This is a genomic window from Synechococcus sp. O70.1 (assembly GCF_047462215.1).
Lineage (GTDB): Bacteria > Cyanobacteriota > Cyanobacteriia > Thermostichales > Thermostichaceae > Thermostichus.
Window position 1 is genome coordinate 54,327 of the sequence record NZ_JANSIT010000006.1, and the last position, 101,855, is coordinate 156,181.

100 protein-coding genes, 1 tRNA gene and 1 other annotated feature (1 of these 102 only partly in view) are annotated in these 101,855 nt (G+C 59.7%); of the genes, 60 read left to right on the top strand and 41 right to left on the bottom strand.

Annotated elements, in window-relative coordinates:
- The 3 genes from NW833_RS05210 to NW833_RS05220 all read left to right on the top strand — a co-directional run.
- On the top strand, positions 1-1,357 hold the 3' portion of the coding sequence (locus NW833_RS05210; protein WP_414411775.1) for a malic enzyme-like NAD(P)-binding protein. 38 nt of this gene lie to the left of the window's left edge; the window shows 1,357 of its 1,395 coding nt (coding positions 39-1,395); the start codon falls outside the window, past its left edge; it ends in the stop codon at positions 1,355-1,357.
- Between the two features lie 182 nt (positions 1,358-1,539).
- Entirely contained in the window at positions 1,540-2,481 is a 942-nt protein-coding gene (locus NW833_RS05215; RefSeq protein WP_414411776.1) for a hypothetical protein, read from the top strand.
- A 94-nt stretch (positions 2,482-2,575) separates the two neighbouring features.
- Positions 2,576-3,247: a DUF1614 domain-containing protein gene (locus NW833_RS05220; RefSeq protein ID WP_414394855.1), complete on the top strand. Its 672-nt coding sequence runs from the start codon at positions 2,576-2,578 to the stop codon at positions 3,245-3,247.
- Here NW833_RS05220 and NW833_RS05225 read toward each other — a convergent pair.
- Complete coding sequence (locus NW833_RS05225) at positions 3,244-5,367, bottom strand: caspase family protein (RefSeq protein ID WP_414411777.1); 2,124 nt, start codon at positions 5,365-5,367, stop codon at positions 3,244-3,246. The genes NW833_RS05220 and NW833_RS05225 overlap by 4 nt on opposite strands.
- Positions 5,368-5,541: 174 nt before the next feature.
- Here NW833_RS05225 and NW833_RS05230 point away from each other — a divergent pair, with 174 nt between their 5' ends.
- Positions 5,542-7,464: an ABC1 kinase family protein gene (locus NW833_RS05230; protein WP_414411778.1), complete on the top strand. Its 1,923-nt coding sequence runs from the start codon at positions 5,542-5,544 to the stop codon at positions 7,462-7,464.
- A gap of 23 nt (positions 7,465-7,487) precedes the next feature.
- Here the strand turns inward: NW833_RS05230 and NW833_RS05235 are convergent, their stop codons facing one another.
- Both NW833_RS05235 and NW833_RS05240 read right to left on the bottom strand, forming a co-directional pair.
- On the bottom strand, positions 7,488-7,859 hold the full coding sequence (locus NW833_RS05235) for a hypothetical protein (RefSeq protein ID WP_414394851.1): 372 nt from the start codon (positions 7,857-7,859) through the stop codon (positions 7,488-7,490).
- A 476-nt stretch (positions 7,860-8,335) separates the two neighbouring features.
- Complete coding sequence (locus NW833_RS05240; protein WP_414411779.1) at positions 8,336-8,875, bottom strand: hypothetical protein; 540 nt, start codon at positions 8,873-8,875, stop codon at positions 8,336-8,338.
- Between the two features lie 73 nt (positions 8,876-8,948).
- On the opposite strand from NW833_RS05240, the gene NW833_RS05245 reads away from it, so the two are divergent.
- The 3 genes from NW833_RS05245 to NW833_RS05255 all read left to right on the top strand — a co-directional run bounded on the left by NW833_RS05245 (position 8,949) and on the right by NW833_RS05255 (position 12,788).
- Positions 8,949-9,296, top strand: coding sequence for a DUF751 family protein (locus NW833_RS05245; protein ID WP_414411780.1), 348 nt, complete (start codon positions 8,949-8,951; stop codon positions 9,294-9,296).
- Between the two features lie 124 nt (positions 9,297-9,420).
- Positions 9,421-10,920 carry a site-2 protease family protein gene (locus NW833_RS05250; protein ID WP_414411781.1) on the top strand — a complete coding sequence of 500 codons (1,500 nt, stop codon included), beginning with the start codon at positions 9,421-9,423 and terminating at the stop codon, positions 10,918-10,920.
- 44 nt (positions 10,921-10,964) lie between these two features.
- Entirely contained in the window at positions 10,965-12,788 is a 1,824-nt protein-coding gene (locus NW833_RS05255; RefSeq protein WP_414411782.1) for an aspartate kinase, read from the top strand.
- Here the strand turns inward: NW833_RS05255 and psbA are convergent.
- Together psbA and carB are read right to left on the bottom strand one after the other, a co-directional pair.
- Complete coding sequence (gene psbA, locus NW833_RS05260) at positions 12,785-13,843, bottom strand: photosystem II q(b) protein (RefSeq protein WP_414411783.1); 1,059 nt, start codon at positions 13,841-13,843, stop codon at positions 12,785-12,787. The two genes, NW833_RS05255 and psbA, sit on opposite strands and share 4 nt — an antisense overlap.
- A 323-nt stretch (positions 13,844-14,166) precedes the next feature.
- On the bottom strand, positions 14,167-17,391 hold the full coding sequence (gene carB, locus NW833_RS05265) for a carbamoyl-phosphate synthase large subunit (RefSeq protein ID WP_414411784.1): 3,225 nt from the start codon (positions 17,389-17,391) through the stop codon (positions 14,167-14,169).
- 119 nt (positions 17,392-17,510) lie between these two features.
- Here carB and purN point away from each other — a divergent pair, with 119 nt between their 5' ends.
- The 3 genes from purN to trpD are packed head-to-tail and all read left to right on the top strand — an operon-like array spanning position 17,511 to position 19,999.
- A complete protein-coding gene (gene purN / locus NW833_RS05270; protein WP_414394840.1) occupies positions 17,511-18,161 on the top strand; it encodes a phosphoribosylglycinamide formyltransferase in 651 nt (216 codons plus the stop codon).
- Positions 18,162-18,173: 12 nt separating this feature from the next.
- Entirely contained in the window at positions 18,174-18,935 is a 762-nt protein-coding gene (locus NW833_RS05275) for a PIN domain-containing protein (RefSeq protein WP_414411785.1), read from the top strand.
- Positions 18,936-18,967: 32 nt separating this feature from the next.
- The gene (trpD, locus tag NW833_RS05280; RefSeq protein WP_414394836.1) at positions 18,968-19,999 is read left to right on the top strand and encodes an anthranilate phosphoribosyltransferase; all 1,032 of its coding nucleotides are present in this window, start codon (positions 18,968-18,970) and stop codon (positions 19,997-19,999) included.
- On the opposite strand, the gene NW833_RS05285 is transcribed toward trpD, so the two are convergent.
- On the bottom strand, positions 19,996-20,622 hold the full coding sequence (locus NW833_RS05285) for a nitroreductase family protein (protein WP_414394834.1): 627 nt from the start codon (positions 20,620-20,622) through the stop codon (positions 19,996-19,998). The genes trpD and NW833_RS05285 overlap by 4 nt on opposite strands.
- A gap of 207 nt (positions 20,623-20,829) precedes the next feature.
- Here NW833_RS05285 and dapA point away from each other — a divergent pair, with 207 nt between their 5' ends.
- Both dapA and NW833_RS05295 read left to right on the top strand, forming a co-directional pair.
- Positions 20,830-21,750, top strand: a complete 921-nt coding sequence (gene dapA / locus NW833_RS05290) for a 4-hydroxy-tetrahydrodipicolinate synthase (RefSeq protein ID WP_414395145.1) — start codon at positions 20,830-20,832, stop codon at positions 21,748-21,750.
- 182 nt (positions 21,751-21,932) lie between these two features.
- Positions 21,933-23,804 (top strand): ribonuclease J, encoded by a 1,872-nt coding sequence (locus tag NW833_RS05295; protein WP_414411786.1) that lies wholly within the window; start codon positions 21,933-21,935, stop codon positions 23,802-23,804.
- A gap of 18 nt (positions 23,805-23,822) precedes the next feature.
- Here the strand turns inward: NW833_RS05295 and NW833_RS05300 are convergent, their stop codons facing one another.
- Positions 23,823-24,836, bottom strand: a complete 1,014-nt coding sequence (locus tag NW833_RS05300; protein WP_414411787.1) for an SGNH/GDSL hydrolase family protein — start codon at positions 24,834-24,836, stop codon at positions 23,823-23,825.
- A gap of 81 nt (positions 24,837-24,917) precedes the next feature.
- Here NW833_RS05300 and NW833_RS05305 point away from each other — a divergent pair, with 81 nt between their 5' ends.
- Both NW833_RS05305 and purD read left to right on the top strand, forming a co-directional pair.
- On the top strand, positions 24,918-26,207 hold the full coding sequence (locus NW833_RS05305; protein ID WP_414411788.1) for an HD domain-containing protein: 1,290 nt from the start codon (positions 24,918-24,920) through the stop codon (positions 26,205-26,207).
- A 160-nt stretch (positions 26,208-26,367) separates the two neighbouring features.
- Positions 26,368-27,681 carry a phosphoribosylamine--glycine ligase gene (gene purD / locus NW833_RS05310; protein ID WP_414411789.1) on the top strand — a complete coding sequence of 438 codons (1,314 nt, stop codon included), beginning with the start codon at positions 26,368-26,370 and terminating at the stop codon, positions 27,679-27,681.
- Positions 27,682-27,913: 232 nt separating this feature from the next.
- On the opposite strand, the gene NW833_RS05315 is transcribed toward purD, so the two are convergent.
- The 3 genes from NW833_RS05315 to NW833_RS05325 all read right to left on the bottom strand — a co-directional run bounded on the left by NW833_RS05315 (position 27,914) and on the right by NW833_RS05325 (position 29,710).
- The gene (locus NW833_RS05315) at positions 27,914-29,059 is read right to left on the bottom strand and encodes a CAP domain-containing protein (RefSeq protein WP_414411790.1); all 1,146 of its coding nucleotides are present in this window, start codon (positions 29,057-29,059) and stop codon (positions 27,914-27,916) included.
- A gap of 6 nt (positions 29,060-29,065) precedes the next feature.
- Entirely contained in the window at positions 29,066-29,221 is a 156-nt protein-coding gene (locus NW833_RS05320) for a hypothetical protein (RefSeq protein ID WP_414394824.1), read from the bottom strand.
- 129 nt (positions 29,222-29,350) lie between these two features.
- The gene (locus NW833_RS05325; protein ID WP_414411791.1) at positions 29,351-29,710 is read right to left on the bottom strand and encodes an ureidoglycolate lyase; all 360 of its coding nucleotides are present in this window, start codon (positions 29,708-29,710) and stop codon (positions 29,351-29,353) included.
- Between the two features lie 220 nt (positions 29,711-29,930).
- Between NW833_RS05325 and NW833_RS05330 the strand changes: the two genes are divergently transcribed.
- Positions 29,931-30,713, top strand: a complete 783-nt coding sequence (locus tag NW833_RS05330; RefSeq protein WP_414411792.1) for a hypothetical protein — start codon at positions 29,931-29,933, stop codon at positions 30,711-30,713.
- 195 nt (positions 30,714-30,908) lie between these two features.
- Here the strand turns inward: NW833_RS05330 and NW833_RS05335 are convergent, their stop codons facing one another.
- The 5 genes from NW833_RS05335 to hisD form a co-directional block, all read right to left on the bottom strand.
- The gene (locus tag NW833_RS05335) at positions 30,909-31,715 is read right to left on the bottom strand and encodes an RNA polymerase sigma factor SigF (protein WP_414411793.1); all 807 of its coding nucleotides are present in this window, start codon (positions 31,713-31,715) and stop codon (positions 30,909-30,911) included.
- 478 nt (positions 31,716-32,193) lie between these two features.
- Positions 32,194-33,327: a tetratricopeptide repeat protein gene (locus NW833_RS05340; RefSeq protein WP_414411794.1), complete on the bottom strand. Its 1,134-nt coding sequence runs from the start codon at positions 33,325-33,327 to the stop codon at positions 32,194-32,196.
- 4 nt (positions 33,328-33,331) lie between these two features.
- Complete coding sequence (locus NW833_RS05345) at positions 33,332-33,637, bottom strand: hypothetical protein (protein WP_414396446.1); 306 nt, start codon at positions 33,635-33,637, stop codon at positions 33,332-33,334.
- A 17-nt stretch (positions 33,638-33,654) separates the two neighbouring features.
- Entirely contained in the window at positions 33,655-34,440 is a 786-nt protein-coding gene (locus tag NW833_RS05350) for a hypothetical protein (RefSeq protein ID WP_414411795.1), read from the bottom strand.
- 28 nt (positions 34,441-34,468) lie between these two features.
- Positions 34,469-35,782, bottom strand: coding sequence for a histidinol dehydrogenase (gene hisD, locus NW833_RS05355; protein WP_414411834.1), 1,314 nt, complete (start codon positions 35,780-35,782; stop codon positions 34,469-34,471).
- Between the two features lie 346 nt (positions 35,783-36,128).
- Here hisD and NW833_RS05360 point away from each other — a divergent pair, with 346 nt between their 5' ends.
- A complete protein-coding gene (locus tag NW833_RS05360; RefSeq protein WP_414396453.1) occupies positions 36,129-36,629 on the top strand; it encodes a MarR family winged helix-turn-helix transcriptional regulator in 501 nt (166 codons plus the stop codon).
- 13 nt (positions 36,630-36,642) lie between these two features.
- Here the strand turns inward: NW833_RS05360 and NW833_RS05365 are convergent, their stop codons facing one another.
- On the bottom strand, positions 36,643-36,927 hold the full coding sequence (locus NW833_RS05365; protein ID WP_414396454.1) for a hypothetical protein: 285 nt from the start codon (positions 36,925-36,927) through the stop codon (positions 36,643-36,645).
- A 213-nt stretch (positions 36,928-37,140) separates the two neighbouring features.
- Here NW833_RS05365 and NW833_RS05370 point away from each other — a divergent pair, with 213 nt between their 5' ends.
- The gene (locus NW833_RS05370; protein WP_414405880.1) at positions 37,141-37,668 is read left to right on the top strand and encodes a TM2 domain-containing protein; all 528 of its coding nucleotides are present in this window, start codon (positions 37,141-37,143) and stop codon (positions 37,666-37,668) included.
- A gap of 7 nt (positions 37,669-37,675) precedes the next feature.
- Here NW833_RS05370 and NW833_RS05375 read toward each other — a convergent pair whose 3' ends face one another.
- The 3 genes from NW833_RS05375 to mfd are packed head-to-tail and all read right to left on the bottom strand — an operon-like array spanning position 37,676 to position 42,877.
- The gene (locus NW833_RS05375; RefSeq protein WP_414411796.1) at positions 37,676-38,458 is read right to left on the bottom strand and encodes an ABC transporter permease; all 783 of its coding nucleotides are present in this window, start codon (positions 38,456-38,458) and stop codon (positions 37,676-37,678) included.
- Positions 38,455-39,390: an ABC transporter ATP-binding protein gene (locus NW833_RS05380; protein WP_414411797.1), complete on the bottom strand. Its 936-nt coding sequence runs from the start codon at positions 39,388-39,390 to the stop codon at positions 38,455-38,457. Before NW833_RS05380 ends, NW833_RS05375 begins: the two co-directional genes overlap by 4 nt.
- A gap of 10 nt (positions 39,391-39,400) precedes the next feature.
- Positions 39,401-42,877 (bottom strand): transcription-repair coupling factor, encoded by a 3,477-nt coding sequence (mfd, locus tag NW833_RS05385; protein ID WP_414411798.1) that lies wholly within the window; start codon positions 42,875-42,877, stop codon positions 39,401-39,403.
- A 324-nt stretch (positions 42,878-43,201) separates the two neighbouring features.
- On the opposite strand from mfd, the gene NW833_RS05390 reads away from it, so the two are divergent.
- The gene (locus NW833_RS05390; RefSeq protein ID WP_414411799.1) at positions 43,202-44,635 is read left to right on the top strand and encodes a cytochrome ubiquinol oxidase subunit I; all 1,434 of its coding nucleotides are present in this window, start codon (positions 43,202-43,204) and stop codon (positions 44,633-44,635) included.
- Between the two features lie 80 nt (positions 44,636-44,715).
- Positions 44,716-45,765, top strand: a complete 1,050-nt coding sequence (gene cydB / locus NW833_RS05395; protein ID WP_414396468.1) for a cytochrome d ubiquinol oxidase subunit II — start codon at positions 44,716-44,718, stop codon at positions 45,763-45,765.
- Between the two features lie 79 nt (positions 45,766-45,844).
- Here the strand turns inward: cydB and NW833_RS05400 are convergent, their stop codons facing one another.
- From NW833_RS05400 to NW833_RS05410, 3 genes are all read right to left on the bottom strand, one after another.
- Positions 45,845-47,431: a mechanosensitive ion channel gene (locus NW833_RS05400; RefSeq protein WP_414396471.1), complete on the bottom strand. Its 1,587-nt coding sequence runs from the start codon at positions 47,429-47,431 to the stop codon at positions 45,845-45,847.
- A gap of 232 nt (positions 47,432-47,663) precedes the next feature.
- A complete protein-coding gene (gene rimI, locus NW833_RS05405) occupies positions 47,664-48,161 on the bottom strand; it encodes a ribosomal protein S18-alanine N-acetyltransferase (protein WP_414411835.1) in 498 nt (165 codons plus the stop codon).
- 149 nt (positions 48,162-48,310) lie between these two features.
- Complete coding sequence (locus NW833_RS05410) at positions 48,311-49,450, bottom strand: 5-(carboxyamino)imidazole ribonucleotide synthase (RefSeq protein WP_414411800.1); 1,140 nt, start codon at positions 49,448-49,450, stop codon at positions 48,311-48,313.
- Positions 49,451-49,541: 91 nt separating this feature from the next.
- On the opposite strand from NW833_RS05410, the gene NW833_RS05415 reads away from it, so the two are divergent.
- The 13 genes from NW833_RS05415 to NW833_RS05475 all read left to right on the top strand — a co-directional run bounded on the left by NW833_RS05415 (position 49,542) and on the right by NW833_RS05475 (position 57,597).
- Complete coding sequence (locus NW833_RS05415) at positions 49,542-49,727, top strand: hypothetical protein (RefSeq protein WP_414411801.1); 186 nt, start codon at positions 49,542-49,544, stop codon at positions 49,725-49,727.
- A gap of 119 nt (positions 49,728-49,846) precedes the next feature.
- The gene (locus NW833_RS05420) at positions 49,847-50,251 is read left to right on the top strand and encodes a hypothetical protein (protein WP_414405873.1); all 405 of its coding nucleotides are present in this window, start codon (positions 49,847-49,849) and stop codon (positions 50,249-50,251) included.
- Positions 50,252-50,262: 11 nt separating this feature from the next.
- Entirely contained in the window at positions 50,263-51,051 is a 789-nt protein-coding gene (gene trmD / locus NW833_RS05425) for a tRNA (guanosine(37)-N1)-methyltransferase TrmD (protein WP_414396481.1), read from the top strand.
- Complete coding sequence (locus NW833_RS05430) at positions 51,011-51,361, top strand: hypothetical protein (RefSeq protein ID WP_414411802.1); 351 nt, start codon at positions 51,011-51,013, stop codon at positions 51,359-51,361. Before trmD ends, NW833_RS05430 begins: the two co-directional genes overlap by 41 nt.
- 104 nt (positions 51,362-51,465) lie before the next feature.
- On the top strand, positions 51,466-51,738 hold the full coding sequence (gene secE / locus NW833_RS05435; protein ID WP_414396486.1) for a preprotein translocase subunit SecE: 273 nt from the start codon (positions 51,466-51,468) through the stop codon (positions 51,736-51,738).
- A 32-nt stretch (positions 51,739-51,770) separates the two neighbouring features.
- On the top strand, positions 51,771-52,442 hold the full coding sequence (gene nusG, locus NW833_RS05440; RefSeq protein WP_414405870.1) for a transcription termination/antitermination protein NusG: 672 nt from the start codon (positions 51,771-51,773) through the stop codon (positions 52,440-52,442).
- A gap of 9 nt (positions 52,443-52,451) precedes the next feature.
- Positions 52,452-52,877: a 50S ribosomal protein L11 gene (rplK, locus tag NW833_RS05445; RefSeq protein WP_414396490.1), complete on the top strand. Its 426-nt coding sequence runs from the start codon at positions 52,452-52,454 to the stop codon at positions 52,875-52,877.
- A gap of 70 nt (positions 52,878-52,947) precedes the next feature.
- Positions 52,948-53,658 carry a 50S ribosomal protein L1 gene (gene rplA / locus NW833_RS05450; RefSeq protein WP_414396491.1) on the top strand — a complete coding sequence of 237 codons (711 nt, stop codon included), beginning with the start codon at positions 52,948-52,950 and terminating at the stop codon, positions 53,656-53,658.
- A 70-nt stretch (positions 53,659-53,728) separates the two neighbouring features.
- Positions 53,729-53,873, top strand: a sequence feature (ribosomal protein L10 leader region).
- Positions 53,874-53,908: 35 nt separating this feature from the next.
- A complete protein-coding gene (rplJ, locus tag NW833_RS05455) occupies positions 53,909-54,472 on the top strand; it encodes a 50S ribosomal protein L10 (RefSeq protein WP_414396493.1) in 564 nt (187 codons plus the stop codon).
- Positions 54,473-54,543: 71 nt separating this feature from the next.
- Positions 54,544-54,957, top strand: a complete 414-nt coding sequence (gene rplL, locus NW833_RS05460) for a 50S ribosomal protein L7/L12 (protein WP_414409825.1) — start codon at positions 54,544-54,546, stop codon at positions 54,955-54,957.
- Positions 54,958-55,186: 229 nt separating this feature from the next.
- Positions 55,187-56,353 (top strand): membrane protein insertase YidC, encoded by a 1,167-nt coding sequence (gene yidC, locus NW833_RS05465; RefSeq protein ID WP_414411803.1) that lies wholly within the window; start codon positions 55,187-55,189, stop codon positions 56,351-56,353.
- Positions 56,354-56,429: 76 nt separating this feature from the next.
- On the top strand, positions 56,430-57,065 hold the full coding sequence (locus tag NW833_RS05470) for a protein jag (protein ID WP_414411804.1): 636 nt from the start codon (positions 56,430-56,432) through the stop codon (positions 57,063-57,065).
- A gap of 37 nt (positions 57,066-57,102) precedes the next feature.
- Positions 57,103-57,597 (top strand): YceD family protein, encoded by a 495-nt coding sequence (locus tag NW833_RS05475; protein WP_414411805.1) that lies wholly within the window; start codon positions 57,103-57,105, stop codon positions 57,595-57,597.
- Here NW833_RS05475 and NW833_RS05480 read toward each other — a convergent pair.
- The gene (locus tag NW833_RS05480) at positions 57,594-58,373 is read right to left on the bottom strand and encodes a photosystem II S4 domain protein (protein ID WP_414411806.1); all 780 of its coding nucleotides are present in this window, start codon (positions 58,371-58,373) and stop codon (positions 57,594-57,596) included. The two genes, NW833_RS05475 and NW833_RS05480, sit on opposite strands and share 4 nt — an antisense overlap.
- 66 nt (positions 58,374-58,439) lie before the next feature.
- Between NW833_RS05480 and NW833_RS05485 the strand changes: the two genes are divergently transcribed.
- Positions 58,440-58,512: transfer RNA gene (locus NW833_RS05485), tRNA-His, on the top strand.
- Between the two features lie 4 nt (positions 58,513-58,516).
- On the opposite strand, the gene NW833_RS05490 is transcribed toward NW833_RS05485, so the two are convergent.
- From NW833_RS05490 to NW833_RS05510, 5 genes are all read right to left on the bottom strand, one after another.
- A complete protein-coding gene (locus NW833_RS05490) occupies positions 58,517-60,538 on the bottom strand; it encodes a hydantoinase/oxoprolinase family protein (protein ID WP_414411807.1) in 2,022 nt (673 codons plus the stop codon).
- A gap of 27 nt (positions 60,539-60,565) precedes the next feature.
- The gene (locus NW833_RS05495) at positions 60,566-61,876 is read right to left on the bottom strand and encodes a hypothetical protein (RefSeq protein WP_414411808.1); all 1,311 of its coding nucleotides are present in this window, start codon (positions 61,874-61,876) and stop codon (positions 60,566-60,568) included.
- A gap of 105 nt (positions 61,877-61,981) precedes the next feature.
- Positions 61,982-62,503, bottom strand: coding sequence for a hypothetical protein (locus tag NW833_RS05500; protein WP_414411809.1), 522 nt, complete (start codon positions 62,501-62,503; stop codon positions 61,982-61,984).
- Positions 62,504-62,512: 9 nt separating this feature from the next.
- Positions 62,513-63,067: a phycobiliprotein lyase gene (locus NW833_RS05505; RefSeq protein WP_414409833.1), complete on the bottom strand. Its 555-nt coding sequence runs from the start codon at positions 63,065-63,067 to the stop codon at positions 62,513-62,515.
- A 95-nt stretch (positions 63,068-63,162) separates the two neighbouring features.
- Positions 63,163-64,437, bottom strand: a complete 1,275-nt coding sequence (locus NW833_RS05510) for a S41 family peptidase (protein ID WP_414411810.1) — start codon at positions 64,435-64,437, stop codon at positions 63,163-63,165.
- Between the two features lie 220 nt (positions 64,438-64,657).
- Between NW833_RS05510 and petB the strand changes: the two genes are divergently transcribed.
- From petB to leuB, 3 genes are all read left to right on the top strand, one after another.
- Positions 64,658-65,305 carry a cytochrome b6 gene (gene petB, locus NW833_RS05515; RefSeq protein WP_414396519.1) on the top strand — a complete coding sequence of 216 codons (648 nt, stop codon included), beginning with the start codon at positions 64,658-64,660 and terminating at the stop codon, positions 65,303-65,305.
- Positions 65,306-65,372: 67 nt separating this feature from the next.
- Complete coding sequence (gene petD, locus NW833_RS05520; RefSeq protein WP_414396521.1) at positions 65,373-65,885, top strand: cytochrome b6-f complex subunit IV; 513 nt, start codon at positions 65,373-65,375, stop codon at positions 65,883-65,885.
- 145 nt (positions 65,886-66,030) lie between these two features.
- Complete coding sequence (gene leuB, locus NW833_RS05525) at positions 66,031-67,146, top strand: 3-isopropylmalate dehydrogenase (RefSeq protein ID WP_414405859.1); 1,116 nt, start codon at positions 66,031-66,033, stop codon at positions 67,144-67,146.
- A 32-nt stretch (positions 67,147-67,178) separates the two neighbouring features.
- Here leuB and ntcA read toward each other — a convergent pair whose 3' ends face one another.
- The gene (ntcA, locus tag NW833_RS05530; RefSeq protein WP_414396526.1) at positions 67,179-67,850 is read right to left on the bottom strand and encodes a global nitrogen regulator NtcA; all 672 of its coding nucleotides are present in this window, start codon (positions 67,848-67,850) and stop codon (positions 67,179-67,181) included.
- A gap of 174 nt (positions 67,851-68,024) precedes the next feature.
- On the opposite strand from ntcA, the gene NW833_RS05535 reads away from it, so the two are divergent.
- The 3 genes from NW833_RS05535 to NW833_RS05545 all read left to right on the top strand — a co-directional run bounded on the left by NW833_RS05535 (position 68,025) and on the right by NW833_RS05545 (position 71,058).
- Positions 68,025-69,827 (top strand): M61 family metallopeptidase, encoded by a 1,803-nt coding sequence (locus NW833_RS05535; RefSeq protein WP_414411811.1) that lies wholly within the window; start codon positions 68,025-68,027, stop codon positions 69,825-69,827.
- An 81-nt stretch (positions 69,828-69,908) separates the two neighbouring features.
- Positions 69,909-70,316: a hypothetical protein gene (locus NW833_RS05540; RefSeq protein WP_414411812.1), complete on the top strand. Its 408-nt coding sequence runs from the start codon at positions 69,909-69,911 to the stop codon at positions 70,314-70,316.
- A 49-nt stretch (positions 70,317-70,365) separates the two neighbouring features.
- On the top strand, positions 70,366-71,058 hold the full coding sequence (locus NW833_RS05545) for a hypothetical protein (protein WP_414411813.1): 693 nt from the start codon (positions 70,366-70,368) through the stop codon (positions 71,056-71,058).
- A 7-nt stretch (positions 71,059-71,065) separates the two neighbouring features.
- On the opposite strand, the gene NW833_RS05550 is transcribed toward NW833_RS05545, so the two are convergent.
- The gene (locus NW833_RS05550; RefSeq protein WP_414411814.1) at positions 71,066-71,953 is read right to left on the bottom strand and encodes a hypothetical protein; all 888 of its coding nucleotides are present in this window, start codon (positions 71,951-71,953) and stop codon (positions 71,066-71,068) included.
- A gap of 252 nt (positions 71,954-72,205) precedes the next feature.
- On the opposite strand from NW833_RS05550, the gene psbV reads away from it, so the two are divergent.
- The 4 genes from psbV (at position 72,206) to NW833_RS05570 (ending at position 74,681) form a co-directional block, all read left to right on the top strand.
- Positions 72,206-72,742 carry a photosystem II cytochrome c-550 gene (psbV, locus tag NW833_RS05555; protein WP_414411815.1) on the top strand — a complete coding sequence of 179 codons (537 nt, stop codon included), beginning with the start codon at positions 72,206-72,208 and terminating at the stop codon, positions 72,740-72,742.
- Positions 72,743-72,810: 68 nt separating this feature from the next.
- Positions 72,811-73,260 carry a photosystem II cytochrome PsbV2 gene (psbV2, locus tag NW833_RS05560; RefSeq protein ID WP_414411836.1) on the top strand — a complete coding sequence of 150 codons (450 nt, stop codon included), beginning with the start codon at positions 72,811-72,813 and terminating at the stop codon, positions 73,258-73,260.
- Positions 73,261-73,320: 60 nt separating this feature from the next.
- Complete coding sequence (locus NW833_RS05565; protein ID WP_414396544.1) at positions 73,321-73,803, top strand: LapA family protein; 483 nt, start codon at positions 73,321-73,323, stop codon at positions 73,801-73,803.
- Positions 73,791-74,681 carry a sulfatase-like hydrolase/transferase gene (locus NW833_RS05570; protein WP_414411816.1) on the top strand — a complete coding sequence of 297 codons (891 nt, stop codon included), beginning with the start codon at positions 73,791-73,793 and terminating at the stop codon, positions 74,679-74,681. The genes NW833_RS05565 and NW833_RS05570 overlap by 13 nt, the downstream gene beginning before the upstream one ends.
- An 18-nt stretch (positions 74,682-74,699) precedes the next feature.
- Here the strand turns inward: NW833_RS05570 and NW833_RS05575 are convergent, their stop codons facing one another.
- Genes NW833_RS05575 through aspS form a run of 3 tightly spaced genes read right to left on the bottom strand, consistent with a single transcriptional unit; the run spans position 74,700 to position 78,468 of the window.
- The gene (locus tag NW833_RS05575) at positions 74,700-75,824 is read right to left on the bottom strand and encodes an AI-2E family transporter (RefSeq protein ID WP_414411817.1); all 1,125 of its coding nucleotides are present in this window, start codon (positions 75,822-75,824) and stop codon (positions 74,700-74,702) included.
- A gap of 21 nt (positions 75,825-75,845) precedes the next feature.
- Positions 75,846-76,622, bottom strand: a complete 777-nt coding sequence (gene fabI / locus NW833_RS05580) for an enoyl-ACP reductase FabI (protein ID WP_414411818.1) — start codon at positions 76,620-76,622, stop codon at positions 75,846-75,848.
- A gap of 40 nt (positions 76,623-76,662) precedes the next feature.
- Positions 76,663-78,468, bottom strand: a complete 1,806-nt coding sequence (gene aspS / locus NW833_RS05585; protein WP_414411819.1) for an aspartate--tRNA ligase — start codon at positions 78,466-78,468, stop codon at positions 76,663-76,665.
- Between the two features lie 122 nt (positions 78,469-78,590).
- Here aspS and NW833_RS05590 point away from each other — a divergent pair, with 122 nt between their 5' ends.
- A complete protein-coding gene (locus NW833_RS05590; protein WP_414411820.1) occupies positions 78,591-78,851 on the top strand; it encodes a hypothetical protein in 261 nt (86 codons plus the stop codon).
- Positions 78,852-78,855: 4 nt separating this feature from the next.
- On the opposite strand, the gene NW833_RS05595 is transcribed toward NW833_RS05590, so the two are convergent.
- From NW833_RS05595 to NW833_RS05605, 3 genes are all read right to left on the bottom strand, one after another.
- The gene (locus NW833_RS05595) at positions 78,856-79,137 is read right to left on the bottom strand and encodes an RNA recognition motif domain-containing protein (RefSeq protein WP_414396558.1); all 282 of its coding nucleotides are present in this window, start codon (positions 79,135-79,137) and stop codon (positions 78,856-78,858) included.
- 166 nt (positions 79,138-79,303) lie between these two features.
- Positions 79,304-80,092, bottom strand: coding sequence for a 16S rRNA (guanine(527)-N(7))-methyltransferase RsmG (gene rsmG / locus NW833_RS05600; protein ID WP_414411821.1), 789 nt, complete (start codon positions 80,090-80,092; stop codon positions 79,304-79,306).
- The gene (locus tag NW833_RS05605) at positions 80,089-81,063 is read right to left on the bottom strand and encodes a hypothetical protein (protein WP_414411822.1); all 975 of its coding nucleotides are present in this window, start codon (positions 81,061-81,063) and stop codon (positions 80,089-80,091) included. Before NW833_RS05605 ends, rsmG begins: the two co-directional genes overlap by 4 nt.
- Positions 81,064-81,328: 265 nt before the next feature.
- On the opposite strand from NW833_RS05605, the gene guaA reads away from it, so the two are divergent.
- Positions 81,329-82,879: a glutamine-hydrolyzing GMP synthase gene (gene guaA / locus NW833_RS05610; protein WP_414396565.1), complete on the top strand. Its 1,551-nt coding sequence runs from the start codon at positions 81,329-81,331 to the stop codon at positions 82,877-82,879.
- A gap of 9 nt (positions 82,880-82,888) precedes the next feature.
- On the opposite strand, the gene NW833_RS05615 is transcribed toward guaA, so the two are convergent.
- The 3 genes from NW833_RS05615 to NW833_RS05625 form a co-directional block, all read right to left on the bottom strand.
- Positions 82,889-83,101 (bottom strand): hypothetical protein, encoded by a 213-nt coding sequence (locus NW833_RS05615; RefSeq protein ID WP_414396568.1) that lies wholly within the window; start codon positions 83,099-83,101, stop codon positions 82,889-82,891.
- Between the two features lie 2 nt (positions 83,102-83,103).
- Complete coding sequence (locus NW833_RS05620) at positions 83,104-83,430, bottom strand: hypothetical protein (RefSeq protein ID WP_414396571.1); 327 nt, start codon at positions 83,428-83,430, stop codon at positions 83,104-83,106.
- 69 nt (positions 83,431-83,499) lie between these two features.
- Positions 83,500-84,504: a CobW family GTP-binding protein gene (locus tag NW833_RS05625; RefSeq protein ID WP_414411823.1), complete on the bottom strand. Its 1,005-nt coding sequence runs from the start codon at positions 84,502-84,504 to the stop codon at positions 83,500-83,502.
- A gap of 118 nt (positions 84,505-84,622) precedes the next feature.
- Between NW833_RS05625 and NW833_RS05630 the strand changes: the two genes are divergently transcribed.
- The 8 genes from NW833_RS05630 to NW833_RS05665 all read left to right on the top strand — a co-directional run bounded on the left by NW833_RS05630 (position 84,623) and on the right by NW833_RS05665 (position 90,923).
- Positions 84,623-85,012, top strand: a complete 390-nt coding sequence (locus NW833_RS05630) for a TMEM165/GDT1 family protein (protein ID WP_414411824.1) — start codon at positions 84,623-84,625, stop codon at positions 85,010-85,012.
- 116 nt (positions 85,013-85,128) lie between these two features.
- Positions 85,129-85,395 carry a TMEM165/GDT1 family protein gene (locus tag NW833_RS05635; RefSeq protein WP_414411825.1) on the top strand — a complete coding sequence of 89 codons (267 nt, stop codon included), beginning with the start codon at positions 85,129-85,131 and terminating at the stop codon, positions 85,393-85,395.
- 101 nt (positions 85,396-85,496) lie between these two features.
- Positions 85,497-86,246 carry a UMP kinase gene (pyrH, locus tag NW833_RS05640; RefSeq protein ID WP_414396578.1) on the top strand — a complete coding sequence of 250 codons (750 nt, stop codon included), beginning with the start codon at positions 85,497-85,499 and terminating at the stop codon, positions 86,244-86,246.
- Positions 86,247-86,345: 99 nt separating this feature from the next.
- Complete coding sequence (mltG, locus tag NW833_RS05645) at positions 86,346-87,494, top strand: endolytic transglycosylase MltG (protein ID WP_414411826.1); 1,149 nt, start codon at positions 86,346-86,348, stop codon at positions 87,492-87,494.
- 2 nt (positions 87,495-87,496) lie between these two features.
- Positions 87,497-87,961, top strand: a complete 465-nt coding sequence (locus NW833_RS05650; protein ID WP_414411827.1) for a YqeG family HAD IIIA-type phosphatase — start codon at positions 87,497-87,499, stop codon at positions 87,959-87,961.
- Between the two features lie 186 nt (positions 87,962-88,147).
- Positions 88,148-88,645, top strand: coding sequence for a thermonuclease family protein (locus tag NW833_RS05655; RefSeq protein ID WP_414411828.1), 498 nt, complete (start codon positions 88,148-88,150; stop codon positions 88,643-88,645).
- Between the two features lie 109 nt (positions 88,646-88,754).
- A complete protein-coding gene (locus tag NW833_RS05660) occupies positions 88,755-89,705 on the top strand; it encodes a LysR substrate-binding domain-containing protein (protein ID WP_414396588.1) in 951 nt (316 codons plus the stop codon).
- Between the two features lie 420 nt (positions 89,706-90,125).
- Positions 90,126-90,923, top strand: a complete 798-nt coding sequence (locus tag NW833_RS05665) for an ABC transporter permease (RefSeq protein ID WP_414406150.1) — start codon at positions 90,126-90,128, stop codon at positions 90,921-90,923.
- A 7-nt stretch (positions 90,924-90,930) separates the two neighbouring features.
- Here NW833_RS05665 and NW833_RS05670 read toward each other — a convergent pair whose 3' ends face one another.
- On the bottom strand, positions 90,931-91,698 hold the full coding sequence (locus NW833_RS05670) for an MlaE family lipid ABC transporter permease subunit (RefSeq protein WP_414396594.1): 768 nt from the start codon (positions 91,696-91,698) through the stop codon (positions 90,931-90,933).
- A gap of 17 nt (positions 91,699-91,715) precedes the next feature.
- The gene (locus NW833_RS05675) at positions 91,716-92,219 is read right to left on the bottom strand and encodes a TIGR02652 family protein (protein WP_414406149.1); all 504 of its coding nucleotides are present in this window, start codon (positions 92,217-92,219) and stop codon (positions 91,716-91,718) included.
- 301 nt (positions 92,220-92,520) lie between these two features.
- Here NW833_RS05675 and rimP point away from each other — a divergent pair, with 301 nt between their 5' ends.
- From rimP to NW833_RS05710, 7 genes are all read left to right on the top strand, one after another.
- Positions 92,521-92,994: a ribosome maturation factor RimP gene (gene rimP / locus NW833_RS05680; RefSeq protein WP_414411829.1), complete on the top strand. Its 474-nt coding sequence runs from the start codon at positions 92,521-92,523 to the stop codon at positions 92,992-92,994.
- A 61-nt stretch (positions 92,995-93,055) separates the two neighbouring features.
- Positions 93,056-94,423 (top strand): transcription termination factor NusA, encoded by a 1,368-nt coding sequence (gene nusA / locus NW833_RS05685; protein WP_414411830.1) that lies wholly within the window; start codon positions 93,056-93,058, stop codon positions 94,421-94,423.
- A gap of 63 nt (positions 94,424-94,486) precedes the next feature.
- Positions 94,487-95,134 carry a flavin prenyltransferase UbiX gene (locus NW833_RS05690; RefSeq protein WP_414396604.1) on the top strand — a complete coding sequence of 216 codons (648 nt, stop codon included), beginning with the start codon at positions 94,487-94,489 and terminating at the stop codon, positions 95,132-95,134.
- 131 nt (positions 95,135-95,265) lie between these two features.
- On the top strand, positions 95,266-96,294 hold the full coding sequence (locus NW833_RS05695; RefSeq protein ID WP_414409856.1) for a LysR substrate-binding domain-containing protein: 1,029 nt from the start codon (positions 95,266-95,268) through the stop codon (positions 96,292-96,294).
- 2,335 nt (positions 96,295-98,629) lie between these two features.
- Complete coding sequence (locus NW833_RS05700; RefSeq protein WP_414411831.1) at positions 98,630-100,171, top strand: cryptochrome/photolyase family protein; 1,542 nt, start codon at positions 98,630-98,632, stop codon at positions 100,169-100,171.
- 86 nt (positions 100,172-100,257) lie between these two features.
- The gene (gene nrdR / locus NW833_RS05705; RefSeq protein ID WP_414396609.1) at positions 100,258-100,779 is read left to right on the top strand and encodes a transcriptional regulator NrdR; all 522 of its coding nucleotides are present in this window, start codon (positions 100,258-100,260) and stop codon (positions 100,777-100,779) included.
- Between the two features lie 278 nt (positions 100,780-101,057).
- A complete protein-coding gene (locus NW833_RS05710; RefSeq protein ID WP_414411832.1) occupies positions 101,058-101,744 on the top strand; it encodes a hypothetical protein in 687 nt (228 codons plus the stop codon).
- Positions 101,745-101,855 lie beyond the last annotated feature (111 nt).

The following is a 101,855-nucleotide window of genomic DNA, read 5'->3' on the forward strand; positions in this document are numbered from 1 at the left end:
CCTACGCCTACGTCTGCCCAACCGGCCCGGAGCCCTGGCCCGCGTCACTCAAGCCATTGCCGAGGTGGGCGGCAGCCTCAGCCGGATCGACCTCATCCACCAATCGGCTGCTGAAACCGTGCGGGAGATCTGTGTCGATGCCGTTAGCAGCGAGCACGCCCAGCAAATTCAGGCCGCCGTTGCCTCTTTGCCGAATGTGAAGGTGGAACGGGTGGTGGATCGCACCTTTGAGCTGCATCGAGGGGGAAAGTTGCAGGTGGTGGCCAAAAGCCCCCTGGAGAGCACCGCTGACCTGGCCATGGCCTATACCCCGGGCGTGGGCCGGGTGGCGCTGGAGATTGCCGCCGATCCCAGCGCTGTCTACGAGTACACCATCAAGGGGAACTGTGTGGGCATCGTTACTGACGGCAGTGCCGTGCTGGGCCTGGGAAACATCGGCCCGGAGGCCGCCTTGCCCGTGATGGAGGGGAAAGCAGCCCTGTTTAAGCGCTTTGCCGATATCGATGCTTTCCCGCTCTGCCTGGCCACGCAGGAGGTGGCAGAAATCGTGGAGACAGTGGTGCGCCTGGCGCCGGGGTTTGGCGGCTTCAACCTGGAAGACATCAGCGCCCCCCGCTGCTTTGCTATTGAATCCCAGCTCAAAGCCCGCCTCAACCTGCCCGTGTTTCACGACGATCAGCACGGCACGGCAATTGTGGTGCTAGCAGCTCTGCTGAATGCCTTGAAGGTGGTCAAAAAAAACCTGGGCCAGGTGCGTATTGTCATCAACGGTGCAGGGGCAGCTGGAATTGCCGTGACGCACCTGCTGCAGCAGGCGGGAGCTACCCATGTTGTTGTCTGCGACCGCCAAGGGATCCTCAGCCGCTCCCGCTCTGACCTCACCCCGGAAAAGGCAGCTATCGCCGTTGAGGAGAGCGGATCCCTGGCAGAGGCTTTGGTGGGAGCGGATGTGTTCATTGGGGTAAGCGTGGCCAATGCCCTGACGCCGGAGATGGTGGAGACAATGGCGCCAGATCCCATTGTCTTTGCCCTGGCCAACCCAGTGCCCGAGATCCAGCCCGAGCTAGTGGCGGATCGAGTCGCCGTGATGGCTACGGGTCGGAGCGACTACCCCAACCAGATCAACAACGTGCTGGCCTTTCCGGGGGTATTTCGCGGCGCTCTTGACTGCCGCGCCCAGCAGATCAACACCGAGATGTGCCTGGCTGCCGCCCACGCCATCGCCAATTTGATTTCACCTGAAGACTTGGATCCCCAGTGGATCATCCCCTCAGTCTTCGATGGGCGGGTGGTTCCTCAGGTAGCTGCCGCCGTGATCCAAGCGGCCCGCCAAACGGGAGTGGCCGGGATCCCATAACTTGTTCAATAAACAGGCTAATTCAGCACACGAGCATCACGGCTTGCAAGTCCTCGGGGAGAGGCAGCAGCGGGCCTCTTTTTCGTAATTTTTCGTAATTTAACAATTCTTCGGGGCGCCTCTTCTGGAAGTGGAGTTCTTTATATCTTGAGCTCTAGCTTCCTACCTAGCTGGGGTTCTCAATGGACTTACGCAAGCCCTTCTATGTTCACCTCGTTACTGCCCTCGCCGCTGCTGGTATAGCTGCCGCGCCCCTGGATCGACTCAGTAAGGCCGGGGGAGTGGGTCTAGTCGCTGGAATTGGGAGTGCGGTAGCCGCGGAAGTTGCCCAACGTCACGGCAGTCGGGCTCGAGCTTTGAGAAGCCAGATTGAGGGGCTCTCTCGGCAGATTGAGGAGCTCTCCCGGCAAATAGAAGAAAAGGAACAGCAGCTACGTAGCTATGAAAATCAACTGAATGAGCTTCGAGCCCAGCTCCAACAGCGGGAAGAGAAGCTCCAGAGACTTGAGGCTGATCTAGCAGAGTATCAGAAGCTCCTAGAACAGCTCGAAACTGAGCGGCAAGAATGGCGGCAGAATGCCATGAACTTGTCTGAGAAAGTTCAGAAACAAGAGCAGCAGCTACAAGGTCAGCAAGCGGAACTGGATCATCTGCGGGCACAGCTTCGGCGGAGAATTGAGGATCTCGCGCAAGCCGACACTAATACTATAGTCTTAGCAAGAAGCGAAAGAGATTTTTATCGAGAAGAAGCCAAGAGTTTTATCTTAGAGATCTTGAGTAGAGCAGCCGATCAGGTGCATAAGGGAAGTAGAGTCCAGCATATACTCCAAGACCTAATTCAGAATAACCATGCAAACGAAGGTAAGAGTTATCGTCAAAGGCTTAGGGAAGATATAAATCATTTGTTCAGAGACTACCGCAAATGGTGCGATAATAGTTATGAAGCAGATTTGCATAAGCTTGGTTTTGAGGTTGTTTCAGAGAAAAATTATGTTGTGATTAGATTTCACGGGGATAACCGCTATCAAATTTCCCTAGCTAAGACTCCCAGCGATCAGCGTGCTGGTTACGAGATTGCTCAAAATATTCGCAATAAAATCTTCGGTCTAACAGAGCCTACTTGAGGCTTACTTGTGAAAGGTGGGGATCTTTTTTTCTGGCCAAGGTTGGGGAAGTCAGCTTGGGCCCTGATAGGATAGGGGGAAGGGAATCTCCGCCATGTTCTACCTGCCAGTCTCACTGTTGTTGTTTTTAATGCTTCTACTGCTATTGCCCTTCCTCTGGCTGGGGCTAGCAGTGGATGTGGTAGCGCTGGCGGCAGGGAAGTTGGGCTTTTCCCGAGATGGGGCACTGTTGCTGCTGCTGGCTATCCTGGTGGGCAGCTCGGTCAATATTCCCCTCTACCGCGTCAGGTGCGAGGTAACTCTGGTGGAAGACCTGGCCAGCCTGTGGATGCGGCAATTTTGGGGGATCCCGTTGGCCAAGATCTCTCAGGAGACGGTGGTTGCCCTAAACGTGGGCGGGGGCCTGATCCCGCTGCTCTTAGCCCTGTATCAATTTGGCCGGGCCAGTGGGCTGTTGATCCTAGCCGTAACGGCGCTGGTAACTTTGGTCAGCTACTACGCTTCCCACGTAGTGCCCGGGATCGGCATTCAGATGAATCCCCTGGTGGCTCCGGCTACAGCGGCTTTGGCCGCTCTGTTCTGGGCTGGAGATCAGGCGCCGGCGGTGGCTTTTGCCGGAGGGGTTTTGGGCACGGTGATTGGAGCGGATCTGCTGCACCTACCAGAGGTGTTGCGGCGCAGTTGCTCAGGCATCCTCAGCATTGGCGGGGCTGGGGTTTTCGATGGTATTGCTCTCTGTGGCCTATTTGCTCTACTGCTGAGCTAAACCAAGAGATAAGTAAGGGAAAGCGTGACCGATTGAGCCGGATCCAGCCAACGCAAGTCAGGGGCCCCCTCCTCAGCGCGGTAAGTCAACTCCTCGAAAAGGATTTGCGTCCACTCCAGCGGCTTGCTCAGCAACATCGGCGAACGGGTTACCCCCTGCTGGCGGGCCATGGCCTTGAGGGCCTCCAGGCTAGCAGAGAGGGGACGGGTGCTGGCCACAAACAGTAACTCGGTCAGTCCCTGGGCGTGGCAGGTAAGCAAATCGGGGTTGAGGACGGAGCGCGGCTCACGGACGGCCATCTCAGGCGGGGGTGGTATGGTCAGGCTGCCCTTAGCCTCTAGGCGCAGCGGCAGGGCAAGGTTGTCCTGGGGCACCGGAGCCAGCAGGTGCAGTTGCCCGCTGGAATCGACCATCAACAGATAGCCGAACAGATCCTGCTCGCCCTCGTTGCGCAGCGTGAGATAGAGGGGATCCCCGCGCAGGAAGCGAGGCATGCCCAGCTCAGCAGGAGCAGAGGCCCCTTGAGGAGGCCGCACTGCCCACGAGGGGGTTTTACCTCGGGTGGACAGTTCCCCCACCACCCCCAGCGACGAGATGGCAGCGTTGAGGGTGGTCCGCAGGCGCTTGGCCGCCAGCAGATGGGCCAGACGGGAGGCCAGCCGCTGCACTGCCGTAGTTGCCGCTTCGCCCGCTGGGCCACAGGAATTGAGAAGCAGCTCTCGCCCCGGCCAAAAGAGGCTGTAGCTGCCGACCTCCAAGGGCTTGGGCAGAGCGTCCCCTTGAAAGGCAGCAGCCATCTCTGGGGTGATGCGGCCCAGCAGGCAATCCACCTGGCGCTCGCGTGGGTTGGCCGTCTCCATCCAGCTATAGCCGGCGATGGCGTTGGTTAGATCCACTCTTTCAACACGGCCCAGGCTGTCTTCTAACCCCACCAAGAGCTTGAGGCTGCTCGAGAGAGCGCGCAACTGCTCTCGCACCAGCGTGCCTACGGGGGGAAACTGATCTTCCCCGCCGACCGCTTGGACCTGCGCCAACAGCCCACTGCGGGAACGAATCAGGAGTGGCGTTGCTGGAGCAGCAGGATCAGCAACAAAGGGAGCCAGAAGGGTGCCCGGCTGGAGACCACACAGGGCTGCCGCTGGGATCCCCCCTAGCCACACCTGAGCACGGCTCCCCCTCACCTCTTGGATGACCCCGCTAGCCGCTGTCTGGGAGGGAGTGAGGAAGTAGGGGGGGACTCGTCGAGCTATTTCTTTGCCCTCCAGGGTAGGGTGCTGACAAGAAAAGAGGCCCAGCTCCCGCCGACTGACCACCTGGTTGAAAGCAACTAGCAGGCGGGCAGCGGGCATGGTCTCCCACAGGTACTGGGTCAGCAGGTAGGTGAGCACTCCTGCATGAAATCCCGGCCAAGCAGCTTCCGCTGCCAAGTCTTGGGGAGTGGTGGCAGCAATCAACAAGCCTTTGGGCCGAGGGTGCCAAACTTGCTGCCCTTCTGCAGAGGATGGCTGACCGGGATCCAGCACCTTGGAGGCTGCTGGCGGGACAGGTGGGCGGGAGCGCAGTTGGAGGTTGCCCCGTAGAGCAGGTGGGATGTGGGTAAAGCCGCAATCGAGTATGGTTGTGACCTGGGCTGTGCCCAAGTTTTGCACAAGCTGGAAAAAGCGCTCCAGCTCCATGGCCGCCGAGCTTTCGGAGCCCGACAACAGCAAAGCCGGCTGCCACTGATCCGGGGCCGATCCCGCCCGCCACTGGCCGTAGCCACTAAACTGCACGACCACTATTTTTTCCGCCGCCTGAGTTGGGCCCCCCAAGTGCTCGGCAAAGGCCGCTTGGACTGCGCTTGGCGTAGCCGCTCCATCCGTGAGGGCGAGAATGCCTGCCGGTTCAAAGCCAAAGCGGTACAGCAGCAGCTCCCGTTGCAGCTCTACGTCGGTTACACAGCCCTGCAGCGGGGATCCCTCGCCAGGGTAGCGGTTAATGCCAATGAGAAGAGCCAACTTGCGGGAGGTGGCTGCTAGAGCTTGTCCATAGCGCCTAGCCTGCCTGGTTAGCCAGCCGGGAGACAAACCAAGGCCAGCAGCAGCTAGGAGTAGTTTTTGGAGAAAAGACCGCCTTTCCATGCTGACCTGCTGGGCTGCCCCGCGGGCTTAGCGGCTAACCCATCGGCTTAAACTTTGTGCCCAGTCTATGCCTATTTCAGGATATCTTTGTCCGCCCCAGATCAACCCCCCAGCCCACAAGCCGCTTGCCAACCCAGCAAGTTAAGATGTGTTACGAGATCCGTCGGGACTTCTATGGGCGCAACACTGTCGACAGCGGCTGCAGCCCAGCCAGCGGTGGCAGAGCAGCCTTTGCCTGGATCGGGGCAGCAGCCCTTGCAGCCGGCTCTGCGTTATGACCCAGAGGAGTTGGCTAGGCAATATCGGGGGCGCTGGGGTCTGGTGCTGGGGCGTCTTTTTCAGTTGATTGCCCCCTTTTTGGGGCTGTTGATCTGGGTCTTGTGGGATCGCTGGCGGGGGGTAGAGCTGAAGAACCGACGCAAGCATGCGGCGCGGCTGCGGGAGATCCTCACGGAATTGGGGCCGACAGCTATCAAAATTGGCCAAGCTCTCTCCACCCGTCCCGACCTGGTCTCGCCCCTTTTTCTGGAAGAGCTGGCCAAGCTGCAGGATGAGCTGCCCCCCTTCGACAATGCCACTGCCTTTGCTCTCATCGAGGCGCAAATCGGCCAGCCAATAGAGCAGATCTTTCGCGAGATCGGCCCGGAACCGGTTGCCGCGGCCAGCCTGGGGCAGGTTTACCAGGCGTATCTGCACACGGGAGAGAAAGTTGCCGTCAAGGTGCAGCGGCCCGATTTGATCGGGCGCATTTCCCTGGACATGTACATCATCCGCAGCCTAGCCGCCTGGGCCAAGCGCACCTTCCGCCGCATCCGCAGCGACTTGGTGGGCATTGTCGATGAATTTGCGGGGCGGCTGTACGAAGAGATGGACTACACCCAGGAAGGCCGCAACGCCGAGCGCTTTCTAGAGCTGTACCGCCACCCCTCCATCTACGCTCCCAAAATCTATTGGGAGTACACCCGCACCAAGGTGCTGACAATGGAGTGGATTGACGGCATCAAGCTGACCCAGCTTGACAAAATCGCCGCCGCCGGGCTAAACGGGCAGCACCTCATCGAGATCGGGGTCAACTGCTCTCTGAAGCAGCTCTTGGAGCACGGCTTTTTCCATGCCGATCCCCATCCGGGCAACCTCTTGGCTATGTACGACGGGCGGCTGGCCTACATCGACTTTGGGATGATGAGCACCATCCAGCCGCACCAGCGCTACGGCCTCATCAAGGCAATCGTCCACTTGGTCAACCGGGATTTTGCCGCCTTGGCCCAGGACTACGTGGATCTGGAGTTCCTAGATCCCGACACCGATCTCACCCCCATCATCCCCGCCTTGGAGGATGTCTTCGCCGAGGCCCTAGGCAAGCCCGTGGCCGAGCTGAATTTCAAAAGCATTACCGATCGCCTCTCGGGGGTGATGTACAACTTTCCCTTTCGCGTACCTGCCTACTACGCCCTGATCATCCGCTCGCTGCTCACCCTAGAGGGGATCGCCATCGGTCTAGATCCCAACTTCAAGGTCTTGAGCGTAGCCTATCCCTATGTGGCCCAGCGGCTCCTGACTGATCCCGCTCCAGAGCTGCGCGAAGCTCTGCGAGAGCTGCTGTTTAACCAGGGGCAATTTCGCTGGAACCGCTTGGAAAATCTGCTGCGCAATGCCGTCAACAGCGAAGACTTTGACTTGCAGGGATCCCTAGAAAAAGCCGTTGATTTCCTCTTTTCGGAGCGGGGATCCTTCCTGCGAGAGCAGCTGGTGGATATCCTCTTTTCCAGCTCAGGCAACGGCTCTACAGATGGTCTAACCCATCTGCAACGTCTGTGGTCAATTCTCAGCAGCAACCCCGCCTTTCAGCCGCTGCAGCTTTTGCCTCTAGTAGCCAAGGTAGCCACCAAGCCAGAAGCCCAACAGCTAGGGCGGCAGTTGGCCTCGCGCTGGCTGCAACGCCTGGCAGCCCGTCTGATCCGGGAGCTGCTGCTTGCAGAGGAGGAGAAGGAGCCTAGGTCACCCGCTTCCCTCAATGGGCGCAACAGGAATAGCGGGCAAGCTGGAGAAATTCAAACCGCCCAGGCTTCCCCAGCCCAACCCGCTAGTGCAGTCTAGGTTTGCTGCCTTGGCTTCTTCTACTAGCCGTTCTCGTTTTTGGAACTGGGACTGTTGAGAGCCAGCATCATCCACTCGGAGAATTCATCGCGGCGGAAGACCTGGGGGCAGGAACGCGGGCCAAAACGCAGTAAGCTAGGCATGCCGTGCTCTTTGAGGCGGGCTCGCAGCCAGGTGCCAACGCCTGTCTTGCCATCGTTGGGCATTTCGGTTTGAAAGTCACTGTACATCAGCAACAATTGACTGCGCGACTGGAGCACCGCATTCTCTTGGATCAACTTGGGCAGGGAGAGGTTAGCGTCCAAATTGCTTGCTTTGGTTGACTCTCGACGACGGCTGCGGGAACGGGATTTAGCGCTTTCGCGGTTCTTACGAGCTTTCGGTTCAATGGCCATAGAATCTCCTAGACGACAAAGGAACTCCCAAAAGGGACAAAAACCAGAACTCGCAGGCTGAGGAGAGAGCCCGCTGAGGAAGGTGGCTCGAGGGGTACAGTTCTGGAGCACTCACTGAGAAGGAGGGAAACACGCTCTCAGTCGGCCAAAGAAAAGCTGCGCCAGCCTGCCGCCAAAGCTCAAGATCCCTTGCCTGCCACGGCAATCTCCAGCGCCTTGAGTTCCGGGCCACCCATCCAAGACTTGTCTTCGTTTTGCCGGAGGAAGCTTGGCTTGGCTACCCCGGTTTGTAGGGTAGGGAAGTCCGGATGCTACTCTTAATATGACTTAAAACCCGGGCAGGTGAACACTCCCCATTGACCCAGAGGCTGCATAGCGCCTGCGGCTTATAACTTCCCAGGAAGCTGAGCCCTCACGGCAGCGCCGCCTGGCCTAAAGCTGGGGCTTGCGCCGCCTTTTGCTAGTCAGGAGCGGGCTCAGGTTTGCAGGCTTTGTCGGCCGTTGCGGATCACCCGCAGCGACTCCAGTAGCCGCATCTCCAGATCCTGCAAAACCTGATCCACGTAGCGGTGGGCCTCCCGCTGGAGACGCTCTGACTCCTGGAGGGTCTGTCGCCACACCTCCTCGCTCTGTTGGTAGGTTTGCCGCAACAACTGTTCCGCCTGAGCTTGGGCCTGGCGGAGGATGGTGGATTCGCTCACAAGCTGCTCGGCCCGGCGCTGGGCCATGGCCACGATCTCTTGGGCGTAGCGGTGGGCCTCAGCCAAGATTTGATCCCGCTGGCGCAGCACTTCCTCAGCTTCCTCTAGAGCAGTGGGCAGGTTAAGGCGGATGAAGTCCAACTGCTCTAGGATCTTCTCTTCGTCGATGAGAGTGCGCGACCAGAACAAACGAGGACTGCTGAGAATCGCTGCCTCCAGTTGATCCAGGGCCTCCTGAACGCGCATCAACGCCAGGGTCTGATCTCTGGGCAAATCACTGGAGCGATTGAGAGCATCAGAGGGCAATTCTTGCATCAGTCTGGAAAGGGGGTGGCTGTGCTGGGCAAAGCAGGCAGGATAACGCCTACCATATTAGGTTCTCGCAGTCTTGAACCTGGGTGTTCCCACCCTTCCAGAGGCGGGGGACAGAGACCGCTATCTGTGGCAGACTGAGGGAAAGTTGTTGGGTTGCCCTCTGCTTATGCCCCAGCCGCAGCCTCCTCGCCGACTGGAAGATCAATTTGTGGAGAACGTCTCCCGCTACCCCACCTACTTCGTTACCGTCTTGCTGGGGGGAATTTGGGCTGGCCTACAGCCGTTTGTAAACCTGTACCGCAAAAGCGCAACGGCAGCAGCTCTAGTAACTGTGGGATCCCTAGCTCTGCTGTTGTTTATCTATTTCACCCTGCGGGCGATGACAGGGCACACGCTTCTGCCAGCGTGGATGTGGCGTTGAGAGTAAGAGAGCAGCTTACGAGCAAGCCAAGAGAAGTTTAGCTCCTGAGGGATCGCTGCTGCCGGCTCTAGCAAGCCGATCGGGTTTGCCGCTAGCTTGGTAAAGGTGTTTTCCTGTTGAGCTCATGGCAGATTGGATCCTGTTGGCACTGGTGGGCTCGACAACCTACCTGCTGCTCCAAAAAAGCGTGGCCCGCCTCTCAAAGGTGCCCTGGCGGATCCTGTGGCTAGTGATGATGATCCCCCCCCTGCTTTGGGTGCTGGGGCGGCAGGTGTTCCAGTATGAAATGCCCCCTTTGCTGATGTTGGGGCTATTTTTGGCCTCCTATTTTACCAGCATGACTTTGGCGCGTCGGGGGCGCCTCCAACCTCCACCAGCAGGCTCTCAGGCTGGAGTGGAAAACACCCCGGCAGAGCGAGATCCGGAGACAGAGGAAGGCGAGGAGGAAGGTGCTGCAGCTGCTCCCATCTCCATCTCGGAGGTATCGCGGGAAAAGCTCAACCGCTGCTTTCCTTGGAACGTTTTCTATCTGCAAAGCGTGGAGTACCGTCCTCAGGCCATCATCTGCCGTGGCAATTTGCGGGCGGATCCCACGGAAGCCTACGAGCAGGTACAGCGGAATGTGGAAACCACCTTTGGCAAACGCTTTCTGGTGGTGCTGCAGGAGGGGTTTGCCGGCAAGCCTTTTTTTGCCCTGGTGCCCAACCCGGCGGCGCGGCGCTCCCTAACCCGTCAGAAGGAGTGGCCTCTGCTGGCGTTGGGGCTGCTGCTGTTTACCTTTTGGACGACCCTAACTGCCGGCGCCCAAGCTTCTGGAGTCAGCCCTGACCGGTTGCTGCATCTACCCTCTCTGCTCAAAGGGTTACCTTATGCAGTGGGGATCTTGGCCATTCTGGGATCCCATGAAGGGATCCGCTACTGGGTGGCCCGCCGCCACGGCATCAAAACCTCGCTCCCCTATTTCATCCCGGTGCCTTTTGTGTTGGGAACCTTCGGGGCTTTCATCGAGCTGAAAGAGCCGGTGCCCAACCGCAAGGTACTGTTTGACATCGCCGTTGCCGGGCCGCTGGCGGGCAGCCTGGTGGCGTTGACAATGTTGCTGGTGGGGCTGGTCTTTTCGACGCCCGGGGATCCTCCGGCAGGGCCAGAGGGGCAGCCGACCCCGATTAGCTTCCATCGCATTGACCCGCGCCTCTCGGTGCTGCTGGCCATTCTGGCGCGCCTGGTGCTGGGGGATCAGTTGCAGCCGGGGCAGGTGATCGATCTGCACCCCCTGGCCTTTGCCGGCTGGCTGGGTCTAGTGGTGGTTGCCTTTAACCTGGTGCCGGTGGGCCAACTGGATGGGGGCCACATTGTCCACGCCATCTATGGCCAGCAGATGGGGGCCAATGTGGGGCGAGTGACTCGCTGGCTGGTGCTGCTGCTGGCTTTGACGGTGCAGCCCTGGCTGTTATTGTGGGCGCTGCTTTTGTTGGTGATCACCAGTGCCGACGAGCCAGCCCTCAACGATGTCGCCGAGCTGGATGAGGGGCGGGAGCTGCTGGGGCTGGCAATGTTGAGCTGGCTTGTGCTGATCCTGCTGCCGGTGCCACCCTTTTTGCAAAGCTGGCTTGGCCTGGCCTAGTTCGGGATAGGATCCAAACCACGTCAACCAGCTCAGCCCTGGCTATGCAAGCGGGTTTAATTGTCCAAAAGTACGGCGGCACCTCCGTCGGCTCCATCGAGCGCATCCAGGCCGTAGCCCAGCGGGTAGCCCACACGGTGGAGCAGGGGAAGCGGGTGGTGGTGGTGGTCTCGGCAATGGGAGAAGAAACGGATCGCCTGGTGGAACTGGGGGAACAGATCCTCCAGGGATCCCCGACCACGCCGGCCCAGTGGCGGGAGTGGGACATGCTCCTGTCTACGGGTGAGCAGGTCAGCATTGCCCTGCTGGCGTTGGCGCTGCAGCGCTTGGGCTACCCTGCCCTCTCCCTGACGGCGGCCCAGGTGGGCATCGTCACCACCCGGGATCACGGGCGGGCCCGCATTCTGCACATCCACACCGACCGCCTTTGGCAACACCTAGAGCGGGGAGAGGTGGTGGTGGTGGCCGGCTTTCAGGGCATCACCAGCCTAACTGAGCTGGAGATCACCACCCTGGGGCGGGGGGGATCGGACACCACGGCGGTGGCCTTGGCAGTGGCCCTGGGAGCCGAGCTGTGTGAGATCTACACCGATGTGCCCGGGATCTTTACTGCCGATCCGCGCAAGGTGCCCGAGGCCAGGTTGTTGCCAGAGATTACCGCCGACGAGATGCTGGAGCTAGCCAGCCTAGGAGCGCAGGTACTGCACCCCCGCTCGGTAGAAATTGCTCGCAACTACGGCGTCAAGCTGCGGGTGCGCTCTAGCCTGGAGCCGCTGCAAGCCGGATCAGAAGGCACCCTCATTGTCTCTCCCCCTGCTCGCGTCCGCTCCCCTGATAGCAGCATTGAGCTAGGGCGGGCAGTGGATACCGTGGAGCTGGATGGAGAGCAGGCCAAGTTGGTGTTGGTGGGAGTGCCGGATCGCCCGGGCATTGCTGCTCAACTGTTCCAGGAGATTGCTGCAGCGGGGATCAATGTCGACTTAATTCTGCAGTCGCTCCACCTCAGTGCGGCGGAGGGATCCCCTACCAACGACATTGCCTTCACCGTCAGCCGTGCCCAGGCGGCTCAGGCAGCAGCCGTGGCCCGCAAGGTTGGCCAGGAGCTGGGGTGTAGGGAGGTCCTCGTCGATGAGGCGGTAGCCAAGGTCAGCATTGCCGGGGTGGGGATGATGGGTCGCCCGGGCATTGCCGCCGAGATGTTTCGCGTGCTGGCGGAAGCGGGGATCAACTTGCAGATGATCTCCATGTCGGAGATCAAGGTCAGCTGCGTGGTGGCAGCCGAGCGGGCTGGGGAGGCCGCCCTGGCGCTGGGGGAAGCGTTTCAGGTGATTCCCCAGTTGCATCGAGTCAAGGCAGCGCCTTGCGGGGATCCCCTTCTGCGCAACCACCCGGTGCGGGGCGTTGCCCTGGATCTGAAGCAATCGCGGCTAGGCCTGCGCAAGGTGCCGGATCGGCCGGGGACGGCTGCCCATCTGTTTGGGCGCTTGGCGGATGCTGGCGTTATCGTCGACACCATCATCCAGAGCCAGCGGAGCTACCACAACGGCCTTCCCAGTAACGACATTGCCTTTACCGTGCCTCAGGATCAGGCCAGGGCGGCTGAGGCCGTGTGCTGTCAGGTGGCCGAGGAGCTGCAGGCAGCTGGGGTTGAAACCGACCACGACATTGCCAAAGTCAGCATCGTCGGCGCCGGCATGGAAACGTATCCCGGCGTGGCGGCGCGCTTTTTTGCTGCCTTGGCCGACGCCGGGATCAACATTGAGATGATCGGCACCTCAGAGATTAAGGTAAGCTGCGTGGTGCGACGGGAGCAGGGGATCCGGGCTCTCCAAGCTGTCCACCGTGCCTTTGAACTCGACCGGCCCTAGTCTGTTTTGGCCGCCAGCAACAGGGGGAAGTGGTGGGCATTGGGGGCGTGCATGGCCTGGATCCCCAAGTTGGCGCGGTTGAGGAGATCGGCGTAGGTAGGGATGAACCGGCCTTGGCTGTCCAGGATGGACTGGTTGAAGTTAAAGCCATTGAGGTTAAAGGCCATGAGGCCGATGCCGATTGCCGCCGCCCAGATCCCTAAGGTAGGCAGGGCCGCCATCCAGAAGTGGACAGAGCGGCTGTTGCGCCAGCCAAGGCTGGGGATCCCCAACCGCCCCAAGAAGGCATAGTGGCCGGCCAGGAAGTTGTAGGTGACCTCCTGCTGGCCAAAGCGGTAGCCGGCATTGACTGACTCCTCTTCTGAAGTCTCCCGGATCAGGCTAGAGGTTACCAGGGAGCCGTGGAGAGAAGCCAGCAGGGCGCCGCCAAACACCCCCGCCACTGCCAGTTGGTGCAGCGGGTGCATGAGGATGTTGTGTTCCGCCTGGAAGGCGAGCATGAAGTGGAAGGTGCCGGCAATCCCTAGCGGCAGCCCCTCTGAGAAGCTGCCCTGGCCGATGGGATAGACCAGGAGCACCGCTGTAGCGGCAGCCGCCGGCGCAGAAAAAGCCACTGCAATCCAGGGGCGCATGCCCAGCCGGTAGCTCAGCTCCCACTGCCGGCCCAGGTAGCACCACACCCCGATGAGGAAGTGAAACACGATGAGCTGGTAGGGGCCGCCGTTGTAGAGCCACTCCTCCAAAGAGGCAGCTTCCCAGATGGGATAGAAGTGCAAGGCAATGGCGGCTGAGGTGGGCACCACCGCCGCAGAAATGAGGTTGTTGCCCCCCAGTAGGGAGCCAATCACCGGCTCGCGGATCCCGTCCACATCCACCGGTGGCGCAGCAATGAAGGCAATCACAAAACAAAAGGTTGCCGCCAACAAGGTCGGGATCATCAATACGCCAAACCAGCCGATGTAAAGCCGATTTTCGGTGCTAGTGATCCATTGACAAAAACTTTCCCAGCTCCATAGCCGCCGTGCGGCAGCGGAGCGCCGAACAACCACACTCATAGGCCAACTCCTAGAAAATTTGAAGAGAGCTTTTTTCCACTTGCGCTTGGCAGAGTGACCTCAGGAAATGACTCAGCCTTGCCCTGAGGATTCTTCTCCTTCCACGCTAGACAGTCTCAAGAAAACTGCCAAGGATACCTAACGTCTGCAGCCAAAATGTGAAATAAATTGATTTATCGATACAAACATGCAGATTAGTATTGCAGTTTATGTTCCACCTCTTTTCCCAGGCCTCAAGAGCCAGTTTTTGCAGTCGAGAACTTCAGGATTTCTTAAGGTGGAGGTCTTAAGGATTTCTTCAGAAAAGCAACCCCGGCAGGCTCCTATCGCCCAATTTCGGCGTGAAACTCCTGCAGGGACTTCACCCCCAGGGATCCTGACTGCAGAGCGCGGATGGCAGCAGCAGTAGCCTTGGCTCCAGCCAGAGTAGTGACCAAAGGAATCTTGTAGGCCAGGGCGGTGCGGCGGATCTTCCGTGCATCCTGTTGGGCTTCACCGCCAGAAGGGGTGTTGACGATAAGCTGAATCTGGCCGTTCTTGATGGCGTCGATGACGTGGGGCCGGCCCTCGTGCAGCTTGAGCACCTTCTCGACGGGGATCCCGTGCTCGGCCAAAGCTTTTTGGGTTCCGGCAGTGGCCAGCAGGCGAAAGCCTAGCTTGACCAACTCCTGGGCCACTGGGATCACCGCCTGCTTGTCGCGGTCGCTAACGCTGATGAACACGGTGCCCCCTAGGGGCAGGTTTTGGCCGGCAGCCAGTTGCGCTTTGGCAAAGGCGCGGCCAAAGTCGGTGTCAATGCCCATCACCTCCCCGGTAGAGCGCATCTCCGGCCCCAGCAGCGTGTCGGTGCCGGGGAACTTGTGAAACGGCAGCACCACTTCCTTAACAGCCACGTAGGGCGGGATCACCTCCTGGGTAAAGCCCAGCTCTGCCAGGGTTTTGCCGCTCATCACCTGGGCAGCGTAGGCGGCCAGGGGGTGGCCAATGGCTTTGCTGACAAACGGCACGGTGCGGGAAGCGCGCGGGTTGGCTTCCAGAACGTAAACCTGCTCCTTCTGGACGGCGTATTGGACGTTAATGAGCCCCACCACCTTGAGAGCTTGGGCCAACTTCACCGTCCAGTCGCGGATCACCTGCAGCACAGCAGGGCTGAGAGTGCGGCTGGGCAAGACACAGGCGGAGTCGCCCGAGTGGATCCCGGCTTGCTCAATGTGCTCCAGGATGCCGCCGATGGTTACAGCCCCGGTGTGGTCGGCGATGGCGTCCACATCTACCTCCACGGCATCCTCCAAGAACTGATCCACCAGCACGGGACGGTTGGGATCCACCGCCACCGCTAGCTGCATGTAGCGCCGCAGATCTTGATCCGAATAGACAATCTCCATGGCCCGCCCCCCCAGCACATAGCTGGGCCGCACCACCACGGGGTAGCCAATGCGCCGGGCAATCTCCAGGCTCTCCTCCACGCTGCGGGCAAGGCCGTGGGCTGGCTGGCGGATCCCCAATTCCTCGAGCAGGCGCCCAAACCGGCCGCGATCTTCGGCTATGTCGATGGAGTCAGGAGAAGTACCCCAGATAGGCGCTTGGGCTGCGGCTAGCCCCTGGGCCAGCTTCAGGGGGGTCTGGCCGCCAAACTGCGGGATTAGACCTAGCGGCTGCTCGGCCTCGACGAGGTTCATCACCTCTTCGTAGGTCAGGGGCTCAAAGTAGAGGCGATCAGCGGTGTCGTAGTCGGTGGAAACGGTCTCGGGGTTGGAGTTGACCATGATGGTCTCATAGCCAAGGCGTCTGAGGGCAAAGACGGCATGACAGCAGCAGTAGTCGAACTCAATCCCCTGGCCGATGCGGTTGGGACCGCCCCCCAGGATCATCACCTTTGGCTTGGCGGTGGGGAAGGTCTCGGATTCGCTCTCGTAGGTGGAGTACTGGTAAGGGGTGGCCGCCTCGAACTCGGCAGCGCAGGTGTCCACCGTCTTGTAGGTGGGGATCACCCCCAGGGCCTTGCGGCGATCCCGCACCTGGGCTTCCGCGGAGCCGGTCAGGTGGGCAATTTGTCGGTCGCTAAAGCCCATCTGCTTGAGATGGCGCAGGTCTTCGGCCGTTAGGGATCCCAACTCCCGCCCTTTAAGGGCTTGCTCCACCTCCACCAACTCCTGCAGCTTGTCGATAAACCAGGGATCGATGTGGGTAAGCTGGGCAATTTCCTGGACCGAGAAACCCATGAGCAGGGCCGTGCGAATGGTCAACAGGCGGAAGGGGTTGGGGGTGCGCAGGTTGGCCCGCACTTCCTCTGGGGTTGGGAGGACTTCCGGCCTGTCGCTGCCAAAGCCAGGGCGGTCGATCTCCAAAGACCGCAATGCCTTCTGGATGGACTCCTGGAAGGTGCGGCCAATGGCCATCACCTCCCCCACCGACTTCATCTGGGTTGTCAAAACGGGCTCCGCCCCAGGAAACTTTTCAAAGGCAAAGCGGGGGATTTTGGTGACGACATAGTCGATGGTGGGCTCAAAGCTGGCAGGGGTTTTGCGGGTAATGTCATTGGGAAGCTCCGGCAGCGTGTAGCCCACAGCCAGCTTGGCGGCAATCTTGGCAATGGGGAAGCCAGTGGCCTTGCTGGCCAAAGCAGAAGAGCGGGAGACCCGCGGGTTCATCTCGATGACCCGCACTTCGCCATTGGCGGGGTTGACGGCAAACTGCACGTTGGATCCCCCCGTTTCCACCCCAATCTCGCGCATGATGGCGATGGCGTAGTCGCGCAGCCGCTGGTACTCCTTGTCGGTGAGGGTCTGCGCCGGGGCCACGGTGATGGAGTCGCCGGTGTGGACCCCCATGGGGTCGATGTTTTCAATCGAGCAGATGATGACCACGTTGTCCGCCAGATCCCGCATCACCTCCAGCTCGAACTCCTTCCAGCCGATGATCGACTCCTCCACCAGGATCTGGGAGATTGGGCTGGCCTCTAGGCCGGCGGTGCAGATTTCCTCCAACTCCTCTTGGTTGTAGGCCACGCCGCCACCTGTACCTCCCAAGGTGTAGGCGGGGCGGATGATGAGGGGGTAGCCAATTTCTTGAGCAATCTGTTTGGCTTCCTCTAGGCTGCGGGCCAACCCTGAGCGGGGGACGGCCAGGCCAATTCGCTGCATCGCCTGCTTGAACAGCTCCCGGTCTTCAGCTTTTTCAATGGCCTCACGCTTGGCCCCAATTAGCTCCACCCCGTACTGGTCCAGGATCCCGCGCCGGGCTAGCTCCATCGCTACATTGAGAGCTGTCTGTCCCCCCATGGTGGGAAGGAGGGCATCAGGGCGCTCCCGCTCGATGATCTGGGCCACAAAGTCTGCCGTCACCGGCTCGATGTAGACGCGATCTGCCATACTGGGATCCGTCATGATGGTGGCCGGGTTGGAGTTGACCAGGATGACCTCGTAGCCCTCCTCTCGCAGGGCTTTGCAGGCTTGGGTGCCCGAGTAGTCGAACTCGCAGGCTTGGCCAATAACAATAGGCCCCGCTCCAATGAGCAAGATCTTGTGAATGTCGGTACGACGCGGCATGGGATCCCTAGGGTGGCAAGGTCAGCCTTCTATTTTAAGAGGCGGGCCCAGCTTGGGCGGTAAGATGGTGTACCTTGGGCAAGGGGCCTCGGAAAGGGTTGCTGTTGGAAAGCCTTGAGATGAACTTGCCCAGCCTCCTCTGGCCCGATCCTGGCGAGATCCCAGCTCCTCCTCGGCCCGGGATCCTGGGTGTTTTGGCTTCCGGCAACGGCAGCAATTTTGAGGCCATTGCCCAGGCCATCGAGGCCGGCGAGCTGCCAGCCCACATCGCTGTTGTGATCACCAACAATCCTGAGGCCTATGTGCGGCAGCGGGCGGAGCGCCGAGGGATCCCCTGTGTCCTCCTTAACCACCGCGACTATCCCAGCCGGGAGGCGCTAGATGCCGCCATTGTGGAGGTGCTGCAGCAGTATCAGGTGGAGTGGGTGATCATGGCCGGCTGGATGCGCTTGGTGACTCAGGTGTTGCTGTCTGCCTATCCGGAGCGGGTTTTAAACCTTCACCCCAGTCTCTTGCCCAGCTTCAAGGGCCTACGGGCTGTGGAGCAGGCGCTGGCGTGCGGCGTAAAAATCGCCGGCTGCACCGTCCACCGGGTTACGTTGGAAATGGACAGCGGCCCCATCGTGGCCCAGGCGGCGGTGCCGGTCCTGCCGGAAGATACCGTGGAGTCGCTCTACCGGCGCATCCAGGCCCAGGAACATCGCCTCTATCCTCTGGCTATCCGCCTCTGCTTGGCCGAGGGATCCCTCTCCCCGAAGCCTCCCTCCTAGAAGGCGCACCCCATGGCCGAGATCTCACCCCTTCTTGTTTTCGATAGCTCCGCAATTCTGGCTGGGCGACTGGCTCGGTGGCAGGAATGGGCCCGCTTCGGGGTGTGTGTGCTGCCTCAGGCGGTGCTGGCTGAGCTGGAGCGCCTGGCTCGAGAAGCCATTGAGCCTCAGGAAGAGTCGACAGCGCGCGCCTTTTTGCGCCACCAGCCCAGCTTGGGGTTTGCCGTCTCAGCAGCCCGCGCCTGGGTCGAGGAGGTCAACGCCAGCGGCCACTCCCTAAAAGCTCGCCTGGAGCAGGCCATTGCCGAGTGCGCCTACGCCCTGGCCCAGCAGCAGCCAGGATTCCTAGTGGTGGTGAGCAACGATCGGCCCTTGGTAGGGCGGATCCAGGAACTGGGGGTCTCCAACCTCTGCGCCATCTCTCTAGCCGAGCTCAACCGCTGGGTACGCCAGCAGCAGCGACCCCAGGCGGTGGCCAGGGCTTTGGGACGGCTGCCGCGGCCTCCCCTTCCCGCCACGCCGCTCTCTTCTCGTCCTTCGGCCCGACCGCCTTCTCCAGTCAGCCAGGGATCCCGGGGATCTCCGCTTGGCTTGACCCCAGCAGGGGTACAAAAGGCCCTGGCGCTGGTGTGGGCCTTGGCCTTTTTCTCGGCGGCGGGCTTGTTGGCCTGGCGCTGGTTAGATCCCAAGGGGAGCGAAGGGATCTGGCGGCAGTTGCCCCTGTCCCGGATCCCTTGGCTGCGGGATCGCAGCAGCCCAAACAGGGGATACTAGGGTGAAGGCTTTCTCAAGACTTGTCCCTAGCCATGACGGCAACGGCTGACCTTTGGCCCCAGCTTTTAGGCCAACTGCTGGAGCGGCAATCCCTTAGCGAGGCCCAGGCGGAAGAGTTAATGAACGGCTGGCTCACCAACCAAGTGCCGGAGGTGGTGTCGGGGGCAATCCTAGCAGCTCTCCAAGCCAAGGGGGTGAGCGCCAGCGAGCTGGCCGGCATGGCGCGGGTGCTGCAACGGGCTTCTCTGGGATCGCCGCTGGACCTGCCCCTCTTGGTGGATACCTGCGGCACCGGCGGGGACGGGGCTGGCACTTTCAACATTTCCACCGCCGTGGCCTTTGTGGTCAGCGCTGCCGGGATCCCGGTGGCAAAACACGGCAACCGTTCGGCCTCTGGCAAGGTGGGCTCGGCAGACGTGCTGGAGGCCCTGGGGGTGAACCTCAACGCCAAGCCAGAGCAGGTACGAGCCGCGGTTACCGAAGTGGGCATTACCTTTCTCTTTGCCCCCCACTGGCATCCAGCTATGCGGGCGGTAGCTCCCTACCGACGGGCTCTCAAGGTGCGCACCGTTTTCAACCTGCTGGGGCCCCTGGTCAATCCTTTCTACCCCAACCGGCAGGTTATCGGGGTTTACGCGCCGGAGCTGGTGCCGGTGGTGGCCGAGGCCCTGCGCCTGCTGGGGCGGGAAGAAGCCATCGTACTCCACAGCCGGGAAGGCCTTGACGAAGCTGGCCTCGCTCAGCCCACGGACCTGGGCGTTCTCTCCCAGGGATCCCTACACCTAGAGGTCTTGAACCCGCGGGATTACGATCTCACGGCCGCACCCGTCCAGGCTCTCCAGGGAGGGGACTTGACAGAAAATGCTGCCATCCTCACCCGCGTCCTCCAGGGAGGCGGCGATCTTGCCCAGCGGGATGTGGTGGCCCTCAATGCAGCGCTGGCGCTTCAGGTGGCGGGAGCTGTGGCTGACTTGAGAGCTGGAATTGACCGAGCGCGGGAGATCCTTGCCAGCGGCGCCGCCTGGGATCGCCTGCAAAAGTTGGTCAACTTTCTGGCTTCCTAAAACTCCCGCCCTCGCCCAAAAGCCAGCACCTCGTCTACCCCTAGGCGGGGCTTGCGCGGCAGGTTGCCCGGTGCAGGGTAGCCCACCGCCAGCAGCATCACCGGCACGTAGCGGTCGGCAATGCCGAACTCCCGCTTTACCCCTTCTGGGTCAAAGCCAATCATCGGCCCGCTTGCCAAGCCCTTTGCCTGCGCCGCCAGCATCAAAGCCATGGCTGCCAGGGCCCCGGAGCGAATCGCCTCATCCCGCGCCAAAGTGGGGTTGTTGGCGTAGGTGGCTTGGGCCATGTTCACCCAGCTTTCCGCCCCTTCCGGGGAGAGGAGGCCCGCAGCGACCGCTCTTTGGACAATTTCAGGCAGCTTCTCATACCCCCGCAGATCCCCCAGGACGATGAACACCACTGCCGCGTCCGCCACCTTCTGTTGGTTGTAGGCCAGGGCTTTGAGGCGCTCTTTGTCTGCAGGATCGGTGACGGCTACGAACCGCCAGTGCTGGATGTTAAAGGAGGATGGAGCTTCCGTAGCATAGGCAACCAGCTCCTGGATCTCCGCCTCCGACAGGCGGCGGCTGGGATCAAACTTGTCGGCGGAGATCCGCTCTTTGAGGGCAGCTAGGACGTCCATGGGGATCCTCGAGAAGAGCTGCTACCAGAAAACCGAGGACAAAATTGCCTTCTCTCATCCAGCTTATCCAGCCTAGGGCCCCAGCAAGATCCCTCTCCCGAAGGCAGGTATGATAAAGGGATGATTGGAGCTGGATGCCCCCAGCCCCTTTGGGGAACCTCGAAGTAGCCAATAGCAAGCGGTGTGGTTGAGGGGGAGAGGCAAGCGGTGGACTTCGGGCGCGTGCTGACGGCAATGGTGACTCCCTTTACGCCTGAGGGGGAGATCAACTACGAAGAAGCCGCTCGCTTGGCCGATTACTTGGTAACCCACGGCAGCGATGGCTTGGTGGTCTGTGGCACCACTGGCGAGTCTCCCACCCTGAGCTGGCAAGAAGAGTACGAGCTGTTTCGGGTGGTGCGAGATGCCGTGGCTGGCCGAGCCAAGGTTATCGCCGGCACGGGCTCCAACTCCACCCGGGAGGCCATCGAAGCCACCAAAAAAGCGGCTCAGTTGGGCCTGGATGGCTCTCTCCAAGTGGTGCCCTACTACAACAAGCCCACCCAGGCGGGGCTCTACGAGCACTTCAAGGCCATTGCCCAAGCCAGCGACTTGCCCATCATGCTCTACAACATCCCCAGCCGCACGGGGGTAAGCCTACAGCCGGAAACGGTGGCGCAATTGGCGGAGATGGAGACGATTGTCGCCATCAAGGAAGCTAGTGGTATCATGGACGTAGTTTCTGAAATTCGGCGGCTTACCCCCTCCCGCTTTAGCATCTACTCAGGAGATGACTCGCTGACCTTGCCGATTTTGTCTTTGGGGGGGAGAGGAGTAGTCAGCGTAGCTAGCCATTTGGTTGGGCTACAGCTTCAGGAGTTGATCCAGAGCTACCACAGAGGACAGCCCGAACAAGCCCTGGCTCACCATCTCCGCCTGCTTCCGCTGTTTAAGGTTTTGTTCATCGAGACCAACCCTGTTCCCATCAAGGCGGCGCTAGAGATGCAGGGTTGGCAAGTAGGTCGGGTGCGCCCTCCGCTAGCGCCTCTGCAGGCCAGCTCTCTACAGGTTTTGCGACAAGTGCTGCAAGGGATGGGACTACTGGATGGGGCCCAGGGATCTGAACAAAAAGCAGCAAAAGCTTCATGACTCTGTCTAACTAGGGGGCTTTCGGAGGGGTCTTTCGTGGCATTTTCCCGACTGGAAAATGGACAGGTCCTAGTAGCCAAATTCAGCTAGCACCGCTGACTTGGCTGGCGGGGTTTGTCTGGAGGGGTTTTTGGTTGGCTTGATTGTTACAAATCGTTACATCTGGAGGATCCACAGCGTCTATGCGAACACCACGGACTTCAGTTGCCTCTCGGTCAGCAGCTGCTCCAGCCCGGCCCACTTCCTCTTTGCAGATGATCCCGCTAGGCGGGGAGCGGGAGATCGGCAAAAACACCTGGGTCTTCCGCTACGAAGACGACATCATCCTGGTGGATGCTGGCCTGGCTTTCCCCGATGAGACGATGCACGGGGTCAACATCGTGCTGCCAGACATGACCTATATCAAGCAAAACCGGGACAAGCTGCGGGCATTGGTGGTTACCCATGGCCACGAAGATCACATCGGCGGGATCCCTTACCACCTACGGGAATTTGACATCCCGGTCATCTATGGCCCGCGCTTAGCACTGGCCCTGCTAGAGGAAAAACTGCGCGATGTGGGCCTTTTGAATCGGACGGAATTGCGCCCAGTTGGGCCGCGGGATATTGTGCCCCTGTGCAAGAACTTCTTTGCCGAATTCATTCGCAATACCCACTCTTCCGCCGACAGCTTTACGATAGCCTTGCACACGCCGGTGGGCGTTGTCATCCAGACGGGCGACTTCAAGATCGACCACACGCCGGTGGATGGCGAACGCTTTGACCTCCATCGGCTGGCCGAGCATGGGGAAAAGGGCGTACTTTGTCTAATTAGCGACTCCACCAACGCTGAGGTACCCGGCTTTACTCCCTCTGAAGCCGCAGTAGTGCCGGGCCTTACCAAAGCCATTGCGGAAGCCAAAGGACGGGTGATTATCACCACCTTTGCTTCTTCGGTGCATCGCCTCAATTTGGTGTTGCAGATTGCCGAGCAGCAAGGCCGGGTGGTGTCTCTGCTGGGTCGCTCGATGTTAAACGTAGTGGCCCATGCGCGGCGTCTAGGTTACATCCGCTGCAAAGACGAGACGCTGCAGCCCATGCATGTCATCAACAGCCTGCCGGACGACAAGGTCATCATCCTCACCACTGGCTCCCAAGGCGAGCCTCTAGCCGCTCTGACCCGCATTGCCAATGGCGAGCACCCGCAGTTGCAGATCAAGCCAGGAGATACCGTGATTTGGTCGGCCAACCCCATTCCCGGCAACACGCTGGCGGTAACGCGAGTCATCGACAAGCTGATGGAGCTGGGGGCCAATGTTATCTACGGCAAAGACAAGGGGCTGCATGTCTCCGGCCACGGCTGCCAGGAAGACCAGAAACTGATGATTGCCCTCACACGCCCCAAGTTCTTCGTCCCTACCCACGGGGAATACCGCATGCTGGTCAAGCACGCCGAAACAGCAATGAGCATGGGGATCCCGCGGGAAAACATCGTGATCATCAACAACGGCGATGTGGTGGAGGTGAACCAGGAGCGCATCGCTGTTGTCGGCAGGGTGCCGGCGGGGGTGCAGATGATCACCGCTTCCCACGATGGGGTGCTGATGGACGAGATCCTGGAAGAACGGCAGCAAATGGCCAGAGAGGGGGTAGTGACGGTGGTCATCAGCCTAGATGGCAGGGGCAGGCTGCTCTGTACGCCTCAGGTGCAGCACTTGGGCTTGGCGGGAGAGGGCAACTTTAAGGGATCCGACCTAAAACCCCTGGTAGAGGACACCCTCCAGCAAGCTCGGCCGCGCTTTGCCCGATCGCTGGAGCGGGGGAGCCTTGAGGTTGACTGGGCCGGCCTTAAGGCGGAGGTGGAGCAAGTGGTGCGCCGCTTTGTGCGGGAACAACTGCCCGGCAAGCCGACAGTGTTGGTCTTTGTGCAGTCGCCCGAAGAGGAGTCTGTGCCAGTAGCTTCCCTGCCGGTTGGGGAAGCCCAGCTCGACCAGGAACGGCTGGCCCTAGGACGGCGGCGGCGCTCCTCAGCGGCGGTGGCGGCTATGGACTCCGTCCCGCTTACGCGATCGTAAGACTGGGTGGCTGGCTCTTCAGGGCTTCTTCCCTAGGCCGGGCCCCAGCAAGCCTCTAGGGGAGAGCTCTGCCTTTGCCTCTGGAGAAAGGGATCCCACCTCGCTAAAGGGCGGGCAGCGGTTTTGGGGCGGGACGGGCTGCTTTAGGATCCTCAAGAAGGCCTCCGCCAGATCGGCATATCCCCGGTCGTTGGGGTGAAAGCCGTCGGCCAGCGGGCCAGGGAAGAAAGACTCGCGGCGGTAGGAGCGGGGATCGCAGAGCAAGTCCACTACGGGGATCCCCTGTTGGCTCAGGGGGTTGATGGCCCGTTGGCTAAGGCTGACGGAGACTAGAGCCAAAAGTTGCCGCAGGCCGCTGGGCTGCTGCTGGCCTAGGGGAATCAGGGCAAAGTTGGGCAGGTTGGCCACTGCCAGGCGAGCTTGGGGGGCGCGAGCCCGCACCGCCTGGAGCAGAGTTTGGTAGTCGGCGGCAAACTGTTGGATCTGGCGTTCAATAAAGACTAAGGGATCCTCGCCCTGCAGGGCGCGTTGGGCTGCTGCCAAGACAATAGCGTTGGTGTCGTTGCCGCCTACCCAGATAGTAATCAAAGTGGCGTCGGGGGGGATGCGCGGCACTTGATCCTGGAGCACGTTGGCGGGGATCCCCGCCCTTAGAGCTTGCATGGCCGGGCTGAGCACCGCTCCCGAGCGGCCCAAGTTGATGAGCTCCACCTGCCCCGGCAGGAGGCGGGCTAGGCGCGGGACATACCCCGTCCCGTTGGGACAATCCAGGGGCTCCGAGCGCTGCGGGCGGGTGCCGGCGGCGTTGGCCGGGCCATCGCAGGAGATGGAGGCGTTAAAGCCAACGGCATCGCTGGCTCCCAAAGCCACATAGCGGTTGAGGGGGGTCGAGCTGGGCACGACAACAGCAGGGGGAGAACAAGCGGTCAGCCCCCAACCCAGCGTCCAGATGGCCATAGAAAGCAGCAACCCACCGGTTCTGGGGTCTTGGGGCGAGGGTGCTTGCGTAGCCAGTTGCAAAGAGGAGCCCATAGGGTAGCTTTGCTGCAGAGGTGGGGAAGCCCCCCAGCCAAGCTAACCAAAGATCCGCCAGCCAGCGAGTATGGTGGGAGTATGGCGCTGCGTTTTTGCAAGTCCCGCACCTACCACGATCCCCTACACGGCGCCATTAGCCTGGATGGCGGGGATCCGGTCGAGGCCCTGCTGATTCGTCTTATCGACACGCCGGCCTTCCAGCGCCTACGTCGCATCCGCCAGTTGGACACGGCTTTTTTTACCTTTCACGGCGCCGAGGGATCTCGCTTTACCCACTCGGTGGGAGTGCTGCAAGTTACGCGGCGGCTGTTTGACAAGTTGGCCCGCCGCTACCCAGAGCTGCGCCCCTACCGCGCCGTCACCCTGGTTGCCGCTCTGCTGCACGACATTGGCCATGCCCCCTTTAGCCATGCGGGCGAGGAGATCTTCGGCTGCCGCCACGAGATCTGGACGACGCGCATCGTGCGGGAGGATCCCCAGATAGCCACCCTGGTGGCGGAGTTTGACCCGCAGCTGCCGGCCCAACTGGAGCAGGTGTGGCAGAAACGATTCCCCCTGCCGCTGGTGGGGCAGCTTATTGCCAGCCAACTGGACTGTGACCGCTTCGACTACTTGATGCGGGACAGCCTGCTTACGGGTGCCCAATACGGCCACCTGGATCTGGATCGCATCCTCACGGTGTTGGACTACGACCCGGAGACGGGCTCCCTTTGCATCCCTGCTCGCAAAGGCCTAGGAGCCATCGAGCACTATCTGGTGGTGCGCTATTTCATGTACACCCAAGTGTACCAGCACCCCAAGAGCCTGTGTGCCCGCTTTATTTTGGATCGCCTCTTCAAGCGGGCGCAGGTGCTCTTGCAAAAGGGGGAGATCGAGTTGGATCCCATCTTGAGCGCCTGGTGCTGGGCCGCGCTGGCGGCGCAAAAGGGAGATCCCTTCGAGTTGCCTCTGCCCCTCTATTTGGCCGCTGACGATGTGATGTTCAGCTACCCTTTTCGCTTTTGGGCCATGTCGGGGAGGGATCCCATCTTGGCCGATTTGGCGCGGCGCTACCTGGAGCGGGATCTGTTCAAAGCCCGCAACATCACCCGCCTGCCAGAAGAGCGACGCCAAGAGCTGGTGGCAACTCTGAGCCAGAAGATGCAGCGAGATGGCTTGGATCCAGAAAGCTACTTGGGAATTCGCTCCGCCCACGTCCAGGGCTACAGCTTCTACGACCAAGGGATCCAACTCAAAACCGAGGACGGCTACGTAGAAATTGCCCAGCTCTCGCCGCTGGTGCGTGCCCTAGTGGAAACCCAAGGCCAGGTTTGGCTCATCTTCCCTCGCCCCTACAGCGATCTTGTAGAAGGGGCGCTGTCTGCTTAAAGGGTTATGTTAGCCCTGAGGGCCCTGGCCATTGCCCTGGTGGCACTGCGGCTGTAAGGACTACGTCCCGCTGACGCGAACGGAAGAGCTACGGGAACATGGTCTAATGGAGAATGTAAGGACTACGTCCCGCTGACGCGATCGGGGAAACCCTAGCGCCATGCAAGCCTTGGTCATTGGCTCCGGGGGACGGGAGCACGCTTTGGTCTGGAAGCTATTGCAGTCCCCTCAGGTGACTCGAGTCTACTGGGCTCCTGGCAACGGCGGCGCCCAGCAGATGGCCCGCTGTCAACCGGTGGCTTTGGCCGCCACAGACATCGATGGACTGGTGCGGTTTGCTACCGTGCAAGGGATCCGCCTGACGGTGGTGGGGCCGGAGCTGCCCTTGGTGGAGGGAATTGTGGACGCCTTTCAGGCAGCAGGGCTCCCCATTTTTGGCCCCAGTCGCGCCGCCGCCCAACTGGAGGGAAGCAAGCTCTGGGCTAAGCAACTGATGCAGGAAGCAGGGATCCCTACGGCTCCGGCTGTGGGCTTTGCCGACTTGTCTGAGGCGCTGGCCTACCTGGATTCAAGGACTCCGTCAGGCGAACGCAGCTATCCTGTCGTGATCAAAAAAGATGGGCTGGCCGCCGGCAAGGGGGTGACCGTTGCCCACAGCCGAGAAGAAGCCGTGCAGGCCCTAAAGGCGGCTCTGGCCAAGCCCGGCGAGCGGGTGCTCATCGAGGAGTTCCTCGCCGGCCAGGAGGTGTCGGTGCTGGCCCTGACGGATGGCCGGATCTGCCTGCCGCTGCTGCCTGCACAAGACTACAAGCGCCTTGGCGATGGCGATACTGGACCCAACACCGGCGGCATGGGGGCCCACGCCCCGGCAGATCACCTGGTCACCCCCAAGCTGCTGGCCCGCATCCAGGCGCAAGTGCTGGATCCTACCCTGCAGGCGCTGCAACAGCGGGGCATTCGCTACCAAGGGGTGATCTACGCTGGCCTGATGATTACGCCCAATGGGGATCCCTACGTCTTGGAGTACAACTGCCGCTTTGGGGATCCCGAAGCCCAGGTTATCCTGCCCCTCTTGGAAAACCCTCTGGACGAGGTGCTGCTGGCCTGCATCGAGGGGCGACTGGCCAATCTTCAGCTGCGGTGGAAGCCCGGCTATGCCGCCTGTGTGGTCATGGCCGCCCCCGGTTACCCCGACAGCTACGAGCGAGGGATCCCCCTTGCCGGCCTAGAGGCTGCCGCCGCCACCGGAGCCCTGGTGTTCCATGCCGGCACTCGCCAGGTGGGCAAGCAGCTTCTCAGCGAGGGTGGGCGTGTCCTCTGTCTTACCGGCCAAGGGGCAACGCTGGCAGAAGCGCTGCGCCAAGCCTATGCCGCTGTGGAGCAGGTGCAGTTCCCCAAAGCCCACTACCGCTCCGACATTGGCAGCCGCGCCCTCGGGCCGAAGGTCCGCCTAGGTGTGGTGCCCGATCCGTAGGCAGATCATGGCCCCAGAGAGGTCGCTTCTCCAGGGCCCCTAAAGCAGTTTTTAAAAAAGCTTTGATACCTAAACCTTAGCTTCTCTGATGACGAGGCAGCAACGATAGTATCGAAATCTCAACTTTCCGTTGATTTTCTCAACAGTAGACAAGAAAGGGGCTTGCCGGAGTTTCTCCCAGCGAAGGCGCGATCCCTGAGCCTACAACCCAGATCCACAAGTTAAGGCTCAGCTACGGAGAGAACCAGCGGAAGTTCAAGGGATCCTCCCGCCAAAGCCAGCGAGGTGGGATCCCTAGCCCTTCCGTCAAGGCAGCGGGCCTTGGCCCGGCTCGAGGGTCGCAGTCGTAGAGGGTGGTGGTGTAGCGATAGGTGCGCGGCGGCCCACCCTTGAGCCGGATGCCGCTGATCTCAAAGAAGTAGGGTCGATTGGGCTGAATGGATCCCACCGAGTAGGTGAGGGTTTCTAGGCCAAAGGCGGGATCCCCAACCCGGATATCCCAAACCGGCACTGCCTCGCCGGTAAGGGTATCGGTGATGCGGATCTGGGCCTGGCTGAGGTCAGACAAGCCGCCGCGGCTAGGCACCGAGAAAGACCAGCGGTAGGCGGACAAAGGCTGGCCGGAAAACCCCTCGAGGCGGTACAGGTAGCCGTCTCTTTCTGGGAAAGCAATAAACTCAGGATCCGGTACCGACTCGTCAAAGCCGAAGATCCAATTGGCATTGGCCTGAGTTACCCGTCCGGCCCGCGGGTCGAAGACAATGCCGTAGGCTCCTTGGGCATACTGGGGATAGAGGTTCCAGCGGCGGTGACCCACATCTACAAAGTTCTCTCGGCCCGGCTCGGCAAAGTAGATATCTACCTGGCGGGCCAGCACCCGCCCTGGGTCAGAGCCGTTCAGCTCCAGAATTGGGCCAATGGCCAGGTTGCTGAAGCGGGCTCCTGCCTCTCCGGCGGGAGTCAAGCAGCGCCAAGAGGGAGGGGGCTGGTGGCTGAGGGCGCCATTGGCCACCTGCAGCAGGGCCGCCTGCTGAGCGGCCTCCAAGAATTCGGGATTGAGCTTCACCGGCGGCAACTTGTGCAACAGCCGCAGAAAGTTCAACCGATCCATCATCTTCTGGGCTGCTGCGGGGGTGAGGCGACCGGGATTGCAGATGGCAGCCTGAGGCTGCTCGGCGTAGATGGGACCAGCAAAGGTGCGGGTTTGGCGATCCAACTGGCAAAGAAAGCTAGCAATTGGCAGCTCCCCTGCCCGGGGAGGCTCTGGAGCCGTGGGGGATCCCTCCCCGTTGCAGGCCGTCAAGAGACCAAGGCAGAGCAGAACGACCAGCCCTACTCCCCACCGCTGCTTTAAGCCAAGCAGCCGCTGCCAGCGCATGCAAAACTATCGGCCAGCGGGAGTGGGGGTGGGAGTGAGGCTAGGGGGGCTAACCGTGCTGCCGCTGCCCCCGTCGCAGGCAGACAACAGCCCTAGGCACAGGAACAGAGCCAGGGTGCTCAAGAGCTTGCCGGTTCCTGGGGTAGGTTGGAGTGTAGCCATAGTAACAAATCTCCAAGACGCCGCTGGGTTTGACTCCGTTTTATCCCATAGGGGGGAGTGCCAAGGCTCCTGTCGTAGTGCTGCCACGGATCCCCGCACCTATTTGTCTTGGCTGCCGAATCTGGCTGCTCAAGGGATGATCTGAAACTCCAGGTTGTGGGTCTGGAGCAGGTCGATTGTCTCGTGGTTGGTGATGTTGGTGTCAGCCAGCTCCAGGTTGTAGAAGTCGATAAACTCCTCGCCGTCGAAGTAGGGGCCAGCGTGCCAGGTGCCCAGCTCCAGTTTGATGAAGCAGTCGCCAGCCACTCGAAAAGCTTGAATCCCGTCCACCTGTAGCTCGTCGGCAGGCGGCGCGACGGCGATGAACCACTCCTTGCCGTGCAGGGATCCCAGGCACGGGGTGCAACGGGTGTGGCGGGTTATTTGGCTGAACTTGAGGCCAGGACGGAGCAAGCGCATGAGGTAAAAGCGGGGCTGGCCCTGATTCAAAACCAACTGGGCATCTTAGCTGTCGAAAGGCTTGTCGTCGGGAGCAGGGTAGATCGCCTGCCCGTAAGGGGCAAAGTTTTCCGCTTCAACCAGAGGTGCCTTCAGTTGGCGTAGTTGGCTACTCACCCTGCTTGTCTCCTCTTTGGCCAGCTTTTACCCCTGAGAAGGGATCTCAGCAGGTTAAGATGCCGGCAGTAGAATTGGGTGGAAAACTTAGCCCTTGGCAGAGTCCATGGCCATGCGGCGGGATTTACAAGAGCTGGTCATTTCCCCTTTTCTGGTGGAAAACCTTTCTGGGGTACCCATAGCCTGGCTGTACCGACCTCGGCCTATCCGTCGCTGGAAAGACTGGCTGCGCCAGTTCTCCGCCTTTTGGAATCTGCTGGGCCTGCTGTTGGTGCTGGATTTGTTCTGCCGTTTCTTGACCTTTTGGTCAGGGGGATCCCTGCTGACCTTGGTGGGGCGAATTTTGATCCCTGGCCTGCGCAGCAGTTGGGAAAGTTGGCTGGTGGAATGGGGAATCCTGGCAGCCATTGCCGCTTTGGGCCAAGCCTATTGGATTTTCCGCAGCCGCCGCATGCCGCTCTTGCTGAACTTGCTAGAAGAAGTAGATCGCTACAATCGGCTCATTCAAGCCATTCACATCAACGATGAATTGGTAGAGGCGGGCAATCCTGAGGCCAAGCTGCCCCAGCGGGATCAGATCATCGAGGCTCTGAAGCTGACTCGCAGCGACCTAATCCGCGCCTTGAAAACTGAACGGATCTTGCGGCAGAACAAAGACTTTATTGAGCAGCAAAGGGAGTTCTTCGGCGACGAGCTGGCAGCTCTGACTGCGCTCCAGCTAAGAGAACAGGCCAGCGAACAGTCGCAGCTTTTGGATGCTGCTTTGCAAATTGCCTTGCAGGTGCGCTCCCAACTAAGCCAACTGCAGAACCGGGGAGCAAATCGTTCCCAAGACAAAGATCAAGCTTTAGACAAAGCTCAAGACAAAAAAGATTAAAGCGAAGACACAAGTTACAGCTATTTCGACCAGGATACTGCACTGATATTGAAGTAACCAAAGCCTTGGACTACGGGAAAGTTGTTGTGAGGCTCTTTGTCGCCTTGATCTCCACTTTGGGAGAGGGTTCAGATCTGCCTGGAAAAGCGCTGGAGACTGTCGCGAAGCCCAGGGATCTTCCTTCTCGGCAACGCCCTAAAAAATGCCCTGACTCAGCAGCTTAGCCAAGCGCTCCAGGCCCTTTTTGACCTGTCGGGAAACGGTAACGGCACTGATCCCCAGCCGCTCTGCTGTTTCTTTTTGGGTGAGGTCGTAGAAGAAAACAAATTCCAAAATCTGTCGGGTGCGCTCCTCCAGCTTGGCCAAGGCATTTTGCAGACGGATGCGATCTTCTTCGGCCAGTTGAAAACTGCGGTAGCGCTGATCGGGAATGGTATCCCCTAGAGCAACGCTGTCTTCTTCAACCTGTACGGGAGCATCTAGGCTGAGCAAAAGGCTGTTTTGTTGGGCCAGCTGCAGCTCTCGCCATTCCTGCTCTGTTAGGTTGAGGGCTTCCCTCACCTCCGCCTCAGAGGGAGGACGGCCCAACTCTTGTCTCAGGCGCGCAATTACCTTCTTGGCCTGTCGCTGCAGGGTGGTCCAGCGGCGAGGGAGCCGCACTGCCGGGCTTTTGTCTCGCAGGTAGTGCTGAATTTCTCCGCGAATGTAGGGCATGGCAAAGGAGCTGAAGGCCAGGCCGCGGCTGACGTCGAAGCGCTCGATGGCCTGAATTAGGCCTAGGCAGCCGACTTGTACTAGGTCGTCGTATCCCTCCTTGCATTGGTTCCGCCAGTAGTGGGCCTCTTTGCGCACCAATCCTAGGTTTAGCTCCACCAGTCGATTGCGCAGGGCCGGATCCCGAGTTTGCTGGTACAGCCGCAACAGCTCGAAGGTTTGGGTTTTAACATCTCCAGGTCTAGATGCCCTAGGCGCGCGCCCAGTCGGGGATCCAGAACTGCCCATGCTGGATTTGGCCGAAGAGGGAGAGGCTGGGCTCGTCGGTGGTCTTGGGAAGTCAGGATCCTCGAGAGGAGTCTGCTGCGGAGCCATTACTATAGAAACTGCTTTTCTTTGACCAATTGAGCTAGAGCCCCTCAAGGCTGGATCGGCGGCCAAGCAGCTCAAAAGCAGGGGGTGCAAAGCGATACCGATTTTCTGCCGTTGGGCTCAACTGCGATCTACAAGCAGGTCGAGTTAAGTTGTAGCCATAAGAATGCTACCAGGTGTTAGCAGGAACACAATTTTGAGATTTGCTAGGATACTGAAGTGCCCTCAGTTTGACCAGCTTTTCCGCGGCAGTCAACACCCTTCTCCCGGAAACCCTCCGTCTTCGGTGGAAGGTCGGATTGCTATTGCCGGTGTGTCCTCTGGGGTACTCTGGAACTCAGGAAGCAGACGGTGGAGCTGTTCGCGTCAGGGGCGTTGGGCTTTCCTCTAGTCCTCATTCGCGACAGGGGTGCGCTCTCAGGAAGGCTGCAAAACTCGGTTCACCGCGAATGGGATCGAAATAGGGTTCAGAGACAAGCAGCGGGTGGTAGCGTTCCGGCTGCAGCCGCAGAGCTTGCTCTAGGGCTTGGAGGGCCTGGGGCACTTGGCCTTCCCAGGCGCAGCAGCAGGCTTTAGCATAGTGGGCCTCTGCATTGTCAGGATCCAGCTCCACGGCCCGGTCAAAGCTCTGGAGGGCGAGCCTGTAGAGGTTCAAGTCCATCAGCACCAAGCCGCGCTGCAGCCAGAGCTGGGAGCGCTGGGGATCCTGGGCTAGAGCGCGGTCGTAGCTGTTGAGAGCTTCCATGCAGTTGCCCAGGCGGTGATGGGCAAAGGCGTGGCCGGCCCAGAGAGAGGCCGACTCCAATCCCAGTTGCAGGGCTTGCTCGTAGCTGGCCAGAGCCTCGGCGTAGCGCTCCAGGTGCACCAGAGCCAGCCCGCGACTTTGCCAAACCCGGGGATCGCTGGGGTTGAGGGCCAGGGCCTTGTCGTAGCTGTTCACGGCTTCCTGCCATCGCTCTAGAGAGGCCAAGGTCAGCCCGCGCAGATGCCACGCTTCCGCGCTGTCGGGGCGGAGGGTGAGAGCCTGCTCGTAGGCGCGCAGCGCCTCTTGGTAACGGCCCAGTTGCCGCAGCGTGTTGGCCTGGTTAAAGCGGGCCTCAAAAAAATCCGGCTTTAGGTGCAAAGCCCGCTCGTAGCTGGCCAGCGCTTCCTGATGACGGCCAAGATCGTCCAGAAGAGAACCTCGGTTGTTCCAAGCTTCGGGAAAGTCCGGCTTCAGCTCTAGGGCGCGGTCGTAGCTGGCCAGGGCGGCTTGCGCCTGCCCCAGTTGGTCGAGGGCGGTGGCGCGGTTGTACCAGGCAATGGGATCCCGTGGCCGGTCTGCCACTGCCTGCTCGAAGGGCTGCAGTTGGGCTGCCTGTTCCGCCGTAAGGGCAGAGAGGTCAACCGCCGTTGCCGGCAAAACAGCTTCTGGAGGAGCAGCCCGCCGCTGCCGCCGCAGCCCCCAGGCCCAGCCTCCCACTAGGAGCAACAGACCCACCCCTAGTACCAGCGCGCCCAGGTCAGTTGAGGCGGTTGCAAGCGGCATGACCCTACATCATCACCAGAAAGGGCAGGGGATCGCTAGGTCCTGCTGGCGAGATCAGCTCAATGCGCTTTTCGCCGGGGTAGGTGCTGGGATCGATCTCAAAGGTAACCGTCAGCGCCTCGGCACTAGCTTGCACCGGCTCTTGGGAGCGCCCCAAGGGATCCCCAAAGCTAACCCGGATCCCCTTGCCCGCCGGGCTGACCCGGATCTCGGTTACCTGATCCAGATGAGATCCCTCCAGGGTACAGACGATGATATCTCCCACAAAGGCCTCCCGCGGCCAACCACGCCGCACGATGGGTCTAGGCATAGTGTTGCTCCCACGGTCTACTTCACCCCAAAACGGCTTTGATGACACAGGGGTTCCGCCATCACCGGCTGCCACCCCTCCAGAGAAGAGGCGGTTTGGGGAAGAGGAACAGCAGGTGCTCGCAGCAACACCTGGCTGTCTGAACCTACACTAACCAAGCGGGGCATTTCTCCAAGGCTGTCAGCGACGGCAAACAGCACCCGTCCTCTTGCCTTGGGATCCCAGCCTAGCAGCTCCGCATAGGCCAAGGCCGGTGGCGGATCCCAGATTTGCACTGGCGGGATCTCGGTTGAGTCTGCCGGCAAAGGCCAGATCACCGCCCGATCCCAGCTTAAGTCTGTCTGGAGCCAGCCCGAGGACTCCTTCACTAGCAAAGTCTTCTCCTGCCAAGCCATGGGCAGGAGCACAGCAAAATCCAGCGGATCCTCAGGAGTACCCCCAGCTACCGAGGTTTGGTAGAGAACCTGCAGAGAGCGGCTACGGGTGTTTTCGGCAAACAACAGGCTGGTCAGCTGGCCTCCGGAGGGGGTGACAACCCAATTTAGCCGCGTGTACACCTGCCAGTGGGAATCCGGAGCCACGAGGGGCTGGCTGCGCAGCAGGCCCACCAGCGTACACTGCCGCTCCTGTGCCTTTTCCTGCAAGTCGTACACCCACTCCCACGGGATGGGTAAAGGCGAAGGGGAGGAGCTCTCTGGGGCAGCCGTCGCTATGACAGGGCTCCCCCCTGCCCAGCCGATCCAAACCGCCGCCAGGGCCCTCCCCAGTTGCCCCAGCCAGTTTCCCCTGAGCCGGCCCCCCATTTGCCCAACCCTCCGCCTTAGCTGCTGGCTAGGACTTCGCTGACAGCCGCACCTGGATCGACCGGCTGTGGGCGGGTAACCCCTCAGCTTGCGCCAGGGCTTGAATGGCGCCGGCCACCTCTTGCAGGGCTGCTGAGCCGTACTGGATTAGGCTGGAGTGTTTCAGGAAGGTTTCTACCCCCAGCGCCGAGGCGTAGCGGGCTGCCCCTGCCGTGGGCAAGGTGTGGCTGGGCCCAGCTAGGTAATCCCCCACCGCCTCTGGGGTGAAGTGTCCCAAGAAGATGGCCCCCGCATGGCGAATTGCGTCCAACAGGGCCCAGGGATCCGCCACCTGAAGCTCCAGGTGCTCCGGCGCAAACTGGTTGGACAAGTTGACCGCCGTGGCCAGATCGGGCACCACCCCAATCAGCCCGTAGTTGGCCACTGCCTTTTCCACCAGGAGGCGATGGGGATGCTCCTCGAGCTGCCTGACCACCGCCTGCTGCACCTGTTGGGCCAGCCGGAGGTCGGGAGTGAGCAGGATAGCCGCCGCTAGGGGATCATGCTCGGCTTGGGCCAGGAGATCGGCGGCAACGTAGAGGGGGTTGGCGCTCTCATCGGCAATGATCAACACCTCCGAGGGCCCGGCCAGGGAGTCGATGCCTACCGTGCCATACACCAGCTTTTTGGCCAGGGTTACGTAGATGTTGCCGGGGCCGGCGATCACGTCCACCTTGGGGATGGTCTCGGTTCCGTAGGCCAGCGCTGCAATGGCCTGGGCCCCGCCGACGCGATAGATGGTGTGGATGCCCACTTCTTGGGCAGCGACCAGAATGGCTGGGTTAATTCCCTTGCCCCCTAGGCCGTCCGATCCCGGCGGGGTCACCATGACAATTTCCGGCACCCCTGCCACCTTGGCAGGAATGGCGTTCATCAACACCGTACTGGGATAGGCGGCGCGACCCCCCGGAATGTAGAGGCCAGCGCGATCCACCGGGCGGTACTGCTTGCCCAAAACAATCTCGGGGCCAGGAAAGCTTACCCAACTGCTGGGCACCCGCTGCCGGTGGAAGGCTTCGATGCGCTGTTTGGCTAGGCGCAGGGCCGAGAGCAGTTGCGGCGATACCGCCTGGTAGGCCGCCTCCAGCTCCGCCCCCGAGACCCTTAGGTCGGCAACGCTCAGCTCCACCTGGTCAAACTCTGCCGTGTAGGCCAGCAGGGCCCGATCCCCTTGGCGGCGTACTGTCTGCAGGATCTCCCGCACAGTTGCCTCGCGATGCAGGTTTTGGTCTGCCTGGGTGCGCTCCGAGATCCGTCTGAGCTCGGCTTCGGCCTCGGTTAGCTGGGTAACAATTCTCAGCATGGCAACTCCTTTGCCTGGCGTACCGTAGGCAGAGAGCGAGAGAGCCGGCGGCAGAGGGGCTTTTCCTGCCCTGGCCTCCCGGGCTCCCAGAGAGGGATCCCGTCTGCGCCTAGGGCGCTCCACAGGGGCTATGGTCATAGCTTAGCCTGGATCTTCCGCTCCAAAGAACCCCGCTCCTGCTCCAGCCCTATTCAGAGAAATGAGGCATCTCCCATTAGCAGCCAGAACCTCCAAAGCTGGGAACTGTCCCAGGAAGTATTAATTTGTGTTAGGACTATATCACAGTGAGCTATGGCAAAGCTAAAACAGTTGTGGACAAGTCAGTCGCCTGCAGCGATTGCTAACCATGCCCACATCTACTCAGCTTCCCGAAGAGCAAGCCCTCCAGCCTTCGGTGGCCCAGGAGCCCTTCTTGGGGCTGCTGTGGGATCTGGCGCGGGCCTACCAAGCTTTTGAGAACTACGCCGCCGCTCACATCCGCCAGACGGGGCTAACTCCTCCCCAATTTGAGGTCTTGGTAACCCTCGGCAACACCCCTGGCCTGACGATGAACGTCCTGGCTGAGAAAACGCTAGTTACCAAAGGGACGCTGACCGGGATCGTGGATCGCCTGGAACAAAAGGGGCTGGTGCGCCGCGAGGTGCCGCCGGAAAACCGCCGCTGCTTCAGGATTGTGCTCACCGAAGCGGGGGAAAAACTGTTTGCGCAAGTCTTCCCAGCCCACGTGGCTTACCTAAGGGAGCGCTTTCAGAAGTTGGATCCGGAAGAGATAGCCCAGATCCAGGCCTGCCTAAAAAAGCTGCAGTCTATTTTCAATCTCCCTCAGGGGCAGACCGAGAGTTGTTGAGAAGGCCTTCTGCCTACCCTAAAACCCAGAGCACAAAGACGACACCTAGAGTAACGGCGGCAAAGAGGGTGTAGCTAATCCGGCGCAGCGGCTGCAGTTGCATAGCATGCAGCTCCTTGAGCCAACTCAACCCCAGGGACTCCACGAAGCGATCCAGCACCGCCTGCATGGGGTAGGCGTAAACGGATCCCTGCTCTTTGAAGTTCACCAGCACAACTAGCAGCGTGGCGTAGCCCCAGAGGAGACCCCAGAGCGCAGCACTCAACCCAATCAAGATGGGCTCAAGCATTGCAAGCATTACACTTCTTTATCTTTGTGGGGGTGTACCTGCTGCTTGTGTTAAGGGGACGGAGTTTTTTGGAGTGAGGGAATTGATCCCCCTTGAGGCTACCTTCCTCAGGCAGCAGCCTAGAGAGGAGCTCCCGACGGCTCCTAAGGGTCGGCTTTGCTAGCTCTCTTCTGCCCCTTTAAACTGGGAGTACCTGCTCAAAGCTACCCTGTGTCAATCCTCATGAGTTCTCGCTACCTGCTGCCCCCCGCTGAGTCCAAATCTGTCGGCACCGCCTATCTTCTCTGGGCATTGGGCATCTTCGGCATCTGTGGTGTCCATCGCCTTTACCTGGGCAAGATGGGCACAGGCATTCTCTGGCTTTTCACCTTTGGCCTGTTGGGAATTGGCCAGTTGATTGACCTGTTTTTGATCCCGGGCATGGTGGACAACTACAACCTTAAGCTAGCCGTCCTGCAGGGATCCCGGCCTTCCTCGCCTCCGGCAAAAACTGTCTCAGCACCCCCGCAGCCCCTCAAAGGTCAGGCTTTGATGCGGGAAATCCTACGGCTAGCCCAGCGTCGCCAGGGGATCCTCACCCTCTCGGAGATTGCCATCGAACTGCCTGCCGACTTTGACGAGATTGAAAAGGCGCTGCGAGAGCTGAGCCGACGGGGCATCGCCTCCCCCGAGAACAACCTAGCCACCGGCGCAGTGGAATATCACTTCCCTCACCTGTTGCGCTCCCCTGGCGAACCCCGCTCCCTTTGACCACGCCCTACTGGGATCCCAGGATGCCGCGCTGTTTGGCCAGCCGCATCGCCCGGCGAAAGGCTAGCAACCCCAGGCTAAAGTAGAAAATGCCGCTGGCCAGAGCTACAAGCAGCCGCAGGGGATCCAGACCTGCATCCCGTACCATTACGTCTCGCAGCAGGCCGGCCCCTGCCGTCATGGGCAGCATCTGCCCTAACCACTTCCGAGCTCCCGACCACTCCTCCGTGGGGGTAGCCAGGAGAAAGAGGAGGCCAAACTGGCTCAGGATCAGCAGTTGTTGAATGCGCTTCCAGATTAAGGCAGCGGATCCCAGTAAAAACGAGAAGCCATAGGCCCCCAGCACCACGCTCAAAAGCGGCAGCACCAAGCTGGGGGGAAAGCGCAGCCGGCTGCCCGTGAGCAACAAAATGATCCCCAAAATGACGACGACGATGGCAAGGCGCAACACCAAGCTGGCACAAGCCCGGGCTAAAAAAAGCGTGGCTGCGGAAAACGGCGAGAGCAACACCTGCTCTAGCGTCCCTGTTTGGGCTTCCACCTGCAGGTTGAGAGCAATGTCGTTCACCACAAAAATGACCAGCGTCCAGAGCACATAGCCAATCACCACCGCATCCAGCCGTTCGCCAAACTGGGAGGCTGGCCCTGCCACATACTGAGCGCCGGCAAAAAGGGCATAGAAGAAAAAGGTGGTGATGAGGATCCCGCCCAGGGCTTCTGCCGGATAGCGGATGTACTGGGTCCAGGTGCGCTTTAGCTCCGCCCAAAACAGGTACAGCAGTGGCCTCATCCCTGCTTCTTTTCCCTTTTCAGCAGCTTGAGAAAAATGTGGGTGAGATCGGCTTCCTCTCGCTTGACGCTGAGCAGGGGCAAGGGCTTGAGGATCTCTAGCACTTGATACAAAGCCTCCGAGAAGCCCCTAAACCGCAACTGATGAGAGCTGAGAATCTCCACCCCTTGCTGGGCTAGGCGTTCCGCCCGGCTGGGATCCAGCTCCTGTTCCAACTCAATCCGATAAGTACCGGCTGCGCTGGCAAACTGCCGGATCAACTCCTGCGTGGGGGCCTGGACGAGAATCGTTCCTCGCTCGATTACAGCCACTTGGTTCGAGAGCGCCTCAGCTACGTCCAGTTGGTGTGTGGTGAGGAGAATGGCCCGACCCGAAGCAGCAATTTGGCGGATGAGGGATTTCACCGCTTGCGCTGCCTCCACGTCCAACCCCAAGGTGGGCTCATCCAACAACAGCAGAGCTGGCTGGTGCAGGAGGGCAACGGCAATGGCCACCTTCTGCTGCATGCCGCGGGAAAGGGTTTGCACAGCAACCTCCCCTTTCTCCCCCAGGCCCAAGGTCTCCAACAGCTCTAGCCCCCGTTGCCGAGCAGTTTTAGGGGACAGCCCCCGCAGCACGCCAAAGTACTCCAAGTTTTGCAAGGGGGTCAGCCGCCAGTAGAGGTTGCGGTTGCCTTCCAGCACCGCCCCCACCTGGACCAGCGCTCCAGGCTCAGTGTGGGGATCCCGCCCTAGGATGCGCACGCTGCCGGCATCAGGCCGGATCAGACCAGCGATGATCTTGATGGTGGTGGTCTTGCCTGCCCCGTTGGGCCCCAGAAAAGCCAGGATCTCCCCTGCTGCTAGCGTTAGGGAGACATCCACCACCGCCTGCACTTGCTTGCCTCCCTGCCGGTAGGTCTTCTGGAGGTGATACACTTCGAGAACCTTCATGAGACAGGGTCTAGGGAGGCGTTGGGAGCCCGGCTTCCGTCTGGGTCAAGGCCAGGCTCATCTTGTCTAGCCACTGCAAAAGGTTTTCCAGTTGCTGCGCTGGCGCCAGCATTCCCAGCCCCCGCACCGTAACCTTGCCCGGCTGGTAAACCAAGCGAGACTGCACATGAGCTGGCAGGGCTTCCTTAAGACGGTTCCAGGCCGGCTCCTCCATGGAGGTTTCCAAAATAACATGCTCTTTGGCGGGCCTGATGCGGGAAAAGCCCAGGGTGCGGGCCAAAATCTTCAGCTCCATCACCCGCAGCAGTTCCTGGGCAGGCTTGGGCAGGGGGCCAAAGCGGTCTTGCCATTCCTGCGCTATTTGGGAAAGCTCCAGGCGCGATCCGGCAGCCGCCACTTGGCGATAAGCCTGCATTTTTTGCTCTTCGTTAGGGATATAGCTCTGGGGAATCATAGCCGTAACGTTGAGGTCGATCTGGGTGTCCTCCACCTGCGGGATCTTCTGGCCGCGAATTTCTTGGATGACCTCCTGCAGCATTTCTAGATAGAGATCAAGGCCCACCGCATTGACTTGTCCCGATTGCTCCGTTCCCAGCAAATTGCCAATGCCGCGAATTTCCATATCCCGCAGGGCCAACTGGTAGCCAGAGCCCAGTTGGGTAAATTCTTGAATGGCCTGTAGGCGTTTGCGGGCCTCCTCGGTGAGGATCCCATCCTCTCGGTAGAACAGCCAAGCATGGGCTTGGATCCCAGCCCGGCCCACCCGCCCTCGCAATTGGTAGAGCTGGGCCAACCCAAACTCCTGGGCATTTTCGATCAAAATGGTGTTGACACGAGGAATGTCCAAGCCGGATTCAATAATGGTGGTGCAGACCAGGATATCGATTTCGCCATTGTTAAAAGCCAGCATGGTCGCTTCCAGCTCCCCTTCCGGCATCTGCCCATGAGCAATGGCAATGCGAGCGCCGGGCACCCATTCCCGCAATTTGGCAGTGGTTTCTTCGATCCTTTCAATGCGGTTGACGACGTAAAAGACTTGCCCGCCGCGATCTAACTCCTGGCGGATGGCTGTGCGAATGACCTCAGGGTTGTAGGGAGAAAGGTGAGTTTTAATCGGGCGCCGCGACGGAGGCGGAGTTTGGATCAAGCTCATTTCCCTCAACCCTGACAGGGCCATATACAGCGTGCGGGGAATAGGGGTAGCCGTAAGGGTGAGCACATCCACCTGGGTTTTGAGGAGCTTAATCTTCTCTTTTTGGTTGACGCCAAAGCGATGCTCCTCGTCAATCACCAAGAGGCCCAAATCGCGAAATTGCACGTCTTTGCCCAAAAGTTGGTGGGTGCCTACAATTACGTCCAGCTCGCCGCTTTTAAGCCGGGCCAGGATCTCTTTTTTCTCCTCGGGAGTGCGGAAGCGGTTGAGCAACCCCACTTGAATGGGGTAGGGGGCAAAGCGCTCTTTGAGAGTGTGGTAGTGCTGCTGGGTGAGAATAGTGGTTGGCGCTAGAAGAGCTACCTGCTTGCCGGCGGTTACGGCCTTAAAGATGGCGCGGATGGCCACCTCCGTTTTGCCAAAGCCCACATCGCCACACAGCAGTCTATCCATGGGGCGAGGGGACTCCATATCCCGCTTGATCTCCTGGACAGCGCGAATTTGGTCCGGCGTCAGGGGGTAGGGAAAAGACTCCTCAAACTCCTGCTGCCAAGGGGAATCTGGGGGGAAGGCGTAGCCCTCCTGTTCAGCCCGTTTGGCGTAGAGCTGCAGGAGATCAAAGGCCACTTTTTTCAGACTCTTTTTGACTTTTTGTTTGGTCTTTTCCCAGGTGCTGCCGGACATTTTGTGCAGGGCAGGTGGCCCATCGCTGCTAGCCCGGTAGCGCGAGAGGGAGTTGACTTGGTCGGCAGCCACCCGCAGCAGGCCGTCGCTGTATTGAATAACGAGGTACTCCCGGGTTTCGCCGCCGATGGTGAGGCTTTCCAAGCGCAGGAACTGGCCAATGCCATGGGCCCTGTGAACGACAAAATCCCCCGGCTTGAGCAGGTTGGGATCCACCTGGCGAGAGCTGGCCTGGCGGCGCTTGCGCACATAGGTGGGAGTGGCGAGGCTGTGCTGGCCGAAAAACTCCCGGTCGGTGAGCACTACCCACCCCAGCGTGGGCAGCAGGAACCCCTCCAGCTCAGCCAAGCCGGAGTACTTCAGGGCCACTGGCGTGTAGGACTGAAGCTGGCGTTCAATGGCTGGAAAATCTTTGGGGTTGGGCACGTACTGGGCCGGGCAGTCGTGTTCTTGCAGCAAGGCCACCGTGCGGGAGGGCTGGGCGGAGAGGATCCACACCCGCAACTGCTGCTTGCGGTACTCGCGCAGGGTTTTGGCCAGGGATCCAAACTGGTGGGGAGCGGCAGGGACAGGCCGGCTTTTGAGGTCAAGGGCCGCTTCAACCTCGCCGGCAGGGGCAAAAGCCCGGGCCAACAGGCGGGGGAAGGGATCCCAGTCGGGAGCCGCAAGATCAAAGGGACGGTGGAAGGGCACTAGAGCCGGCTCAGCAGCTTGGGCCAACTGCCACTGCTCCTGGGCGTGGTCTAGCCACTGCCGGCTGTGGGCCTGGCACTGCTCTGGCTCGTCGATCAGGATCAAGGTATTGGGATCCAAATAGCTCAGCAGGCTGGCCGGCGGATCGTAAAGTAGGCCCAGAAAGCGGCGCAAGCCCTCTGGGGGAGGGGACGACTGCTCCAACTGCTGCCGCAGACCCTGGGAAAGCTGATCGGCTTTTTCCTGTAGAGCCGGCCAGAGGATAGGCCCGTAGCCAGTGGGAGTTAGCCAGACATAGGGGATCCCGTCTTGAGAGCGCTGGCTGACCGGGTCAAACTCCCGCAGCCGCTCCAGTTCATTGCCAAACCACTCCAGGCGCACCGGCCATTCGCAGGCCACCGGGAAAATATCGAGAATATCGCCCCTCTGGCTCCACTGCCCCTCGCTTTCCACCAGGCTTACCCGCTGATAACCTAGACGACTCAACTGCTGCCCCAACTGCTGCGGCGACAGCTCCGCGCCGGGCTCCAGCTTGAGGCAGAAAGACTGGAACACCTCTGGTGGGGGAAGGTGGGGTTGTATGGCCCGCTCCGTGGCCACAATGGCCATGCCCTTTCTGCCCTGGAGACAGTCGGCCAGCACCTGGAATTGTCCCCACACCAACTCTGGCTCCAGGTCAAACGGCTCATAGGGGGAAGCCTCGGAGGTGGGATAAAGCTGCACGCTCTCCCAGCCCATGCCCTCCAGTTGGGCTGTCCAGCGGCCCGCCTCTTCCAGCGTGGCGGTAACCACCAATAGGGATCTTCCTTCCTGCTGGGCCAAAGCCGAGGCGATCAACCCCTTGGCAATCCGCCCCCCTCCCTGCAAAGCAGCCCGTCGCTGGGATCTCAGCCGGGCGGCCAACTCTTGCACCAAGCCCGATTGGGCAAGAAAGTGCACCAGTGGGATAAACGACATCTTTCCACCGCAAACTGCAAACTCAAGCCGGGATCCCAATTCTGGCATTTGTAGCCGCTGGAAACCTCAACAAGCCCTTTCCGGAGTGGGAAAGTTAGTTGGCTACCAGCCTTGAGGCTGCCAGGCCGATGCTCCAGGGCTGAGATTTTTTGTATCCCATGTTACAGGAAAAAGCTGGCACTCCCAGGATTCTAAAGTTAACCTTTAGACTTGAACAGCCTGCGCGTTGTCTTGCCCAAGATGTAACCCTAGGAGCAGCAGAAAACAGCTCTCCTAAAGTTGTAAAGCTGTACTCATTACAACCCTCCAAGCTTAGGGACAATTATGTTTCTAGACACCGTCACCCTTTCTCGACTACAGTTTGCCCTCACGGCCATGTTTCATATGCTATGGCCGGTTTTAACAACAGGAATGTCCATCTATCTTGTTGTAATTGAGGGACTTTGGCTGAAAACTCGCAATCTAGATTACTATCGCCACGCTCGCTTCTGGTCAAAGATCTATGTGTTAAACTTTGGCCTTGGCGTGGCCTCAGGCTTGCCGATGGCCTTTCAGTTTGGCATGAACTGGGCCCCTTTTTCTGAGGCGGTGGGCGACTTCTTTGGAACCATCCTAGGATTTGAGGGCACGATGGCCTTTATGCTGGAGGCCAGCTTCCTGGGGATCATGCTGTTTGGCTGGGAGCGGGTGCCGCCAGTAATTCACTGGATCTCGACAATCTTAGTGGCCTTCGGTGCCAACCTCTCCACCTTTTGGATCCTGACGGCCAACTCCTGGCTGCAGACGCCGGCAGGGGGGGTATTTGTCGATGGGAAGTTCGTGGTACGTGACTACCTGCAGGCCATTTTCAATCCCTTCATGGTCAATAGCTTTCTGCACATGTTTTTTGCCACTTTGGAAACCTCTTTGTTTGTCATCGGTGGCATCAGCGCCTGGTACATTCTCAAGCGGCGGCACAGCGAGTTTTTTTCCCGCTCCTTCAAAGTGGCCCTAGTGATGGCGCTGGTGGTGGCCCCTCTGCAGGTGTTTATTGGCCACTTGAGCGCGGAGCAAGTGTATCGCTATCAACCGGCCAAGCTGGCGGCTATGGAGGCCCAGTGGGAGACGCTCCCCGCCGGCGAGAGGGCGGACTGGAGCCTGTTTGCCTTGCCCAATGAGCGTGAGGAGCGCAACGACTGGGAGGTGAAGATCCCCGGCGCGCTGGGCTACCTGCTCGAGTTCAAGCCCAGGCTGGATCGACCGGTGCAGGGCCTGAAAGCTTGGGATCCCCAAAATCGCCCTCACATGATTGGCCTCATCTACTACTCCTTTAGGACGATGGTGGCCATTGGCTTCTTTATGGCCGGGCTCGTGGGGGCTACCTTGATCCAGTGGTTGAGGGGCAAACTGTCGGCGGAGGCCCTTCCTCAGCAAAAGTGGCTGATGTGGGCTTGGGTCTTTGCCGGCCCCTTGGGCTACATTGCCGTCGAGGCTGGCTGGATTGTCCGCTGTGTTGGCCGGCAGCCCTGGATTGTGTACGGGCAACTGCGCACCGCAGAAGCGGCTTCCCCGCTGCCCCCCGGAGAGGTGCTGTTTTCCTTGGTCGGCCTAACTGCTTTGTACACCGTGTTTTTCGTGGCCGCTCTTTACTTCGGCAGCCGCATCATCCGCAAAGGGCCTAACCTGGAGCTGGCTGCCCCCGTTCCAGCAACCCAGCCGGTGATCGTGATCGAGCCTGCTCGCCACGAGCCGGATCGCCGTCCGGCGGAAGCTCGGTAGCGCCGCTGCCCAGGCGACATCGCAGTTGGAACTGTCTCGAACTGGCCTGGCTAGGAATACCTAAAGCGGAGGGAAGGACCATGGAATCTTTCGAGCCTTTGCAGCAGTTTCTGCCTCAAGTCTGGTTTTTTATCCTCGGTCTATTCCTCTTTCTCTATGTTCTGCTCGATGGATTTGACTTGGGGGTTGGCATCCTTTCCCTGACGGCTTCCAGCGAGACGCGCCGCAGCATTCTCATGACCAGCTTGGGCAATGTTTGGGATGCCAACGAGACGTGGCTGGTACTCATGGGGGGATCCCTATTTGGAGCCTTTCCCCTCGCCTACGCCACCATCCTCAATGCCCTCTACATTCCGCTGGTGATCATGGTGGTGGGCCTGATCTTGCGGGCTGTCTCTTTCGAGTTTCGGGAGAACGCCAACAACAAGCTGGTCTGGAACCTCGCCTTCGGGGTGGGCAGCTTTTTGGCAGCCTTGGGCCAGGGGTTTGCCTTGGGCAGCGTCTTCGAAGGGATCCGGGTGGACGAAGCCGGCCACTTTGCCGGCAGCCCCTGGGACTGGCTGACCTGGCGCACGGTGCTGGTGGCTCTTACCCTGATCCAGGGGTATGTTTTGATCGGCTCTGCTTACTTGATTGTGAAAACCACGGGGGAAATCCAGAAAACCTATTACAGGACAGCCACCATCGCCACGTGGACAACTTTGCTGGGGGCAGTGTTTATTACCATCAGCACCCCCATTATGTCGGAGCAGGCGCGCTCCCAGCTTTTCTCGCCGCCTCTTTTCTATATCTTTGCTGCAATCCCCCTTTTGGGGCTTTTGTTGGTGGCTCTGTTGCTGCGCAGCTTGCGCCGCCGAGAAGAAAATAGCCCTTTGGTTTACACCTTCCTCATTTTTGCCCTTTCTTTTATCGGCTTGGGGTTCATGATTTTCCCCAACATCATTCCTCCCAGCGTCACCATCTACGAGGCGGCAGCCTCTCCCAGTTCGCTGGTGTTTATGCTCACCTTTATTGGCTTTTTGATCCCGGTGATCTTGTCCTACAACATCTACAACTACGTGGTGTTCCGGGGCAAGATTGTAGTGCAAGAAACAGCGGCAGAAGAGGCCAAAGTTCCAGAGCCAGTTTAGGTTGGCCCAGAGTCGAAGGAATAACCCCGCCCATATGCCAGGCGGGGCAATTTTATTAGAGGCTCACCCAGCGAGGCTCTCACTCCCGCTTGAGCCACTGCCGGATCTGCTCGGCAGCCACGTCGCGACTTCCCAAGCCAAAAGCCAAAGCCACAGCCACGGCAATGGCGCCCAGCACCAGGCCAAAGGCCAGCACCACAATATCGGTGGCTACGCCCATCTGCTGCAAGGCCATGGCGCCAACCAGAACCAAAATGGCCACCCGCGCCGCCTGCGCCAGCACTCCTGAGGAGGGGTTGCCGAGACTCTTAACCATGGAATGGGCCCAATTCGCCAGGTAAAGACCGATCCCAAACACCAAAGCGCCGATGAGCACCCGCCCGGAAATGACCAACAGCCCCTCCACGATGTCGGTCAAAGCAGCAAACTGCAGCAGCTCCACGGCTGGCACTGCCCCGAGCAAGACCACGCCCACCCAGACCACCAAGCCAGCAATCTCAGAGGGAGTGCGCCGCTTCACCAAGGTTGAGGGATCCCCTTCGGCGGCGGGAGCTTCAGGAGCAGGGGCCGAGGGCAAACCAAGGCCGGCAGCCAAGCGGTCGAAACCGATTGCCTGCAGCAACTGGGTCACCAAGCCAGCCAAAAACTGCCCCAGCCAGTAGAACACGGCCAGGATGAGAGCAGATCCTGCAATCCGGGGGATGGCCCGCAACACCTGCTCCAGCATCGCCACCGCTGGATCGGAGATGGCCCGGATTTCCAGGGCCTTGAGGGCGGCAATCACTGCCGGGATCAACACCAAGACGTAGGCCACTGTGCCCACCGTTTGGGCCAGCTGGGGAATGCCAAAGCGTGCCCCCAAGCGGTTAGCTCCCGCTGCCACCAACAAATTGGAAACGATCCCACGCACGATGCGAGCTAGAAACCAGCCCACCACACCGATGATGAGCGCTCCCAAAATGCGGGGTACCATCGACAGGATTTGATCCAGCAGGTTTTGCACTGGCTGCAGCGGCCCCCGCAGGTTCAGCGTGTCCAGGATAAGCGGTAGAAAGAACAAGAAGATCAACCAGTAGAGGGCGTCGCCCAGAGCTTCATTCAAGAGAAAGGGGGCGACCTCAGCGCCTCCCTCCGGCTTGGCAGCAGTTCCTTCCGCAGCCGCCTCCGGTTGGAGGGGTTGAGCCAGCCGCTCATCCAAGTTAAAGCGCCGCAGCCCTTGGATAACTGCCAGCCGGGCAACGGTGGCCACCGCCCAGCCCACCCCTAGCAGCACCAGCGCCCCGCCCAGCCGCGGCAGATAGGCGAAAATCTCTCCCAAAAACTTGTTGAGCGGATCGGAGACAGCCTGAAGCTGGAGAGCATTCAGCACCGCTACCACCACAAAAGCCAGGATAATCCAGTAAACAGCAGCAGCCACCCAGCGCTCAGTTTGCGGCGGCCTCTCGCCGGGCCTTTGGCCCATAATCCAGGTGGCCAAGCGGTTACCAAGCTGCGTCCGTTTGAGCAGCCCCCGAACGCCGAAAGCCACCGCCGTGGCCACGATCCAACCCAGAACTAGAATGACAAGCGCCGCCAGTAGATTGGGCACGAAATCAATGACTCTAGCCCGAAGGTTGACAACAAAAGAGACGGCTTCATTGCGAAGGTCGTTTGCAGGGGTTTCCATGATTACCCTCACAGCATGAGATGTTCAAAAGAGTAGGTTAGCCTGAAGCCCTTCTTTGGGCAAGCTGGCTTGGGAGAAAGCCTCAAGCGTCAAGCAGAAACGCTGAGTCTTGCAACAAAGCTTTACATCCATTCCCAGGATGCCGATGGTTAACCAAAGCTCCAGGGCAAAAGTTCAAGGTTCAGGTGTATAGAGGAAAACTTTTGCTTTAGAACCCTTTGCTTCTCCTCACTTAAATTGGTTTTTTCCAATACACCAGCCCATCCTCTCCGTTGTAATAGCCCTTGCGGCGTCCCAGCAATTGAAACCCTGCCGATTCATAGAGGCGGATGGCGGCCTGGTTAGAAGCCCTCACCTCCAACGTGGCCCAGCGACAGCCTGCTGCCCTGGCTTGGCTCAACAGCTCCTCCAGGATCCTTCGACCCAAACCACGCCGCCGATGGGTAGGATCCACCGCCAACGAGATGATGTGGGCTTCTTCTTCGATGCGCCAGAGGATGCCAAAGCCCACCAGCGTCCCTGGCGAGGAAAGCAGGGATCCGCAAGCGCCTGCAGGTTCTGCCACAGCCCCAATCACCAGGCTGGTGGGTCGTTCCAGCTCGGCCCGGTAGCCCTGTTCTCCCCAGTGCCCGCCATAACAGCGGCGATCCAGCTCTAGCAACTGGGGCAGGGCGGCAATGTCAAGCACCTGCAGCCGGTAGCCCATGGAGCTTAGTCTCGCCCTTTGCAGAACTCAGCCAGCCACAACTGCCCAAAGAGCTGGAGCTTGCAGCCGATCCCTCTCAACACCGCGGAGCGCTCCTGGGGGTCAAGATACTGGGCTACCGCTGCATGGCCGCCTCAGGGCTTGGAGGGCTGGAGAAAAGGTGGGCGCTTGGCTCATGACTGCGGATACCAGAGGGATTCGAGGGTGTGGACAAGGGCCGCTGCCTGCTGCGGCGAAGGGGCAGTGGGCAGACAGACGGTAACATGGCCCAGCTTGCGCCCGGGGCGGGCGGGGGTCTTGTGGTACCAATGCACGGTGGCATTGGGGATCTCCGCCAGGCGCTGCCGCTTCTCGGCATAGTCGCTGGTGGAGTGCTCGTAGCCCAAGAGGTTGACCATCACCGCCCCCCCACACTTGAGGGAGGGATCCCCCAAGGGAAGGCCAAGGATGGCCCGCAGATGTTGCTCAAACTGCGAGGTGTAGCAGGCTTCCAGGGTGTAGTGGCCGGAGTTGTGAACCCGCGGCGAGATCTCGTTGATCCAGATCCCAGCCTTGGGATGAGGCGGCGGCACCCAGAACAACTCGATGCCGAACACCCCTACCGCTTCTAGCTTTTCCATCACCTTAACTGCCAAGTCCCGGATCTCGGCCTCGACCGTTGGGGGGATGCGGGCAGGCACGAGGACGTGGCGACAGATTTGGTTAACCTGAACAGTCTCCACTACGGGGTAGACCCGGATCTCCCCCGTCAGCCCCCGCGCCACCATCACCGCCAGCTCCCGCTCAAAGGGGATCCACTCTTCCACAAGCAGCGGGATCCCCCTGTACTCGGCAAGGGTCTGTTGCAAAGCCGCGCGGTCGGGCAAGATGCGGGTGCCCTTTCCGTCGTAGCCCTGCCGCCGCCGCTTGAGCACCAAGGGAAAGCTCAGGCTAGATAGATCTGCCGTCTCTGCCGGCCAAAAAGACGGCACCGGCAACCCCAGCTCTGCCAGAAACTGCCGCTGGCGCAACTTGTCTAGCAATGGCTCCAGGGTGCTAAGGCGAGGGCAAAAGCGGGATTCTTCCGGATCCAGCCTTTTTAGCTCCGGCAGCAGGATGAACTCGTTTTCAAAAGTTACCACCGGGCAGCGCTGCAATAGCTGGGCTGTAGCCTGGGTGTCGGTTACAGCGCCCCAAACTACCCCATCGGCCACCGCCACTGCCGGATCGGTGGGGGCAGCCGCCTGCACCATCAGCGGAATCCCCAGGGAGCGGGCCGCCAAAGCCAACATCTGCGCCAACTGCCCCCCGCCGATTACCCCTACGGGCTGCATCTGGGTTTGGGACTTCACTTCTATACTGAGAGGAGAAGCACCGTCTAGTCTACCGCCCTTGGCCCCTACCTCTAGGGCAAGGAAAAGCACTGTGGAGTCATCCAAGCTAAAAGAACTCATCGACCGGGCTTTGCAGGACAAGATCCTCACCCGCGCCGAGCAACAAGAAATCCTCCAGGCAGTTACCGCCGATTCCCAGGTCTCACCGGAAGAACACGAACTGCTGGACATGATTGTGGAGAGCCTCAACAGCGGCGAGATTCGCGCCGTGGATTGATTCCTTTTCTAGTCTTGCCCAAAAGTAAGTGGCAGCTTGGAAGCAAGCAGTTGTCAGCGCAGCTCCAAAGGGCTGGGATAGACTGGAGATCCCCTGGCTCTATCTAGCATGCTGCCGCCATGAGTTCTCGCTCCTCAGACTGGTTTACGCGGGCACGTCACTTCTTTTACGGCACAGCCACTGCCCTGGTGGAGCTCCTGGAGGATCCCCAGAAGCGCGCCGAAAGTTTCGGCCGTCTTTCTGGCGACTGGGCGGCGCTGGCTGCAGAGCTGGAGCAAAAAGGAGAGCAGATTGAGCAAGAGGCTGTTCGCTACCTTAAAAGCCTCCGCCATGAAGCCACCAAGGCTCCTGGCCCAGCCGTAGAGAGCCAAACACCGGCCCCCCAGAGCGGCTCCCCAACCGCCACCATCTCCAAAGAAGAAATGGGCGAACTGATGGAGCTGATCCACCAGATTGAGTCCTTGCGCCTGGAGCTAGAGCGGTTGCGCACGGAACCCTGCTCGGATGCTGGCCTTTCTGCTTGATCCCAACGCCCGTGCGGTTTGACGTTGTTACCCTTTTCCCAGAGTTTTTTGAATCGCCCTTGCGCATTGGCTTGGTGGGCAAAGCCCTACGGCAAGGGATTGCTGAGGTTCATCTCACCAACCCGCGCGACTTTGCCGCCGATAAGCACCGCCGGGTCGACGATGAGCCCTATGGGGGCGGGGTAGGCATGGTGCTCAAGCCAGAGCCCTTTTTTGCTGCTGTCGCCTCCCTGCCTTGCCTGGATCCCCGCGAGATCATCTTGCTCACGCCCCAGGGACAACCCCTAAACCAAGCCCTGCTGCGGGAGCTGGCCCAAAAGGCCCAGCTCATCCTGCTCTGCGGCCAGTACGAAGGTTTTGACGAGCGGATCTGCCAGTATCTAGCCACTCGCGAGGTGTCGCTGGGGGATTTTGTGTTAACAGGGGGGGAGATCCCGGCACTGGCCTTGATCTACGGCGTGATCCGTCTCTTGCCTGGCACGGTTGGTAAGGTAGACTCTCTGAAGAAGGAGAGCTTTGAGGAGGGTCTGCTCGACTATCCTCAGTACACCCGCCCAGCCGAGTTTCTGGGGTACAAGGTGCCGCAGGTGCTCCTTTCAGGTAACCACGAGGCCATTGCCCGATGGCGTCTGCAGCAGCAGTTGGTGCGCACCTGGCAACGACGGCCGGATCTGCTGGCCAAACGTCCCCTCACCCCCGAAGAACAACAGTTGTTGGCCGAAGGCCTGGCCGAGCAGCGCACTGAGGTGGAGAAACAAGATGCGCGTGAACTGTCTCAACTCCCTTCTCAACCTTGCTGACCATGGGGCTAGGATTCTGGGGCTGCTGCTGGTGGGGATCCTGACCAGTTCTGGGCTTGCTCTAGCCCAAACTGGAAGTGGCAACGAGGCCATTTATCGCGACGGCAGAACCCCGCTGTTCAACGGCTCCAGCCTTGATATGAGTGATCTCTTCCGGGCTGCTGAACTCCTCTCCCGGCAGAGAGCTATCTCCCGCTGGGACAGCCGGGCGGCCATCGATGCCGCAGTGGAGCAGTTTAACCAATCCCGCCGTCGCCCCTTGCTGTTTTCGCCGGGAGCAGGGAGATCCAAAACCCCTCTTACTCGCTAACTTAGCTCCCCTCCTCAACCTAACCTGTGTTAGGATCGCAAGGCTATTCTTGTGGGCGCTAAGCAATAGCGCCAGGTTTTCGGGATCCCCTAGGAGATACTGCCGTGGTTAAGAGTACCCCCTCCAGCAAAACCGATAGGGAGCAGCACCTGGATCCCGCTAGGCGGGGTCACTCCAAGGACAGTTCCACCGAGTCCAAGGGGATCTCGGGCTTCCTCCAAGAGACGCGGGCCGAACTGGCCAAAATTGCCTGGCCAAGCCGTCGACAATTGGTTAGCGAATCCATTGGCGTTTTGCTAATAGTGCTGGCCTTCGCCTCATTTATTTACCTGGTTGACCAGCTATTTGGCTGGGTAGCCACTCAACTGTTCTCGTAGCTTTAGGCAGGGGAGGGGAGAGGAGGTGAAGTATGAGCCCAGGGTTAGAGCAGCGGCGGAGACGCCGCAGAGACTACGTTGAGCCCCTAGAAGCTGCGGAAACAGAAACGACTGCGGAAGAAGGGGAAGGTCAAAGCCAGCGCAACTTGCGCTGGTACGCTGTCCAGGTGGCTGCTGGCTGCGAAAACAAAGTTAAAAGCACTCTCCTGCAGCGGGCAGCAGCCCTGGATGTGGCCGATCAAATCGTCGAAGTGGTGATCCCAAAGCGGGTGGGCTTCAAGCTGGATCGATCCGGCAAGCGCCAGGAGCAAGAGGAAAAGATTTTCCCCGGCTATGTGCTGGTGCGCATGGATCTCAACGACGACACGTGGCGGGTGGTGAAAACCACTCCCAATGTCATCAACTTCGTTGGCACGGAACAGAGACGGCCCTATGGTCGCGGTCGGGGGCATGTGACACCGCGGCCCCTCAGTCCCAGCGAAGTTCAGCGCATCTTCAGCACCGCTGAGGTGGAGGCGGTGCCCCTCAAGATTAACCTGGCCCCTGGGGATCGCATTGAGGTGCTGTCTGGCCCCTTCCAGGGGTTCTACGGCGAGGTGGTGGATGTCAGCCCAGAACGGGGCAAGCTCAAGGCTTTGATCTCAATTTTTGGGCGGGATACTCCAGTAGAATTAGAGCTTGGTCAAGTGCGAAAAGAGGTGTAACTGCGTCGCATGGCTAAGAAACTGGTGGCAGTAGTCAAGCTGGCCATCCAGGCGGGCAAAGCCACCCCCGCCCCCCCCATTGGCCCCGCCTTGGGTCAGCATGGGGTCAACATCATGGCCTTTTGCAAGGAGTACAATGCCAGAACGGCGGATCAGGCGGGCATGGTGGTGCCGGTCGAGATCTCCATCTACGACGATCGCAGCTTCACCTTTGTCCTTAAGACGCCGCCAGCCTCGGTGCTGATCAAGAAAGCCCTTGGCATTGAGTCAGGCTCCAGCGAGCCCCACAAAGTCAAGGTGGGATCCCTGACCCGCGCACAACTGCGCCAGATTGCCGAGCAGAAGCTGCCAGATTTGAATACCAACGATGTGGAGGCGGCGATGAGAATCATTGCCGGCACTGCCCGGAGCATGGGAGTAACGATAGTTGACTAGGGCTCCGCTAGCCCAGCTTGTTTGTCGTTTTGGGGGAGAGAAGTTCTCGCCAGAACCCCGAGGAGAAGTTATGGCTCGAAAACTGTCCAAACGCATGCAGGCTTTGCGGGAGAAGATCAAGCCCATCCCCTATCCCCCCGCTGAAGCCATTGCCCTCATGAAGGAGACAGCCACTGCTAAATTTGACGAGGCGGCTGAGGTTCACATTCGCCTCGGGATCGATCCCAAATATGCTGACCAGCAGCTGCGCTCTACGGTGGTTTTGCCACGCGGCACCGGGCAAGAAATTCGAGTAGCGGTAATTGCCCGCGGCGAAAAGGTGGTGGAAGCCCAGAATGCTGGGGCTGACCGAGTGGGGTTTGAGGATCTCATCGAGGAAATCAGCAAGGGCGTGATCGATTTCGACCTGCTGATTGCCACTCCCGATGTGATGCCCCAGGTGGCCAAGCTGGGGCGCCTGTTGGGGCCGCGCGGCCTGATGCCTTCTCCTAAGGGGGGAACGGTTACCATGGATCTGGCCCAGGCCATTAAGGAGTTCAAGGCTGGCAAGCTGGAGTACCGGGCGGACAAAACTGGCATTGTCCATTTAATCTTCGGCAAGTGTCAGTTTCCGGTTGAGGCGCTGCTGGAAAACCTAAAGGCGGTGCAGGAGTCGATTGACCGCAACCGTCCCCCTGGGGCAAAGGGCAAGTACTGGCGAACTATGCATATTTGTGCTACGATGGGTCCTTCTATTGAAGTTGACGTTAATGCCCTGCGGGAGTTAAAGTTGGTTGCCTAGGTCTGGCGTAATAAGGTAAGTTGACTAGGGCAAATTTTGGCCAGGGAGGGAGCCAAACGGGAAACCTTTCCACAGTTGAAATAGAGAGCCGAAGACAGCAGGCGCCAAGTGGCTTAATCTCCTGCCGAGGCTTGGGTAGAGTGGGAAAAATTCCCGAAGCTTATGCTTGCCCAAATGCGTCTCGGCGGAGGCTGGGGCGCATTCCTTTTGCAGTGGCAACCAAGTTACGGACAATCGAGGAGGTGAGCGCGTGGGCAAGCAATCCTTAGCAAAGAAAGCAGAGGTGGTCGATGAGGTTCGATCCCTGTTGCAAGCTAGCCAAATGGTGCTGGTCATCGACTACAAAGGTCTAACCGTTGCTGAGATGAACCAGCTGCGGGCGGAGCTGCGCAAAGCAGACGCCGTCTGTATGGTGGTTAAAAATACCCTGATGCGGCGGGCCGTTGCTGACCTTAAGGCTTGGGCAGGGATCCTGCCTTTCTTGTCCGGGCCAACGGCTTTTATCCTGATCCGGGGCAATATCGCGGCGGCCCTGAAGGCGTATCAAGACTTTGCCCGGCAAACCAAGAAGACTGAGTTTCGCGGTGCTGCCGCTGAGGGGCTGTCTCTGACCTTGGATCAGGCCAAGGCCATTGCTGACCTGCCGCCTAAGGAGGTGCTCCTGGCCCAAGTGGCAGGCAGCCTTAAGCTAGTAGCCACCCGACTGGCGGTTGGGCTCAATGCTGTGCCTAGCCAGGTGGCCCGCGGCATCCACGAGATCCCGGCCTCGCTGGCGCGGGCTGTGCGAGCCATTGCCGACAAGGAGGCGGCCTGAAGGCAGCCGCTTCGATGGGCCAACGGCTCAATTGCACCCTGCTACTTCTTGTTACCTAAGGAGACACAACCATGGCTTCAGAGCGTGTTCAAAGCATCCTGGAAGAGCTGAAGACCTTGACTTTGTTGGAAGCTGCCGAGCTGGTGAAAGCCATTGAAGAGACCTTTGGCGTCAGCGCAGCTGCACCGGTAGGCGGCATGGTCATGGCTGCTCCCGTGGCGGCAGCAGCGGCACCGGCACCAGCAGCGCCAGCTGAGCCGGTAGAGGAGCAAACGGCTTTTGATGTCATTCTCGAGGCTGTTCCTGCCGACAAGAAGATTGCCGTTCTTAAGGTGGTGCGCGAGCTAACCGGCTTAGGCCTAAAGGATGCCAAGGATCTCGTGGAAGCTGCCCCCAAAGCAGTTAAGGAAGGGGTCTCCAAGGAGGAGGCCAACGAGATCAAGAAAAAGCTGGAAGAGGCCGGCGCCACGGTTAAGATCAAGTAGTCGGAGGTGGGGAAGAGGCGTTTTTTTCCCTGCTCTCTGCCGAAGCTGCAAAAGAGGGGAGGGGCGGTTTGCCCCTCTTTTTTGCTGGTTTCTACCCCTCAAAACGGGTTGCCGGGGGGCTCGCGGGGGCTGCAACTTCGACCAGCGCTCATCGCCGGATGGGGAAAGAGCCCTCGTCAGGAGGTCGGAAACCATTACAATGGGTTACGGACGTTTGCCACCACCCCCCATGGACTTCGGAGTCGGATTTCTCTCCAACAATGTCATGCTGCCGATCCTGGATTTTTTCTACGGGATCGTGCACAGCTATGGTCTGGCCATCATCTTTCTGACATTGGTGATCCGCTTTGCCCTCTACCCCCTCAATGCCGGGTCTATCCGCAACATGCGGCGCATGAAAGTCATTAGCCCGGTGATGCAGCGGCGGATGCGAGAGATCCAGGAGAGGTACCGCGACGACCCGCAAAAGCTGCGCGAGGCCCAGGCCAAACTCTACAGCGAACTAGGGGTTAACCCGCTTGGGGGGTGCCTGCCGCTGCTTATTCAAATGCCAGTGCTGTTTGCGCTCTTTGCCACGCTGCGGGGATCCCCTTTTGCGGCGGTAACCTACGACGTCAACCTGCAGATCTTGCCAGCAGAGGTGGCGGCTGAGGTGGTACCCACTCCCTACGTCAGCTCCAGCAAGAACATCTTCGTCGCCGACTCAGTCCACAAGTCGGTGGTGCTGGTGGTGCCTAAGGGTACCAAGGTTGCCGTAGGGGAGCAGGTGCAGTGGATGCTGCAAGGGCCAGGGGGCAAACCCTTCGAGCAACTGGTAACAGAAGCGGGGGGAGACCCCAAGCTGTTGCAGCCAACTTTGAAGATCGTCAAGGGAGAGGAGCGGGTCCAGCTCCAGCCCGATGGCACCTTGCTGGCCCTGCAGCCGGGGGAGGTAGCGCTGCAGGTCTCGATTCCAGGCTTGGCCTCAGATACTGGCTTTCTGTTTATTGATAAGCTGGGCCGCGTTGGCGCTTTTGACCCCGATGGAACCGTCCACTGGGATATCATCGCCATGGTCGCCCTCTTTGGCCTTTCCATCTACCTCAACCAGGCCCTGACCAATACCGGCCAGGAGGATCCCAGCCAGAGCTCGATGGCCCGCATTACCCCGGTGCTGTTTTCGGCGATGTTTCTATTTTTCCCCTTGCCGGCTGGGGTTTTGCTCTATATCCTCGTCTCCAGCATTTTCCAGACGCTGCAGACCTTCTTGCTCTCGCGAGAGCCTTTGCCAGAGAGCCTGCAGCAGTTGGTGGAAGAGGAACGTCGCCGTGCTGCCCAGGTCAGTAAGGAGGTAGACCGAGCAGTAAAACCCAAAGCCGCTGGGGGAGCTCGGGAATCTTTGCCCTTTGAGCCCTAAGCAGTCCTCTGGCCGCTGGGTGGGTGGGCTTGCAGTTAACTGGTTGATAGTCTTTCAGCAGTTGGAAGCTGTTGGGATGAGCCACCCTGAGTCTTCTACAGGTTCCCCAAGGGGAGCCGCCGCTAAGAAATCCCACCCGCAGTTTGAAGAGACCGCTGCTCCTTTCCAAGCTAAGCTTTCTCCCGCCGAGCAGCGAGAACGGGCTAGAGAGTGGTTGCAGCAGGTGCTATCGGCCATGGGGATACCGGCAGCAGTGCGGGTAGTGGGCGAGGTGATTGAAATTGAGGCCAGTTCTCTCACGCCTGCGCAAAAGCAAGTCCTGCTTTCCAAAGTGCCCCCAGGGCCCGTCCCCAAGGAGACTAAAGTTGACGAAGAGCGTACCCCAGTAGTGCTGGATGCTTTGCAATATCTGGCCAACACCCTTCTCAACCTCAACCAGCCAGAAGACCAGCAACAACCCTATATCTTGGACCTAGACGGCTATCGGGAGCGCCGCTTGCAGGAGTTGAAGGCTTTGGTGGCTACGGCGGTGGAGAAAGTAAGAGCAAGTGGTCGGGAGTACGAGTTTCCCGAGCACCTTTCGGCTGCCGACCGGCGGCAAATCCACACGCTCCTCAAAGACCCTGCCTATGCTGACCTAGAAACCTTTAGCCGAGGTAAAGAGCCGGATCGCCGCTTGGTCATCCGCCGGGCCCCACGCCGGGGTAAGTGAGGGCGCAGCTAAGGGATCTCTCGAGGAAAATAGGGCTATGCTGAAGCCAATTCGTCTATCCGAGCTGCGGCAGCTGCCTGGCCCAACCCAGGAGGTACGGTTTCGGCAGTTTTTCGCTGGCTTTGAGAGCCTGACACCGGTGGAGGGATTCCTGCGGGTCAGCCACCGAGGACACTTTGTTGAGGTAAGGGCCCAGGCCCGCACCATCGTGACTCTCACTTGTCACCGCTGCTTGCAGCAGTTTAACCACCGGCTGGAGCTAGATGTTGAGGAGATCATTCTCATTCGCGAGCCCAACTCTGGCCCTCCACCCCTGGAGCTGGAACTGAAGGAGGAAGAGGATCTGCTGGAAAGCTTGCCCCCCAACGGTGAGCTGGATGTGGAGGACTTGATGCGCCAGTACCTGCATTTGGAGATGCCCACCCAGTTGCCCTGTCGCCCCGATTGCCTAGGTATTGTGGTGGAATCGGCTGCGCCGGCAGGGGATCCCCGCTGGGCGCCCCTGGCAGCTCTTCTCAAAGAGATCTCCTAGAAATACCGCTTCATTTGGATCCGGAAGCGGCCTTTTTTCGTCTCAACCACCTCTTCAATTTGCAGCCGACCCCGGCCGCGGATAGCAATCCAATCCTGAGGGCTAAGGAGGTAGCTGGCTTGGGTAACTGGCTTCCAGTTGACTCGTACTTCTCCCCGCTGGATCTCTTCCACCATTTTGCTGCGGGAGATGCCGAATCCGGCTGAAGCCACTGCGTCCAAGCGCAAAGAGGCTTCCACACTGGTAATGGACTTTACCCGCGGCGGCTGCACCTTTAATTGGTTGAGAGGGATGGAGCTAACCTTGACTGGCACACTGCGCACTTGCTTCAGGTTGAGGCTGAGATAGTCCACCAGTTCAGGTACCACGATAGCCTGCGCACCTGCTTCTCCAACTGCGAGAATGTCTCCTACCTTTTCGCCGGCAATTCCTGTTGCCAAAAGGGCTTCTAAAAAGTCGCCGTGAGTAGCTGGGTCGAAGAGAAAGTTCCCCTGAATTTCAATAGCCGCTAGCGGGATCCCTGCTGCCTCCACACCAAGCTCGGGGCGAGCCAGGGCCAAGCGCTGGCGCTCTGCCTGGGCATAGCCTCCCCAGGCCACCACCTGCAGTTCGGCTAGCTTGTTCAATCGGCTTTGGACGGCGGCAATCTCCGGCGGCGAGAGAAAATCGCTGTAGACCACCTGCCAAGTTTTCAGGGCCTGCTCTCCTAGGTCTAGGATGCGCGCCAAGGTTTCTCGATACTCCGCTCCTTTCAGTAGTTCGGCTCTGGGCAACATGGTGGGGCGCTTCAACCCTTGCGGTTCTGTTCCGCTTGCTACATGCTAAGCTGGATTAGGGTCCTGGCGGGCGTAGCCAAGTGGTTAAGGCAGAGGATTGTGGTTCCTCCACTCGTGGGTTCGAATCCCATCGTCCGCCCTCTCTACTCGCAGCTTAAGACCAGCGTGCCTACGGCGTCGATGCTGCCGGTCCAACCGGCTTCAATCACCACGGTAGCCTCCGGCATCTCCACAATCGCCGGCCCGCACAGTTGAAACCCCACCCCCATGTGCCGCCGATTGTAGACGGGCACCGGGCGCATCCGGCCCCCAAACCAGGCCTCTCGTTTCCCCTGGAGGGGATCCCCCGGCAAGGGTGGGGGGGCCTGCAGAGGGACACGAGGCAAGGCCTGCACCGCCCGTAGGCGCAACTGGATCACCTCCACCTCTTGGTCAGGATCCTGCCAGCCGTAGCGCTGGCGGTGGGCTTGGTGAAACCGCTGCTCGAGGAGGGAAACCGGATCCGATAACTGGGCTGGGATCTCCAGCTCGAAGGACTGGCCGCGGTAGCGCAGATCCAGACTCAAGGAGAGCTCCGGCTCTTGCAGGTCGGCTTGTGCCTGGCGGATGAGGGGCTCAGCCCACTGAGCCAGAAGGGATCCTCCCCCCTCCCCCTCTAGCTGCCGCAGCGGCTGCAGGACGGCCCGCCGGTAGTCCCGCCGCAGATCGGCCAAAGCCATGCCCAGCGCCGAGAGGACACCGGCAAAGGCCGGGATCAAGATGCGGCGGATCCCCAGCTCTTCTGCTAGAGCACAGGCATGCATGGGCCCAGCTCCGCCAAAGGCCAGCAGGGCAAAATGGGCGGGATCCAAGCCTCGCTCCACGCTGATGACCCGCAAAGCCCGTGCCATGGCCACATTGGCTAGGGTGCGAATGCCAACGGCCGTCTCCTCCAAACTCAAGCCCAAGGGCTCCGCGAGCGTTCTGAGGGCCTGGCCAGCCAAGTCTCGCCGTAGGCAAACGGCATCCCCCAGCCAGCCCCCATCCGGCAGGTAGCCCAGCCAGAGGTTGGCATCGGTTACCGTGGGAGCCGTTCCCCCCCGACCGTAGCAGGCCGGCCCAGGGTTGGAGCCGGCACTTTCCGGCCCCACCTGCAGCCCGCCCCCGGGTAGCAGGGAGGCCAGGGATCCGCCCCCAGCACTGACCGTGTGGATGTCGATCTGGGGCTGCTGCACCGGCAGGCCGCACACTACCGCTGACGGGGTAACCTGGGGGATGCCGTCTTGAATGAGGGCCACATCGGTGCTGGTCCCTCCCATGTCCAGGCTAAGCAAATGGGAGTAGCCACTCAGCTGGCCCAGGTAGGCCGCTCCGTAAACGCCGCCCGCCGGCCCCGAAAGCAGCGCCACCGAGGCGTGGGCTGCTGCCTGGGCAAGGGAAGTGACGCCGCCGGAGGATTGCATGATCAGGGGTTCGGGGATCCCTCGCTGCCGGCACCCCTGGGCCAAGCGGTGGAGGTAGCCCGCCAGCGCTGGGCTGAGGTAGGCATCAATGGCTGTGGTGCTGAAGCGCTCGTATTCCCGAAACTCTGGCGCCACCTCGCAGGAGAGGGAAACATGCAAGCTGGGAAAGGCCTGTCGCAAAGCCGCCCCCAAGCGCTGCTCATGCTCTGGGTAGAGGAAAGAAAACAAAAACCCCACTCCCACGGCGCGGATCCCATCCCGCTGTACCCGCTCCCCCACTTCCCGGACTACGCGCTGGATCTCCTCCTCAGTTAGCGGCTCGACCACGCCACTGGCGCTGCAGCGCTCCTTCACCTCCAGGCAGTGGTGGCGGGGCACCACCGGCTCCGGCTTGGGCTGAGTGAGGTCGTAAAGGGAAGGACGGTTTTGGCGGCCAATGGCCAGCACATCCCGAAAGCCCGCCGTGGTCAAAAAGAGAGTGGGGGATCCCTTGCGCTCCAGGAGAGCGTTGGTGGCCACGGTCATGCCGTGGCAGAACACGTCCACCTCAACTGGGCCCAGCTTGTCCAAGGCAGCGAAGACCCCCTCTTCCGGGCTAGGGGTGGAGAGGACCTTGGCCGTCCGGATCTGACCCTCCTGCAGCAGCACTAGATCAGTAAAAGTGCCTCCCACATCGATCCCCAGGCGGGTCGGGATCCCTCGTTGGCTGCCGACAGTGGACATGACTCGTGGGCGCAGGCTAACCCCTCCCTAGCTCTTTGACTCGGCTTCCAGGGGCTGTTCCTCCTTCTGCACAAGCTGACGGAAAGCCGGCTCGTCCAAGCGGTAGTCCCGCTGCTCGATGAGATCCCGGTCAGTAGAGTAGATGGTGTCCGCTTCCTGCACCACCTCCTGGCGGCGGAAGCGGCGGGCAAAGTCAAGCTTGCGCCGCAGCACCTCCGAGGGACGCTGCAGTTGCTCTTGCCAAAACCGCCGAATGCGATTGCGGCGCTCCACTCCCTGGTTGCGGAATTGCAAGGTCAACCAACGCACCGTGGGCACGGCCAAAAACAGCGTGCCGTAGAGGAAGAGGAATCCAATCAGCGGGTAGATAAACGCCAAAAAGGCATTGCTCCTAGCGGCAGCGGCCACCTCCTCCCGCGCCCCATAGAGAATGGCCGCCAAGAAGAAATTGAGCACACCCAAGCCGGCGGCTAGGGCCAGCTGCCCAGGGGTGGCGCGGCTAAACACCCAAGGTTTTTCTTGCAACACCTCGGGAAACCGCTGCCGTGGGCCTTCGGCGGCCGTTACCTGCAGCTCTGGAAAGCGATAGACGATATCTCCCTCCTCGCTTACCTCCGGCTGGCCGTCAAACTTGAGCAAAATGGGCAGCATGTAGTCTTCGTACTCCAGGGCGGGGGATCCCGGCTCCACATCCAGGTAGGGCAACACCTGCTCGGCGGCAATGACTCCCCCATTGGCACGGATGAGCTGGCCGATGAGGGCATAGCGTTCTTCTTCCAGGTTGGCATTGGGATCCCCGTCGCCAAACAGGAAGCTGTAGACCGCCTCGAGAAAGTTCATCTCCGCCTTTTCCTGTCGGGGTTGCGCCTGACCGGAATAGCTCTCGTAGGGACCCCAGAAGGGGTTGCCTACCCACAGGTCGGGAACGTAGAAGAGCCCCACCCCTCCCGAGCGGCTGCGGCTATCCTCCTCACGGCTGCTCCTACTGCTCTGCAGAGCCATCAGGGCCAGAGTAATGAGGACAATTGACACTACCAGCAGGATGCCAAAGGAAATGCGCAGGCCGTAGAGAAACCCTCCCCAAAGCCGGCGCCGCAGGGCTGCCAGCCGGTCCTGTTGCTCCTTGCGCTGGAGAATGCTGCGAAAGTCGGGCGGGAAAACGTAGGCGATCTCTCCCTGCCGCGAAACCTGAAGATGCCCCCCTGCCTTTTGGGCCAACTGCAGCAACTCTTGCTTGGCCTCCTCTAAGGCCAGGCCTGTGGCGGAGGCGATGTCTCCCAGCGTAACCCGCAGGCCTAACCGCTCTACTGCCTCCATAACCAAAGTCTGTGCTGCCACCGTCAACCCCCGCTTCTGCCTGCTGTTAACCCGCCAGCTCCCTGTTTCCAGTATCTCTCCTGTGCTGGGCATCGGCGAGAGGATTCCCTCTTGGCAGCCGCTGAGCTAGGGCAGCCAGGCCAGGGTTGCCAGCAAGGCCGAGAGGATTCCAATCAACACCCAATTCAGCCGTTGGGTATTCACCAAGGGAGCGGCCTGGGAAGGGAGGGGAGCGGGGGACGTGGGCCGAGATCCCCGCGGGCGAGGGCGTTCATCGACTAGAAGTCGGCTTTTGGGCTTGGCCTCTTCCAGGTGGCTGAGATCGGGGATTTGGATCGACCACTCCGCTGGGCGGCGTAGACGGGGAGCCTGCCAGATGCTCAACACATAGCGCGCCTGTTGGGCAAGCTCGGGATCTGGACTATATAGCAAGCTCTGCACTAGGCGGACGGCCTCCTCGGTTTCTCCAAGCGCCTCCTGGGCTAGGGCTTGCCAGAGCCGCAGCTGGCCTGCCTGGGGATAGCGACCTTGGGCCTGTTTGGCCTCCTCCAAAGCTTGCCGGTATTGTCCCCGCTCAAAGCTGGCTTGAATTCGGGCCAGGTATTGGGGCAAGGGCAAGTCTGGGGCCGGGATCGACTCGGAGTCCACGCAGCCTCCCTAGGTCAGCTTTTGTTCCACCCCAAACCCCACCAGGAGTACCTCCTGCAGCGGCTGGCCTTGAGGTGGGCGCCGGTAGTTGAGGATCTGCCGCAGGCGCAGGCGGGGGTTGAGCAGGGTGATGGTATCTACGGAAACAACGTGGGTGTAGGTGGTGGTCATCACCAGTTGCAGGGATCCCGGATCAAAGCGGAAGTCGGCCACCATGGGCCGCTCTTCCTCATAGGCGCGATCGCGCAGGTAGTCGCCTTCCAGCCCGCGGGGGCCCTCTCGCCGGGGCACAAACAACATGTTTAGCTCTTGCCCGACCTCCTCCCCCTTTTCGGAGACAGTCTCAAAGGCAAGGTGAAAGCCCAGGAAGCCGTCGACGCCGTGGTTGGGGTAGTTGTTGTCGGCCAGGACCTTCTCCTTGAGCTCAGGGGTGAGGGTGCGAATGGTGAACTCGGTGCGCGAGCGCTCCACCTCCCCTCGATCCAGGTAGTGATAGGTGCGCTCGGTGTGCCAGGCGCCAATACAGCAGTTAAAGAAGTGGTGAAACTGTTGGAGGGCGTTCATGCCAAAGGGCTCGAGAGCAGGGCTGAGTTGACACCAAGCCCGATCCTAAACCGAATCGAAGACAAACAGGCACCCCAATCCCTGCAGCAGATGCCTCAGGTGGGGATCCCCTGGGCCACGGACAAAGTCGCCCCCAGCAGTTCCAAAGCCCGCTGCAACTGGCGATCCTCAGGGCCGCCCAGGGTTTCTGCCGTTAGGGGAACGGGGCCCTCGCCCACCACCACATCGGGCTGGATCCCTTGGCGGTGAATGTCGCGGCCGTTGGGGGTGAGGTATTTGGCAGTCGTCACGGCCAGCCCTGAGCCATCTGCCAGCTCCATCAGGGATTGGATCAGCCCCTTGCCGAAGGTGCGCGTTCCCACCAGTTGCGCCCGCCCGCTGTCCTGCAATGCCCCCGCCAAGACTTCGCTAGCGCTGGCACTGCCTTGATTGACCAAAACCACTAGCGGCGCCTGGGTGAGAATTTCGCCAGTGGCAGGAATGCCTTCTAGAATGCCGTGGCGATCCTTCACCAGCACGATGTTGCCTTTGGGGATCCAAAAGCGGGCAATCTCAATGGCCGCCTGCAGCAGTCCTCCGGGGTTGTTGCGCAGATCCAGGAGGTAGCCCCGCACCCCTCGGGCTTCTGCCGCCTGGATAGCCTGGCGCACTTGAGTGGCTGCATTGCCGTTGAACTGGCTGAGGCGGATGTAGGCCACCAATCCCTGGGGCAGCTCAAAGAAAGCCGTGCGCACCGGGTTAATGAGGATTGACTGCCGCACCAGCTCCACCTCCCAGATGCGCCCCTGCCGCCTTAGCCGCAGGCTAACGGTTGTACCGCTAGGGCCGCGCATGCGCTCTGCCACCTCGTCCAAGCTCAGCCCCGCCACTGGCACCTGATCCACTGCCAAGATCTCGTCCTGGGGCTGGATCCCGGCCCGCTCGGCAGGGGTGCCCTCCATGGGAGCAATAACCCGCACTGCCCCCTGCTCGTCGATGGCAATCTGCAGGCCAACACCGCTCAGCTCGCCGGCAGTAGAGGTCTGCAGACTGAGGTAGTGCTCCCGATCCAAAAAGCGGGTGTAGGGATCCCCCAGGGTGGCCAACATCTCTTCAATGGCCCGATAGGTTTCCTGACGATTCTTCAAGGGCCGCGCCAGAAAACGCTGCCGCACCTGCCACCAGTTTTGTCCGTTAAACCCCGGATCCACGTAGGCCCGATCCACATAGGCCCAAGCCTGGGCCAGCAGTTGCTGCTCTTCTCCCCAGCGGCTGGCCTGAGCTTGGTAGGCATCAGTGCCTAAACTTGCCCAGAGCAGGCACCCCAGCAGCAGAATGCGGAGAACCCAGCGGATCCCCCACTCTTTCTTCTTTGGCTTTGGCGCAACCATAGACGGCAAGACGCTAAGAAAAGTTAAGGAATATGAACAAGACGCAATATCGAAACCTGTTTTGCCAGCGAGAATGCGGATTCCTGCCCCCGAGCTGAGCCTAACTTAAGGAAGTCGTTAACAAATTGTGTTACAGTGCTGGTTGAGGTGGGGCTGTCCTCCACCGTGGAGTGACTTTCTCCCGCCGGGGAGATACCGAGAAATTGGAAAGAAAGGTACCATGGGCAAAGTTTACGATTGGCTAGACGAGCGGCTAGAGATTACGCCCTTCGTCGACGACGCAACCGGAAAATTCATCCCGCCGCACGTTAACATCTTCTATTGCCTTGGCGGCATCACGCTGGTGTGCTTTCTCATTCAGTTTGCCACCGGCTTTGCCATGACGTTCTACTACCGTCCGACGGTGGCCGAGGCCTTTGAGTCGGTCAACTACATCATGACCCAGGTCAACTTCGGCTGGCTGCTGCGCTCCATCCACCGCTGGAGCGCCTCCATGATGGTGTTGATGATGATTCTGCACACCTTCCGGGTTTACCTGACCGGTGGGTTCAAAAAGCCCCGCGAGCTGACCTGGGTAACTGGCGTGATCTTGGCGGTGCTGACGGTTTCTTTCGGGGTTACGGGCTACTCTCTGCCCTGGGATCAGGTGGGCTACTGGGCAGTCAAGATCGTCTCGGGAGTGCCCAGCGCTATCCCAGTGGTGGGTGATGCCCTGGTTCAGCTTATCCGCGGTGGCGAGGCTGTTGGCCAAGCTACCCTCACTCGTTTCTACAGCTTGCACACCTTTGTCCTGCCTTGGCTGACGGCGGTCTTCATGACCATGCACTTTTTGATGATCCGCCGCCAGGGCATTTCTGGACCCTTGTGAGCCAGGGCTGGTTGGATCCCCTACTTTCCCTTGCTCAACCCTTTTGCCCCAGATAAGGAGAACTGCTATGCCTCTCTCGAAGCAAGCGCTGGCAACTGAGGTTATTACACGCAAAGTTGACCTGGACAACCCCAAAGTTTTGGCCAAGCTGAAGAAGAACATGGGCCACATGACCTACGGGGAGCCCGCTTGGCCCAACGACTTGCTCTTTATGTTCCCGGTGGTCATCCTGGGCACCATTGGGGTGATTGTCGGCCTGGCGGTTATGGATCCCGCGGGTGTAGGCGAGCCGGCAGATCCCTTTGCCACGCCCCTGGAAATTCTTCCCGAGTGGTACCTCTACCCTGTGTTCCACATTTTGCGCGTTGTTCCCAGTAAGCTGCTGGGCATTGCCCTGATGTTGGCTATTCCCGTGGGCCTCTTGTTTGTGCCTTTCATTGAAAACGTCAACAAGTTCCAGAACCCGCTGCGCCGTCCAGTGGCAACGACGGTGTTTTTGATTGGCACTTTGGTAACCCTGTATCTAGGCATTGGCGCCACTCTGCCGCTGGACAAGTGGGTTACCCTGGGCCTGTTCTAGAGAGCCGAATATTGATAACTCTAGGTGCAGCAGGCTGATGGCCAAGCTGCACTTTTTTTAGGGGAACTTTCCCGGGGGACTTTTCGGCAGACCTTGGGCAAGGGGATGGTAATATCGCTACGCACTCCTCTTGCGGGGATCGCCCATGAGCGTTTCTTCTTCTGCTGCTCAAACCTATCGGATTACTGCCCTAGCCGGCGACGGAATCGGCCCTGAGATTATGCAGGTGGGTCGGGCAGTTTTGGACGCCGTTGCCGCTCAGATGGGGTTTTCCCTCCAGTGGCAGGAGGGCCTAATTGGCGGAGCAGCCTACGAGGCCACGGGGGATCCCTTGCCCCCGGAGACCTTGAAAATGGCCCAAGAAAGCGATGCCGTTTACTTGGCAGCAGTTGGCGACTTTAAGTACGACACCCTGCCGCGCCAGAAGCGACCGGAGCAGGCTTTGCTGGGCTTGCGGGCCGGCTTGGGGCTATTTGCCAACTTGCGCCCCGTGAAGATCTTCCCCCAACTGGTGCAGGCCTCTTCCCTAAAGCCGGAGGTAGTTGCTGGGATCGACCTGGTGGTGGTACGCGAGCTCACCGGCGGCATCTACTTTGGTCAGCCCCGCGGGATCTTTGTCGATGCCCAGGGATCCCGCCGCGGCGTCAACACCATGGCCTACAGCGAGGCCGAGGTGGATCGTATTGCCCGCGTAGCTTTTGAACTGGCCCGCAAGCGACGGCGCAAGCTTTGCTCGGTGGATAAGGCCAATGTGCTGGAGGTGTCGCAACTGTGGCGGGAGCGGGTTACCGCCATTGCCGCCGAATACCCTGACGTAGAGCTTTCCCACCTCTATGTCGACAACGCGGCCATGCAGTTGGTGCGCTGGCCAAAGCAGTTTGACGTCATCCTAACAGAAAACCTCTTTGGGGATATCCTCTCCGACGAGGCGGCCATGCTAACTGGCTCCATTGGCATGTTGCCTTCTGCCTCTCTGGGAGCTACCGGCCCAGGCCTCTATGAGCCAGTCCATGGCTCAGCTCCGGATATTGCCGGCCAAGACAAGGCCAACCCCATTGCCCAGGTGCTTTCTGGGGCAATGCTACTGCGCTACTCCTTGGATCAGCCCCAAGCTGCTGACCGCATCGAACAGGCCGTCGAGGCGGTTTTGGCTCAGGGCTACCGCACCGCCGACATCTACTCGGAGGGGATGACCCTGGTCGGCTGCCGGGAAATGGGGGAAAAGATCCTGGCTGCCCTGGCTCAGCTGCCCGCCTCCTAGCAGGTGTCTCTCAGCCGTTGAGAGCTGGCCCCCTAGGTAAAGCGATGGCTAAGCTGGATGGGGTCGTGGACAGTGATCTTCTTCTTGTGGATAGAAATGTAGTTTTTCTTGCGCAACTCTCCCAAGAGACGGGTAATGGTGACGCGGGTTGATCCGATGGCTTCGGCAATAGCCTGGTGAGACAGCTTGAGGTCGATGGTTACGCCATTGGGGCCAGGCACCCCGAAGTCGCGGCAGAGGATCAACAAAAAGCTAACTAGGCGGGAGGCCATGTCGCGGTGGGCCAGGGTTTCAATCATCATCTCTGTCTGCAGGATACGGGAAGCCAAGCTCTTAAGCAGCAACATGGCCAGCTCAGCGTTCTCCCGTACAGACTTTTCCACCTGTTCGATGGGCAGAGAAAGCAGCTCGACGCGAGTAAAAGCTACGGCGTGATAGAAGCGGTCGGAGCGCTGCCCGGTAATGAAGGAGAGCACACCAAAAATACTGTTCTCCCGCAGGAGGGCAACGGTAATTTCTTCCCCCCTTTCGTACACCCGCGAGAGCTTAACCGCCCCTTTGACCAAAAAGTAAACCCGCTCCGCCGGATCGCCGGGGAGAAAAATGGTCTTGCCGCGTTCATAAGTCTCGATAACCGGAGGATGGCGAGATCCTCCTAACTGCTTAAAAGCTGCAATGAGAGATTTTTCTGCGACGGCCACCACGAGATTCGTCAACCTTTCAAGGTCAGTTTATCTCTAGGATCAACCCCAGAGGTTAGCTTGGGGCACCTGGATCGAGCTGCCCACGACTCGAAGACTACCCTAAACTTAAGAGACTCTGCCTGGATATCTTTGTAGCCAGAGCTACGTTCCTTTGTTGCGACAAGGGAAGGTTGTATGGGGATCCCGCCGGCTGAGGTTGCTACTCCTTCTCGCCCTGGCCGTCAGCACTTTACGGTGCGGATGCCAGAGCCAGCCAGTCACCTCTTGGAGGTGGAGCTGCAGATTCGCGAAGTGGAACCAGAGGTGCCCCTGCGGCTGCGGCTGCCAGTGTGGACGCCGGGATCCTACCTAGTGCGGGAGCATGCCCGCCATGTACAGGAGTTTCAGGCCCTGAGCGAGCAAGGGAGCCCTTTGGCCTGGCGAAAGGTTGATAAAAACACCTGGGAGGTAGACCCACCTGGGTGTTCGGCGGTTACAGTCCGCTATCGGGTCTATGCCTATGAGCTGACGGTGCGCACCAACCATCTGGATCTCACCCACGCCTATTTCAATGGGGCGGCGCTCTTTCTCTACGTGCCTGGCCGCGAGCGGGAGCCCTATACGCTGACCGTGATCCCTCCCCACCCCGACTGGCGCATTGCCACCAGCCTGCGGCCCCTGGCCTCTCCTTCCCCAGGGGATCCTAGCGCTGGCCAGTCTTTCTTTGCTGAAGACTACGACGAGCTGGCAGACAGCCCAGTGGAAGTGGGCTTGCACCAGTTGCGCTCGTTTGCAGTGGAAGGGATCCCGCACTACTTCGTAGTCTGGGGAGCGGGCACCCTGAATTTGGATCAAGCAGTGGCCGATGCCGAGAAAATTGTCCGAACCACGGCAGCGTTTTTTGGCGGGCTGCCCTACGACCGCTACTGGTTTATTGTGCATTTGTCGGCCGGGGGATTTGGTGGCCTAGAACACAAGTACAGTGCCACCCTCAACTATTCTGGACTAGAGCTGCATCAGCCTCAGTCCTACCGCCGCTTTTTGGCGCTGCTGGCCCATGAGCTTTTCCATGCTTGGAACGTCAAGCGGCTGCGCCCTCTAGCTTTGGAGAAAATTGACTACAACCAAGAAAACTATGTGGACTGCCTCTGGTTCTGCGAAGGGGCAACCAGCTACTACGAAAATGTTATCTTGCTACGAGCAGGGATCCTCAGTGCCAAAGAGTTTCTGCAGATCCTATCTGAGCAAATCAGCCGGCTACAGCGCACGCCAGGTCGAGTCGTACAATCGCTGCAGGAGGCCAGTTTCGATGCTTGGATCAAGCTCTACCGCCCCCACGAAAATAGCCTCAACAGCCAGGTTTCCTATTACCTCAAGGGCGCTTTAGTCTGCTGGCTGCTAGATCTGCACATTCGCCACCTTTCAGGGGGGCGGGGATCCCTGGACACGGCCATGCAGGATTTGTGGCAGCGCTTTGGCCGGTTTGAGAAAGGCTATACTTACCAGGACTTGCGGGAGGCCTTTGAGCGAGCAGCCGGTGTTGACCTTGGGCGCTTTTTTGCCGCCTACGTGGAAGGCACGGAAGAACTGGACTACAACGCCTACCTCCATCCGTTTGGCCTCACCCTCAAGGCCCACTTTAGCCGCCCCAACCCTCCTCCCTACCTGGGCTTGAACTTCAACGGCGAGGGCAACCGCATCAGCGCCGTCGAGATGGGCTCCCCGGCTCAAAAAGCAGGCATCTGGGCTGGCGACGAGCTGGTGGCTTTGGATGGCTTTCGGGTAAGCGCCGCCACCTTGCCAGAGCGCCTGGCAGCCTATCAGCCCCACCAAACCATCTGTCTTAGCATCTTCCAAGGCAATCAGTTAAAGCACTTTTGGATCCCCTTGGATCCACCCCGCCCGGATGTGTACACCCTCGAGGCCTTGCCTGAGCTCACTCCCGCCCAGAAAGCGCTCCAACAAAGCTGGTTGGGATCCCTTCTGGCTCAAGAGTAAGCAGGAGGTAGCAATGCTTTAAAACCTTCCTAGCTGTTCACAACTCCTGAGTTAGGTTAAAGAAAATAGGATCAAGGGAAGATGACTCTGCTTTTAGGTCTTCTAATTGGATTGGCTATTGGTTTCTGCCTGGGCGTTTATACCTGTAGGCTCACTCAAAGAGCTAATAGTCAGTTACTGGATGAGATTCTAAGAAAGTTACAAGCTGATCTTGAGGGCTTCAAACTTCATATCTCAGAAAGTCTGTCCGAAAGTTACCAAAACTTCCTTCAGCATTTAGCTGGGTACAGAAGTCAGCTAGTTAAGAACATAAGTAACCAGCAGAATATCCTGAGCAGGCTATTAGAAAGTACAGAAAAAATTTCCCAGAATCTAAGCTCAAGTTCTAGCCTTCAAAAGACGAAGGAAACTAACGAGGGAACTGCTGGCGCGCGACTCAAGAGTTTGCCGCCAGGGACGATTAGCCAGTTTGCCGCCAGGGACGATTAGCCTTGAACAGGTGAAAATAGGGGTATTTCTGTGGTCTAGGAACATAAGGATGAAGAACCTGATCCCATCTAGTAAAAAAGCCGATGCAGAAGGAGAACTCGATAACAAGCTGAACTGGATATCAAACCTTATGGGTCAGAGGTACTCGCTGATCGAGAAGCTTTACAAAGAAATTAAATCTGGCATTGGAGAAGAAAAGGCCTTAACTCTTTGCTTAAAAGGCAAATCCCCGGAAGTGATAAGTTATAGCTGCCAACTTGCTTCCACTCTACATAAGGTTAATTTCTTAGAGGAATATAACTACTCAAAATCCTCCAAAAACCTGAGGGTAAAGCTAAGCAAGTCTCCAGAGGCAATCAAGTTCCTATCTGGAGATTGGCTGGAGAGATATGTCAAACAGCAACTGATCAAGTTTGCTAGAGAGCAGGGACAGAAGATCGATTTTTCCTACATCGCAAATGCGGAAGTTACTTTGCCCGACGGTAGCGACTTTGAGATCGATCTCTTCTTTCACATTAACGACCGATTCTACTGGATAGAGTCGAAGACCGGCAGCTATAGAGACTGTATAGAGAAGTACTCTTGGCTCGCCTCCGAAATGGGTCTCGGCCCAGATCAAGTCTTTCTGGTCTTGGCAGATGTTGATCAAGAGACGAGAAGTAGGATCTACTCCTCCTATAACCTTTCAGCTATTAGTGTCGAGGAGGTTGAGTCTCTGCTGTACAGAATTGTGAGGAGGTAGGCCCAGTCTAAGCTACCACCTTGACAGCCTGCTCCATACACCACCAGGGATCCTCCGCAAAAGCCGGCATGGGCGTGCTGCCCGCCTTGCCCAAGATGGCCAGCCGAACTTCCCGATCCAGCCGAGATCCCGATCCGTAGGGATCCTCAGAGGGGGGCTCCAGTCTTTGCCCCAGAGGGGGCATTGCCATGATGCCCGGCTGCATGCCAGTAGCGCTGACCCAGATTTTGAAGCGATCCACCGCTGTCTCTGCCCCTTCGGGCAGTTGCATCTGCAGCAGATAGCGAGGGCCAGAGCCGACCAACACGCTTTCGCTGGGGCGCAGGCGAGTAGGAAAGTCCGGCTGGTAGGGATAGACCAAACCGACGCTGCACTGCCGTTCGTCAAAGACTATTACATAGACATGCACTGGGGTGAGAGCCTTATTGTGCAAGGCGATGGCGAGGTTGCGGCCTGCCTGGATTTGCAGCTGGCCTTGGGGATCCCGCGGCAGGGGTCTGACCTCGGCGGGCCTGGAGCCGCTGGCTGGCGTTTCCAGTTGCAGAAACTCCACTTCCAGGACATTGCTTAAGGCGTCGCTAGCCGGTTGCAGGTTGAGGAGGTTGTCGAAGGCGGCCACGTGCTCCAACAGCCGCACAAGCTTGCGGGGCAGAGCCTGCAGCTTTTTCACCGGGATGCGGACAGCCGCCAGGGCCACGTCTTCTCCGCGGCGGTAGAAGTAATAGGTTGCATCCGGCAGCATCTCTACCCGCAGAGCCGCCGTTTCCGGTTCAGTGTGGGCCAGAAGCGGCGAGGCCGGCAGAGCCGCTACCAACTCGTCAACAGAGATCGGCACTTGGCTGGGATCTGCACAGGTGAAGGCCACCCGCAACGGCTGGAACCGGAAAGATGACATGGGCAATCCTAGAACTCGGCTCCAGAACCTCCAGATCGGCAGGCTAAGCTTTATGCTAGCTGTTGTCGCAAAGGCCAATCCTAGCTGCTGGAGATCCTGAATTTGCAATTAAACTTAACACTCCAATGAAGGGAAAGGGAAGCCAAAATCCTGTCTGCAAGTGATCCCGCAATGGTCTATCCTTAGATCCGGGTGTCGGGTTTGTCGCTGGAGCAAAGCTGACGCCCTTTTTGAAGTCATTGATGGAGACCCATGTTTAGCAAATCCTTTTCTTTGCAGAAAGCGCTGGCAGCGGCGCGTCGGCGGCTGTTGATTTGCATTCTGGCGCTGGGGCTGGCTGGGTTTGCTGGGTGGCCGGCCCTGGCAGCTAGGCAGATCCCTCCGGTACCCCTGTCGCCAACTGAAACCATTACTTTTACCGAGGCGCAACTGGCCCGCGGCAAGCAACTTTTTAACAAAACCTGTGCCCAGTGCCATGTGGGGGGTCAAACCCTTCCCAACCCAGATGTGACCTTGAAGCTTGAGGATCTGGCGGGGGCAACACCTCCTCGCGATAACGTGCTGGCAATCGTGGACTACATCAAAAACCCAGTCACCTACGACGGGGTAGAGTCCCTGGTGGAATACCATCCCAACACGCAGCTCTTGAGCGAGTATCCCCGCCTGCGCAACCTTACCGAGGAGGATCTGAAGTTAATTGCTGGCTATATCTTGGTTCAGGCCAAGACGGTGCCCGGCTGGGGCGGCACCAAGAGCGAATCCCACAGTGACCTCTCGGCCTATCTCTGATGCCTGGGCAAACTCAAGGGGCAAAGCGGTGGCGGATCCCTCAGCCGGCCTAGAGGTGGGCGGGGATCCTGCTCCTAGTTTGGCTGGGGTTGGCTAGCCCAGCGCTGGCCCGCGTGGATCCCTACGTGAGCCAATATCTGCGGGCAACTGGGCCGGTAGAGCTGCCCTGGGATGCGGAGGGACACACCCTTACCTTTACTCCGGAGCAGCTGAGCGACGGGAAAAGCCGCTTCCAATCTGCTTGCTTGAACTGCCATGTGGGCGGCTCTACCCTGCCCGCTCCCAACATTTCTCTCTCGCTGAAAGACTTGCGCGGTGCCACTCCGCCCCGCGACACCATCCAAGCTCTTGTCGAGTACCAGCGGGATCCCCGCAGCTACGACGGCAGCAAGCCTAGCTACGGCTGCCGCCCTGTGCCCCCCTCTTGGATGGATGATGAGGCGCTGCGCAACCTAGCTGCCTTTATCCTGAGAGCCGCTCAAGTGGCCCCCGGCTGGGGATCCAACACCTTCAACTAACCCCGTCCTGCCCCCCGGCAGGGATTGGTGGTAGCCTAGGGGAGAGGGAAGGTTGAGGTCATGCTCCAAAACATCCGCTCCCTGCTCCTAGGGCTGTGGATCCTGGCCTTGGGGATTTTCCTGGTCCAAAACTGGGGATCGGCAGCGGTGGTTGTTGTAGCTGGACAGGCTGGCCCTGCTGTACCTCTGTCGCTGGTGCTCTTGATGGCTTATGGAGTAGGAGTGGGCTTGGGATTTTTGTACGTGGGATCCTGGCAGCTCCACGAGCGGGCGTTGCAGCGCCAGGCCATTCGCAAGCTCAATCAGCTCCTCGACCGGGTGCGCTTTTTGGAAGCGCAGCTACTTCCCCCCGACCACTATTTGCCACCAGATTTGCCGGATCCTGAGACAGGCCGCTATTCCTATTCCAATATCCCGCCGGAACGCATTCGCGAGCCTGCCCCCGAACCCAGCGAACCTGAGGACGATGCAGCAACAACCCCCAGCTGGCGGATTGTCCGGCGGCCTTACTCTGCTGAAGAGGAGGAAGAATGGGATTCCTAAACTGGTGGAGATCGTCTCCAGCCCCCGCCCCTGAGCCCGCCCCCGAACCCCAGGGGCAGAATAACTACCTGCTCATCGTGCTAGACAGTTGCCGCTTCGACAGCCTGCTGGCGGCTAAGCCCAAGCACTTGCTGAAGCTAGGTCCTCTGGAAAAGCGCTGGAGCTACGCTTCCTGGACAGCTCCTGCTCACTACAACCTGCTCATGGGCCTGCTGCCCCATACCAGCCCCACCCACGTTTTTGCCTCCGAACACTACAAGCAGGAGTATTTGCGCTACAACGAGCGCCTCGGCACCCGGCAGCCGATTGAGTTCAAGCATCTGCTGCCTCACCTCTACCTGCCAACGCTCCTGAAGCACCAACTGGGCTACACCACCCACGCCCTGGTCTCCATGCCGGTGCTCAATCCCAGCACTCTGCTCAATCGCGACTTCGATTCCTACCGTCTCATGCCCCGGCACAACGACATGGCGGCTATGGTGGAGCAGTTGCGCTTTGATCCGGATCGCCCTAGCTTTTACCTGCTCAATGTAGGCGAAACTCACTATCCCTACGCCCTGCCCGATGAGGATCCCAGCGCGTGGCCCCACATTTCGGGGGTCAACGGGGTGCTCAAGCGGCTGGATGAAGGGAAAGAGGAGGGGATCCCTTTTTTCAGCGCCGCCCAGTTGGAGGAGCTGCGGCAGCGGCAGATTGAGTCGGTGCGCTACTTAGACGGGGTCTTTGAGCAGCTGTTCGATCTAGTTCCCAAAAACACCTACATCACGGTTACAGCCGACCACGGCGAACTGTTTGGAGAGGGGGGCTACTTCGGCCACGGCCCCATCCACCACGAAAAGGTGTTGGAGGTGCCCTTTATCGAGGGCAAAATTCGCTAGGACAATGCCTATTGGAAGCTAGACCTCCTGGATCTCCTCCCGGCGAGTTTCGAGGGGGCTTTTGCCGAGGGAGGTCACCTTTGCCGTCAAGTCCAACCCCTCTTCGGCGGCCAACTTGGCGGAACGGGCCACCTCGTAGAGACTCTTCACCACGCTGCTGAGGGGGATGGCAACGATCACGCCCAGGATGCCCCCCAGCTGTGCCCCCGTCAACAGGGCAATCAAGATCCACACCGGGTTGAGGCCAATCAGCTCTCCCATCAGCCGGGGAGCGATGACCCGATCCTTGATCTGCTGCACGATCAGGGAGACCAGCACCACCTTGAGGCTGAGCCAAATGTCCTGGAAGGCCAGCAGCACTGCTGCCGCGCCAATACCAATGAAGCCCCCTACCAGCGGGATCACCTCCAGCAGGCCAATCAAGAGGCCAAACAAAAGCCCAAAGGGTACTCGCAGCAGCCCAAACGCTGGCACCAGCATCAGGGCCATCATGAACCCCAACACCAACTGGCTGATGAGAAAGTTCTGAAAGCTGAGCACCAGGGCTTCGCCGATGCGCGGCCCCCAGGGCTTGGGAAAGAGGCTGAGCAACCCCTGCCAAAACTGGCCCCCATAGAGCAGCATGTAGAAGGCCAACACCAAGACCAACACCAAGTCGACCACCTGGTTAAAGGTGCCTAGGAGGATGTCGAGGGATTGGCTGGCAATTTTTTCGGCACCGGCCTGCAGGCGGCTGAGGAGAGTGTTCACCAGCTCCGGCTGGCCAAGGTTGATGTTGCGCTCGGCAGCCCAGAGGCTAATCTGGCCAAGCCAATGTTGTAAAGTATCCACCCACTCAGGGATCCGTGCCCCCAACTGCACCACCTGCTTAGCCAGGAGGGGCACAACGGCAATCCCCACCAAAACCAGCAGCACCACCGAGAGGGCAAAGACCAAAGCCACCGCTACAACACGGTTGACCCGGTAGCGCTGCAGCGCCTGGACTGGGTAGTTGAGCAAAAAAGCCAGTACCGCCGCTGTCAGGATGGTGGCGAGCAGATGGCCAAACAGACGGCCCACTTGCAGGGCCAGCCAGCCGCTAATGACCATCAAAATCCAGGTCACTAGCAGCCGCTGCAAGGGGGAAAAGGAAAAGCGGTTCATGCCAGGGAGATCCCACCAAGCCTAAAAACCCAGGATGCTATATCCACTGTCTACGTAGATCACCTGGCCAGTAATGCCGCTAGCTAGGTCGCTGGCCAGAAAAGCTGCCACATTGCCCACCTCGAGCTGGGTGATATTGCGCCGCAGCGGCGCTTTCTCCTCGACCGCGTGCAGCATGGCATGAAAATCAGCAATGGCCGAGGAAGCCAAGGTGCGAATGGGTCCAGCAGAAATGGCGTTCACCCGGATCCCGGCGGGGCCCAGCTCGGCTGCCAGGTAGCGAACGCAGGTTTCTAGGCCCGCTTTGGTGACAGCAGCCATGTTGTAGTTAGGCACCACTCGCACTCCCCCTAAGTAGGTGAGGGTGAGGACGCTGCTGCCGGATCTCAAGAGGGGCTTAGCGGCCCGGCAGAGGGCAATCAGGGAGTAGGTGCTCACATCCATGGCCAGGGCAAACCCCTGCCGCGAGATGTCGCTAAAGTTGCCGCTCAGCTCCTCTTTTTTGACGTAGGCCAGGCAGTGAACCAGGATGTCGAGCTGGCCCCACTTTTGGGCCACTTCCTGAAATAGGTCGTTGATTTGCTGATCGCTTTGGACGTCGCAGGGAAGGAGAAAATCCGGCTTCAGGGGCTCAGTGAGTTGTTGGACTTTCGTCTTGAAACGATCCCGCTCGTCCGGCAAGTAGGTAACCCCCAACGTAGCTCCTGCTTTGTGCAGCTGCTGGGCAATGCCCCAGGCAATGGAGCGCTCGTTGGCAATGCCGGTTACCAAGGCTTTCTTTCCGGTCAGATCTAGCATAGGGAGACCAACGCAGTAGGGGTGGATGCTTATCCGTCCTTTAGCCGGGCTGGTAGGTGGAGGCTACGTGCAGTTCTTTAAGCTGCCTGGGCTCAACACCGGAGGGGGCGCCGGTGAGCAAGCACCTGGCCTGCTGGGTCTTGGGAAAGGCGATGACATCGCGGATGGAATCTTCCCCTGCCAGCAGCATCACCAGCCGGTCCAGTCCGTAGGCAATGCCCCCGTGGGGTGGGGTGCCGTACTCAAAGGCTTCTAGCAAAAAGCCAAACTTCTCCCGCGCCTCCTCAGGACTAAGGCCAATGATTTGGAAAACCTGCTCCTGGATCTCCCGCTGGTAGATGCGCAGGGATCCCCCCCCCACTTCCACGCCGTTCCAGACCAAGTCGTAAGCCTGGGCCCGCGCCGTCTTCAAGTCGGCCAAGTCGTCAGGATGGGGAGCAGTAAAGGGGTGGTGCAGGGCTTCCAGGCGGTTTTCTTCGGCGTTGAATTCAAACATCGGGAAATCCGTAATCCAGAGGAGATTCAAGGCATTCTCCGGGATCAAACCCAGTTCATGGCCTAGGTGCAGCCGCAGCCGGCCCAGCGACTCGTTGACCACGGCAGCCGGCCCTGCCCCAAACAGCAGCAGATCCCCTGGCTTGGCGTTGGTCAGCTGCCGCAACTGCTGTTCCTGCTCAGGGCTGAGGCTCTCCTTGAGGGCACCAATGGTGTCGAGGCTATCGGGACGCACCCGAATGAAGGCCAAACCGCCTGCCCCGTACTGAGTGACGAGCTTAAACAGATCTCCGCCCGGTTTGATGCGGGTGTTGGAGATCTGTTCATCGCCGCCGGGCACTGGCAGAACTTTGACGACTCCTCCCTGCTGCAGGGCTTTGGCAAAGACTTGAAAGCGGGATCCCTGAAACACCGCCGAAACATCCACCAACTCCAGCCCAAAGCGGGTGTCGGGCTTGTCGGAACCGTAGCGGGCCATGGCCTCGGCGTAGGTTAGCCGTGGGAAGGGCCGGGGCAGGTCGATCCCTTTAACGGTTTTGAAGATATGGCAGATGAGCCGCTCGTTGAGCTCCAGGATTGCCTCCTGATCCATGAAGCTCATCTCCATGTCCAACTGAGTAAACTCCGGCTGGCGATCCGCCCGCAGATCCTCATCCCGAAAGCAGCGGGCAATTTGGTAGTAGCGATCCACACCAGCCACCATCAGCAACTGCTTAAAAAGCTGAGGCGACTGCGGCAGAGCAAACCACTCCCCAGGGTTGAGGCGGCTGGGCACCAGGTAGTCTCTGGCGCCTTCGGGGGTAGAGCGGGTGAGGATGGGGGTCTCTACCTCGATGAAGCCTTCCTCGTCTTCCAGAAAGCGGCGGATGGCCTTGATGACCTGGTGACGCAGTTGCAGGTTGCGCGACAGCCGCTCCCGGCGCAAGTCCAGGTAGCGATAGCGCAGGCGAATCTCCTCCCGCACCTCTTCCCCTTCTTCCCCGGAGACGCTGAAGGGAAGCTGCTTGGCCACCCGGCTAAGAATCTCCAGCTGCTCCGCATAAACCTCCACTTCGCCCGTGGCCAGGCGGGGGTTGAAGGAGTCGGCAGGCCGGGGCTGAACTGTTCCTGTTACCCGCACCACGTACTCATTGCGCACCTCCTTGGCTAGCTCGTAGGAAAGAGGAGTCTTCTGGGGATCGGCCACCAGTTGCACAATGCCGGAGCGATCCCGCAAATCGAGGAAGATCACGCCCCCGTGGTCGCGGCGGCGGTCAATCCAGCCGTAGAGGGTAACCGTCTGGCCGATATGGGCTGGGCGCACTTGGCCACAGTAGAGAGAGCGAGGCGGGCGACGGATGGCAGCAGGCATGGACAAGGTAAGAGAACGAGGGTCTGAGCCCCTATCATACAAAACTCAGCCCCCCCTGTCTGGGAGCCCCTTCAGCTACCTGAACCCCCGCTTCGGCGGCAACCGTTTGGACGAGAGCGGGATTGGACACCCCCAGGGCACACTGTCTCGGCACCGAGCTGTTCCTCGGTACTGATTCCCATCCGCCAGCGGGCCTGCATCGCTACTTCCTCTTCGGCAACACCCCGAGGGCGAGCAACGCCAACGTGCTGACAGGGGTGGGCCTCACTCTCCTATTGCTAGTGCCTCGACTACACCCAGTGAGGTTGCTGGGATCCCTGTTGGGCGTCAGCGGTAGCCTGCTGGGGATGTACGCCAGCTACTCCCTCAACACGGCAACCTGACGACCTAGAAGCGGGAGGGACGAGCACCTCGGCTACTGCTGGCCTGACGCGGCAGTGCCTTGTTAACTCTTAAGTCTCGGCCCATCCAAGTAGCTCCATCCAGTTCTTCGATAGCTTTTTGCTCGTCGGCTTCGTTTTCCAGCTCCACAAAGGCAAAGCCTCGCTTGCGGCCTGTCTCGCGATCTACTGGAATCTTGATTTGCTTGACAGTGCCGTATTCAGAAAAAACCAGACGCAGGTCTTCTTCACTGGCCTTGAAGGACAAGTTGCCGACAAAAATGGTCATAACCCTGCGAACTCCGAACTTTACCCTCTAGCGCTCAGTTCGGAAGCTCGCCTGGTTAGACCCTTGGCTTGATCCGAAACTGATGCCAACCCCATCTTAGTCCTAGCAGCAGCATTTGCAAACTCCCCCCTCCAAAATTTTCTGCAGACATCCCCGAGCCAGGAAATTAAGGCTTGCCCCGCCCCAAGGGTTGACGTTGGGGAACACCAGGAGGGCGGGGATAGAGAGCTGGTGTGGGAGCCACTTTCTCCAGCAGCAGACAGTGGCGCACGCTGTGGCTGTGGGGAGTGGTGAAGGCTTCGATGTGAACCAGTTTCCCTCCCAAAAGGGAGAGGGCCCGCTCTAGAACTTCGGCTTCGGCCTCGGTCCAATGGCCACGATAGAGGATGGCGCGTCCTCCCACCCTGAGTAGGGGCAGACAATACTCGGCACAGATCTCCGCTGCGGCCAGAGCCCTGGCCAGGGCCAGATCGTAGCTGCCACGTTCCTGCGGGTCTTGCCCCCAAACTTCCGCCCGCCGGGCCACTGCCCGCGCCTGGGCCAGGGAGAGCTGCTGCAAAACGCCTTGCACAAAGGCAATCTTGCGCTGGGTGCTATCTAGCAGGGTAAAGCTGGCCTGGGGTAGGGCAATTTGGGCCGGGATCCCTGGAAAGCCTGCTCCAGTGCCAACGTCGATGCCCCGCCAGGGCTGGGTTTGAATGACCTCCCACGGACCCAGCAAGCACAGGCCCCGCAGCGAGTCCCACAGGTGTTTTTCCCAGAAGTCGATGGGGTCAGTGATGCGGGTGAGGTTTTGGGTGCGGTTGCCGGCCATCACCAGGGGGTAGAGCTGCTGCAGTTGCCGTTGCTGGCGCTCCGTGGGTTGCCAACCCAGCTCTGCTAGCCACCTTGCCCACAGCGCCTTGAGCTCGGGGGGCTCCAGTGGAACCAGCGGGGTCTTTTCGGCTTTGGTCATCCTGGGAGGCTCAGCTTCAAGGCGGCAGGGATGGCTTTTTCGGCCCAACCCTTAAGCTCCTGGGTCAAGCCCTGCAAAGAGCGATCCGCCCCCAGCAGTTCCTGGTTTAGGCAAACCAACTCCTGCAAATCCAGCTCCTGGTAGGGGATCCCCTCCTCCAGCAAGAGGTTAATCGGCTGGGCCTGAGCCTGGAAAGGCTGACGGGAAGCCAACTCCAGCTCTACCTCCAAAAGCACCTGCTCCAGCCGCTCCACCCGCTCTTGCATCTGCGCCAGCAGGGCTGCTAGCTGCTGACAGCAGTGGTGAACCTGGCGGGCGTAGACTTTGAGGGGCAAGGCCAGCGGCAGCAAGGATTCGGACAGGAGCTGGACGAGGTGCTGGGCCTCCAGCTCTTCCAGTTGGAGGTCTTGCCAAATAGCCTGATAGGAGCGCAGCGCCTGGCGACAGGCCTCCAGGCGGCAGTAGCAGGGCTGTAGCACCGAAGCCCGTAGCTCCTGCAGGTAATCGGCCCACAGTTGTCCCACCTCTACCATCGAGCTGGGACGCAGAAAACTCCACCCCTGGGCCACCAGCCAACTGAGTACCAGGCCGGCCAACAGTTGGTTTTTTCGGCGTAGCAGGAAAGGGGAAAGCTGATCTCCCCAAGTGGCCAGACCCAGCCAGATCAAGGCAGCTAAAGCCAAATGGGGCAAGCTGATCATTTCGGCCAAAAGCTGGGCGGAGCAGCGCTGGCGCAGCCTCCAGATCATCGCGGCGCCTAGGCTGTAGAGCCCTCCCCCCAGCAGCGGGATCACCGCTAGCCACGGGAGCGGTAACAGCTTACTCTCGCCCAGGGCCTCCCAACTGAGCAAGTACAAGGCCAAGAGAGCCAAAACCGCAACCCACCCCTGCTGGTGCTTGAAACGGCGGGCCAGCAGACGTCGGCGGCGACGTAGATAGGTTTGAAAGGATTCGGCAACGAGGGTGGACATAGGGATCCCTGGCGCTATGCCCACTGGCCTAGAGCGCTATCCTCATTCTGCCCGCTTTCAGGCCTGGCCGATGGCAAACTCTATCAGGGATCCAGGGGGCGGTTTTGCCCCAAAAGCTCCTCTGCGAGAAGTTTTCCAGGGCAGATGCCTGCAGGAAAGCTCTCTGTCCTTGCTACGATGTTATCCCCAGCTAATCTCTTGGCCCTGCTTTTCATCCGGCCCTGGGTAAGTTTTTTCCGGCTCCCCCCTCAAGGTGCAGCGCCAGATGATCGTCATTCTCGACTTTGGCTCCCAGTACTCGGAGCTGATTGCCCGTCGCGTCCGTGAAGCCCGGGTCTATTCGGAAATTCTCTCCTACCGCACCACCGCCGAACAACTGCGGCAACTGCGGCCCCAAGGCATTATCCTCTCCGGCGGCCCCAGCTCCGTCTACGAGCCGGGTGCTCCCGCCTGCGACCCGGAGATCTGGAAGTTGGGGATCCCCATCTTGGGCGTGTGCTACGGCATGCAGCTCATGGTGCAACAGTTGGGGGGCCGGGTAGAGCCTGCCCGCAAAGGCGAATATGGCCGCGCCGCCCTCCATGTTTTGGATCCCACTGACCTGCTCACCAACCTGCCAGAAAACAGCACTGTGTGGATGAGCCATGGGGATGTGGTCACTGAATTGCCGCCAGGCTTTCACGCCCTGGCCGCCACGGACAACACTCCCTTTGCTGCCATTGCCGATCCCGTCCGTCGTCTGTACGGAGTGCAATTTCACCCAGAGGTGGCCCACTCCGAGGGCGGCGCTTTCCTGATGCGCAATTTTGTCTATCACATCTGCCGCTGCGAGCCCACCTGGACCACGGAGGCTTTTCTGGAGGAGGCCATCCGAGAGGTTCGCGCCCAGGTGGGCAACAAGAAGGTGTTGCTGGCTCTCTCCGGCGGGGTGGATAGTTCCACCCTGGCTTTCTTGCTGCACAAGGCCATTGGCGACCAGCTCACCTGCGTGTTCATCGACCAAGGGTTTATGCGCAAGGGCGAGCCGCAGCGGCTGCTGCGCCTTTTCCAGGAGCAATTCCACATCCCCGTCCACTATGTAGATGCTCAAGAGCGCTTTCTCCAGCAGTTGAAGGGGGTTACCGACCCAGAAGAAAAACGCAAGCGCATTGGGGCAGAGTTCATTCGCGTGTTCGAGGAGGAGTCGCAGCGGCTGGGTCCTTTCGAGTACCTGGCCCAGGGCACTCTCTACCCGGATGTGATCGAGTCGGCCAACACCAACGTGGATCCGGTAACTGGGGAGCGGATTGCCGTCAAGATCAAAAGCCACCACAATGTCGGCGGCTTGCCGAAAAATCTGCGCTTTAAGCTGGTAGAACCCTTGCGCAAGCTCTTCAAGGATGAGGTGCGGCAGCTGGCTCGCTCCTTGGGCCTGCCGGAAGAAATCGTTAATCGTCACCCCTTTCCAGGGCCGGGGCTGGCCATCCGCATTGTAGGAGAGGTTACCCAAGAGCGGCTGGAGATCCTGCGCGAGGCCGACATGATTGTTCGCCAAGAGATTAACCGCTCTGGCTACTACTCCAAGCTCTGGCAAGCCTTTGCCGTGTTGCTGCCAGAAGTGCGCTCGGTGGGGGTAATGGGAGACAAGCGCACCTATGCTTGCCCGGTAGTGGTGCGGTTGGTTACCAGCGAGGACGGCATGACGGCAGACTGGGCCAGGGTGCCCTACGACCTCTTGGCCACCATCTCTAACCGCATCGTCAACGAGGTTCCGGGTGTCAACCGGGTGGTCTACGACATCACCTCTAAGCCTCCGGGCACCATCGAATGGGAGTAGACGGGATCCCTAGCGAGGGCCTGCTTTCGGGAGAGAGTGGGAAAGCTGAGCCTGGGCGGCTTGGACTTCCAGGCGGGCCAAGGTTGTAGCGGCATCGGCCAGTTGCAGGGCCAAATTGGCACGGCTAATGGGATCCTGGGCTTTCCAGAGATCCTGTCCCAAACAGAACACTCGATAGCGGAAAGCTTTGATGGAGTGGGATGGAATTGCTTTAACGGTCATGGTTACAGCCTTTTTTCCACAGCAATGCGAGTGTTCAGCAGTACCCGCTCGGGCTCAAGGTAAGTAAATGTTACCAAAACAACTTCATCGACAGCCCTGATGACTACTGGGCAGGTGGCTTTTGGCGGTTCCACCCGCCCGTGCCGTACTCCCACAATGTATTCCCCAACGGGTAGGTCATCAAAGCCGGCGTCGGCGTAGATTAACTCGATGGTTTCTTCCCCAATCCGTTTCCCCTCCTGCTCCAAGAAGGCGACAAAAGGGATCCCCTCGATGGAAGTGAGGGCATTGTTGGCTTGGTTGCGAATCATCACAAAAATGTCGGCCATGGGCGGGATGCCCTCTCTCAAGGCTCCCCTCGCAAGGCTGCTGGAACAGGGCCCGACTAACTCCTAACTCTAGACCGGCGCAGGGACAAGACAGGCTTCCAACTTTTGCCGCAGCTTGGCCGTATCGAGGTGCTGGCCAATGAGCACCAACTGGTTTTTGGGCTGGCGAGGCCACTCATCGCTGCTGAGGGTGTAGCGTCGGCCGCTGAGGTGGAAGATATACCGCTCTGGGCTTTCTTCAAACCATAGGATCCCTTTGGCCCGAAAGACCGCCTCAGGCAACTCGTTGAGAAAGTTCTGGAAGGCGTCCAGAGAGAAGGGCCGATCGCTTTCAAAGGAGAGGGAGTTAAAACCCTCGACCTCGATGTGGCTGTGGTGCGAGTGGCCATGCTCATGGTCGTGTTCGTGGTCGTGCTCAGCGTCGTGGGCTTCCTCCTGGGGCAGGGAGCTGGGCTGAAATAGATCGATATCTAGGATGAGCTCTAGGGGAACAACGCTGTTGACCGTGCGCAAGATGCGGGCATCTTCCTTGATCTCGCGGATGCGTTTTTCCAAGCGCTCAATTTCTGCCGCTTCGACGAGGTCAGTTTTGTTGAGGAGGATGATGTCCCCATAGGCAATTTGGCTGTAGGCTACGTCGCTGTGGAACAGATCGGGGGCAAAGTTGCTAGCATCCACCAGAGTGATAATCGAATCCAGCCGCGTCAGATCCCGCAATTCTGGTCCCAAGAAGGTGAGGGCAACCGGCAAGGGATCCGCCAGCCCAGTGGTTTCCACCACCAGATAGTCGATTTTGTCCGAGCGCTCCATCAGGCGCAGCACGCTGTCGACAATGTCATCGCGAATGGTGCAGCAGATGCAGCCGTTGTTCAGCTCCACCAGGTCTTCTTCACTGGAGATAATCAGCTCGCCGTCGATGCCGATTTCCCCAAACTCGTTGACCAGCACCGCCGTGCGCATTCCCTTTTGATTCCTGAGGATGTGGTTTACGAGAGTGGTTTTCCCACTCCCCAGAAAGCCGGTGATGATGGTAACGGGTAAGCCCTGCTTAGGCACTTCAAGGGTTGTGGTCATAGCGCGCTGCCAATGTGGATGTCCTTACTTCCTTCTACCTTACCTGCGTCTGCAGGGGACTAGCTCCAGCGGCTAGGCCATGCAGTAAGCTAATGAAGGCGGTTAGGAAGCGGGCGCTATGGCTTTGCTGCCCTTTTGGCCGGAGCAGCTGGGGTTAGCCCTGCCGCTACCTCTTGTAACCTCTGCTTCTGAGAACAACCTGGGAGAGGGATCGCCACTGCACCTTTGGCTGGTTACCTTTTTAACGGTTTTTGTGGCGGAAATGGGTGACAAGACCCAGCTGGCAACCTTGCTTCTAAGCGCCCAGTCCCAGTCTCCCTGGGCCATCTTTTTTGGCTCGGCCAGTGCCTTGGTCACCGCTAGCTTGCTCAGTGTCCTGTTGGGCGGGTGGCTAGGTCAGGTGATCCCGGCAGCCTGGGTAGAGTGGGCGGCGGGAGTGGGCTTTTTAATGATCGGAGTCTATGTGCTGTGGCGGGAGTGGCAGAGTGCTCGCCGAGAGCAGGGCTAGCTTTCCAAGACAACTGCTCCCAAACGAGTAGGGTAAATATAAGGAACGTGGTGAACCGAGAAAACGGTAGTCCAGCCTCCTCTTTTTCTCTCCGGCAAATAGCCAATCGGTCTGCTTTGGTCAGCTTTGCCTCAATTCTGCTGGCCGAAATGGGCGACAAAACCCAATTGGCTACGCTGCTCCTCAGTGCCCGCTCGCAAGACCTGACAGTAATCTTCTGCGGGGCTGCTGCGGCCCTCATCAGCACTAGCTTTCTCGGGGTGTGGGCCGGAGCCTGGGTGGCGCAGCTTATCCCCCCACGTTGGATGAGAACCCTGGCGGGCGTGGGATTTGTTCTCATTGGCCTAGGCTTGCTGGGAGAGTCCCTGGCTGCCGGCGGCTAGGAGGTTTGGAACGGCCCTGTCCTCTAGGGCTGGATCCCTGGCGGGGAGCTCGCCCCTAAACCTGCTATTGTATTGCAGGGGTGGGCTGGAGCGGAGGAGTTATGAAATACCGACGGATTCTCCTGAAGCTAAGTGGCGAAGCCCTGATGGGGGATCGTTCCTACGGGATCGACCCCAAGGTTTTGAGTTTCATTGCCAACGAGGTAGCCACGGTGGTGCAAGCCGGGGTACAGGTGGCCATTGTGGTGGGAGGGGGCAACATCTGGCGTGGGCGCCAAGAGGCGGCTGCGCAGGGAATGGATCAGGCCTCTGCTGATTACGTGGGCATGTTGGCCACCGTCATCAACGCCTTGGCCTTGCAGGATGCTATTGAGCGGGCCGGGATCCCGACGCGCGTGCAGACGGCCATTGCCATGCAGGAGGTGGCAGAGCCTTACATTCGTCGCCGCGCCATTCGTCACCTGGAAAAAGGGCGGGTGGTGATCTTCGGGGCGGGTTCCGGCAACCCCTTCTTCACCACTGACACCACGGCAGCCCTGCGAGCAGCGGAGATCGACGCCGAAGTCATTTTCAAGGCCACCAAGGTGGACGGGGTTTACGATGCCGATCCCAAAACTCACCCCCAGGCCCGCCGCTACGATGTCCTCAGCTACCAGGATGTGCTGACCCGCGATCTGCGGGTGATGGATAGTACGGCCATTGCCCTCTGCAAGGAAAACCAACTCCCCATCGTCGTCTTTGACTTGACTACCCCTGGCAACATTTATCGAGCTGTGCAGGGAGAGCCCATCGGTACTTGGATTGGCCAAAGGAGTTCGGGGAGCAACGGGATCGACAAGCCTTCTCCCTAGGGCTCCGACTGGCTGGAGGTCAGGGGAGGATATGATGATTTTGCTGCCGACAACCAAGGCAGGCTGGGGCAGGGTTTCCGCCATGGAAAGAGGAAGGCGATGACGGCTCAGGGGCCCAGGGATCCCCTCTCGTCCAAGCGCTCTGCAAAGCAAAGCGTTGAGGCACCCCTGGCTGCTGCGCAGCGCCTCCGCAAGCGTGGGAGCCAGCGTTTTTGGCAGAGCTTGATTTTTCTGCTGGTTCTATCAGGAGGATTGGGCTACTGGCGATGGCAGACCTGGCTTCAGCCAGTGGGGGGTTCAGAGCCAATCCAAGTAACGATTCAGCCGGGCAGCAGCAGCCGCCAGATTAGTAGACAACTCCAGCAAGCAGGGGTGATCCGCTCGGCGCTGGCCTGGGAGCTGTGGAGCCGCACCTTGGGGCGCAACTGGCTGTTTCAGGCGGGCACCTACGCTCTGGATCCCAACCAAGACATGCTGGCAGTGGCCCAGCAACTGCGACAGGGCCGCATTCTGCAGCGGCGGCTCACCATCCCGGAGGGCTGGCGGATTCAACAGATCGCGGAGGCTTTGGCCGAGCGCAATTGGATCCCAGCCGAGGTCTTCATCGCCACGGCTCGTGTGATCCCTCCTCTCGATTGGCTGCCTCCCAACCTCAGCTCCCTAGAAGGCTACCTCTTCCCCGACACCTATTTCTTCCCTGCCGAGCAGCTGGAGGGATCCCTGCCGGATCGCCAGAAGGCTGAGCTAGTCATCAACGCTATGCTGCAGCGCTTTGCCGAGGTGGCCCTGCCCCTGTTTCGGCAGCATGCCACCCCTCTCTCGCTGCACGAGTGGGTCACCCTGGCCAGCATCGTGGAGCGGGAGGCTGCAGTGCCAGAAGAGCGGGCCCTGATTGCAGGCGTCTTTTTGAACCGCCTCAAAGCAGGAATGCCGCTGGCTGCCGACCCAACCGTAGAATACGCCCTCAACATCCAGCAAACCCCAGCCCGCCGTCTCACCCTTGCCGAGGTGCACACCCCCTCCCCCTACAACACCTACCTCAACCCCGGCCTGCCTCCTGGCCCCATTGCCAACCCTGGCCTGGCCAGCCTGAGAGCTGTTTTGGAGCCTGAGGAGACCGACTACCTCTACTTTGTGGCCCGCTACGATGGCACCCACGTTTTCAGCAGAACCCTAGCAGAGCACGAGGCGGCCCAACGGCAAATTCTTAGCCAACTCCAGCAACCTCCTTCGCCAACAAGTCCCTAGCGATGGTTCGCAAGCCTTGGTTTAAGCTCCTGCAGCCGGATGTGATCGTGGATGGCACTGTCTTGCAGCTGCAGACAGAGGAGCTGCGGGCCTGGCAGGTAAGGGGCATCATCTTTGACGTAGACGACACGCTGGTGCCGAGCCGGCAGACGGAGGTGGATCCAGCAGTAGCGGCTTGGCTAGAGCAGTTGCGCCCCCACTTTCAGATTTGGCTAGTGAGCAACAACCTCAACCGCAACCGGATTCGGCAAATTGGCGAGCGTTTGAACCTACCTTTCATTCACGGGGCTGGCAAACCCTCGCGGCGCGCCCTGCGACAGGCTGTGGCGCACATGGGCTTGCCGGTGGAGGCAGTGGCCATAGTAGGCGATCGCCGGTGGACGGATATTCTGGCGGGCAACCGGCTGGGCTTGGTGACCGTCCTGGTCAACGGGGTCGGCCAACGGCAGCAAATTCTGCCAAGCTGACCCCTTGGCCCAAGTTTTTTGTAAAGTGACGAGGTAGCCGGATCCCCCCTTGCGGCCCAGTAGAAACCCCTCCCCCTCGTCAAATCTGCCCTGGAACAGGTAATGCCCATGCTGCAAAAAGCCCTGCGCTCAGTTTCCCAACGCTTAATACCCCATGGACGAAGTTGGTTGAGGAGCCTGCTGGCCGTGCCCTTGCTCGTTGCCGCTTCTCCTGCCTGGGGCCTGACTCCAGTGGCCCGTCCCGATCTCGCCAAGCTCAAACGGGCAGAAGTCATTGGGGTAGTTGACTCCAGCACCCTGGTTGTGCAAATTGAAGGGGACTTACAGGCGCGGCTGGTGCACCTGATTGGGGTCGATCCCTTGCCAGGGGGGATCAACCCTACTTGGACAGAGCTGCGGCGGCAAACCCCTCTGCCTATCTACGCTGCCGGCCAATACCTAAAAACGACTTTGCTGGGGCGCGAGGTGCTCTTAGAGCTGGATCCGGCCCTTGCTCCTGGGCCAACCCTGCCCGCCTACGTCTGGCAGGCCCACACCCTCATCAACCAGGAGGTGCTGTTTTTGGGGCATGGCCTGCTAGCAAGGCAAACGGATGGCCTCAAGTACGGACTTATCCTCAAGGAAGCTGCCAATGCTGCAAAGCAGCAGGGCCGAGGCTATTGGGCCCCCTATAGCCCCCGCTAGGGCTTCTGATTACTTTGCCTTATTGGTCGCATTATAGTGGTATCTCGAGGGGGCTCTTGGCGCCGCCAGCCAGATCCTTGAGGATCCACACCGGCAGTTGGAGTTCTCTATGGCCGATGGATTGCCGTTTACCCTAGATCAGCTCCTCATCGTCCAAGCCATTGCCCAGGAGGGAAGTTTTCGTCGGGCCGCTGACAGTCTATTCATCTCCCAGCCGGCAGTTAGCTTGCAAGTGCAGAACCTGGAGCGCCAGTTAGGGGTAGTGCTGTTTGACCGGAGCGGGCGTAAGGTGGAGCTGACGGATGCAGGGCAAGTGTTGCTTCAGTACAGCGAGCGCATCCTCAAGCTTTGCCGGGAGGCCGTTCAGGCCCTGGCCGAGGTGCGGGAGATGGGAAGGGGACAGTTGGTGTTGGGGGCTAGCCAAACAGTAGGCACCTATGTGATGCCTTTTTTAATTGCCCAGTACCACCGCTACTACCCCGGCATAGCTGTGCAGCTCTTGGTGCAATCCACTCGGCGAATTGCTCAAAAGCTGGTTGACGGTCGCTTAGACCTGGCCGTAGTTGGGGGAGAGATCCCGTTTGAGTTGCAGCGGCATCTGAAGGTAATTGCTGTGGCAGAGGATGAGTATGTCTTGGTTGGCGCCCCCGGCTGCACCCCTGCTGCTCCTGCTCTAGGCGATTTGGTGACGCTGCCTTTTATTACCCTGGATCCCCAATCCTCCACGCGGCAGACTATCGACCGAGCCCTGAGTCGCCACGGCATTAACCCTGCGCAGTTGCAGGTGCGGCTGGAGCTCAGTTCCATTGAGGCTATCAAAAATGCCATCCAGGCCGGCCTAGGGGTGGCTTTTCTGTCAATGGCGGCCGTGGGATCCGACTTGGAGCAGGGGCGGCTGCAAAAGCTAGAGGTGGAAGGGCTGCAGATACGGCGCACCCTTTGGCTAGCCTACAACCCCGAGCGCTACCAGTCGCAAGCAGCCACCCGCTTTCGCGAGGGTTTGCTGGGCTACCAGGACTGGCTAAAAACGCCTCCGCGCCACCTGCAGTTGCTGGCTTGAGATGCAAAAGCAGGAGCTGTTGGAACGACTGCGGCTCTGAAAGTACTTGCCTTGCGAAGGGGACCAGAGGCCTTTGACCGCCTACCACCCCGCCAGAGGGATCCCCACCCCAGGCGTCACTTCCCCAGAGCAAACTAGTGAGGAGAGCCCACCCTGGTAGTTGCCGCCAAGCGAGACGACACCCTTCCCTCTTGGCATTGCCAGACCTAGGCAGAGGCAATCCCTGGCGCGCAGCTTCAGATCTTGCCAGGGGCCTACCTGCAGAGCAAGTCCTACCTTTCGGCGAGAGCTTCTGAGTACCACCCCTCCCCCGAGACAGCTATAGGCAGGGCCCGGTTTGCCAAAGGGGAGATGTCTATAAACTTAAGGGGTAGGTGGATTCTGGCAAGGCAGGAGTTTGACGGCAGGGAGGGCAGATTGGTGAGAAGACCCATCTGGCTACGGGGCGTGAGCTATGCCATCTATGGCTTTCTCTACCTGCCGATTTTGCTCATTGCCGTCTATTCCTTCAACCGCGCCCGCTTTGGCCTGGTGTGGACCGGCTTTACCCTCGATTGGTACCTGGCTCTCTTTCGCAATGCCGCAGTTTGGCAGGCAACGCAAAATACCTTTGTCTTAGCAGGGGCCAGCACCCTGGCTAGCACGCTGCTGGGATCCCTATTAGGCTACGGCCTCTACCGCTACCATTTCCCCGCCAAAAAGATGGTGCAGGGTCTGCTGCTTTTGCCAGTAGCCCTCCCCGATATCGTGATGGCCGTTGGGCTGCTGCTGTTTTACCAGCTGGTGCGCGCCTATACCGGCTGGTTTGAGCTGGGCTTGGGAACGATGATCTTGGCCCACGTCACCTTCCAGATTGCCTTTGTGGCCCTTGTTGTGCGCAGCCGCCTCCAGCTTTTGGATCCTGCCTTGGAAGAAGCTGCCTACGACCTCTATGCCAACACCTGGCAGAAGCTGCGCCACGTCACGCTGCCGCTTGCCCTGCCAGGGATCCTGGCTGCTGCTCTGCTGGCTTTTACCCTTTCGATAGATGACTTTGTGATCTCTTTTTTCACCAGTGGCCCCGAGAGCCAGACCCTGCCCATTTTGATCTACAGCATGGCGCGGCGAGGAGTGACGCCGGAGATCAACGCCCTCTCCACCGTGATCATCTTGGCAACTTTGGTGGCAGTGATGGGACTCCCCCTGCTCCGCCGCTCGCGCCAGCAACAATACCGCTAGAGAGGGGCTACAGCGCGCGGCTAAGAGCGCTACCTAGCCCCTGGAAGGCGAGCCAAGAAATCAGAAAGTTGGTTACAAACACGCCCAGCAACGCTGTGACAACTGCATCCGTGGTGGAGCGCCCCACCCCCTTGGCCCCCCCACTCGTGGAAAGGCCCCAGCTGGAGCCAACAATGGCAATGAGCGCGCCAAACACCATCGCCTTCAAGCAACAGACGATTAAATCCCAAGCGGTGAGGAGAGTCTGCGCTGAGGTAAGAAAGACAGAAGAAGAAATGTTGTAAACCGAAGCGCAGATAATCATTCCCCCAACTAGCCCCGTCAGCAGGGAGAGGATGGTGAGCACCGGCAGCATGAGCCCCGCCGCCAGCACCCGTGGGATCACCAAGTAGTCCACCGGATCGGTGCGCAACAGGTAAAGGGCGTCGATCTGCTCAGTGACCTTCATCGTGCCTAGCTCTGCGGCAAAGGCGGATCCCACGCGTCCGGCTAGGATTACCGCGGTTACCACTGGCGTCAGCTCGCGGGCAAGCGCAATGGCCAAAACCCCCCCAACTAGAGAAGAGGCCCCAAAGTTGAGGAATTCTCGAGCTACCTGGATGGTGAAAACGCCGCTAATCACCACCGCCGTAATCAAAACAATCAGCAGCGAGTCCAACCCCACCGCTGCCAGTTGCTCCAGGGTGTTGCGGCGGTGGATACGGCCCTGCAGGAGGTGTAGGATCACCTGACCAGCCAGCAGAAAACTGCTGCCAAGCCGCTGGAACCAATTCATGGGCCCCGCGCTACGCCTCAGTCACAGAGCTGCAGCTGCCGCACAACCGGATCTGGCTCGCAGATGAGCTCAAAGTTAATCACTCGCCAGCGCTGGGGGGATCCGCCCGCCCCTTCGGGGAGCTGAGAGCTGAAGCTGACCGGCAAACCGTAGAGGCGGGGGGGGCCAGGGCGACGCGAGGATCCCTGGTCTAGGTAGGGGGTGAGCAAGGGGCGATAGCGCTCGGCAACGATAATCTGGGTGGCCCGCATCCCCTGCAGGCGCAGGCGATCCAGCTCCTCGTGGATCTCAAAGCGGATCCCATCGGGGTGGGTGTGTTGGCGATACCAGCGGCCTTCCCAGAGACGCCAGCGGCGCCCCGACTGCAGGTGAACCAGCTCCTCCTGCTCGGGATCCGCCTCAAAGGCGCCGTGACGAGGGCAAAGATAGGTATCGGTCAGGGTGAGGGCTGCAATGGTCTGCCGACAGTGGGGGCAGGGAATGCTGGGGCCGAAAATGGGATAGGAAAAGGCAACGGTCATAGGAAACCCCTGCGTGCCTGGGCAAATCGGCGGCTGTCCACAATTATAGAGGTTGCCTTTTGCGGATCTGGCCTCAGGGATCCCTCTGGCAAAATCCGCCGGAATCCTTTAGAGTTGATGTAGGGAAAAGCCTGGGCGATCTCCCTTGAGGCTGCAGGTGGATCCCGCAGAGCCTCCGCGATAAGAAGGGGGAGTGGGTAACGCCCACTTTTTTGCTTTTTCAGAGGGAAGATGCCCCTGCTGCCAGCTCTGGCTCCATGGGCTGGGCTCTGGCTATCCCACCGAGTTGGCGATATTGGCTATGGTTCACCCCCTTATCCCCCAGCTGGAGAGCTTGGCCCGTCCTGTGGCTGCTCGGCTGGGGTACCAACTGGTTCAAATAGCCTTCCACACCAACCAGTATCCGCCGGTGCTGCGGGTAGATATCCGCCCCTTGGATCCAGAGCGGGAAACCAGCCATGCCGACTGCGAAGCCATGAGCCAAGCCCTGGAAGTAGAGCTGGATCGGGTGGATCTCATCCCTGGGCACTATGTTCTGGAGGTCTCTAGCCCCGGCATCAGCAACCTTCTCATCAGCGACCGTGACTTCACCGTCTTTAAAGGGTTTGCAGTGGAGGTGACGGTGGATCCCCCCTACAAGGGCAAAGCCGTCTGGTCAGGGCATCTGTTGGGTCGCGATGAGGAGAAAGTTATCCTCTCCCTCAAAGGGCGGCGCGTTCAGTTGCCCCGCGCCTCAGTGCAGCGGGTTGTCCTTTCCGAGGCCAAAGCCGAGTAGCTGTAGCCCCTGCTTTTCCCCTTTAGGATTCCAGTTGCCAGTTTCCTCAGGAGGATAGGCTATGGCAATGGTACCTCTGCCAGGTTTGGCAGAAATGGTGGAGATGATCTCGCGGGAGCGCAACTTGCCCCGCCATGTGGTTACTGAAGCCTTGCGAGAGGCGCTGCTCAAAGGCTACGAGCGCTACCGCAAAACCATCCAGCGAGACGTCGTTTTCCCAGAAGACCACTTCCGCAACTTCGAGGTGGAACTGGATTTGGAGGCAGGGGGCTTCCGCATTCTAGCCACCAAAACCATCGTTGAGCAGGTACGAGACCCGGATCACGAGATCTCGCTGTACGAGGTTCAGCAGGATTACCCCGAAGCCGAAGTTGGCTGGGAAGTCACCAACGACGTCACCCCCCAACAGGCGGAGTTTGGCCGCATGGCAGCTATCCAAACCAAGCAGGTGCTGGCCCAGAGGCTGCGCGACCATCAGCGCCGCCTCATCCAGGAGGAGTTTCGCGACCTGGAAAAGACCGTGTTGCAGGCACGGGTGCTGCGCACGGAGGGGCAGACCGTGATCATGGCCGTATCCAGCGGTTTTGGTCGGCCCGAGGTGGAGGCTGCGCTGCCCAAGGAGGAGCAGCTGGCCAGCGACCGCTACGTCCCCAACGCCGTGATGAAGGTCTACCTCAAAAAAGTCCACGAGGGATCCCGGCGGGGGCCCCAGCTTTTGGTTTCCCGGGCTGATGCTGGCCTAGTGGTCAACCTATTTGCCAATGAGGTGCCGGAGATTGAAGAGGACATCGTGCGCATCGTGGCTGTGGCCCGAGAAGCCAACCCACCTTCCCGCAACGTGGGACCGCGCACCAAGATTGCCGTCGATACCCTAGAGCGGGATGTGGATCCAGTGGGGGCCTGCATTGGGGCAAAGGGATCCCGCATCCAGGCCGTAGTGGCGGAGCTGCGCAACGAGAAAATTGACGTTATTCGCTGGTCGCCGGATCCGGCCACCTACATTGCCAACGCCCTCAGCCCAGCTAAGGTGGTGGAGGTGCGGCTGGTGGATCCAGAGATCCAACAAGCCCATGTCCTGGTTACCAGTGACCAACTTAGTCTAGCCATTGGCAAAGAGGGACAAAATGTCCGTCTAGCTGCCCGCCTTACTGGCTGGAAAATCGACATCAAAGAAGTGGAGAGCTACCGAGCGGCGCTCGAGGAGGCGCAGGCCCAAGGACTGCCCTATCCCTTCATCACGCCAGCTGCCTTAGAACGCTTCCGGCGGCGGGAAAAGCAGGCTGCTCTGCAACTGGAAGAGGAGTACCCGGAGAAGCTCCGCCTGGAGGAGGAGCTGGAAGCAGACGAGAGGCTGGAGGAAGAATGGGTTGAGGAAGAGGAGGACTTCGACTACGATGCCGAGTTTGACATTGCTCAGCCCAAGGCCTAGAGCGGTGGGTCTGGCCAGTCGATAAATTAGATAGAAGCGATAGAAGCCTCTCCTCACTTACCCTTGAACTCCTCCCCACCAATCATCCTGGGCATATCGGGCGCCTCCGGGATGCTTTATGCCGTGCGCGCCCTGCACGTTCTGCTTAGCCTGGATTACCGCGTCGAAGTCGTGGTCTCTAAAGCGGCCTACCAGGTGTGGCAGGGGGAGCAGGGAGTGCCCTTGCCGGCGGATCCCCAGCAGCAGGCCCAGTTTTGGCGACAGCAGGCTGAAAGCGAGGGCGGATCCCTAGTCTGTTATCGTTGGCAAGACCTAGGGGCGGCCATTGCCAGCGGCTCCTACCGCACCCAGGGGATGTTGGTGATCCCTTGCAGTATGGGCACGGTGGCCAAGCTGGCTGCCGGCTTGAGTTCGGATCTGCTAGAGCGGGCTGCCGATGTGCAGCTCAAGGAAGGCCGCCGCCTGGTCATCGTGCCCCGGGAAACCCCCTTTAGCCTCATTCACCTACGCAACCTGACCACCTTGGCAGAGGCAGGGGCGCGCATTGTCCCCGCCATTCCGGCCTGGTACCACCAACCCCGCACCATCCTAGATCTGGTGGATTTTGTGGTGGTGAAGGCCTTGGATCAATTTGGCATCGACAGCCACCTCATCCAGCGCTGGCAAGGGATGCGTCAGCGCCAGATCCTCAAGTTGTCCTCTGAGGAGTAAACCCCGTAGCCAAGGCGAGGGCCTCCCGGCCGCGTTTTTTGGCGGTTGGTTTTCTTTCCCTGGGCTGGCCCCGTGGAGACATAGATCCTGGTTTATGATTCAAGAGCAAGTCATTGCACCTTCTGATTAACATGAAGACGCTCACGCTGCACCAGTTACAAATCTTCGAGGTTGCCGCCCGTCACCTCAGCTTTACCCGCGCTGCTGAGGAGTTGTACTTGACCCAGCCTACGATTTCGATGCAGATCAAGCAGCTCAGCAAAGCCGTGGGGCTGCCCCTGTTTGAGCAGGTCGGCAAGCGGCTCTACCTTACAGAAGCCGGCCAGGCTCTTTACCAGACTTGCCAGAAAATCTTTGAGCAGTTGAATCAATTGGAGATGACCCTCGCTGACCTGAAGGGACTAAAACAGGGGCGGCTGAGCATTGGGGTCGTCACCACTGCCAAGTACTTTATTCCTCGCCTGCTGGGGGCGTTTTGTCAGCAGTATCCCGGTATCGACGTGTCCCTGAAGGTGCTAAACCGGCAGCAAGTTCTGGAGCGGCTGAGTAACAACATGGACGACCTCTACGTGATGGGGATGCCGCCAGAGGATCTGGATGTGGTAGCCCAGCCTTTCCTGGAAAATCCCTTGGTGGTGATGGCCCCCATTCACCATCCTTTGGTAGGCCAAAAGCAGATCCCCTTGGCCCGCATTGCCCAAGAGCCCTTCTTGGCCCGCGAGCCCGGTTCTGGCACCCGCATGGCGGTGGAGCGGCTCTTTGACAAGCACAACTTAAAGCTCAACATTCGCATGGAGATAGGCAGCAGCGAAGCCATTCGCCAGGGTATTATCGGTGGGCTGGGCATTTCGGTTTTGTCCCAGCATGTGTTGGCTCTAGGGGGGTGGCAACAGCATTTGGCCATCTTGGATGTGGAGGAGTTTCCCATCCAGGGGTTTTGGTATCTGGTCTATTTGCGCTCCAAGCGCCTTTCGCTTGTGGCTAAGGCTTTTGCTGATTTCCTGCTATCTCAGGTTTCTCAGATGGAGCTGGATTTTCTTGCAAAAGAGCAGCACAGATCCCCTCTAAATTCCAACCCAGATCAGCTTTCTGGCAGAGAGGATGAAAAGCATTTACCAGCTCTTGCCGCAGCCCCTGGAGGCCCTGGAAATCACGGGTAAAAAAGACCCGTAAAAACGCCAAGTAGGCCCGTGCCCAGTTGTCTTGGGGATTCAACTTGACAATTTGTTCAAAATGCTGCTGGGCTGCTTGCGGCCGCAACAGAGCCACCTCCAGCAACGCCAGCTCGTAGTGGCTTTGGATCTGCTTTTCCCGCTGGCCCTGGGCGGCTGCCCAGTGGTGTTCTCCCTCTAGCAGTTGGCGGATCAAAGCTCGGTCCGGATCGGTGAGAAAAGTTGGATATTGCAGCGTCGTCCAGGCGTTGAGATAAAGGGAGAGGGCCTCGGGCTCCCCCTGCACAGCCGCCTTGGCCGCCTGTCGTAGGAGAAAGAGGGGATCTCCTGGGGAAATAGGGGATCCCCCTTTCCCGCCGCGGGATCCCTTCCAGGGCTGACTGAAAGACCGGCGCCTTCCTTGGGGGGATTGCCACTCCAGGTGGAGGATTCCTTCTTTTGTTGCTAGCTCTGGCCAGGCCAAGATCTCCTCCACCTGCCAACTGCCGGGGGCGTAGAGCAGCAGGCGGTTTTGGCCAACCACCCAGGCCCGCTTGGCCAAGACCTGCCCCTGGGAATCTTCCAGTCGCGCCCAGACGAGGGTTCGGGCCAAGTCCTGGGCTGGCCCCTGCCACTGCAGCCGCCAGGCTTGGGTTCCTCCTTTGAGCTGCAGCAGCTCCACCTCCTCCGCCGGAGCAGGCAACTCTCGCAGCACAACCCTGGGCTTGGTGGGGAAGTAGGTGTACAGCCAGCCCACCGCTGGCAGATCGAACTGCTGCCGCTGCCAGTCGGGACTCTTGTCTAGGAGTTGCCGGATTTGCTCCTTGGCTGGACCGTAGGGGCCGACAATTCCCTGCTCCCCTGGCGCGTCCACAAACCCATCCAAGAGCGCCAGCTCCACCTCCGGCCAGGGAGTTTGCCCGGCACTACGGAAGGTAATTGGCCAGCGCTGCAAAGCTGCCAGGTAGCTGAGCGTCTCAGACGAAATCAACTCGGTGTTGGGGAGGACGCCTAGGGTGGTGGTCAAGCCTGGCTGCACCAGGGATCCAATCCATCTCGTCAGCTCCTGCTGGGGGTGCTGCCCCTGCCAGTGCATTTGGATCCCTTTCCAGAGAGGAGCTACGCCGGGAGTGAGGGGCTGCCCCAGGTTAAAGAGAGCCAGGGATCCCAGAGCTAGGCTTATGCCAACTCCCTGGCGCAGCGCCTTTTGCCCCCAGCGTCCCCCCAGCCAACGCCAGACTTTGTCCAGACCACCCGCCGAGAGAAGGGCCAGCAGGGGCAATAGCGGCAGCGTAAAGCGCACATCCTTGATGGCCACCAGGGTGTAGAGCAAGTAGCCCGAGCCGTAGAGGCCCCAGAGGAGAGCCTCCCGCCGGCTTGGGGATCCCCAGAGCGAAAGCAGCGGCAAGGGGCATAGCCAAGGGCTCGTTTGCAGGGGCAAAAAGCGCAAATAGGCCGTCCACCAGCACAGGGATCCCGCTGGGCAGGTGATGTAGTAGTGGGCGGTGTCGGCATAGGCCCAGCCGTTGCTGAGTACAAACAGCCAGTTGGCTCCATACCAGGGCCAGCACAAGAGCAGCATGACCCCCATCCCCAGGGTCAGGTGGGCCAGCCGCACCAGCCAAGGGATCCTCACCCCCAGCAGAACAGCCAGCAGGGGCGGCAGCAAAAACAGCACTCCTGTCCACTTGGTCAGCAGCACCGCCGCCACCCCTGCCCCCACCCCCACCGCCCCCCACCAGGAGGGATCCTCCCCATAGGCCCAGAGCGCCCAAAAAGCCAACGTCACCGCCACCACCAGCGTCAGCTCCAACATGTACACATGGGCCAGGGCCGCGATCCCTGGGTAAAGCACCAGCAGCACTGCTGCTAGCCAGCCCACTGCTTGGGAGTGGTAAATCCGCTGGCCCAGCCGCTGGGTTACCAGGGTCAGGATCCCCAACAACGCCAGATTGAGCAACTGCCCGTCTGCCCGGCTAAAGGGGTGCAGAGCTGCCAACGGGATCCCCAGCCAATAGGCCAAAGGCGGGTAGCGCTGGTTCAAGTGCAAAAACTGCTGCCACCACAGCCCTTCCCAGCGAAACCGCCGCAGGTGCTCCCCAAATGCCTGCGCCTGCAACAGGTGCTGCGCCTCATCCCAGGCCGGTGGCAGGGGATCGCTCCAGTTCCAAACCAGCAGCAGCAACAGCGCCGCCATCCCCAGTCCGGCCCAGGCCTTGAGCAAAGGGATCCCCCCCGGTCCTCTTGCCCCCGCCAGCCAACTGGATGCCCTCTCCATTGCCTTGGCCCTGATTCCCGACGCTACACTCAACTTGGGCTGCCCTTAGACAGTACCCACCTCCCCATGACCGTTCCACCCTCTAGTCCCACAGGCGTTTGGATCCTCCCCGATCAGCTCCACCCGCAGCAAGCTGCCCTTGTCTCCCTCTCGACTCTACCCCCCCACCGCGTTGCCGTTCTTTTCATCGAATCCCACGCCTGGGCCAGCTCCCGCAACCATCACCAGCAAAAGCTGGTCCTGGTCTGGTCGGCCATGCGCCACTTTGCCCAGGAATTGCAGCAGCGCGGCCACCCCGTCACCTATGTGGAAGCCGAGGGCTATGCCGAGCCTCTACAAGCCTGGGCCAGGCAAAACCAGTTGCAACAAATCCGCCTCATGCAGCCCGCCGACATCCCCGTCCGCGAGGAGGTGGAAAAGCTGAGATCCGTCCTCCCCTGCCCGCTCCTAGTCCTAGAAAACAACCACTTCCTATGGACAGCTCGCCAATTTATCGACTGGGCCCTAGGCCGCAAGCGCCTCCTCCTAGAGGACTTCTACCGTCAAGGGCGCAAACGCTTCCGCATTCTGATGGACGGCTCCCAGCCCCTCGGCGGGCGCTGGAATTACGACCGGGAAAACCGCCAGCCTCCCCAGCCTGGCCGACGCTACCCTCCCCCTTTGACGTTTCCCCCCGATGCCATCACTCAGGCGGTGATGGAGAAAGTGCGGCAACGTTACGGCCACCACTTCGGATCCCTGGAAGGCTTTGGCTGGGCTGTTACTCGCACCCAAGCCTTGCAGGTGCTTGAGGACTTCATTCAGCACCGCCTGCCTTACTTCGGTCCTTGGCAGGACGCCATGCAAGCCGGGGAAGACTTCCTCTACCACTCCCTCCTTTCGCCCTACCTCAACCTAGGACTTCTCACCCCCCACGAAGTCATCGCTGCTGCCGAGCAGGCCTACCATCGCGGCGGGATCCCCCTCCCTTCGGCCGAAGGCTTCATCCGCCAGATCCTGGGCTGGCGAGAATACCTGCGCGGCTTCTACGAATACCAAATGCCCAACGGCTATGCCCAGAAGAACTTCTTCGGCCACCACCGCCCCCTGCCCCAGTTCTTCTGGACGGGCGAAACCGACATGGCCTGTCTGCGGCACACCCTCGGCCAGATTCGTCGCCATGGCTACGCCCATCACATCCAGCGGCTGATGGTACTCAGCAATTTCTCGCTCATTGCCGGCATCCAGCCCCAAGCTGTAGAAGCCTGGTTTCACGATGTCTTCATCGACAGCTACGACTGGGTGATGCAGCCCAACGTCATCGGCATGGGCCTTTTTGCCGACGGCGGCATGCTTTCCACCAAGCCCTACGCCGCTTCTGCCCAGTACATTTGCAAAATGAGTGACTACTGCCGCCGCTGCCGCTACAATCCCAGCGAGAAGGTTGGCGAACGGGCCTGTCCCTTCAATACCTTCTACTGGGATTTCCTGTTGCGCCATCGTTCTCTCTTGCTTCCTCTGGGAAGGATGAAATGGGTACTAGCCCACCTGGATCGCCTGCAGCCAGGGATCAAAGCCCAAATCCAAGCGCAAGCCGCTGCTTGGTGGGAGTCCACGTCCAATGCCTAGGGGCAACTCCCTGGGCCTGCTGTTTGGTATTCACTAGAATTGGAGACCCTTTTTCGCGTGCTACTTGGTTCTAAGGAGCCCACGTCATGAAATGTCCCCGCTGCGGCAAGCAAGAAATCCGTGTTTTGGAGTCCCGTTCGGCAGAAGGTGGCCAAAGCGTGCGGCGGCGGCGGGAATGCATGTCCTGTGGCTATCGCTTCACCACCTATGAGCGCATCGAATTCATGCCCATCATGGTCATTAAACGGGATGGATCCCGGGAGAGTTTTAACCGCAACAAGATCTTACAGGGGGTGATGCGCGCCTGTGAGAAAACCCCCGTGACCCTTAAGCAAATGGAAGAGCTGGTCAACGAGATTGAAGAGAAGCTCCAATTAGAAGATGTGCAGGAAGTAACCACCCTCCGCATTGGCGAGATGGTTTTGGAGCGCCTGCGGCACTTGAGTGAGGTGGCCTACCTGCGCTTTGCCTCTGTGTATCGTCGGTTTCGAGACATCAAAGACTTTGCTCACGAGTTGGAACAGTTAGAGCAGTTGGAACGACCGTCGCGCCAGGATTTAGAGCGCCTCCTCCAGGACTCCCTTGCTTCAGAAGGGAGCACAAAGTAGAGAAAATGCTCTCCAGGGGCTCCCATTTGCAACGCTTGGCGCTATGCTTGGGGTAGCAATCGCTGCTTGCCCTAGGCCTAGCGCTAGGCAGGCGGGGGTAGGCGGCGTTTAGCACTACCCTTAGAAGATCCAGATTTCACAGTGTAGGTCTTATGCAACACAACTTTCGGGCTTCCAGCCTCTCTGTAGCTCCTAGCAGCAACAACAGCTTTCCCTCTCCCGAGGCCCTGGAAACTGAGCCTAGGCCTGGGACAGTGCCGCTCCGGGTACATCAACAAATGGCCGAAGAGCTGGAGTCTGCCCGTCAACAGGTAAGCCGCCTCTCCTTGGAAAATCAGCGCTTGCGCACCCTGCATCAGCAGTTGTCTGGAGAAATTGCCGCCCTCGAGCAAGAAATTCAGGGACACGTGGGCCAGATCCTAAAGCGCCTGCAGCAACTTAACCTGCGGCTTGCTGACTCAAGTCAACAAGCTGCTGCTTCCGAAAGAGAAGCTACTACAGCGTCCTGGCGAAGGGATAACCCAACCTCCTCGCCCTACGACTTTCTCAATCGCCTTAAGCAGCGCCAAGCCCGCAGCGAAGCTTCACCCTTCTCCAGCAATGGCTACTCTCCTACCTTGAGCTTAACTGGGCCCCCTTCTGAGTCGCTTCACCAAGCCCACTTCTCCGCTGTTCCCAGCTGCCCTCCTCATGAAACCCCTGCCGCGCCCCCTTCGCCCCAGGCTAAGTACCAATTTCCTTCTCTAGAGGAGCTAATGCAGAACAGGGGGAATCCAGCTCTCTATCCCAGCGAAGCCTACCAGCGTATGCAGAAGCAGCACCATGGCTCCCAGGGATCCCCCCTACTTTGGATAGCAGCAGCTATCGTCTTAGTGGCTGGCTCTTTTGGACTAGGATTCGTAGCGGTGCAACCCTTCTTGCATAGCAGTTCCCCCTCTCCTCAAGCACCGTCGGCAGGCCCCTAGTAACAAGCAGGAATAGCAGCCCCTTTTTGGTGAGAGGGGGCGTGGTGGAGTCTGGCACCGAGCTATTTTTCCGGAGGGTCACCCCTCCAGTAGGTTCGCCGCTGATGCGTT

Excerpts from the sequence above, each read along its gene's own strand:
- NW833_RS05215 (WP_414411776.1), top strand. The coding sequence starts at position 1,540 with ATGGACTTACGCAAGCCCTTCTATGTTCACCTCGTTACTGCCCTCGCC.
- NW833_RS05220 (WP_414394855.1), top strand. The coding sequence starts at position 2,576 with ATGTTCTACCTGCCAGTCTCACTGTTGTTGTTTTTAATGCTTCTACTG.
- NW833_RS05225 (WP_414411777.1), bottom strand. The coding sequence starts at position 5,367 with ATGGAAAGGCGGTCTTTTCTCCAAAAACTACTCCTAGCTGCTGCTGGC.
- NW833_RS05230 (WP_414411778.1), top strand. The coding sequence starts at position 5,542 with ATGGGCGCAACACTGTCGACAGCGGCTGCAGCCCAGCCAGCGGTGGCA.
- NW833_RS05235 (WP_414394851.1), bottom strand. The coding sequence starts at position 7,859 with ATGGCCATTGAACCGAAAGCTCGTAAGAACCGCGAAAGCGCTAAATCC.
- NW833_RS05240 (WP_414411779.1), bottom strand. The coding sequence starts at position 8,875 with ATGCAAGAATTGCCCTCTGATGCTCTCAATCGCTCCAGTGATTTGCCC.
- NW833_RS05250 (WP_414411781.1), top strand. The coding sequence starts at position 9,421 with ATGGCAGATTGGATCCTGTTGGCACTGGTGGGCTCGACAACCTACCTG.
- NW833_RS05255 (WP_414411782.1), top strand. The coding sequence starts at position 10,965 with ATGCAAGCGGGTTTAATTGTCCAAAAGTACGGCGGCACCTCCGTCGGC.
- psbA (WP_414411783.1), bottom strand. The coding sequence starts at position 13,843 with ATGAGTGTGGTTGTTCGGCGCTCCGCTGCCGCACGGCGGCTATGGAGC.
- carB (WP_414411784.1), bottom strand. The coding sequence starts at position 17,391 with ATGCCGCGTCGTACCGACATTCACAAGATCTTGCTCATTGGAGCGGGG.
- purN (WP_414394840.1), top strand. The coding sequence starts at position 17,511 with ATGAACTTGCCCAGCCTCCTCTGGCCCGATCCTGGCGAGATCCCAGCT.
- NW833_RS05275 (WP_414411785.1), top strand. The coding sequence starts at position 18,174 with ATGGCCGAGATCTCACCCCTTCTTGTTTTCGATAGCTCCGCAATTCTG.
- trpD (WP_414394836.1), top strand. The coding sequence starts at position 18,968 with ATGACGGCAACGGCTGACCTTTGGCCCCAGCTTTTAGGCCAACTGCTG.
- NW833_RS05285 (WP_414394834.1), bottom strand. The coding sequence starts at position 20,622 with ATGGACGTCCTAGCTGCCCTCAAAGAGCGGATCTCCGCCGACAAGTTT.
- NW833_RS05295 (WP_414411786.1), top strand. The coding sequence starts at position 21,933 with ATGCGAACACCACGGACTTCAGTTGCCTCTCGGTCAGCAGCTGCTCCA.
- NW833_RS05300 (WP_414411787.1), bottom strand. The coding sequence starts at position 24,836 with ATGGGCTCCTCTTTGCAACTGGCTACGCAAGCACCCTCGCCCCAAGAC.
- NW833_RS05305 (WP_414411788.1), top strand. The coding sequence starts at position 24,918 with ATGGCGCTGCGTTTTTGCAAGTCCCGCACCTACCACGATCCCCTACAC.
- purD (WP_414411789.1), top strand. The coding sequence starts at position 26,368 with ATGCAAGCCTTGGTCATTGGCTCCGGGGGACGGGAGCACGCTTTGGTC.
- NW833_RS05315 (WP_414411790.1), bottom strand. The coding sequence starts at position 29,059 with ATGCGCTGGCAGCGGCTGCTTGGCTTAAAGCAGCGGTGGGGAGTAGGG.
- NW833_RS05320 (WP_414394824.1), bottom strand. The coding sequence starts at position 29,221 with ATGGCTACACTCCAACCTACCCCAGGAACCGGCAAGCTCTTGAGCACC.
- NW833_RS05335 (WP_414411793.1), bottom strand. The coding sequence starts at position 31,715 with ATGGGCAGTTCTGGATCCCCGACTGGGCGCGCGCCTAGGGCATCTAGA.
- NW833_RS05340 (WP_414411794.1), bottom strand. The coding sequence starts at position 33,327 with ATGCCGCTTGCAACCGCCTCAACTGACCTGGGCGCGCTGGTACTAGGG.
- NW833_RS05345 (WP_414396446.1), bottom strand. The coding sequence starts at position 33,637 with ATGCCTAGACCCATCGTGCGGCGTGGTTGGCCGCGGGAGGCCTTTGTG.
- NW833_RS05350 (WP_414411795.1), bottom strand. The coding sequence starts at position 34,440 with ATGGGGGGCCGGCTCAGGGGAAACTGGCTGGGGCAACTGGGGAGGGCC.
- hisD (WP_414411834.1), bottom strand. The coding sequence starts at position 35,782 with ATGCTGAGAATTGTTACCCAGCTAACCGAGGCCGAAGCCGAGCTCAGA.
- NW833_RS05360 (WP_414396453.1), top strand. The coding sequence starts at position 36,129 with ATGCCCACATCTACTCAGCTTCCCGAAGAGCAAGCCCTCCAGCCTTCG.
- NW833_RS05365 (WP_414396454.1), bottom strand. The coding sequence starts at position 36,927 with ATGCTTGCAATGCTTGAGCCCATCTTGATTGGGTTGAGTGCTGCGCTC.
- NW833_RS05370 (WP_414405880.1), top strand. The coding sequence starts at position 37,141 with ATGAGTTCTCGCTACCTGCTGCCCCCCGCTGAGTCCAAATCTGTCGGC.
- NW833_RS05375 (WP_414411796.1), bottom strand. The coding sequence starts at position 38,458 with ATGAGGCCACTGCTGTACCTGTTTTGGGCGGAGCTAAAGCGCACCTGG.
- NW833_RS05380 (WP_414411797.1), bottom strand. The coding sequence starts at position 39,390 with ATGAAGGTTCTCGAAGTGTATCACCTCCAGAAGACCTACCGGCAGGGA.
- mfd (WP_414411798.1), bottom strand. The coding sequence starts at position 42,877 with ATGTCGTTTATCCCACTGGTGCACTTTCTTGCCCAATCGGGCTTGGTG.
- NW833_RS05390 (WP_414411799.1), top strand. The coding sequence starts at position 43,202 with ATGTTTCTAGACACCGTCACCCTTTCTCGACTACAGTTTGCCCTCACG.
- cydB (WP_414396468.1), top strand. The coding sequence starts at position 44,716 with ATGGAATCTTTCGAGCCTTTGCAGCAGTTTCTGCCTCAAGTCTGGTTT.
- NW833_RS05400 (WP_414396471.1), bottom strand. The coding sequence starts at position 47,431 with ATGGAAACCCCTGCAAACGACCTTCGCAATGAAGCCGTCTCTTTTGTT.
- NW833_RS05410 (WP_414411800.1), bottom strand. The coding sequence starts at position 49,450 with ATGCAGCCCGTAGGGGTAATCGGCGGGGGGCAGTTGGCGCAGATGTTG.
- NW833_RS05420 (WP_414405873.1), top strand. The coding sequence starts at position 49,847 with ATGAGTTCTCGCTCCTCAGACTGGTTTACGCGGGCACGTCACTTCTTT.
- NW833_RS05430 (WP_414411802.1), top strand. The coding sequence starts at position 51,011 with ATGCGCGTGAACTGTCTCAACTCCCTTCTCAACCTTGCTGACCATGGG.
- nusG (WP_414405870.1), top strand. The coding sequence starts at position 51,771 with ATGAGCCCAGGGTTAGAGCAGCGGCGGAGACGCCGCAGAGACTACGTT.
- rplK (WP_414396490.1), top strand. The coding sequence starts at position 52,452 with ATGGCTAAGAAACTGGTGGCAGTAGTCAAGCTGGCCATCCAGGCGGGC.
- rplA (WP_414396491.1), top strand. The coding sequence starts at position 52,948 with ATGGCTCGAAAACTGTCCAAACGCATGCAGGCTTTGCGGGAGAAGATC.
- rplL (WP_414409825.1), top strand. The coding sequence starts at position 54,544 with ATGGCTTCAGAGCGTGTTCAAAGCATCCTGGAAGAGCTGAAGACCTTG.
- yidC (WP_414411803.1), top strand. The coding sequence starts at position 55,187 with ATGGACTTCGGAGTCGGATTTCTCTCCAACAATGTCATGCTGCCGATC.
- NW833_RS05470 (WP_414411804.1), top strand. The coding sequence starts at position 56,430 with ATGAGCCACCCTGAGTCTTCTACAGGTTCCCCAAGGGGAGCCGCCGCT.
- NW833_RS05475 (WP_414411805.1), top strand. The coding sequence starts at position 57,103 with ATGCTGAAGCCAATTCGTCTATCCGAGCTGCGGCAGCTGCCTGGCCCA.
- NW833_RS05480 (WP_414411806.1), bottom strand. The coding sequence starts at position 58,373 with ATGTTGCCCAGAGCCGAACTACTGAAAGGAGCGGAGTATCGAGAAACC.
- NW833_RS05490 (WP_414411807.1), bottom strand. The coding sequence starts at position 60,538 with ATGTCCACTGTCGGCAGCCAACGAGGGATCCCGACCCGCCTGGGGATC.
- NW833_RS05505 (WP_414409833.1), bottom strand. The coding sequence starts at position 63,067 with ATGAACGCCCTCCAACAGTTTCACCACTTCTTTAACTGCTGTATTGGC.
- NW833_RS05510 (WP_414411810.1), bottom strand. The coding sequence starts at position 64,437 with ATGGTTGCGCCAAAGCCAAAGAAGAAAGAGTGGGGGATCCGCTGGGTT.
- petB (WP_414396519.1), top strand. The coding sequence starts at position 64,658 with ATGGGCAAAGTTTACGATTGGCTAGACGAGCGGCTAGAGATTACGCCC.
- petD (WP_414396521.1), top strand. The coding sequence starts at position 65,373 with ATGCCTCTCTCGAAGCAAGCGCTGGCAACTGAGGTTATTACACGCAAA.
- leuB (WP_414405859.1), top strand. The coding sequence starts at position 66,031 with ATGAGCGTTTCTTCTTCTGCTGCTCAAACCTATCGGATTACTGCCCTA.
- NW833_RS05535 (WP_414411811.1), top strand. The coding sequence starts at position 68,025 with ATGGGGATCCCGCCGGCTGAGGTTGCTACTCCTTCTCGCCCTGGCCGT.
- NW833_RS05540 (WP_414411812.1), top strand. The coding sequence starts at position 69,909 with ATGACTCTGCTTTTAGGTCTTCTAATTGGATTGGCTATTGGTTTCTGC.
- NW833_RS05545 (WP_414411813.1), top strand. The coding sequence starts at position 70,366 with ATGAAGAACCTGATCCCATCTAGTAAAAAAGCCGATGCAGAAGGAGAA.
- NW833_RS05550 (WP_414411814.1), bottom strand. The coding sequence starts at position 71,953 with ATGTCATCTTTCCGGTTCCAGCCGTTGCGGGTGGCCTTCACCTGTGCA.
- psbV (WP_414411815.1), top strand. The coding sequence starts at position 72,206 with ATGTTTAGCAAATCCTTTTCTTTGCAGAAAGCGCTGGCAGCGGCGCGT.
- NW833_RS05565 (WP_414396544.1), top strand. The coding sequence starts at position 73,321 with ATGCTCCAAAACATCCGCTCCCTGCTCCTAGGGCTGTGGATCCTGGCC.
- NW833_RS05570 (WP_414411816.1), top strand. The coding sequence starts at position 73,791 with ATGGGATTCCTAAACTGGTGGAGATCGTCTCCAGCCCCCGCCCCTGAG.
- NW833_RS05575 (WP_414411817.1), bottom strand. The coding sequence starts at position 75,824 with ATGAACCGCTTTTCCTTTTCCCCCTTGCAGCGGCTGCTAGTGACCTGG.
- fabI (WP_414411818.1), bottom strand. The coding sequence starts at position 76,622 with ATGCTAGATCTGACCGGAAAGAAAGCCTTGGTAACCGGCATTGCCAAC.
- aspS (WP_414411819.1), bottom strand. The coding sequence starts at position 78,468 with ATGCCTGCTGCCATCCGTCGCCCGCCTCGCTCTCTCTACTGTGGCCAA.
- NW833_RS05595 (WP_414396558.1), bottom strand. The coding sequence starts at position 79,137 with ATGACCATTTTTGTCGGCAACTTGTCCTTCAAGGCCAGTGAAGAAGAC.
- rsmG (WP_414411821.1), bottom strand. The coding sequence starts at position 80,092 with ATGACCAAAGCCGAAAAGACCCCGCTGGTTCCACTGGAGCCCCCCGAG.
- NW833_RS05605 (WP_414411822.1), bottom strand. The coding sequence starts at position 81,063 with ATGTCCACCCTCGTTGCCGAATCCTTTCAAACCTATCTACGTCGCCGC.
- guaA (WP_414396565.1), top strand. The coding sequence starts at position 81,329 with ATGATCGTCATTCTCGACTTTGGCTCCCAGTACTCGGAGCTGATTGCC.
- NW833_RS05615 (WP_414396568.1), bottom strand. The coding sequence starts at position 83,101 with ATGACCGTTAAAGCAATTCCATCCCACTCCATCAAAGCTTTCCGCTAT.
- NW833_RS05620 (WP_414396571.1), bottom strand. The coding sequence starts at position 83,430 with ATGGCCGACATTTTTGTGATGATTCGCAACCAAGCCAACAATGCCCTC.
- NW833_RS05625 (WP_414411823.1), bottom strand. The coding sequence starts at position 84,504 with ATGACCACAACCCTTGAAGTGCCTAAGCAGGGCTTACCCGTTACCATC.
- NW833_RS05630 (WP_414411824.1), top strand. The coding sequence starts at position 84,623 with ATGGCTTTGCTGCCCTTTTGGCCGGAGCAGCTGGGGTTAGCCCTGCCG.
- pyrH (WP_414396578.1), top strand. The coding sequence starts at position 85,497 with ATGAAATACCGACGGATTCTCCTGAAGCTAAGTGGCGAAGCCCTGATG.
- mltG (WP_414411826.1), top strand. The coding sequence starts at position 86,346 with ATGACGGCTCAGGGGCCCAGGGATCCCCTCTCGTCCAAGCGCTCTGCA.
- NW833_RS05650 (WP_414411827.1), top strand. The coding sequence starts at position 87,497 with ATGGTTCGCAAGCCTTGGTTTAAGCTCCTGCAGCCGGATGTGATCGTG.
- NW833_RS05660 (WP_414396588.1), top strand. The coding sequence starts at position 88,755 with ATGGCCGATGGATTGCCGTTTACCCTAGATCAGCTCCTCATCGTCCAA.
- NW833_RS05670 (WP_414396594.1), bottom strand. The coding sequence starts at position 91,698 with ATGAATTGGTTCCAGCGGCTTGGCAGCAGTTTTCTGCTGGCTGGTCAG.
- NW833_RS05675 (WP_414406149.1), bottom strand. The coding sequence starts at position 92,219 with ATGACCGTTGCCTTTTCCTATCCCATTTTCGGCCCCAGCATTCCCTGC.
- rimP (WP_414411829.1), top strand. The coding sequence starts at position 92,521 with ATGGTTCACCCCCTTATCCCCCAGCTGGAGAGCTTGGCCCGTCCTGTG.
- nusA (WP_414411830.1), top strand. The coding sequence starts at position 93,056 with ATGGCAATGGTACCTCTGCCAGGTTTGGCAGAAATGGTGGAGATGATC.
- NW833_RS05695 (WP_414409856.1), top strand. The coding sequence starts at position 95,266 with ATGAAGACGCTCACGCTGCACCAGTTACAAATCTTCGAGGTTGCCGCC.
- NW833_RS05700 (WP_414411831.1), top strand. The coding sequence starts at position 98,630 with ATGACCGTTCCACCCTCTAGTCCCACAGGCGTTTGGATCCTCCCCGAT.
- nrdR (WP_414396609.1), top strand. The coding sequence starts at position 100,258 with ATGAAATGTCCCCGCTGCGGCAAGCAAGAAATCCGTGTTTTGGAGTCC.
- NW833_RS05710 (WP_414411832.1), top strand. The coding sequence starts at position 101,058 with ATGGCCGAAGAGCTGGAGTCTGCCCGTCAACAGGTAAGCCGCCTCTCC.